Origin of the sequence: Kribbella sp. NPDC004875, assembly GCF_042873375.1 — a bacterium.
GTDB lineage: Bacteria > Actinomycetota > Actinomycetes > Propionibacteriales > Kribbellaceae > Kribbella.
The window spans coordinates 169,054-282,295 of the sequence record NZ_JBIALI010000007.1; the positions used below are offsets into that span (position 1 = coordinate 169,054).

113 protein-coding genes and 2 riboswitches (2 of these 115 running past the window's edge) are annotated in these 113,242 nt (G+C 68.7%); of the genes, 66 read left to right on the forward strand and 47 right to left on the reverse strand.

The window, feature by feature from the left end; all coding sequences use genetic code 11:
• The 3 genes from ACFYRH_RS35135 to ACFYRH_RS35145 form a co-directional block, all read left to right on the forward strand.
• Positions 1-376, forward strand: partial view of an alpha/beta hydrolase gene (locus ACFYRH_RS35135; RefSeq protein ID WP_387784229.1) — the end only. 509 nt of this gene lie to the left of the window's left edge; the window shows 376 of its 885 coding nt (coding positions 510-885); the start codon falls outside the window, past its left edge; its stop codon occupies positions 374-376.
• A gap of 74 nt (positions 377-450) precedes the next feature.
• On the forward strand, positions 451-1,047 hold the full coding sequence (locus ACFYRH_RS35140) for a ClpP family protease (protein ID WP_387784231.1): 597 nt from the start codon (positions 451-453) through the stop codon (positions 1,045-1,047).
• Entirely contained in the window at positions 1,044-1,652 is a 609-nt protein-coding gene (locus ACFYRH_RS35145; protein WP_387784233.1) for a ClpP family protease, read from the forward strand. The genes ACFYRH_RS35140 and ACFYRH_RS35145 overlap by 4 nt, the downstream gene beginning before the upstream one ends.
• Before the next feature lie 89 nt (positions 1,653-1,741).
• Here the strand turns inward: ACFYRH_RS35145 and ACFYRH_RS35150 are convergent, their stop codons facing one another.
• Entirely contained in the window at positions 1,742-2,830 is a 1,089-nt protein-coding gene (locus ACFYRH_RS35150) for a serine hydrolase domain-containing protein (protein WP_387784235.1), read from the reverse strand.
• A 55-nt stretch (positions 2,831-2,885) separates the two neighbouring features.
• Here ACFYRH_RS35150 and ACFYRH_RS35155 point away from each other — a divergent pair, with 55 nt between their 5' ends.
• From ACFYRH_RS35155 to ACFYRH_RS35170, 4 genes are all read left to right on the forward strand, one after another.
• Positions 2,886-3,611 carry a PIG-L deacetylase family protein gene (locus ACFYRH_RS35155; RefSeq protein WP_387784237.1) on the forward strand — a complete coding sequence of 242 codons (726 nt, stop codon included), beginning with the start codon at positions 2,886-2,888 and terminating at the stop codon, positions 3,609-3,611.
• Between the two features lie 41 nt (positions 3,612-3,652).
• Positions 3,653-4,387 (forward strand): alpha/beta fold hydrolase, encoded by a 735-nt coding sequence (locus ACFYRH_RS35160; protein ID WP_387784239.1) that lies wholly within the window; start codon positions 3,653-3,655, stop codon positions 4,385-4,387.
• Between the two features lie 71 nt (positions 4,388-4,458).
• Positions 4,459-5,811, forward strand: a complete 1,353-nt coding sequence (locus ACFYRH_RS35165) for a MurT ligase domain-containing protein (protein ID WP_387784241.1) — start codon at positions 4,459-4,461, stop codon at positions 5,809-5,811.
• Entirely contained in the window at positions 5,808-6,590 is a 783-nt protein-coding gene (locus tag ACFYRH_RS35170; protein ID WP_387784243.1) for a type 1 glutamine amidotransferase, read from the forward strand. Before ACFYRH_RS35165 ends, ACFYRH_RS35170 begins: the two co-directional genes overlap by 4 nt.
• A gap of 60 nt (positions 6,591-6,650) precedes the next feature.
• Here the strand turns inward: ACFYRH_RS35170 and ACFYRH_RS35175 are convergent, their stop codons facing one another.
• Positions 6,651-7,973, reverse strand: a complete 1,323-nt coding sequence (locus ACFYRH_RS35175; RefSeq protein ID WP_387784245.1) for an aminopeptidase C — start codon at positions 7,971-7,973, stop codon at positions 6,651-6,653.
• Positions 7,974-8,110: 137 nt separating this feature from the next.
• On the opposite strand from ACFYRH_RS35175, the gene rpsR reads away from it, so the two are divergent.
• Complete coding sequence (gene rpsR, locus ACFYRH_RS35180; RefSeq protein ID WP_387784247.1) at positions 8,111-8,353, forward strand: 30S ribosomal protein S18; 243 nt, start codon at positions 8,111-8,113, stop codon at positions 8,351-8,353.
• Positions 8,354-8,506: 153 nt separating this feature from the next.
• Positions 8,507-11,374: a S8 family serine peptidase gene (locus ACFYRH_RS35185; RefSeq protein ID WP_387784249.1), complete on the forward strand. Its 2,868-nt coding sequence runs from the start codon at positions 8,507-8,509 to the stop codon at positions 11,372-11,374.
• Positions 11,375-11,428: 54 nt separating this feature from the next.
• Here ACFYRH_RS35185 and ACFYRH_RS35190 read toward each other — a convergent pair whose 3' ends face one another.
• On the reverse strand, positions 11,429-12,070 hold the full coding sequence (locus ACFYRH_RS35190; RefSeq protein ID WP_387784251.1) for a response regulator: 642 nt from the start codon (positions 12,068-12,070) through the stop codon (positions 11,429-11,431).
• On the reverse strand, positions 12,067-13,590 hold the full coding sequence (locus ACFYRH_RS35195) for a PspC domain-containing protein (protein WP_387784253.1): 1,524 nt from the start codon (positions 13,588-13,590) through the stop codon (positions 12,067-12,069). The genes ACFYRH_RS35190 and ACFYRH_RS35195 overlap by 4 nt, the downstream gene beginning before the upstream one ends.
• Before the next feature lie 181 nt (positions 13,591-13,771).
• Between ACFYRH_RS35195 and ACFYRH_RS35200 the strand changes: the two genes are divergently transcribed.
• From ACFYRH_RS35200 to ACFYRH_RS35250, 11 genes are all read left to right on the forward strand, one after another.
• Complete coding sequence (locus ACFYRH_RS35200) at positions 13,772-15,127, forward strand: PspC domain-containing protein (RefSeq protein WP_387784255.1); 1,356 nt, start codon at positions 13,772-13,774, stop codon at positions 15,125-15,127.
• A complete protein-coding gene (locus ACFYRH_RS35205) occupies positions 15,124-15,315 on the forward strand; it encodes a hypothetical protein (RefSeq protein WP_387784257.1) in 192 nt (63 codons plus the stop codon). The genes ACFYRH_RS35200 and ACFYRH_RS35205 overlap by 4 nt, the downstream gene beginning before the upstream one ends.
• Positions 15,316-15,491: 176 nt before the next feature.
• Positions 15,492-16,640, forward strand: a complete 1,149-nt coding sequence (locus tag ACFYRH_RS35210; protein ID WP_387784560.1) for a Cmx/CmrA family chloramphenicol efflux MFS transporter — start codon at positions 15,492-15,494, stop codon at positions 16,638-16,640.
• A gap of 27 nt (positions 16,641-16,667) precedes the next feature.
• Positions 16,668-16,877, forward strand: a complete 210-nt coding sequence (locus ACFYRH_RS35215) for a cold shock domain-containing protein (protein ID WP_387784259.1) — start codon at positions 16,668-16,670, stop codon at positions 16,875-16,877.
• A 57-nt stretch (positions 16,878-16,934) separates the two neighbouring features.
• Positions 16,935-18,086, forward strand: coding sequence for an L-histidine N(alpha)-methyltransferase (locus ACFYRH_RS35220; RefSeq protein WP_387784261.1), 1,152 nt, complete (start codon positions 16,935-16,937; stop codon positions 18,084-18,086).
• Positions 18,083-18,646, forward strand: a complete 564-nt coding sequence (locus ACFYRH_RS35225) for a hypothetical protein (RefSeq protein WP_387784263.1) — start codon at positions 18,083-18,085, stop codon at positions 18,644-18,646. The genes ACFYRH_RS35220 and ACFYRH_RS35225 overlap by 4 nt, the downstream gene beginning before the upstream one ends.
• Positions 18,647-18,785: 139 nt before the next feature.
• Positions 18,786-20,813, forward strand: coding sequence for a hypothetical protein (locus ACFYRH_RS35230; protein WP_387784265.1), 2,028 nt, complete (start codon positions 18,786-18,788; stop codon positions 20,811-20,813).
• A 90-nt stretch (positions 20,814-20,903) separates the two neighbouring features.
• Positions 20,904-22,169, forward strand: coding sequence for an extracellular solute-binding protein (locus ACFYRH_RS35235; protein WP_387784267.1), 1,266 nt, complete (start codon positions 20,904-20,906; stop codon positions 22,167-22,169).
• A 113-nt stretch (positions 22,170-22,282) separates the two neighbouring features.
• Positions 22,283-23,098, forward strand: coding sequence for a carbohydrate ABC transporter permease (locus ACFYRH_RS35240; RefSeq protein ID WP_387784269.1), 816 nt, complete (start codon positions 22,283-22,285; stop codon positions 23,096-23,098).
• Positions 23,098-23,970, forward strand: coding sequence for a carbohydrate ABC transporter permease (locus tag ACFYRH_RS35245; RefSeq protein WP_387784271.1), 873 nt, complete (start codon positions 23,098-23,100; stop codon positions 23,968-23,970). Before ACFYRH_RS35240 ends, ACFYRH_RS35245 begins: the two co-directional genes overlap by 1 nt.
• Before the next feature lie 104 nt (positions 23,971-24,074).
• A complete protein-coding gene (locus tag ACFYRH_RS35250) occupies positions 24,075-25,715 on the forward strand; it encodes an MFS transporter (protein ID WP_387784273.1) in 1,641 nt (546 codons plus the stop codon).
• Here the strand turns inward: ACFYRH_RS35250 and ACFYRH_RS35255 are convergent.
• The 3 genes from ACFYRH_RS35255 to ACFYRH_RS35265 form a co-directional block, all read right to left on the reverse strand.
• Positions 25,712-26,176: a hypothetical protein gene (locus ACFYRH_RS35255; protein WP_387784275.1), complete on the reverse strand. Its 465-nt coding sequence runs from the start codon at positions 26,174-26,176 to the stop codon at positions 25,712-25,714. The genes ACFYRH_RS35250 and ACFYRH_RS35255 overlap by 4 nt on opposite strands.
• A gap of 28 nt (positions 26,177-26,204) precedes the next feature.
• Positions 26,205-27,287, reverse strand: a complete 1,083-nt coding sequence (locus ACFYRH_RS35260; RefSeq protein WP_387784277.1) for a hypothetical protein — start codon at positions 27,285-27,287, stop codon at positions 26,205-26,207.
• A gap of 98 nt (positions 27,288-27,385) precedes the next feature.
• Positions 27,386-28,360 (reverse strand): LLM class flavin-dependent oxidoreductase, encoded by a 975-nt coding sequence (locus ACFYRH_RS35265; protein ID WP_387784279.1) that lies wholly within the window; start codon positions 28,358-28,360, stop codon positions 27,386-27,388.
• Between the two features lie 95 nt (positions 28,361-28,455).
• Here ACFYRH_RS35265 and ACFYRH_RS35270 point away from each other — a divergent pair, with 95 nt between their 5' ends.
• From ACFYRH_RS35270 to ACFYRH_RS35280, 3 genes are all read left to right on the forward strand, one after another.
• The gene (locus ACFYRH_RS35270) at positions 28,456-29,571 is read left to right on the forward strand and encodes a mandelate racemase/muconate lactonizing enzyme family protein (RefSeq protein ID WP_387784281.1); all 1,116 of its coding nucleotides are present in this window, start codon (positions 28,456-28,458) and stop codon (positions 29,569-29,571) included.
• A gap of 9 nt (positions 29,572-29,580) precedes the next feature.
• Complete coding sequence (locus ACFYRH_RS35275) at positions 29,581-30,540, forward strand: dihydrodipicolinate synthase family protein (RefSeq protein WP_387784283.1); 960 nt, start codon at positions 29,581-29,583, stop codon at positions 30,538-30,540.
• A 251-nt stretch (positions 30,541-30,791) separates the two neighbouring features.
• Positions 30,792-32,015, forward strand: a complete 1,224-nt coding sequence (locus ACFYRH_RS35280) for a hypothetical protein (RefSeq protein WP_387784285.1) — start codon at positions 30,792-30,794, stop codon at positions 32,013-32,015.
• Positions 32,016-32,136: 121 nt separating this feature from the next.
• Here ACFYRH_RS35280 and ACFYRH_RS35285 read toward each other — a convergent pair whose 3' ends face one another.
• From ACFYRH_RS35285 to ACFYRH_RS35305, 5 genes are all read right to left on the reverse strand, one after another.
• On the reverse strand, positions 32,137-33,153 hold the full coding sequence (locus ACFYRH_RS35285) for a zinc-dependent alcohol dehydrogenase family protein (RefSeq protein WP_387784287.1): 1,017 nt from the start codon (positions 33,151-33,153) through the stop codon (positions 32,137-32,139).
• A 4-nt stretch (positions 33,154-33,157) separates the two neighbouring features.
• Positions 33,158-33,538, reverse strand: a complete 381-nt coding sequence (locus ACFYRH_RS35290; protein ID WP_387784288.1) for a VOC family protein — start codon at positions 33,536-33,538, stop codon at positions 33,158-33,160.
• A 57-nt stretch (positions 33,539-33,595) separates the two neighbouring features.
• The gene (locus ACFYRH_RS35295) at positions 33,596-33,871 is read right to left on the reverse strand and encodes a ubiquitin-like small modifier protein 1 (protein ID WP_387784290.1); all 276 of its coding nucleotides are present in this window, start codon (positions 33,869-33,871) and stop codon (positions 33,596-33,598) included.
• On the reverse strand, positions 33,868-35,133 hold the full coding sequence (gene thrC, locus ACFYRH_RS35300) for a threonine synthase (protein ID WP_387784292.1): 1,266 nt from the start codon (positions 35,131-35,133) through the stop codon (positions 33,868-33,870). The genes ACFYRH_RS35295 and thrC overlap by 4 nt, the downstream gene beginning before the upstream one ends.
• A 13-nt stretch (positions 35,134-35,146) precedes the next feature.
• Positions 35,147-35,287: riboswitch (SAM riboswitch) on the reverse strand.
• A gap of 225 nt (positions 35,288-35,512) precedes the next feature.
• Entirely contained in the window at positions 35,513-36,460 is a 948-nt protein-coding gene (locus ACFYRH_RS35305; protein ID WP_387784294.1) for a DNA-3-methyladenine glycosylase family protein, read from the reverse strand.
• 46 nt (positions 36,461-36,506) lie between these two features.
• Here ACFYRH_RS35305 and ACFYRH_RS35310 point away from each other — a divergent pair, with 46 nt between their 5' ends.
• Positions 36,507-36,974, forward strand: coding sequence for a hypothetical protein (locus ACFYRH_RS35310; protein ID WP_387784296.1), 468 nt, complete (start codon positions 36,507-36,509; stop codon positions 36,972-36,974).
• On the opposite strand, the gene otsB is transcribed toward ACFYRH_RS35310, so the two are convergent.
• The 3 genes from otsB to ACFYRH_RS35325 are packed head-to-tail and all read right to left on the reverse strand — an operon-like array spanning position 36,940 to position 38,754.
• Complete coding sequence (otsB, locus tag ACFYRH_RS35315) at positions 36,940-37,773, reverse strand: trehalose-phosphatase (RefSeq protein ID WP_387784297.1); 834 nt, start codon at positions 37,771-37,773, stop codon at positions 36,940-36,942. The two genes, ACFYRH_RS35310 and otsB, sit on opposite strands and share 35 nt — an antisense overlap.
• A gap of 7 nt (positions 37,774-37,780) precedes the next feature.
• On the reverse strand, positions 37,781-38,443 hold the full coding sequence (locus tag ACFYRH_RS35320) for a LytR C-terminal domain-containing protein (protein ID WP_387784299.1): 663 nt from the start codon (positions 38,441-38,443) through the stop codon (positions 37,781-37,783).
• A 2-nt stretch (positions 38,444-38,445) separates the two neighbouring features.
• The gene (locus ACFYRH_RS35325; protein ID WP_387784301.1) at positions 38,446-38,754 is read right to left on the reverse strand and encodes a DUF3263 domain-containing protein; all 309 of its coding nucleotides are present in this window, start codon (positions 38,752-38,754) and stop codon (positions 38,446-38,448) included.
• Positions 38,755-38,903: 149 nt separating this feature from the next.
• Between ACFYRH_RS35325 and ACFYRH_RS35330 the strand changes: the two genes are divergently transcribed.
• The 11 genes from ACFYRH_RS35330 to ACFYRH_RS35380 all read left to right on the forward strand — a co-directional run bounded on the left by ACFYRH_RS35330 (position 38,904) and on the right by ACFYRH_RS35380 (position 50,988).
• The gene (locus tag ACFYRH_RS35330) at positions 38,904-40,307 is read left to right on the forward strand and encodes an amidase (RefSeq protein WP_387784303.1); all 1,404 of its coding nucleotides are present in this window, start codon (positions 38,904-38,906) and stop codon (positions 40,305-40,307) included.
• Positions 40,298-41,299, forward strand: a complete 1,002-nt coding sequence (locus tag ACFYRH_RS35335; RefSeq protein ID WP_387784305.1) for a Gfo/Idh/MocA family protein — start codon at positions 40,298-40,300, stop codon at positions 41,297-41,299. The genes ACFYRH_RS35330 and ACFYRH_RS35335 overlap by 10 nt, the downstream gene beginning before the upstream one ends.
• A gap of 8 nt (positions 41,300-41,307) precedes the next feature.
• Complete coding sequence (locus tag ACFYRH_RS35340; RefSeq protein WP_387784306.1) at positions 41,308-42,714, forward strand: trehalose-6-phosphate synthase; 1,407 nt, start codon at positions 41,308-41,310, stop codon at positions 42,712-42,714.
• Positions 42,701-44,155 (forward strand): FGGY family carbohydrate kinase, encoded by a 1,455-nt coding sequence (locus tag ACFYRH_RS35345; RefSeq protein ID WP_387784308.1) that lies wholly within the window; start codon positions 42,701-42,703, stop codon positions 44,153-44,155. The genes ACFYRH_RS35340 and ACFYRH_RS35345 overlap by 14 nt, the downstream gene beginning before the upstream one ends.
• A gap of 75 nt (positions 44,156-44,230) precedes the next feature.
• Positions 44,231-45,499 (forward strand): sensor histidine kinase, encoded by a 1,269-nt coding sequence (locus ACFYRH_RS35350; RefSeq protein ID WP_387784310.1) that lies wholly within the window; start codon positions 44,231-44,233, stop codon positions 45,497-45,499.
• Entirely contained in the window at positions 45,402-46,079 is a 678-nt protein-coding gene (locus ACFYRH_RS35355) for a response regulator (RefSeq protein WP_387784312.1), read from the forward strand. The genes ACFYRH_RS35350 and ACFYRH_RS35355 overlap by 98 nt, the downstream gene beginning before the upstream one ends.
• 84 nt (positions 46,080-46,163) lie before the next feature.
• Positions 46,164-48,341, forward strand: a complete 2,178-nt coding sequence (locus ACFYRH_RS35360) for an MMPL family transporter (RefSeq protein WP_387784314.1) — start codon at positions 46,164-46,166, stop codon at positions 48,339-48,341.
• A 90-nt stretch (positions 48,342-48,431) separates the two neighbouring features.
• Positions 48,432-48,836: an aspartate 1-decarboxylase gene (panD, locus tag ACFYRH_RS35365; RefSeq protein WP_387784562.1), complete on the forward strand. Its 405-nt coding sequence runs from the start codon at positions 48,432-48,434 to the stop codon at positions 48,834-48,836.
• Between the two features lie 45 nt (positions 48,837-48,881).
• Positions 48,882-50,384, forward strand: coding sequence for an aminopeptidase P family protein (locus ACFYRH_RS35370; protein ID WP_387784316.1), 1,503 nt, complete (start codon positions 48,882-48,884; stop codon positions 50,382-50,384).
• 151 nt (positions 50,385-50,535) lie between these two features.
• The gene (locus tag ACFYRH_RS35375) at positions 50,536-50,694 is read left to right on the forward strand and encodes a hypothetical protein (RefSeq protein WP_387784318.1); all 159 of its coding nucleotides are present in this window, start codon (positions 50,536-50,538) and stop codon (positions 50,692-50,694) included.
• A 135-nt stretch (positions 50,695-50,829) separates the two neighbouring features.
• Positions 50,830-50,988, forward strand: coding sequence for a hypothetical protein (locus tag ACFYRH_RS35380; protein ID WP_387784318.1), 159 nt, complete (start codon positions 50,830-50,832; stop codon positions 50,986-50,988).
• 912 nt (positions 50,989-51,900) lie between these two features.
• On the opposite strand, the gene ACFYRH_RS35385 is transcribed toward ACFYRH_RS35380, so the two are convergent.
• Positions 51,901-53,853 (reverse strand): M13 family metallopeptidase, encoded by a 1,953-nt coding sequence (locus ACFYRH_RS35385; RefSeq protein ID WP_387784320.1) that lies wholly within the window; start codon positions 53,851-53,853, stop codon positions 51,901-51,903.
• A gap of 289 nt (positions 53,854-54,142) precedes the next feature.
• Between ACFYRH_RS35385 and ACFYRH_RS35390 the strand changes: the two genes are divergently transcribed.
• A complete protein-coding gene (locus ACFYRH_RS35390; RefSeq protein WP_387784322.1) occupies positions 54,143-55,105 on the forward strand; it encodes a superoxide dismutase in 963 nt (320 codons plus the stop codon).
• 3 nt (positions 55,106-55,108) lie between these two features.
• Here ACFYRH_RS35390 and ACFYRH_RS35395 read toward each other — a convergent pair whose 3' ends face one another.
• Both ACFYRH_RS35395 and ACFYRH_RS35400 read right to left on the reverse strand, forming a co-directional pair.
• Positions 55,109-55,402 carry an HU family DNA-binding protein gene (locus ACFYRH_RS35395; RefSeq protein ID WP_387784324.1) on the reverse strand — a complete coding sequence of 98 codons (294 nt, stop codon included), beginning with the start codon at positions 55,400-55,402 and terminating at the stop codon, positions 55,109-55,111.
• 66 nt (positions 55,403-55,468) lie between these two features.
• Positions 55,469-56,254, reverse strand: a complete 786-nt coding sequence (locus tag ACFYRH_RS35400) for a phytanoyl-CoA dioxygenase family protein (RefSeq protein ID WP_387784326.1) — start codon at positions 56,252-56,254, stop codon at positions 55,469-55,471.
• Positions 56,255-56,325: 71 nt separating this feature from the next.
• Between ACFYRH_RS35400 and ACFYRH_RS35405 the strand changes: the two genes are divergently transcribed.
• The 13 genes from ACFYRH_RS35405 to ACFYRH_RS35465 all read left to right on the forward strand — a co-directional run bounded on the left by ACFYRH_RS35405 (position 56,326) and on the right by ACFYRH_RS35465 (position 68,411).
• Positions 56,326-57,129: a helix-turn-helix domain-containing protein gene (locus ACFYRH_RS35405; RefSeq protein WP_387784328.1), complete on the forward strand. Its 804-nt coding sequence runs from the start codon at positions 56,326-56,328 to the stop codon at positions 57,127-57,129.
• Positions 57,130-57,212: 83 nt separating this feature from the next.
• On the forward strand, positions 57,213-58,235 hold the full coding sequence (locus ACFYRH_RS35410) for an LCP family protein (protein ID WP_387784329.1): 1,023 nt from the start codon (positions 57,213-57,215) through the stop codon (positions 58,233-58,235).
• Positions 58,232-59,020, forward strand: a complete 789-nt coding sequence (locus ACFYRH_RS35415) for a YndJ family protein (RefSeq protein ID WP_387784331.1) — start codon at positions 58,232-58,234, stop codon at positions 59,018-59,020. Before ACFYRH_RS35410 ends, ACFYRH_RS35415 begins: the two co-directional genes overlap by 4 nt.
• On the forward strand, positions 59,007-59,570 hold the full coding sequence (locus ACFYRH_RS35420; protein ID WP_387784333.1) for a DUF1990 family protein: 564 nt from the start codon (positions 59,007-59,009) through the stop codon (positions 59,568-59,570). Before ACFYRH_RS35415 ends, ACFYRH_RS35420 begins: the two co-directional genes overlap by 14 nt.
• Before the next feature lie 139 nt (positions 59,571-59,709).
• Positions 59,710-60,387 carry a uracil-DNA glycosylase gene (locus tag ACFYRH_RS35425; protein WP_387784335.1) on the forward strand — a complete coding sequence of 226 codons (678 nt, stop codon included), beginning with the start codon at positions 59,710-59,712 and terminating at the stop codon, positions 60,385-60,387.
• 168 nt (positions 60,388-60,555) lie between these two features.
• Entirely contained in the window at positions 60,556-61,257 is a 702-nt protein-coding gene (locus ACFYRH_RS35430) for a DUF969 domain-containing protein (RefSeq protein ID WP_387784337.1), read from the forward strand.
• The gene (locus ACFYRH_RS35435) at positions 61,254-62,228 is read left to right on the forward strand and encodes a DUF979 domain-containing protein (protein ID WP_387784339.1); all 975 of its coding nucleotides are present in this window, start codon (positions 61,254-61,256) and stop codon (positions 62,226-62,228) included. Before ACFYRH_RS35430 ends, ACFYRH_RS35435 begins: the two co-directional genes overlap by 4 nt.
• An 8-nt stretch (positions 62,229-62,236) precedes the next feature.
• The gene (locus ACFYRH_RS35440; protein WP_387784341.1) at positions 62,237-63,202 is read left to right on the forward strand and encodes a DUF2891 domain-containing protein; all 966 of its coding nucleotides are present in this window, start codon (positions 62,237-62,239) and stop codon (positions 63,200-63,202) included.
• A 165-nt stretch (positions 63,203-63,367) separates the two neighbouring features.
• Positions 63,368-64,555 (forward strand): ROK family protein, encoded by a 1,188-nt coding sequence (locus tag ACFYRH_RS35445; RefSeq protein ID WP_387784343.1) that lies wholly within the window; start codon positions 63,368-63,370, stop codon positions 64,553-64,555.
• A 233-nt stretch (positions 64,556-64,788) separates the two neighbouring features.
• Entirely contained in the window at positions 64,789-66,045 is a 1,257-nt protein-coding gene (locus ACFYRH_RS35450; RefSeq protein ID WP_387784344.1) for a 6-phospho-beta-glucosidase, read from the forward strand.
• Positions 66,033-67,037: an N-acetylglucosamine kinase gene (locus ACFYRH_RS35455; RefSeq protein ID WP_387784346.1), complete on the forward strand. Its 1,005-nt coding sequence runs from the start codon at positions 66,033-66,035 to the stop codon at positions 67,035-67,037. Before ACFYRH_RS35450 ends, ACFYRH_RS35455 begins: the two co-directional genes overlap by 13 nt.
• Before the next feature lie 94 nt (positions 67,038-67,131).
• Positions 67,132-67,845: a hypothetical protein gene (locus ACFYRH_RS35460; protein ID WP_387784347.1), complete on the forward strand. Its 714-nt coding sequence runs from the start codon at positions 67,132-67,134 to the stop codon at positions 67,843-67,845.
• 41 nt (positions 67,846-67,886) lie between these two features.
• Entirely contained in the window at positions 67,887-68,411 is a 525-nt protein-coding gene (locus tag ACFYRH_RS35465) for a hypothetical protein (protein WP_387784349.1), read from the forward strand.
• A 258-nt stretch (positions 68,412-68,669) separates the two neighbouring features.
• On the opposite strand, the gene ACFYRH_RS35470 is transcribed toward ACFYRH_RS35465, so the two are convergent.
• On the reverse strand, positions 68,670-69,551 hold the full coding sequence (locus tag ACFYRH_RS35470; RefSeq protein WP_387784350.1) for a hypothetical protein: 882 nt from the start codon (positions 69,549-69,551) through the stop codon (positions 68,670-68,672).
• 236 nt (positions 69,552-69,787) lie between these two features.
• Here ACFYRH_RS35470 and ACFYRH_RS35475 point away from each other — a divergent pair, with 236 nt between their 5' ends.
• On the forward strand, positions 69,788-70,243 hold the full coding sequence (locus ACFYRH_RS35475; RefSeq protein WP_387784351.1) for a GNAT family N-acetyltransferase: 456 nt from the start codon (positions 69,788-69,790) through the stop codon (positions 70,241-70,243).
• Here the strand turns inward: ACFYRH_RS35475 and ACFYRH_RS35480 are convergent.
• Genes ACFYRH_RS35480 through ACFYRH_RS35490 form a run of 3 tightly spaced genes read right to left on the reverse strand, consistent with a single transcriptional unit; the run spans position 70,236 to position 73,642 of the window.
• Positions 70,236-71,138, reverse strand: a complete 903-nt coding sequence (locus ACFYRH_RS35480; RefSeq protein WP_387784352.1) for a neutral zinc metallopeptidase — start codon at positions 71,136-71,138, stop codon at positions 70,236-70,238. The genes ACFYRH_RS35475 and ACFYRH_RS35480 overlap by 8 nt on opposite strands.
• On the reverse strand, positions 71,138-72,424 hold the full coding sequence (locus ACFYRH_RS35485; protein WP_387784354.1) for a neutral zinc metallopeptidase: 1,287 nt from the start codon (positions 72,422-72,424) through the stop codon (positions 71,138-71,140). Before ACFYRH_RS35485 ends, ACFYRH_RS35480 begins: the two co-directional genes overlap by 1 nt.
• Before the next feature lie 18 nt (positions 72,425-72,442).
• Entirely contained in the window at positions 72,443-73,642 is a 1,200-nt protein-coding gene (locus ACFYRH_RS35490; protein ID WP_387784356.1) for a neutral zinc metallopeptidase, read from the reverse strand.
• Positions 73,643-73,865: 223 nt separating this feature from the next.
• Between ACFYRH_RS35490 and ACFYRH_RS35495 the strand changes: the two genes are divergently transcribed.
• The 4 genes from ACFYRH_RS35495 to ACFYRH_RS35510 all read left to right on the forward strand — a co-directional run bounded on the left by ACFYRH_RS35495 (position 73,866) and on the right by ACFYRH_RS35510 (position 76,413).
• Positions 73,866-74,600, forward strand: a complete 735-nt coding sequence (locus ACFYRH_RS35495; protein ID WP_387784357.1) for a hypothetical protein — start codon at positions 73,866-73,868, stop codon at positions 74,598-74,600.
• Between the two features lie 9 nt (positions 74,601-74,609).
• A complete protein-coding gene (locus tag ACFYRH_RS35500) occupies positions 74,610-75,338 on the forward strand; it encodes an SAM-dependent methyltransferase (protein WP_387784358.1) in 729 nt (242 codons plus the stop codon).
• A gap of 20 nt (positions 75,339-75,358) precedes the next feature.
• Entirely contained in the window at positions 75,359-75,781 is a 423-nt protein-coding gene (locus ACFYRH_RS35505) for a hypothetical protein (RefSeq protein WP_387784360.1), read from the forward strand.
• Between the two features lie 80 nt (positions 75,782-75,861).
• Positions 75,862-76,413, forward strand: coding sequence for a TetR/AcrR family transcriptional regulator (locus ACFYRH_RS35510; RefSeq protein WP_387784361.1), 552 nt, complete (start codon positions 75,862-75,864; stop codon positions 76,411-76,413).
• A gap of 243 nt (positions 76,414-76,656) precedes the next feature.
• On the opposite strand, the gene ACFYRH_RS35515 is transcribed toward ACFYRH_RS35510, so the two are convergent.
• The 9 genes from ACFYRH_RS35515 to ACFYRH_RS35555 form a co-directional block, all read right to left on the reverse strand.
• A complete protein-coding gene (locus tag ACFYRH_RS35515) occupies positions 76,657-77,193 on the reverse strand; it encodes an MOSC domain-containing protein (RefSeq protein ID WP_387784362.1) in 537 nt (178 codons plus the stop codon).
• 1 nt (position 77,194) lies between these two features.
• A complete protein-coding gene (locus ACFYRH_RS35520; RefSeq protein WP_387784364.1) occupies positions 77,195-77,947 on the reverse strand; it encodes a phosphotransferase in 753 nt (250 codons plus the stop codon).
• Positions 77,925-79,397, reverse strand: a complete 1,473-nt coding sequence (locus tag ACFYRH_RS35525; RefSeq protein WP_387784366.1) for an arylsulfatase — start codon at positions 79,395-79,397, stop codon at positions 77,925-77,927. Before ACFYRH_RS35525 ends, ACFYRH_RS35520 begins: the two co-directional genes overlap by 23 nt.
• On the reverse strand, positions 79,394-80,386 hold the full coding sequence (locus tag ACFYRH_RS35530) for a LacI family DNA-binding transcriptional regulator (RefSeq protein WP_387784367.1): 993 nt from the start codon (positions 80,384-80,386) through the stop codon (positions 79,394-79,396). The genes ACFYRH_RS35525 and ACFYRH_RS35530 overlap by 4 nt, the downstream gene beginning before the upstream one ends.
• Positions 80,387-80,430: 44 nt before the next feature.
• Positions 80,431-81,306, reverse strand: coding sequence for a carbohydrate ABC transporter permease (locus ACFYRH_RS35535; RefSeq protein ID WP_387784368.1), 876 nt, complete (start codon positions 81,304-81,306; stop codon positions 80,431-80,433).
• Positions 81,303-82,253 (reverse strand): ABC transporter permease, encoded by a 951-nt coding sequence (locus tag ACFYRH_RS35540; protein WP_387784369.1) that lies wholly within the window; start codon positions 82,251-82,253, stop codon positions 81,303-81,305. Before ACFYRH_RS35540 ends, ACFYRH_RS35535 begins: the two co-directional genes overlap by 4 nt.
• Before the next feature lie 3 nt (positions 82,254-82,256).
• Positions 82,257-83,879, reverse strand: coding sequence for a sugar ABC transporter substrate-binding protein (locus ACFYRH_RS35545; protein ID WP_387784371.1), 1,623 nt, complete (start codon positions 83,877-83,879; stop codon positions 82,257-82,259).
• Between the two features lie 164 nt (positions 83,880-84,043).
• Positions 84,044-84,871, reverse strand: a complete 828-nt coding sequence (locus tag ACFYRH_RS35550) for an ML domain-containing protein (RefSeq protein ID WP_387784373.1) — start codon at positions 84,869-84,871, stop codon at positions 84,044-84,046.
• Between the two features lie 163 nt (positions 84,872-85,034).
• Entirely contained in the window at positions 85,035-87,572 is a 2,538-nt protein-coding gene (locus tag ACFYRH_RS35555) for an ATP-binding protein (RefSeq protein WP_387784375.1), read from the reverse strand.
• 100 nt (positions 87,573-87,672) lie between these two features.
• Between ACFYRH_RS35555 and ACFYRH_RS35560 the strand changes: the two genes are divergently transcribed.
• A complete protein-coding gene (locus tag ACFYRH_RS35560; protein ID WP_387784376.1) occupies positions 87,673-88,308 on the forward strand; it encodes a hypothetical protein in 636 nt (211 codons plus the stop codon).
• Positions 88,309-88,475: 167 nt separating this feature from the next.
• On the opposite strand, the gene ACFYRH_RS35565 is transcribed toward ACFYRH_RS35560, so the two are convergent.
• Genes ACFYRH_RS35565 through ACFYRH_RS35585 form a run of 5 tightly spaced genes read right to left on the reverse strand, consistent with a single transcriptional unit; the run spans position 88,476 to position 93,924 of the window.
• The gene (locus tag ACFYRH_RS35565) at positions 88,476-89,474 is read right to left on the reverse strand and encodes a LacI family DNA-binding transcriptional regulator (RefSeq protein WP_387784378.1); all 999 of its coding nucleotides are present in this window, start codon (positions 89,472-89,474) and stop codon (positions 88,476-88,478) included.
• Positions 89,475-89,487: 13 nt separating this feature from the next.
• Complete coding sequence (locus ACFYRH_RS35570; protein ID WP_387784379.1) at positions 89,488-90,306, reverse strand: carbohydrate ABC transporter permease; 819 nt, start codon at positions 90,304-90,306, stop codon at positions 89,488-89,490.
• Positions 90,303-91,199 carry a carbohydrate ABC transporter permease gene (locus ACFYRH_RS35575; RefSeq protein WP_387784380.1) on the reverse strand — a complete coding sequence of 299 codons (897 nt, stop codon included), beginning with the start codon at positions 91,197-91,199 and terminating at the stop codon, positions 90,303-90,305. Before ACFYRH_RS35575 ends, ACFYRH_RS35570 begins: the two co-directional genes overlap by 4 nt.
• On the reverse strand, positions 91,196-92,458 hold the full coding sequence (locus ACFYRH_RS35580; protein WP_387784381.1) for an extracellular solute-binding protein: 1,263 nt from the start codon (positions 92,456-92,458) through the stop codon (positions 91,196-91,198). Before ACFYRH_RS35580 ends, ACFYRH_RS35575 begins: the two co-directional genes overlap by 4 nt.
• Complete coding sequence (locus tag ACFYRH_RS35585) at positions 92,455-93,924, reverse strand: sulfatase-like hydrolase/transferase (protein ID WP_387784382.1); 1,470 nt, start codon at positions 93,922-93,924, stop codon at positions 92,455-92,457. Before ACFYRH_RS35585 ends, ACFYRH_RS35580 begins: the two co-directional genes overlap by 4 nt.
• Positions 93,925-94,033: 109 nt before the next feature.
• Between ACFYRH_RS35585 and ACFYRH_RS35590 the strand changes: the two genes are divergently transcribed.
• Complete coding sequence (locus ACFYRH_RS35590; RefSeq protein WP_387784384.1) at positions 94,034-94,234, forward strand: hypothetical protein; 201 nt, start codon at positions 94,034-94,036, stop codon at positions 94,232-94,234.
• 293 nt (positions 94,235-94,527) lie between these two features.
• Here the strand turns inward: ACFYRH_RS35590 and ACFYRH_RS35595 are convergent, their stop codons facing one another.
• The 3 genes from ACFYRH_RS35595 to ACFYRH_RS35605 form a co-directional block, all read right to left on the reverse strand.
• The gene (locus ACFYRH_RS35595; protein WP_387784386.1) at positions 94,528-94,851 is read right to left on the reverse strand and encodes a class I SAM-dependent methyltransferase; all 324 of its coding nucleotides are present in this window, start codon (positions 94,849-94,851) and stop codon (positions 94,528-94,530) included.
• Positions 94,852-94,860: 9 nt separating this feature from the next.
• Positions 94,861-95,196, reverse strand: coding sequence for a hypothetical protein (locus ACFYRH_RS35600; RefSeq protein WP_387784387.1), 336 nt, complete (start codon positions 95,194-95,196; stop codon positions 94,861-94,863).
• Between the two features lie 322 nt (positions 95,197-95,518).
• Positions 95,519-96,436 (reverse strand): NmrA/HSCARG family protein, encoded by a 918-nt coding sequence (locus tag ACFYRH_RS35605; protein WP_387784389.1) that lies wholly within the window; start codon positions 96,434-96,436, stop codon positions 95,519-95,521.
• Positions 96,437-96,645: 209 nt separating this feature from the next.
• On the opposite strand from ACFYRH_RS35605, the gene ACFYRH_RS35610 reads away from it, so the two are divergent.
• Positions 96,646-97,008 (forward strand): MerR family transcriptional regulator, encoded by a 363-nt coding sequence (locus tag ACFYRH_RS35610; RefSeq protein ID WP_387784391.1) that lies wholly within the window; start codon positions 96,646-96,648, stop codon positions 97,006-97,008.
• Positions 97,009-97,257: 249 nt separating this feature from the next.
• On the opposite strand, the gene ACFYRH_RS35615 is transcribed toward ACFYRH_RS35610, so the two are convergent.
• Positions 97,258-99,333, reverse strand: a complete 2,076-nt coding sequence (locus ACFYRH_RS35615) for a carbohydrate-binding protein (protein WP_387784393.1) — start codon at positions 99,331-99,333, stop codon at positions 97,258-97,260.
• A 398-nt stretch (positions 99,334-99,731) separates the two neighbouring features.
• Positions 99,732-99,829, forward strand: a riboswitch (glycine riboswitch).
• A gap of 152 nt (positions 99,830-99,981) precedes the next feature.
• Here ACFYRH_RS35615 and gcvT point away from each other — a divergent pair.
• From gcvT to ACFYRH_RS35635, 4 genes are all read left to right on the forward strand, one after another.
• Positions 99,982-101,067, forward strand: coding sequence for a glycine cleavage system aminomethyltransferase GcvT (gene gcvT, locus ACFYRH_RS35620; protein ID WP_387784394.1), 1,086 nt, complete (start codon positions 99,982-99,984; stop codon positions 101,065-101,067).
• Between the two features lie 43 nt (positions 101,068-101,110).
• Positions 101,111-101,485, forward strand: coding sequence for a glycine cleavage system protein GcvH (gene gcvH, locus ACFYRH_RS35625; protein WP_387784395.1), 375 nt, complete (start codon positions 101,111-101,113; stop codon positions 101,483-101,485).
• A 1-nt stretch (position 101,486) separates the two neighbouring features.
• On the forward strand, positions 101,487-102,758 hold the full coding sequence (gene glyA, locus ACFYRH_RS35630; protein ID WP_387784397.1) for a serine hydroxymethyltransferase: 1,272 nt from the start codon (positions 101,487-101,489) through the stop codon (positions 102,756-102,758).
• A 182-nt stretch (positions 102,759-102,940) separates the two neighbouring features.
• Positions 102,941-103,942 (forward strand): glycoside hydrolase family 6 protein, encoded by a 1,002-nt coding sequence (locus ACFYRH_RS35635; protein ID WP_387784399.1) that lies wholly within the window; start codon positions 102,941-102,943, stop codon positions 103,940-103,942.
• A 17-nt stretch (positions 103,943-103,959) separates the two neighbouring features.
• Here the strand turns inward: ACFYRH_RS35635 and ACFYRH_RS35640 are convergent, their stop codons facing one another.
• The 4 genes from ACFYRH_RS35640 to ACFYRH_RS35655 form a co-directional block, all read right to left on the reverse strand.
• Positions 103,960-104,997, reverse strand: a complete 1,038-nt coding sequence (locus ACFYRH_RS35640) for a LacI family DNA-binding transcriptional regulator (RefSeq protein WP_387784400.1) — start codon at positions 104,995-104,997, stop codon at positions 103,960-103,962.
• 43 nt (positions 104,998-105,040) lie between these two features.
• On the reverse strand, positions 105,041-105,370 hold the full coding sequence (locus ACFYRH_RS35645) for a cupin domain-containing protein (RefSeq protein ID WP_387784402.1): 330 nt from the start codon (positions 105,368-105,370) through the stop codon (positions 105,041-105,043).
• Positions 105,348-105,986, reverse strand: coding sequence for a glyoxalase (locus ACFYRH_RS35650; RefSeq protein WP_387784403.1), 639 nt, complete (start codon positions 105,984-105,986; stop codon positions 105,348-105,350). The genes ACFYRH_RS35645 and ACFYRH_RS35650 overlap by 23 nt, the downstream gene beginning before the upstream one ends.
• An 88-nt stretch (positions 105,987-106,074) precedes the next feature.
• Positions 106,075-106,833, reverse strand: a complete 759-nt coding sequence (locus tag ACFYRH_RS35655; protein ID WP_387784405.1) for a polysaccharide deacetylase family protein — start codon at positions 106,831-106,833, stop codon at positions 106,075-106,077.
• A gap of 324 nt (positions 106,834-107,157) precedes the next feature.
• Here ACFYRH_RS35655 and ACFYRH_RS35660 point away from each other — a divergent pair, with 324 nt between their 5' ends.
• Positions 107,158-107,733 carry a hypothetical protein gene (locus tag ACFYRH_RS35660; RefSeq protein ID WP_387784406.1) on the forward strand — a complete coding sequence of 192 codons (576 nt, stop codon included), beginning with the start codon at positions 107,158-107,160 and terminating at the stop codon, positions 107,731-107,733.
• Between the two features lie 30 nt (positions 107,734-107,763).
• Here the strand turns inward: ACFYRH_RS35660 and ACFYRH_RS35665 are convergent, their stop codons facing one another.
• Entirely contained in the window at positions 107,764-108,279 is a 516-nt protein-coding gene (locus ACFYRH_RS35665; protein WP_387784408.1) for a DUF1360 domain-containing protein, read from the reverse strand.
• Positions 108,280-108,455: 176 nt separating this feature from the next.
• On the opposite strand from ACFYRH_RS35665, the gene ACFYRH_RS35670 reads away from it, so the two are divergent.
• Positions 108,456-109,334 carry an SDR family oxidoreductase gene (locus ACFYRH_RS35670; RefSeq protein WP_387784410.1) on the forward strand — a complete coding sequence of 293 codons (879 nt, stop codon included), beginning with the start codon at positions 108,456-108,458 and terminating at the stop codon, positions 109,332-109,334.
• Positions 109,335-109,366: 32 nt separating this feature from the next.
• On the opposite strand, the gene ACFYRH_RS35675 is transcribed toward ACFYRH_RS35670, so the two are convergent.
• Both ACFYRH_RS35675 and ACFYRH_RS35680 read right to left on the reverse strand, forming a co-directional pair.
• Positions 109,367-110,293: a Ku protein gene (locus tag ACFYRH_RS35675; RefSeq protein ID WP_387784412.1), complete on the reverse strand. Its 927-nt coding sequence runs from the start codon at positions 110,291-110,293 to the stop codon at positions 109,367-109,369.
• Between the two features lie 78 nt (positions 110,294-110,371).
• The gene (locus tag ACFYRH_RS35680; RefSeq protein ID WP_387784413.1) at positions 110,372-110,788 is read right to left on the reverse strand and encodes a CBS domain-containing protein; all 417 of its coding nucleotides are present in this window, start codon (positions 110,786-110,788) and stop codon (positions 110,372-110,374) included.
• Between the two features lie 194 nt (positions 110,789-110,982).
• Between ACFYRH_RS35680 and ACFYRH_RS35685 the strand changes: the two genes are divergently transcribed.
• From ACFYRH_RS35685 to ACFYRH_RS35695, 3 genes are all read left to right on the forward strand, one after another.
• Complete coding sequence (locus tag ACFYRH_RS35685) at positions 110,983-111,558, forward strand: hemerythrin domain-containing protein (RefSeq protein WP_387784414.1); 576 nt, start codon at positions 110,983-110,985, stop codon at positions 111,556-111,558.
• 89 nt (positions 111,559-111,647) lie between these two features.
• Positions 111,648-112,625 (forward strand): chemotaxis protein CheB, encoded by a 978-nt coding sequence (locus ACFYRH_RS35690; RefSeq protein WP_387784415.1) that lies wholly within the window; start codon positions 111,648-111,650, stop codon positions 112,623-112,625.
• An 82-nt stretch (positions 112,626-112,707) separates the two neighbouring features.
• Positions 112,708-113,242, forward strand: partial view of an ANTAR domain-containing protein gene (locus ACFYRH_RS35695; protein ID WP_387784416.1) — the 5' portion only. The gene runs 215 nt beyond the window's last position; only the first 535 of its 750 coding nucleotides appear in the window; it begins with the start codon at positions 112,708-112,710; its stop codon lies beyond the right edge, outside the window.

Consider the following 113,242-nt stretch of genomic DNA (forward strand, 5'->3'; position numbering starts at 1 on the left):
TGACCACGCAGCAGCAGACATCGCCCGGGCCCTCGCGGACCTACCTGACGAACTGCACGGAAAACGTGTGATTGCAGGTGGTTTCTCCGCGGGCGGCCGGGCCGCACTGGACTGGGCGCTCACCGCACGCCCCGCGCCGGTCGCCGGAGCACTCCTCGTGGCGCCTGCGCTCCGCGACCTGCCGGAAAACGCTGCAAATCCGTTGTCGCCAGCAACCATCTGGATCGGGACCGGTGACAACCTGCTCGAGGTCGTGGACACGAGTGACGAGCGCCTGAGAACCCTCGGCTGCACCGTCGAGCGCATCCCGGGACTCGGTCACGGCTTCCCGTCCGACTTCGACGACCGGCTCGCGAAAGCCCTCCAGAACGGCTGACTGTTTGCTCTCGGCAGACTTGCCGACAGCAGAAAAGCTGGGACCGCACGAGCGGCGCGGCCACAGTGGACGGCATGGCAGAAGACATCAAACCGCCGATGTTCAACGAGACTGCCCGGCAACGGTTGCTGGCGCAGCGGATCGTCGTCCTGGACCGAGCCCTCGACGACGACCTCGGGACCTTGCTGGTCACCCAGATCCTGACGCTGGCGGCCGAGGACCCGGACACCGACATCGCGTTCTGGATCCACTCCCCCGGCGGCTCGGTGCCGTCGATGCTCGCGATCCGCGACGTGATGAAGACCGTGCCGTGCGACGTGTCGACGCTGGCGATCGGGCTGGCCTGCAGCGCCGGCCAGTTCCTGCTCTCGGCCGGGACGCCGGGCAAACGCTACGCGCTGCGGCACGCCCGCGTGCTGATGCACCAGGGCTCGGCCGGGATCGGTGGATCGGCCGTCGAGATCGAGATCCAGGCGAACGACCTGCGGCACATCCGCGACACCGTGCTCGGGCTGATCGCCGAGGACACCGGCCAGCCGTTCGAGACCGTGCACGAGGACTCCCGGCACGACCACTGGTACACCTCCGAACAGGCCCGCGACTACGGCTTCATCGACCACATCGTCGAGTCCTTCGACCAGGTCATGCCGCGAAAGAAGGCTGCCGCATGAGTACCTACACGATCCCCAACGTGATCGCTCAACACCCGCGCGGTGAGCGGATCATGGACGTCTACTCGCACCTGCTCAGCGAGCGGATCATCTACCTGGGTACGGCGATCGACGCCGGCGTCGCGAACGCGCTGATCGCCCAGCTCCTGCACCTCGAGGTCGACAAGCCCGAGCAGGAGATCAACCTGTACATCAACTGCGAGGGCGGCGACATGACCGCGATGCTCGCGATCTACGACACCATGCAGTACATCCAGTCCCCGGTCGCGACGTTCTGCGTCGGCCAGGCGATCTCCGCCGGCGCGGTCCTGCTGGCGGGCGGTACGGCGGGACGTCGCGCCGTACTGCCGCACGCGCGGGTCGTCCTGCACCAGCCCGCCGCGCGCGGACAGGGCACGATCCCGGACCTGATCCTGCAGGCCGACGAGGTGGTCCGGGTCCGCAGTCAGGTCGAGTCGATCCTCACCAAACACACTGGCCAAACGATCGAGCAGCTCCGCCACGACACCGACCGCGACCACGTGCTGACCGCGGAGGGCGCCAAGGAGTACGGCATCGTCGACCACGTGATCAACGAACGCGTCCCGGTGACCGCACTGGTGTGACCCGGACCGCCACGCCATCACAATCGCCCGAAAGACGGCTGCCCACGCTGGGCCTCGCGCGATCCGGCGATGGTGATGGCCTGCAGGTCCTACCCCGCCGCTTCGAGGACCTTGTCCGCGACGGCGGCGTGGTGCAGGAGGTCGGCGTTCGGCTTGCCGACCCGGTCGGTCAGGTACGCGTAGGCGATCTGCCGGTCCGGGTCGGCCCAGCCGATGCAGCAGTTGCTGCCGTTGTGTCCGAACGCCCGGGGGCTGCTCAACGACCCGAGCGACGACACCGCACCTTCGACCCAGCGCGGTCCGCCGAGCTGGAACCCTTGCGACCAGCGGATCGGCGCCCGGGCGGTCCGGTCCATCTCGCCCTCGCTGCTCGGTTCGACCGCGACGGCGAGGGTCTCGGGCCGCAGCAGCCGTCCGTGCGGCGCCGCGCCGCCCTGCAGCAGCGCTTGATAGAGCGCCGCGAGGTCGCGAGCGGTCGTCGAGATCCCGGCCGCCGGTACGACGGCCTCCCGGGTACTGCGCCGGTTCACCACGGACTGGATGAACGGCCCGATCGGACCGGCCGCGTGGAGCGGGACATGCCGGCCCCACAGCTCGTCGGGCAGACCGAGGTACGTGTCCTGGACGCCGAGCGGTTCGAAGACGTAACGGCGTACCAGCTCGTCGATCGGCGTGCCGCTGCAGCGGCGGGCGACCTCGCCGAGGATGAAGCCGAAGGCCAGTGGGCTGTAAGCGACGGTGCCGAGCGGCCAGCGGGGTTTGGCCTCGGCGATCCGGTGCAGGGAACGGTCCCAGTCGGTCATCGCGCGGACCTCGCCGACGTACGAGCCGGCGTTGGACAGGCCGGAGCGGTGCCGCAGTACCTCGCGGACGGTGATCTCACGCTTGCCGTTCTGGGCGAACTCCGGCCAGTACGCCGCGATCGCGTCGTCGAGATGCAAGCGGCCCGACTCGACGAGCTGGTGGATCACCAGGGCGGTGTACGGCTTGCTCGCGGAGAACAGCCAGAACAACGCGTCCGGCGCACAGCCGAACGACCGATCGACGACGACTCGGCCGTTCCGCACCACGCACAACTGCGCGACGAGGCCCCGGGCCTCGACCAGCGCGACCGCTTCCCCCAGGCGGCCGGCGTCGAGCCCCGCCTCCCGCGGGTCGCACTCACCACCGAACTCCATGTTTTCCACTGTGCCCGCTCAGGCAAACGCCTCAGCGTCCGGTTAGGGTCTTCGTGTGACCGTGCCTGAGGCGAATCCGCGACCGGACAGCGAGCTCGAGCGGATCCTGGTGGTGGTCGCGCACCCGGACGACATCGACTTCGGTGGCGCCGGCACGGTGGCGCTGTGGACCAAGGCCGGCATCGAGGTGCAGTACTGCATCGTCACCGACGGCCAGGCCGGTGGTTTCGAACCCGACCGCGATCGCGCGGAGATCCCCGCCGTACGCCGGGCCGAGCAGACGGCCGCCGCGCAGCATGTCGGCGTCCACGAACTGCACTTCCTCGGCTATCAGGACGGTGCGGTCCAGGCGACGCCACAGCTGGTCCGCGACATCAGTCAGGTGGTCCGTAGGGTCCGCCCGCAACGGCTGCTCACCCAGTCGCCGGAACGCTCCTGGAACCGGATGCAGGTCTCCCACCCCGATCACCTCGCCGCCGCGGAGGCGACGGTCCAGGCGTTCTATCCCGCCGCGGGCAACCCGTACGCCTACCCCGACATGGACGAGGAGGCGTGGGAGGTCGGCGAACTGTGGATGATGGACCACCCAACGGCCAACCACTACGTCGACATCACCGACACCTTCGACCAGAAGCTCGCGGCCCTGATGTCCCACACCAGCCAGCACCGCGACCCCGAAGGCCTCCGCACCGGCATCCGCACCAACTTCGCCCACGTAGCCACCACCGCCGGCTTCCCACCCAACCACTACGCGGAAGCCTTCACCGTCATCCGCCTCTAATCCGTTTGCGCGCCGGCGGATCCGACCTGGAAGGTGCAGCCATGACGATTTCTTTTGGTGTTGCCGGGGTGGGGCCGGATGTTTTGTTGGTGCATGCGGGGGTTGCTGATGCGCGGATGTGGGAGCGGGAGGTGCGTGAGCTGGCTGCGGCGCATCGGGTGATCACGGTGGATCTGCGGGGGTACGGCGAGACGCCGTTGGAGGCGGGCGCCAAGTACTCCGATGCCGGGGATGTGCTCGCGGTGCTGGACGAGGTGGGGGCGTCGGCGGTGATGGCCGTCGGGGCGTCGTACGGCGGGTATGTGGTGCAGCAGATGGTGAGTCGGGAGCCGGCGCGGTTCGCGCGGGTGGTGTTGTTGTGTGCGCCGACCGACAACGTGGAGCCGGATGACGAGCTGCGGGCGTTGTGGGGCGCGGAGAACAAGCTGCTGGAGGCGGGCGACGTCGACGGCGCGACCGATCTGACGGTACGCCGCTGGATCGGGCCGGAAGCCGATGACGAGGCCCGGGAACTGCTGCGGGTGATGCAGAAGCGCGCGTACGACGTACAGCTCGCCGCGGGTGACGACGTGGAGAACGAGGAGTACCCGGTCGAGCCCGAGAAGATGACGATGCCGGTGCGGCTCATCACCGGCGGTCACGACTTCGCGTTCTTCACCGACTCCGCGGACTACCTCGCCGAACGGCTGCCGGCCGCGGAACGCATCCACCTCCCCTGGGCCGGCCACCTTCCGACCCTGGAACGCCCCACCGAGGCATCGGCTCTTATTCGCTGAGCATTTCCTGAGCATTTCCTGAGCTGAGCGGACGCTGAGTTCGTGTTGACCGGCGGATCTAAACTTTTGGTATGCGCGAAAAGGCCGCGATCGCTGCCGCCCGGACCGCCGCCGGCCTCAGCCGGAGGCTCGGGCGCGGCGGTCAGGCGGTCCCCGGCGCGATCGCCCGGAGAATTGCCCCGGACCTGGCCGGGCAATTGGCGGCCGAATTACCGCACGGCAGCATTGTGGTGACCGGGACCAACGGAAAGACCACGACCACCAAGCTGATCGCCGCCGCGCTGCGGCTCGGCGGCGAGACCGTGCTCACCAATGCCAGCGGCGCGAACCTGCACGGCGGGATCGTTTCCGCCCTCGTCACGGCGGCCGACCTGCACGGTCGCACCGGTGCGACGATCGGCGTCTTCGAGGTCGACGAGGCCAGCCTGCGCCGCGTCGTACCGGAGCTGCGGCCGCGGCACATCGTCGTACTGAACCTGTTCCGCGACCAGCTCGACCGGTACGGCGAGGTCGACACGACCGCCGAACTACTGGCCGCGGGCATCGCGGCCACCCACGCACGGCTCTACCTGAACGCCGACGACGCCCGGGTCGCGAGCCTCGCCGAGGCCGCGGCGTCACCGGACCTGGTCAGCTATTTCGGCATCGAGCACCTCCCGGCCCGCCGGGCCGGTTCGATGTCCGCGGCCGACTCGGATCGGTGTCCGCGCTGCGGCGAACGGCTGGTGTTCAGCCGGGTCTTCTACAGCCATCTCGGCCACTACAGCTGCCCGAACGGCGATTTCGCCCGGCCCACGCCGGACGTCGCGGTCACCGGGGTCGAGCACGCGGACCTCGACGGTACGACGTTCTCCTTGTCGGCGCACGGCGTCCCGCAACGGATGCGGTACGGCCTGTCCGGCACGTACAACCTCTACAACGCGCTGGCGGCCGTCGGCCTGACGACCGGGTTGGGCCTCGACCCGGCGTTGATCGCACAGGCGGTCCGGACCACGGAGGCCGCGTTCGGGCGGGTCGAGAAGACGGCGATCGACGGCCGGACGGTGTGGCTGCTGCTGATCAAGAACCCGACCGGATTCGCGCAGGTCCTGGACACGTTCCTGGTCGGGCGGGCACCGCTGCGGGTCCTGATCGCCGTCAACGACCTGCCGGCCGACGGACGAGACGTTTCGTGGTTGTGGGACGTCGGTCTCGAGGCGCTGGCGCCGACCCGGCCCGAGGTCGTCGTGGCCGGCACGCGGGCCGCGGAGATCGCCCTACGACTGCACTACGCCGGGACGGAGGCCACGGTGGCGCGCAGCCTCGACGACGGGATCACCCGGTTGCTGTCCGGGCTGCCGCCCGACGGCCAGGCGTTCGTGCTGCCGACCTACACCGCGATGCTGCAGATCCGCCGGGCGCTCGGGCGACGGGCCGCGGCGTGAAACCGCTGCGGATCGCCCACCTGTATCCCCGGGACCTGAACGTGTACGGCGACCTGGGAAATGTCATCACGTTGCGGAAACGGCTGGAATGGCGCGGATTCCGGACCGAAGTGACGGCGGTGGAACCGGGTATTCCTTTCGACTTCTCCGCGGTCGATCTACTCTTCGGCGGCGGCGGCCAGAATTCCGGCCAATCGGCGTTGGTGGACGATTTGCTCGAGCGCGGCGACGCGCTCCGCAGAATTTCCGCCGAGGGGGTCCCGATGCTGTTGATCTGTGGCAGTTACCAGCTGTTCGGACGGGAATTCGCTGCCGCCGGCCGGCGGTACCCGGGCCTCGGGATCTTCCGCGCGACCACCACCGTCCGGCGGCAGCGGATGATCGGGAACATCGTTGTGGACAGCCGGTTCGGGCAGCTGGTCGGCTTCGAGAACCACTCCGGCCGGACCGTACTCGACCCCGGGCAGCAGTCGCTCGGCACAGTGCGGCAGGGCTTCGGCAACAACGGCCGGACCGGTGACGAGGGGGCGGTGACCGGCAACACGATCGGCACCTACCTGCACGGGCCGGTGCTGCCGAAGAATCCCGCACTGGCCGACCACCTGCTGCTCCAGGCGGTCCGGCGCCGGTACGACGTCGACGTACTCAAGCCGCTCGACGACGAGCTGGCCCTCCGCGCGGCGACCGTCGCGGCCGCCCGCCCGCAGGGCCGCGCGGTCAGCATCCGGCCGCGCCGGCGGCGACTGCACCGTCTCGGCGCCGCCCTGCGCGGACTCTGAAAGGCCCTGAGAACACAGAAGGACCCCGGCCGCGCGGCCAGGGTCCTTCGACGGATGGGGTCAGTCCGCCAGGGCGCCCATCGGGTCCCAGGCGGGGAGGACGATCGGCTCGTCGTCGAGACGCGCCTGGAGCTCGGCCGGCAGCGCGGAGCGCCGGACGGCGACCTCGAAGACGTGCTCGCCGAACCACGAGTCGTTCATGGTCCAGAAACCGTTGTCGGCCTTCTCGTCGCCCCAGCTGTTCTCGACCCGCCAGCGGCGCGGCTCGCCGTCGACCACGTCGACGCCGGTGAACAGCATCGCGTGCGTCATCAGGGTCTCGTGGTGCACGAGTCGCTCGGCCTTGTCCAGCGTGAACTCGGTGTCGTAGACGGCGCCGTAGTCGTACAGCTTGGCGTCCCAGAAGCCGAGGTCGGCGTTCATCTGCTTGCCGACGTCACAGCCGAACCAGACCGGCTCGCCGCCGACGATCGCGTCCTGGGTGAGCTTCTTGATCAGGTCGATCTCGACGTTCAGGTAGACGACCGGCGGCGCGTCGATGATGTTGCCCAGGAAGTCGACGGTGAAGGTCCGGCCGACCGGGCTGGTCGAGCGCGGGTCGTGCACCAGGCAGACGTACTCGTCGACCGGCAGCTGCACGTACGCCGCGGCGAACTCGGTCGGGGTGGTCCAGCCGTCCCGGTGGAAGCCCTTGTCGCTGTCCTTCCACTGCCACAGGAACTTCTGCGGCGGCGTGCCCAGGTGGATGCTCAGCACCCGGTGCACGGTGGTGAGGATCTCGCGCTTGCGGTCGCGGCGCGCCTCGTCGCCGTCGAGCGCCCGCAGGTCGCGCGCACCCTGGCGGAGCAGCTTGCGCAGCGCGTCGTTCAGCTGCGCGGTCGCCGACGAGCTCTCGGTCTCCGGCATCGCCGACTTCGGCACCAGGCCGTGCTTCTGCACCAGCGCGACGAACATGTTCCACTGACCGCCGTCACCGATCGGGTCGGACAGCAGGTGCGCGACCGTGCGGTCGTCGGCGTCCCGGTCCGCGGTCTCGATGATCGCCTCGAGGAAGAAGTTGGACCGCTCGAACTTGTCCCAGAACAGCAGGTAGTTCTGGGAGAACTCGAAGTCCTTGACGCCGAGTTTCTCGGCGGCCCCGACGCGCAGCAGGTTCAACCCGGCGAACAGCCAGCACCGCCCGCTCTTCTTCTGGTTGGTCACCTTCCAGTCGTCCAGCAGATGGGACACCGAATGGTCCATCGACGTGACGACCTGGCGATCCAGGGCGATGCTGTTGACCGGTGTCTGCGTGACGGCGTTCTGCATCACCCGGTACTGCGGGTTCGACGCGAACTCCTTCTCGAAGAGCGCCAGCTGATCGGCAGTGAGATTCCGCTCCATAAGAGTCGACGGTATAACAGCCGCCAAGCCCGGACCGCCGGATCGGAGTGGCGAATCCATGCCCTGGCCGAAACGCGCCATCGCTGACCTCTTGCGCTACCCTAGTTGAAAACGACATTCAACAAAGGAGCGCTGCCATGCCCCGACGCCCGGCCCCGACCGGCAAGCGCAAGCCGAAGCAGAACCCGCTGGACCGCGACGGCATCACCTACATCGACTACAAGGACACCGCGCTGCTGCGCCGGTTCATCTCCGACCGCGGCAAGATCCGCTCCCGCCGCGTCACCGGCCTGTCCGTCCAGCAACAGAAACAGGTCGCCCGCGCCATCAAGAACGCCCGCGAGATGGCCCTGCTCCCGTACACCTCCGCGAACCGCTGACCCCTGTAACGACACCGGAGACTTTCGCGATCTAGAACACGGGTCGCGTTCGCGGCCCACCGGACAGCGCCCGAACCACGGCAGCGGGTTCGGCTGTTCGCCGTTCGCGGCTTGCCCTCTGGGGGTCCCGTGCTGTCCCGTCCCACTCATCTGTTGCGCCTGGTCGTGCCCGCGGCCCTGGTCGCGACCGGCGCGATCGTCGTCACCGGTTCCTCCGGTTCGGCGGCCGAACTGCGCCCGTACCGCCCGGCGTTCAGCGCCCACCATGCCCCGCACGACGCCAAGCCCGAGTTCGAGCCGAACTCCGTGCTGGTGAAGTTCAAGAACAAGGCCACCGCGTCCGCCCGCCGGGCAGCGGTCGCGAAACTCGGCGCCACCGCGAAGCAACCGGTCACGTCGAGCATCGTCCGGCTCAGCGGTTCGCTGTCCGCGCCGGAGTTGCTGAAGAAGGCCAAGGCCGACCCGTCCGTCGAGCTGGCCTCTCTGAACTACAAGCGCCACACGACGGCGGTCCCGAACGACACCTATTACCCGGTCGTCAACGGTGTCGGCCAGGCGTCGTACCTGAACACCGTCCGCATGCCGCAGGCGTGGGACGTGTCGAAGTCGACCGGTGACCAGGTGATCGCGGTCGTCGACACCGGTGTCGACGCCGGTCACCCGGACCTCGCCGGCCATCTGGTCGCCGGCTACAACGTCCTCGCTCCGGCCACCGCGCCGAACGACGACAACGGTCACGGCACCATGACGCTGGGCATCATCGCGGCCTCGGCGAACAACGGCGCCGGCGTGGCCGGGGTCGGCTGGTCCGCGAAGGCGATGCCGGTCAAGGTCCTCGACGCGAACGGGGAGGGGTACGACGCCGACGTCGCCAACGGGATCACCTGGGCGGCCGATCACGGCGCGACGGTGATCAACCTGTCGCTCGGTGGACCGGGCGACGACCAGGTCCTGCACGACGCCGTGAAGTACGCCGTCGCCAAGGGCGCGGTGGTCGTCGTCGCGGCCGGGAACGACGGCAGCGACGCGGTGCAGTACCCCGCGTCGTACCCCGAGGCGATCGCGGTCGCGGCGACCGATGCGACCGGCCGGCTGACCGACTTCAGTTCGTTCGGCGACTGGGTCGACATCGCGGCCCCCGGCTGGGACATCGTCAGCACCGGCGCGCGCAGCCTGACCGAGCCCGGCTACGACCCGTACTGGCTCTGCACCGGCACCTCCTGCTCGGCGCCGATCGTCGCGGGGGTGGCCGCTCTGGTGAAGAACAAGTGGCCGACCCTCACGCCCGCCCAGGTGGCAGCGCGAATCGAGAGCGTGGCCCGGGACGCGGGCCCGCGCGGCACCGACCCGTACTACGGCGCCGGCGTCCTGGACGCGTACGCCGCACTCGGCGGCACCTGGGCCGCGGACTTCCCGGGCGCCCCGCTGTCGGAGGCCCACGACGAGCCGGCTCGCGCTCGCAATCTCGGCGACCTGCCCGCCGGCTGGAGTCTGAGCACGGGTGGGACGATTAGCACTGAGGGGCAGGTCGACTGGTACTTCGTGCGTCCGGCGGAAACCCGGAAGATCCGCATCACCGTCTCGGGCACCGACTACACCGCGGACCGACCGCAGAACTTCGCTCCGGTGGTGACGGTCTACGACAAGGACCTGCAGCGCATCGGGTTCGCTCAGAACCCCTACCCGACGGACTGGTCGACGACAGCTCCGCTGATCGCAACCGTCGACGTGACCGTCAACCCCGGAGTTTCCTACATCGCGGTGCGCAACTACAACGGGTCCCGTGTGGATCGCGGCTACAACTTCAGCGTCTCGCAGCTCGGCGCCGGCGGAACCACCACAGGGGCGGCGTACCCGGTCCGCGACGTCGTTCCCGGTGATCTGTCCGGCAACGCGGCGCTGGCGTCGAAGCCGGCGGTGACCTTCGCCCGTCCGGTCGACGCGACCACCGTCGACGGCTCCACGGTGAAACTGCTGAACGGCAAGACCCTCGCGACGATCCCCGCCACGGTCAGCTACGACGCCGCGACGCTGAAGGCGACGATCACGCCGGCGGCACAGCTCGTCGACAACGCGCCGTACAAGATCTCGGTCGCAGGTGTGCACGAGGCGGACGGGTCCGCGCTGGCTCCGGTGCTGACCGTGTTCAGCACGATCGACTGGTACCCGAGCCAGCTGAAGACGTTCGACGCGAGCGGCGCGTACCTCGCCGCGACCCTGAACTGGACGCTCCCGGAGATGACCGACTTCGGGCAGGTCGTCGTCCGGGTCGCCGCCGGGACCAAGGCGCCGGCCCTGGACACCGGCACGCTCGTCTACGCCGGTACGGCGTCCTCGGTCAAGGCGACCGGGCTGGCGCAAGGGACGACGTACACGTTCGCTGCCTGGATCAAGGACCGCGACGGGCGGGTCGGCCCGGCCTCGGTGACCCAGCTGCTCGGGATGAAGTCCGGGATCAGCACGACCTCGACGCTGATCAGCTACGGCGGCTCCGTCACGATCAAGGGCAGCACGCTACGGATCGACAACTTGGTGTACGCCGGTCTGCCGGTCAACGTCTACGTGCGACCCAAGAACTCCTCGAAGTTCACCCTGCTGGCAGCGCTCAAGACGTCCTCGACCGGGACCCTCGCGGTGGCGCACAAGCCGCTCGTGTCGTCGGTGTACATGCTGACGTTCCCCGGCAACGCGGACCTGATGGGCACCCGGACCGCCGACATCACCGTGCAGGTGGCGCCGACGATCTCGGCCACGCTGTCGCCGTCGTCGATCCGGCTCGGCCAGGCGACCGCCTTCAGTGGGTACGTCGCTCCGGCGCATGCGGGCCAGCCCGTGTACCTGCAGCAGTACGGCAACAAGGTGTGGAAGTCGATCGCTTCGGTGAAGCTGAGCACCTCGGGCAAGTACGCCTTCGGCATCAAGCCGGCCGTCCGCGGTCAGATCGCCTACCGGGTCTTCTTCCCCGGCGACGCCGACCACGCCCCGGCGTACACGGTGAACAAGATCGTCACCATCAGCTGACACGAACGGAACGCCCCGGCCGTGGAGCGGCCGGGGCGTTGCGGTTGCCGTTCGTCAGACCAGTCGGCGGTCCGTGGCCCAGCGGGTCAGTTCGTGGCGGTTCGAGAGCTGGAGTTTGCGGAGGACCGAGGAGACGTGGGTCTCGACGGTCTTCACCGAGATGAACAGCTCGCGGGCGACCTCCTTGTAGGCGTAGCCGCGGGCGATCAGGCGCAGTACCTCGCGCTCGCGCTGTGACAGCCGGTCGAGGTCCTCGTCCACCGACGCGATGTCGATGGCGCCCGAGAAGGCGTCCAGCACGAACCCGGCCAGCCGCGGCGAGAACACCGCGTCACCGTCGGCGACCCGGTTGATCGCGTCCACCAGCTCGGCGCCGGAGATGTTCTTGGTGACGTACCCGCGGGCGCCGGCCCGGATCACGCCGATCACGTCCTCGGCGGCATCCGACACCGACAGCGCCAGGAACTTGACGTCCGGGTGCCGCTGGTGGACCTGCTTCATCACCTCGGTGCCACCACCGCCGGGCAGGTGCACGTCGAGCAGTACGACGTCGGGCTCGGTGCCGACGATCGCCTTCACCGCGGTGTCGACGTCGGACCCCTCCCCGACGATGTCGACCGACGCACCGATCTCGCTGCGTACCCCGGCCCGGAACATATCGTGATCGTCGACGACGACAACCCGCCTGCTGCTCATCTGTCCATCTCCAGTCGCACTTCGGTCCCTGTCTCCGGATCGGACCGCACCGTCGCGCGGCCGCCGTGCCGTTCCATCCTGCCCATCACACTGTGCCGCAAGCCGAGCCGGTCGTCCGGGACCTCGTCGACGACGAACCCCTTGCCGCGGTCCCGGACGAACATCTCCACCCGGTCGCCGTCCACCTCGACGAACACGTCGATCTTCGCCGCGCCGGAGTGCTTCGCGGCGTTCACCATCGACTCCCGGGCGGCCCGGACCATCGACGACAACGGCTCGGTGAGGTCACAGTCACCGACCGTGATCACCTCGATCGGTACGCCGTGCGAGTCCTCGACCTCGGCGGCGGCCCGTTTCGCGGCGCCGGCCAGCGTCTGGTCCGCGTTGTCGTCCTCGTCGTACAGCCAGGACCGCAGTTCCCGCTCCTGGGAGCGCGCCAGCCGGGCGACCGCCTTCGGGTCGTCGGACTGCTTCTGGATCAGCGCGAGCGTCTGGAGCACGGAGTCGTGCAGGTGCGCGGCCATGTCGGCGCGCTCCTGCGAGCGGACCCGTTCGGCGCGCTCGGCGTTCAGGTCTCGGGTCAGCCGGTGCACCCAGGGCCCGGCGATGACACCGATCCCGACCACCGCGAGCAGCAGCGCGATCAGTACGTCGCCGACCATCGAGAGCCGGCCGTTCTGGACCAGGAACAGCGTGACCGCCGTACCGATCAGGATCAGCCCGACGGCGATCCGGACCAGCGACTTCCAGCCGCCCTTGCCGAGCACCAGCCCGAGGATCGGGACCCGGATGTCCTGCGCCCACTTGTCCTTCTGGTTCTCGTCCGCCTGCCGCCAGATCAGCGCCAGACCGGTCGCGGCGAACACCAGCGGCCAGAACAGCTTGCCGGCGACGCCGAACCCGGCGACCTGGAGCAGCAGCAACAGGCCGATGCCGATGGCCACCAACGCGGGCAGCTGGCCGCGGCTCTTCTCGCGCTTGCGTTGCCTCGCCTCGGTCACCGGCGCCGGCGGCTCGTCGGACCGCATCCCACTGCGGGTGTGCGCGGCCAGGCCGGGCGCGTTCGGCACGGTCTCCGGGGCGAGCGGCATCAGGAACCACAGCGCCGCATAGATCAGTACGCCGAAGCCCCCGAACACCGTGGTCGCGATCAGCACCAGCCGGACGACGGTGTCGGACACGCCGAGGTGGTCAGCGACACCACCGGCCACACCGGCGATCACCCGTCCCTCGGTACGCCGGTACGCCCGGCGTGGCGGGTCAGAAGCCGGCCGCGGCGGCGGAGCAGACTGTCCGGCCCCCTGCGGTCCCGGCTGCCCCGGACCGGTGGGCGGCCCACCGGGAGCGCCGCGCTGCTGCTGACCCATGCGCGCGGCGTAGGCGGCGTACGGGCCCTGGTACTGGCCTGGTCCCTGCGGGCCCCAGCCCTTGTACCGCCACTGGTCCTGCGCAGGCGTCGACTCGGGCCGGTCCTCGTTCGTCGAGGATCCGCCCGTCGGCGCGGCTGCTGGCTGGCTCATCACCACGATCGTCACATGTGGACCGGCCCGACACCAGCAGGCTTGTCCCGGGCCGGCTCCTCAGCGGTCACCCGCCACGCTCAGGGTGTGCTCGGGGAGAACCCCGAATTCCGGCGACTCCGGGGCCATCAGGGGCCATCCCCGATGTGATCCGGGGTGCCGGCGCGGGAGTATCGATGACATGGAGCAGAACCAGAGTGGACCCGCCGGGTTCGACCGCGACCGCCTGCAGAACCCCCAGAGCTGGCGGCGCAGCAGGTCGGACCGCTGGGTCGCGGGTGTCTGCGGCGGCATCGGCCGCGCGCTGAACATCGACCCGGTACTGGTCCGGGTGGTGATGGCCGTCCTGATCCTCAGTGGCCCGGGCATCATCTTCTACATCGCCGCGTGGGTCCTGATGCCCGACGAGGGCAGCGACCGGGCCCCGGTGCAGGGCTTGCTCGGCGACCGGATCCGGACCGACCACCCGTGGTTCTGGCCGGTGGTGATCGGGATCTGCATCTTCGCCGCGATCGCGACGATGTCGTCGTTCAAGTTCGGCCACTTCGTCCCCGGTCCGGTGATCGTGCTGGCGGTGATCTGGCTGCTCGCCAAGCACCGCAAGGGCACCAAACAGAACCAGCAGAACCCCCAACAGCAGCAACAGCCCCCACGCCCGCAGGACACCACGTCTGCGGCGGGCTCCGGGCAGCAGTTCACCTCGCAGCCGTACACCAGCCAGCAGAACCCCGGCCAGCCGTACAACCCGGCGTACGCGCCCCCGCAGACCGGCCCGTCCGTTCCTCCGACGGGCCAGGCGTCCTCGGCCACACAGCGACCCCAGGACCGCACCGTCGAACCGGTCCAGCCTGTGTGGACCGAGGACGACCCCCTGGGCCTGTACGTCGACGAGCCGGCCGGCGGCACCCGGCCGGTCGCGAGCAAGCCGGCGGAGCCGCCCGCGAAGGGCGTCCGCGGCATCAAGTCGATCATCGTCGTGCTGACCGGTCTGGCGATCGGTATCGCGGCGCTGGCGGGGGCGTCGACCGCGACCATGCTGGTGATCGGCCTGGCCACCCTCGGCGGCGGCATGCTGATCGGCGGGTTCGTCGGCCGCACACTCGCGCTGCTCCCGCTCGGCATCCTGCTCGCCGTCGGAGCCGTGGCGAGCACGGTGTTCCCCGGCGTACCGCGGAACTTCGCCGACACCAACTACGTCGCGCCGGCCGGTCAGACGATCACCGCGACCGGCACGAGCTACCAGTTCGACGCCGGGTCGGTGCACCTGGACCTGACCAAGGCCACCTTCGCCCCGGGCGCGAAGGTCGACGTCCACGGCGGCGTCGGCGAGGTGATCGTCAAGGTGCCCGCGAACGTCGACGTGAAGGGGCAGTTGTCGACCGAGATGGGAGACGTTGCCTTCCTCAACGAGCAGCACGAGGGCCATAATGCGCAGCTGAACCTCGACGACCTCGGCGCGGACGGCAAGGCCGGCCCGCAGCAGGTCACCCTGGACCTGAACCTCAGACTGGGCAGCATCAAGGTGGAGCGCGAATGAGCCAGCAGCCACGGAAGACCAGGCCGGACGTTCCTGGCGTCGTGGCCGGGACCGTCCTGGCCGGAGGCGCCACGATCTGGATGCTGACCGAGAACGGCGCACTGCAGTCCGACGACCTCGGCGTCACCAGCGCCCTCCTGCTGGTGACCGCCGGGCTCCTCGGCCTCGCCGCCTCCCGGCGCGGCTAATCCGCTGGACGGCGGGTACGGCGTTCCCTAAGCTCCACGCCGTGACCAGCCCGGAGGCGGACAGACCGTAACCACCGGCCGTTCCGTGTGAATCCACCCAGAATCACACCGAACCGCCGGAGACGATCACCCACGTCTTCTCATGGTTGCGGAGTACCTCCTTGCTTTTGTTGACGCTGCCGTTCGTGCTGTATGCGCTTGGGCTGGCCGTGTTCGCCCAGGCCACCTCTGAATTCATGCTCTCCGGGCTCGGCCCGGACATCGCCCAGGACCTGGGCGTTTCCATCCCCACCGCCGGCTGGCTGACCTCGGCGTTCGCGCTGGGCATGGTCGTCGGCGCACCGGCGATCGCCGTCCTCGGCGCCCGCTGGCCGCGCCGCCGGACGCTGCTGGTGACACTGACCGTTTTCCTCGCCGTCCACGTGGTCGGCGCCCTGACCTGCAGCTTCAGCGTGCTGCTGGTCACCCGGATCCTGGCCGCGCTCGCGAACGCGGGCTTCCTGGCCGTCGCACTGGCCACCGCCACCACCCTGGTCCGCCCGGACGCCAAGGGTCGCGCCACCTCCGTCCTCCTCGGCGGTACGACGCTCGCCTGCATCGTCGGCGTACCGGCGGGTGCCGCCCTCGGCCGGTCCCTCGGCTGGCGGTCCGCGTTCTGGGCGGTCGCCCTGATCTCGCTGCCCGCGCTGATCGCGATCATGCGGTCGGTCCCGGCCCGCGGCGCCGGGCCCAGCACTGTCGCGCGGTTCAGGATCCGGCCGCGGCTCGCCGTACTGCTGCTGCTCGGGGCGCTGGTGAACGGCGCGACGTTCTGCTCGTTCACCTATCTCTCTCCGGTGCTCACCGAGGTGACCGGGTTCGGCGTGGGCTGGGTGCCGATCATGCTCGCGTTGTTCGGGCTCGGCTCGTTCGCCGGCGTGACCGTCGCGGGCCGGTTCGCGGATCGCCGCGACCACCGGCTCACGCTGGTTGCCGGAGGCATCTTGCTGATCGGCTGGTGCGTCTTCGCGCTGACCGCCGGCCACACCGCGCCGACCGTCGTCCTGGTCTTCCTTCAGGGCGCACTGTCGTTCGCCGTCGGCTCCACGCTGATCTCCTACGCGCTGTACGCCGGCTCCGCGTCCCCGGTCCTGACCGGGGGCCTGGCGACCGCCGCGCTGAACGTCGGAGCCGCCGCCGGACCGCTCCTGGGCGGCCTTGCGATCGGGGTCACGGGCTTCTCCGGCCCACTCTGGGCGAGCGCGGCCCTGGTGGGTACGGCGCTCTGCCTCGGAGCCGCCTCGGTTAGTCTTATGGACTGCGAAGTACCGGAGGGGTCCTGGTGAAGCGGGTCCCGTGGTCGAGGAGTCTCAATGGTGCGCGGCACCGTGAAGTGGTTCAACGCCGACAAGGGCTACGGCTTCCTTGCCGTCGAGGGCGGCGACGACGTGGACGACGTGTTCGTGCACTGGAGCAAGATCGTCTCCGACGGGTACAAGACCCTCGAGGACGGGCAGCGGGTCGAGTTCCAGATCGTCGACGGCCCCAAGGGCCGCGAGGCGGACGCGGTCACTCCGGTTTGACCAGCGGTCTGGTCCGGCAACCGATAACCTGTCGTCTCATCGTGTGAGGGGTGAGACGTGGCAGAGCCGGTACCCGTGATCCGGAAGCTCGAGCATGCGCTGGCCGACGACGACTTCGCCTGGTCGCTGCTGCTGGTCGGCGAGGATCAGACGGACAAGCTCGCGACGCTGACCGGCGACCTCCGCGGGCCGTTCTCGACGTCCGGCGACGGCAAGCAGATCACGTCCGGGTTCTCCTACTGGGGTATCGGTCCGACGATCGCCTGGGCGAACGCGACGAACGACCCGTTCTACCTGGTGATGAAGGCCGGCGCGGAGTCGTTCCTGCGGCACTGGCGCAAGCTCCGGCCGCATGTCGAGGCCGGTGGCTTCCACCTGGTCAGCCTCGGCGTCGGCACCGGTGTCAAGGACCGCACGATCCTCAGTGACATGCGCCGGCACAACGCGGACATGTACTACATCCCGGTCGACATGAGTTCGGAGATGCTGCGGATGGGCACGTTGGAGCCCGTCCGCGGCGCCCGGTTCCCGGTGTCCCAGGTGCTGCCGGTGCAGCTGGACTTCTCGATCGCGGACAACATGGACGAGCTGGCCGAGATGCTGTCCCGGCTGGTCGGCGACGAGCCGATCCTGTTCACGCTGACCGGCAACACGCTGGCCAACTTCGAGAACGACGAGGAACTGCTCCGCACGCTCACCCGGGTGCTGCGCCCGCAGGACCGGCTGCTGCTCGAGGTGGCCAGCACCACCCAGCTGGACCAGGAGGCCGCGGACGCGGCCGCCGACGAGTACCACCAGACCCGGGCGTTCGCCGAGTTCGTCACCAGTGCCCTGCGGTACAACACCGATCTCAAGATCAAGAACGAGTTGGTGAAGTTCGTCGGCGAGGTCGAGGACGAGGACGCGCTGCTGGTCAAGATCCTCTGGCAGAACGACACCGACGACGAGATCCGGATGGAACTGCCGGACCACACGGAGGTGCCGCTGTCGACCGGCGACACGATCCGGCTCTACACCACCCGGAAGTACTCCACCGCGCGTCTGCGGCGGCTCACCGAGGCGTGCAAGCTGACCCCGGTCGAGGCGATCCAGTCCCAGTTCCGGTACACCCGACGGCCGAACCCGTTCGGCCTGGAGTTGCTGCTGCTCGCACCGGAGACGGCCGGCGAGGCCGCGCACAGCCTCGCCGACGACATCTGGTCGACATGAACCGGCGGACCGTCGTCAGTTGGGTGACGTACGGCCTGCTCGCGGTCGCGTTCGTGCTCGGCGTGATCTGGTTCCTCTGGCCGGGGAACTCCCGCTGGGAGCCGGCCGTCAACTCGCTGACGCTGGTCGCCGGGCTGACCGGCATCTTCGTCGAGCGGCTGACGGCCGAGGCGGAGCGCCGTACCGAGGTACTGCGGGCCGTCGCGGACGAGCTGCAGGAGAACACCAGACTGCTCAACGACGACCGGTTCTCGCCGGACGCGCCCACCAGCCGGCAGGTGTACCCGCGGCTGGTGGTGTCCGCGGTCGACCTCGCGCTGGTGTCCGGCGCGCTCGGCCTGCACAAGGACGCGGACCTGGTCGGGTTGCTGCACCGCTGGCGGGACACCGTGCACCTGTTCAATCGGCGGCTCGACCTGACCGAGATCAGCACGTTCTCGAACACCATCTCGGCGGCCGAACTGGCCGCCTTCCACCGGGCCCTGCACCGCGAGAACAGCTACTTCGCGGCCACCCGGGAGATGCTGCAGAACCTGCTCGGGAAGCTCCCCCAGACGTGACCCGCCTTTAACGGCCGAGGCCGTAACCCGGGCGGTTGCTGTCAGTAGTGGCAAATTCTCCCGAGCCGTTGACTTCGTGACGGCGCGAGGGCTTCACTTTCGGACAGGACCGTAAATACGGCACGCCCGGAGGCATCGCATGCGATCAGCCCGCTCGCTCGTCGCGGTGGCACTCGCCGCCCTGCTCGTCACGACCCTGTCCACACCGCCACGGCCCGCCGCGGCGACCCCGAAACCACCGACCGCGACCGTCGTCTCGCTCGGTACGCCACTGTCCGACGTCCTGCTGATCGGCGGCACGGTCGCGCCCGGCCCGAACGGCAAGACCGCGATTTGGAACGTGTCCAGCGGCAGCCCGGCGTACCTGAACGCCATCGACCCGGCCACCGGCGACAGCCTGCTGTCCGCGGCGCTGCCCGGCGCCGACGGCAGCTACGCGGTCGCGGCCGCCCCGGACGGTACGATCTACGCCGGCACGTACAACAACGGTCACCTCTACCGATTGAAGCCCGGCGCGACCACCGCCGAGGACCTGGGCCGGCCGCTCGCCTCCGAGACGTTCATCCTGCGGATCACCGTCGACGAGCAGGGCAACGTGTACGGCGGTACGTACCCGCACGGCCGCGTGTTCCGGTACGACCACCAGACCGGCGCGATCCGCGACTACGGCACGATCAAGGCCGGTCAGGGGTACGTCAAGAGCATCGACTACGGGAACGGCAAGCTCTACACCGGCACCGAGCCGGACGCGTACTTCCAGGAGATCGACGTCGCCACCGGCGCGATCTCCGAGATCCCGGCGCCGCCCACGATGGGCGATCCGAAGGACAAGGTGGTGTACGACCTGAACGTCCGCGGCGGGCGCGTGTACACCCGGGTCAGCACCGCGTTTCCGGGCCCGATGTACGTCTGGGACATCGCGTCCCGGACCTGGGTCGACGAGATCCCGAACGAGCACGGCCTGGACATCTCCCCGATCGGCGCCGACGGGTCGCTGTACATGATCCAGGCGAGCGAGCTGAAGAAGTACGACCCGGCCACCAAGACGCTGACCGGCACCGGCCTGACCTTCACCGGCCGGATCCAGAACGCCCGCTCGATCGGGTACGCCGACCTGAACCTGCCCGACTACCCCGGGACCAGCGTGGTCGGCACGCTGTGGCGCGGCGAGGAGTTCCGGTACAACCCGCAGACCGGCAAGTCGGAGATCTTCCAGACCAAGGTCCGGCGGGAGCCGATCGAGATCCTGTCGGTGGCCGGCGGCAAGGACAACATCTACGCAGGTGGCTTCCTGAACGGCGGCGTCTCGGTGGTCAACCCCGCCACCGGCGAGGCGAAGTTCAACCGGTTCTCGCAGGTGGAGGCCCTGATGGAGGCCTCGAACGGCACCGTGTACGTCGGCGCCTACCCGGAGGCCCGGCTCTACTCCTACGCGCCGGCGCAGCCCTGGAGCAGTCCGGAGTACTCACCCGGCCCGCCCGGTACGCCGGACAACCCGAAGCAGCTGCTCAACCTGAAACCCGACCTCTTCCAGACCCGCGCGCGGGCGCTGACCGAGGTCGACGGCAAGATCGCGGTCGGCACCGTCCCGGACGGCGACCGGCTCGGCGGCGCGCTGGTCATCTACGACCCGACGACGAACACCGCGGAGAAGTACCGCAACGTGGTCCAGGACGAGTCGGTCTTCGGCCTGACCGCCCGCTGCGGCATCGTGTACGGCGGAACGTCGATCGCCGGTGGCCTGACGACCACCCCGCCGACCCGGGAAGCGGGCACAGTGTTCGCGTGGGACGTGGCCAAGAAGCAGAAGCTGTGGGAATCCGTGCCGGTGCCCGGCGCGGCCACCGTCTCGTCGGTCACGATCGGCCCGGACGGGCTGCTGTGGGGCGTGGCCGGCAAGACCGTGTTCGCCGTGGCCCCGGACAGCGGCAAGCTGAAGAAGTCCTTCACGCTCGGGACGACGACCTCCAGCGGCGACATCGTCGCCACGTCCGAGGCCGTCTACGTGAGCATCGACCTGAACAAGATCTACCGGATCGCGCCGGGGAGCAAGGCCACCCCGACGCTGTTCGTCGAGCACGCGCACCGGCGGCTCGGCGTCCGGGGAGATCACCAACTGCTGATGACGAGCGGCTCCGAGCTGTTCCGAGTTGATATCAGCCGTTGACAGCCGAAATTCAGCCCAGCTACTTTCGGTCCTGACCGTTATTCGGTTCAGCTACTTCCGGCCCTGACTTCCGGACACCCAGGGGGTGCGATGAAATCCAGCGTCCGCCGCATCGCGGCACCACTCACGGCACTCGTTCTCGCCGCCGCGCTCAGTTCCTGCGGCGGTGGCGACTCGGGCTCGTCGGACTCGAAGAAGAGCGTCACGCTCTGGATGTACCCGGTGATCGCCGACCAGGCGGCCAGCGATGCGTACTGGAAGAAGGTCGAGACCGACTTCGAGGCGGCGAACTCCGGGATCGACCTGAAGGTCGAGGCCCAGCCGTGGGCGAACCGTGAGGAGAAGGTCGCGGCCGCGTTCTCGGGCAAGAAGGGCCCGGACGTGCTGCTGATGATCCCGGACCAGATCCCGCAGTACGTGAACAGCGGCTCGCTGGAGCCGGTCGACGACGTGGTCGCGCCGGACAAGGACAAGTTCCTGCCGGCCGCGATCCCGGGCCTGACCGTCAACGACAAGGTGTACGGCGTACCGATCTACCACACCGTCACCACGACGATGTACAACAAGACGGTCCTGACCAAGGCCGGGATCGCCAAGCCGCCGGAGACCTGGGACGAGATCAAGGCCGCGGCGCCGAAGCTCAAGGCCGCCGGGTTCTCCACGCTGGACTACTCGGCCTCGCCGGAGGCGACGCTGAACCTGAACTTCTACCCGCTGCTCTGGCAGGCCGGTGGCAAGGTCTTCGCCGACGACGGCAAGAGCGTCACGTTCAACCAGGCCCCGGGTGTGGAGGCGCTGACCTTCCTGAAGAGCCTGTGGGACGAGGGTGCGATCCCGAAGACCGCGCTCACCGCGGGCAACGTGGTCGCGGACTCGCCGTTCGGCAAGGGTCAGGTCGCGATGGCGATGACCAGCGTGCCGGCCGACGCCGCCACGGTGGCGAAGACCTGGGGTGCGGCGAACGTCGAGATCGGTACGCCGCTGACCGGCAAGAAGCAGGTCGGGTACGGCATCCCGGGTGGCCTGGTGCTGAACGCCGCCTCGTCGAACACCGACGCGGCGAAGAAGTTCCTGTCGTTCATGATCCAGCCGGCCCAGCTCGACGCGCTCAGTAAGGCGTCCGGCTTCTACTCACCGCGCAACGACGCCAAGTCCGAGTCGACGGACCCGGTCGCGACGAAGTTCCACGACGCGCTGCAGTACGCCGTACCGGGTGAGGCGAACCCGTCGGCGCGGCAGATCATGTCGCTGCTGAGCACCGAGATCCAGGCCGTGCTGACCGGCAAGAAGCAGCCCCAGCAGGCCCTGGACGACGCCGCCAAGCAGGCCAACGACCTGCTCTCGAGGCAACGTTGACGAACACCGGATCGGATACGGTCGCGGGTCGGGCGGGACCCGCGACCGGCCGAACCAGAAGGAGAAGCGGACCGCGGCGTCGGCCGTGGGTTGGTCTGCTGTTCGTCGCACCGATGCTGGTGCTGTTCCTGTTGTTCCGGTTCCTGCCGGCGATCGGGGCCTTCCTGCTGTCCTTGACCGACTACCGGATCAGCGGCAAGTGGGACTTCGTTGCGCTGGACAACTACACCCGGCTGTTCTCGGACAAGGTGTTCCACGAGGCGCTGCTGGTGACCGTCACCTACACGGTGATCTTCGTGCCACTGACGGTCCTGCTGTCGCTCGGGACCGCCGTACTCCTGCATCAGGTGGTGTGGAAGCGCGGCTTCTTCCGGGGCGTGTTCTTCCTGCCGTACGTGACCAGCATCGTGCTCGCCGCGGTGATCTGGAAGTGGATCTACGACGCCCAGGACGGCCTGCTGAACGCGGTCCTCGGGCTGGTGAGCATCGGCCCGATCGACTTCCTCAGCCAGTCGAACACGGTCCTGCCCTCGATCGCGGTGACGTCGGCCTGGAAGGGCTTCGGCTACTCGATGCTGATCCTGCTCGCGGGGCTGCAGGCGGTCCCGAAGTCGTACCTCGAGGCGGCGATGATCGACGGCGCGGGCACCTGGCAACGGTTCCGCTACGTGACGCTGCCGCAGCTGCGGCCGGTGCTGTTCTTCGTGCTGGTGATCGAGACCATCGGCGCGTTCCAGGTCTTCGACGCGATGTACGTGATGACCGGCGGCGGGCCGGTCCGGTCCAGCTACTCGCTGGTGTACTTCCTGTACGACAGCGGCTTCAAGTACTTCGACTTCGGGTACGCCAGCGCGATCGGTCTGGTGCTGTTCCTGATCGTGCTCGTCGTCTCGCTGGTCCAGCGCCGGCTCGTCGGGAGGGACGACTGATGACTCAGGTACTCGACCGGCCGCCGGTCCGCGAGCCGGCGGACACGTCGGCCGCGGGACGGCGTACCGCGGCCCGGCTGACCCTGCCGACGCTGCTGACGCTGACGGCGATCGTGACGATCGTGCCGTTCGCCGCGATGGTGCTGGTCGCGTTCGCTCCGCCGAGCGGGCGGACGTTCCCGGACGCGCTGAACCCGGCCCACTTCACCCTGGAGAACTTCCAGAAGGTGCTGTCCAGCTCGGACATCCCGCGCTGGACGGTGAACTCGCTGCTCTACTCGCTGGTCTCGGTCGCGTGTGTGCTGCTGTTCGCGTCGATGGCCGGGTACGCGTTTGCCAAGAAGAAGTTCCCCGGCCGCGAGATCATGTTCTGGGCGTTCCTGGCCACGCTGATGGTGCCGTTCCAGGCGACGCTGATCCCGTCGTACATCCTGGTCTCGAAGCTGGACTGGGTGGACAGTTACTGGGGCCTGATCGTGCCGACGCTGGCGAATTCGCAGGCGGTCTTCCTGATGCGGCAGTTCATCATGCAGTTGCCGGACGAGCTGTTCGAGGCGGCCGAGATCGACGGCGCCCCCGAGTGGCGGATCTTCACGACGATCGTGCTGCCGCTGATCCGGCCGGTGCTGGCCACGCTCGGGATCTTCGTGTTCCTGTGGCACTGGAACGACTTCCTCTGGCCGCTCGTCATCGGGCAGTCCGGCCAGATGCAGACGCTCACCGTCGGCCTGGCCACGCTGCAGACCCAGGCGGTGCCGATCAACCAGGTGATGGCCGGCGCGACGATCACCGTCGTACCGAGCCTGCTGGTGTTCGGGCTCCTGCAGCGCTACCTGACCGACAGCATCGCGATGTCGGGGCTGAAGGCCTGACTCACGCTCTCCGTCTTCACCCGGCGCGGACGATGCCGGGTGAAGACGCGGTGCGCTCTACTGACCCCGTCCGGCCGGAGATCCGGACGGGGAGGGGCTCGCGGATGAGCAGCGACGTACCGGCCGCCGGCGTCCGTACGGCGACCGGCTCGCGGACCGTGCTGATCACGCTCGCGTCCGGCCAGTTCCTGATGGCGCTGGACAGCTCGGTGATGAACGTCTCGATCGCGACCGTGGCGTCGGACCTGGGGACGACGGTGACCGGCATCCAGTCCGCGATCACGCTGTACACGCTGGTGATGGCGTCGCTGATGATCACCGGCGGGAAGCTCGGGCAGATCCTCGGCCGGAAGCGCGCGTTCGCGATCGGGTGCCTGATCTACGGCGCCGGCTCGCTGACCACCTCGCTGGCGCCGAACCTGACCGTGCTGATGATCGGCTGGTCGGGGCTCGAGGGGATCGGCGCGGCGCTGATCATGCCGGCCATCGTCGCGCTGGTGGCGACCAACTTCGACAAGCCCCAGCGGCCGAAGGCGTACGGCGCGGTCGCAGCGGCGGCCGCGATCGCCGTCGCGCTGGGCCCGCTGATCGGTGGACTGTTCACCACGTACCTCTCGTGGCGCTGGGTGTTCGCCGGCGAGGTCCTGATCGTCCTCGGCATCCTGGCGATGACGCGGCGGATCGCCGACGTCCCCGCGGACCGTTCCGCCAAGCTCGACCTGGTCGGTACGGCGCTGTCCGCGATCGGACTCGCCCTGATCGTGTTCGGGGTGCTGCGCGCAGGTTCCTGGGGCTTCGTCAACCCGAAGCAGGGCGCCCCGTCCTGGCTCGGCCTGTCGCCGGTGATCTGGCTGATGCTCGGCGGCGGCGCCGTGCTGGTCGGCTTCGTGGAGTGGGAGCGCCGCCGGACGAACCACGGCAAGGCCGTGCTGATCGACCCGGCGATGCTCGCCAACGTGCGGCTCCGGGCCGGACTCACCTCGTTCTTCTTCCAGTACCTGCTGCAGGCCGGGCTGTTCTTCGTCGTCCCGCTGTTCCTGTCGATCGCCCTCGGCCTGTCGGCGATCAACACCGGGCTGCGGCTGCTCCCCTTGTCACTGGCGTTGCTGGTGGCCGCGCTCGGCGTACCGCGGTTGCGCCCGCAGGCATCACCGCGGCGGGTGGTCCGGGTCGGTTTCGCACTGTTGTTCGTCGGGCTCGTCCTGCTGACGGCAGGCCTCGACATCGGGGTCGGGGCGGACGTCGTCACGGTGCCGCTACTGCTCGCCGGGCTCGGCATCGGGGCGCTGGCCTCGCAGCTCGGCGCCGTCACCGTCAGCGCGGTACCGGACGAGGAGAGCGGCGAGGTCGGCGGGCTGCAGAACTCGATCACGTTCCTCGGCTCGTCGATCGGGACCGCCCTGGCCGGCGCGGTCCTGATCTCGGCGCTGACGAGTTCGTTCCTGACCGGGATCAAGGACAATCCCGACGTACCCGCGAGTGTGTCGTCGCAGGCGGAGGTCAAGCTCGCCGGTGGCGTACCGTTCGTGTCCAACGATCAGCTCAGCCAGGCGCTGTCCGAGGCCGGTGTGGACCAGAGCACCACGAACGCGGTCGTCGACGAGAACGAGCAGGCCCGGCTGGACGGCCTGCGCGCGTCGCTGTCCGCCCTCGCACTGATCTCGCTGCTGTCCCTGTTCCTGTCCGGCCATCTCCCGACCCGGCAGCCCACCAGCCAGGCCGACCAGGCCGATCGGGAGACCTAGCCTTCGCGGGCCTCGAGCATCTGCCGCATCTCGTCGCCGTGCACGGTCAGCGCCCAGATCACCAGGATGTCGACGGCGATCAGGATCGTCGACCAGATCGGGTACGCCGCGAGGAAGGCCGCGTTCACCACGATGCTCAGCACCGCCAGGACCACTCCCACCACCCGTCCCCACAACTTGCCGTTGAGCAGCGCGATCCCGGACACCACCACGACGAGCCCGAGGATCAGGTGGATCAGTCCCCAGGAGTCGTAGTTGAGCTCGATCGCCAGCCGGGAGGCGCGGACCAGGAAGTAGTCGTCGTGGAAGATCGCGATGAACCCCTGGAACGCGTGCAGGATCCCGAGCACGATCATCATCACGCCGGCGAAGAGGATCCAGCCCACCCAGCGGCTCGGCCACTGCGGGACCGCGACCTCGCCCGGGCGCCGGTGTGACCCGGGAGTGTGGCCGTCTGACATCGTGCCTCCTCGGTTCGGTGTGACGGGGCTAGGGCGTGACCTCGTTCTTCGCGGCGGCGGTGCGGTACTCGTTCACCGGGTGGTACCGGTCGTAGAGCGTCGTCAGGATGCTGAACAGGAAGATGAAGAAGAACGTGTCGCGCAGCGACAGGCCCGCACCCCGCTGGCTGAGCAGCAGGTCCTCGAGGAGGACGATCACCACGTTCAGCCCGAAGACCACGGCGAACGAGATCGCGGCGGAGTCCCACCCGTAGCCCCGCCGGGCGGCCCAGAGGCCGATCGCGGAGTTGATCACCACGAAGAACGCGATCCCGAGGAAGAGCTGGAAGTCGCTGACCTCGACGCCTGGCAGCACCCGGCCGTAGATGACGCTGATGATCCCGATCAAGAAGATCTTCTCGACCGCTCCCCAGCCGAAGACCTTGCCGTGGGCGGCCCGGAACGCGGCCCGCTCCTTCGCCTCGTCGATCTCCGGCGGCAACGGGTCGGCTTCCAGGCGCAACCGCCAGTCCGGCGGGCGCAGCCGGGGCCGCCAGACGAACCACAGCACGGCGGCGAGGGCGAGCAGCCCGATCACCACCGCCGGGCCGAACCAGGGCACGTCCCGGACGGTGTCGGTGAAGTCCAGCTCGGCGACGTGGATCCAGTACTCCTGCGGCAGCTTGATGAAGATCCAGATCCCGCCCGCCACCAGGACCCAGAACTTCAGGCTGTAGCGCAGCGGGTTCCGCCGGGCGCGGATCCCCTCGTAGGCGATGAAGAAGTACTCGAACGTGTTCGGGAAGATCAGCAGCAACGCCCGGACACCGGTGAGCTCGAAGAGCAGCACGCCGATCTGGCGGTAGAAGAACAGGAACCGGCTGACCTGCACCGCGTGCAGATTCGACCAGTTGCGCAGGCTCGCCAGGTAGGCGACGGACAGGTAGAACACGTCCATCGCCTTGTCGTAGCTCTGGTAGAACGGCGGGTCGTACCCGAAGGACTGGAAGATGGTCTGATCGGCGGCGTCCAGCACGAGCGACGCCAGGATCGCCGGCAACGGCCAGCGCGGGATCAGCAGCGGCACGGCGAACCGCAGGAAGACGACAGTCCAGAAGACGACTTCGGCCATCCGCTTAGCCTCCTGCCGACGGTCAGCCGTGCCCGCGCCGACGCTGGCGCGACACCACCCGTCACCAAGAGGTTACGACGTACACCCTCCGTAATGCTTCATCTGGAACCGATGAGATTTCCGAAGTTCTCGATCGAGCGCAGTACGTCGCTTTGAGCCATCCCCGGCGGCTGGATCCGCAGGATGATGCCGTCGGCCCCCATCTCCTCGTAGTGCGCCAGGCGCTCGGCGCACTCGGCCGGCGAGCCGATCACGCTGCGGTCGGCGATCTCGTCCCAGCCCTGGGTGTAGCGGCTCGCGTCCGTCGAGGTGCGTTTCCAGCCCGTGTAGGCGTCGTACAGGTCACGCAGCGGCTCCTCGAGGGCCTTGCGGGCGTCCTGCGAGGTGGAGCCGCAGAATCCCTCGCGGCACAGGATCACGTCCGCGCCGAGCGTACCTTCGCCGCGCGGGTACGAGAGGTACTCGGCGATCTTGCCGGGCAGGTCGGAGTCGAGCTCGTTGAAGGACGTGGTCCAGCCGTCGCACATCCGGGCGGTCCGCTCCAGGACCGCGGACACCCGGCCGCCGTTCCACAGCCGCGGGCGCGGGTTCTGCAGCGGGCGTGGCGACAGGTAGGCCTCGCTGATGCTCGTGAACTTGCCGTCGTAGCTGACCTCGTCCTCGGTCCACAACCGGGTGACGATCTCCAGGCACTCCTCGAACCGCGCGACCCGCTCGGCCTGCGTCACGCCGTACAGCGCGAACTCCTCGGGGCGGTAGCCGAGCACGAACCCCGCGGTGACCCGGCCGCCGGACAGTACGTCGAGGTGCGCGAGCGTCTCGGCGAGCACGACCGGGTGGTAGAGCGGCGCGACGATCCCGGCGGTCGCGAGGCCGATCCGCTCGGTGTGCGCGGCCAGCCAGGTCAGCGACGTGAGGATCTCGTGGTACCCGGGCCGGTGCAGGTGCCGCTCGCCGAGCACGACCCACTCGAAACCGGCCTGCTCGGCGAGCTTCGCCTGCTCGACCGCGTCGGCCAGCCGGGGCCGCTCGTCCGGGGTGCCGTAGAGGTTCAGATAGAGACCCAGCCGCATCGGGGTGCCACCTTCCGTTGACAGAGAGCGCTTGGGGTATTTACGGTCTTGACCGTAAATGCTTTCCGCTCAGATTGCGACCCTAGGAGCCGGTTATGAGTCTGGCAGTACAACCGGCGGAGTTGCCGGACGGGGCGTCGGCGCCGATCAGCGCGGTCAAGACCCGGGTGGTCAGCGCGCGGTACCGCCGCCCTTTCCAGATCAGCAGCGGGGTCAGTACCGAGCTCGTCAGCCTGGTCGTCGAGGTGCACACCGCCGACGGGGCGATCGGGATCGGCGAGACGTCCCCGATGACGGCGTACACCGGTGAGACGCTGGCCGGTGTCACGGCCGCGATCGAGGAGCATCTCGCACCGGCGCTGATCGGCCGCGACCCGCTCGACCGTGCCGGCGCACACGTCGTGATGGACGGAGTCCTGCGCGGCCAGCAGGTCGCCAAGTCCGGCCTCGACATCGCCCTCCACGACCTGGCCGGCAACCTCAGCGGCTGGCCGGTGCACGCGCTGCTCGGCGGCTCGGTCCGCGACCGTGTTCAGACCACCTGGGTCGTCGGCCTCGGGACGCTCGACGAGATGGCCGCCGAGGCCGCGGAGTACTCCGAGCGCGGGTTCCGGCACCTCAAGGTCAAAGGCGGCCACGACCCGGCGAAGGACCTGGAACTGATCCGCGCCGTCCGCGCCGCGATCCCCGCCGACGCCGAGCTCTGCCTGGACGCCAACGAGGGGTACGACGCGACGACCGCGCTCCCGTACCTCGCCAAGATGACCGCGGCCGGCCTGACCCTGCTGGAGCAGCCGCTCCCCCGCTGGGACCTCGCCGGACTCGTCCGGTTGCGCGAGCGGCTCGACGTACGGCTGATGGTCGACGAGAGCATGCACTCGCTGCACGACGCGCTGGAGATCGCGCGCCGCGGCGCGGCCGACGTACTGAACATCAAGATCCTCAAGGTCGGCGGGCTGCACCGCGCGCTGCAGATCGCGAATGTGGCCGAGGCCGCGGGACTGGCGGTGAAGGTAGGCTCGATGCCGGAGTTGGGCGTCGCCACGCTGGCCGCCGTACACCTGGCCGCCGCGGTTCCGGGAGCGACCGTCGCGGCGGACCTGGTGGGGCCGTTGATGGTCGACGAGGACCCGCTGGCTCCGACCGTGTTCGCCGGCTGCGACGGCTGGATCGACGTACCGAAGGGGCCCGGTCTCGGGCACGAGGTGTGAGGGGTCATGATGCATCCACTCGTTGAACGGCTCCGCGGCACGCTGCTCCCGGCGGTCGCCACCCCGATGGACTCCGACGGGGTGGTCGCGTGGGACGCGCTGGCGGCGTACGCCGTGACGCTGGCGAAGCAGCCCATCGGCGGAGTCGCGGTCTGGGCCCACACCGGGCGCGGACTGTATCTGTCCGCGGGCGACCGCTCGAAAGTGCTCGAGACCTGGCGGCAGGCCACCCACCTGCCGATCGTCGCGGGTGTCGGCGTACCGAAGTCCGAGTCGCCGCGGACGCTGCAGGAGGCGTCGGACGCGACGGTGGAGATGGCGCGGGCGGCTGCCGCGGGCGGAGCCGACGCCGTCATGGTCTACCCGCTGGCGGCGCTTGGTGAGCTGCCGGACGGGGATGCCCAGGCGGTAGCGCTGCACGAGCGGGTCGCGGCCGAGAGCGGGCTGCCGTTGGTCGGGTTCTACCTGCACGGCGAGGCGGGCGGCTACCCGTACTCACCGTCGCTGATCCGGGAGCTGCTCGCGCTGCCGGCCATGCTCGGCGTGAAGACGGCGACGCTGGACCGGGCGATCGGCTGCCAGGACGCGATCTGGGCCGGGCGGGACAGCGGGAAGCTGCTGATCACCGGCGAGGACCGGATGTACGGGCCGTCGTTCATGTGGGGCGCGGACACCGCGCTGGTCGGCATCGCGTCGGCACAGGTGGAGCTGTCGGCCGCCGTACTGCGGACCTGGACGGCCGGCGATCATTCGGGATTCCTGGCCGCGTCCGACCGGCTGGACCGGTTCGCCGCCGCGACGTTCTACGCGCCGATCGAGGGCTACGTGCAACGGATGCTCTGGGCGGCCGAGTGGGAGGGTCTCGTGCCGGCCGCGGCCGCGTACGACCCTTACGGTCCGGAGCTGCCGCCGGGCGAGCGTGACCTCGTGATCGCCTGTCTCGAAGAGCTGGCGGCTCACGCTGCGTAGTACAGCAGGGGGCGCGGGCTGTGAGGTGGCGCGCTCCCTCCATCGCTCCACCACACCAGCGCCGTCGCGAACCGCCTCAGGGCTGGCGGTAATTGTGGTCTTGACCGAAACTAGGAGAGCGCGACCGAAACGTCAAGATCTCGGCAGCCGCTGCGCTATTGTGCGACTTGAGGGCCGGACCAGAAGTTGTCGGAGGACCACGTGAGGATCTGCTCGGCTGCTCGGAGCCACCCCCGAAGCGCGGTGGACTGATGGCGCTCGCGGTCGGGGTGGTCGGTCCGGAGGACCTGGTGCACCGCGTCACCGCGGTCGGCGCGCCGAGCGGGACGTCCCTCGTCCCGCTCCCGTACCGGCACGAGACCGAGGCGGTCGAGCTCGTCGAGCAGTCGCACTCCGACGTCGACGCGTTCTTGTTCACCGGCGTCGTCCCGTACACGATCGCCACCGAGGCCGGCGTCATCGACCGGCCGGCGATGTACGTCTCGTACGACGGCGCGACGCTGCTCCGCGCACTGGTCGAACTGCTCCGGCTCGGGCACAACGTCACCCGCTTCTCGATCGACACACTCCGGCGTTCCGAAGTCCTCGAGACACTGATCGAGGCGAAACTGCCGACGGACCAGATCCACGTGCTGCCGTACCGGCCCGGCCTGACCTCGGACGACATCGTCGACTTCCACCGCACCGTCCGCGAGAAGCACGACACCAAGGTCGCGATCAGCTGCCTCGGGTCGGCCTTCCACCTGATCGAGAACGAGATGCCCTCGGTCCGGCTGGCGCCGTCGCGGTACTCGATCCGCTCGACCCTCCAGGCGCTGATCCTGACGACCACCGGCCAGCACGTCGGCGACGCACAGGTCGCGCTCGGCGTGATCGACCTCCCCGAGCCGGACGACGCGCTCGCCGCCGACCTGATCACGCTCGGCGGCAGCCTCGCCGCGCTCCCCGACGGCCGCCACCTCGTCGTCACCACCCGCGGGCTCCTGGAGCAGGCCACCGAACAGTTCGCCCGGATGCCGCTGCTCGACCACCTCGCGGCGCGACACAGCACGGCGTACGTCGGGTTCGGTGTCGGCCGTACCGCGGCAGAGGCCGAGGCGCTGGCCCGGCGTGCCGTCGGCCGGGCCGCCTCGATCGGGTCCGTCGCCGGGGTCGTGTCGATGTCGGACGACGTCGAGATCGTCATCGAGCCCTCCGGCGACCAGCCGTCCACTGCCCGCGGCACGGAGAGCCTGCCGCTGCTGGCCCGCCGGGTCGGCCTCAACACCCAGACCCTCGCGCGGATGCGGGAACTCACCGCCGCGCTCCCCGACGGTCTCACCACGCAGGACGTGGCCGACCATCTCGCCGTACAGCTCCGCACCGCGCGCCGCGTCCTGAAACGCCTGGAGCGAGCCGGCCTGGCCGCTCCGACCGGCACCCAGCAACACGGTCGCACCGGCCGCCCGCCGACCGTGTATCTGATCCGCCTCTAGCCGAGACTTTGCGGTAAGAAACTTGCGCCTACTGCGAGAAATGTTCCGCAAAGGGTCCGGGCATGCTCATCCTGAAGAAGCGTGCGGCTTCGCCGGCGATGACGCAGTCCAGAGCGGTTGGCTACGGGGTGATGACGGTGACACCGGGCGGGGTGCCGTTCGAGAGGTCCGCGAGGGCGGCCGGGGTTTCTTCGAGGGTGATCGTGCGGGTGACCAAACGGTCGGGAGTGAGGTTGCCGGTGGCAACTAGATTGAGCATCTCCGGGTAGGCGTGGGCGGGCATGCCGTGGCTGCCGAGCCAGGTGAGTTCCTGGCCGATCAGGCGGCCGACGTCGAGGTTGACGCCTGACGGCAGGAGACCGACCTGGACGTGGCGGCCGCGGGGGCGGAGGGATTGCAGGGCCTGCTGGACGATGTCGCTGGAGCCCAGGGCGTCGATGGTGACGTGGGCACTGCCCAAGTCACGCAGTTGAGTGATGGTGCCGGCGGAGGCCTCGATGGTGTGGGTTGCGCCGTATTCCCGTGCCAACTTCAGCGCTGCCGGGTTGGTGTCTATGGCGATCACCTCGGCGCCCAACGCTGCGGCGATCATGACGGCGGACAGGCCTACGCCGCCGCAACCGAAGACGGCCACTCGTTCGCCGGGTGCGACCCGGCCGACCTGGTGGACGGCGCGGAACGACGTGGCGAAGCGGCAGCCGAGGCCCGCCGCGGTGCCGAAGTCCATGCCGTCGGGCAGTCGCACGAGATTCACCTCGGCGTACGGCACGGCGACGTACTCGGCGAAGGAACCCCAGTAGTTGAAGCCGGGCTGCAGCTGGTTCGGGCAGACCTGCTGGTCGCCTGCGCGGCATTGCTCGCACTCACCGCAGGCGCAGATGAACGGCGTGGTGACCCGATCGCCGACCTCCCACCCGGAGACCCCGGCACCGACCGCGGCGATGGTGCCGGCGAGCTCGTGCCCCGGCACATGCGGCAGCACGATGTCCGAGTCGTGCCCCATCCACCCGTGCCAGTCACTGCGGCACAACCCGGTGGCCTCGACCTTCAGAACCACCGCCCCCGCGGCGACCTCAGGCTCCGGAACCTCACGGACCTCAGGAAGTACGCCGTACTTCTCGATCACCACAGCGCGCATTGCGTCAGCCTACGCAGAACTCGTTGCCCTCGGGGTCGAGCATCACGATGTGGCCGAGGTGCTCGCCGTAGAACTCCTCGCGGACCTGCGTCGCCCCCAGCTCCACCAGCGACGCGGCCTTGACGCGCATCCGTTCCGTCGAGGCGGCGTCGCGTTCGCCCGGCCCGGCGACCCTGATGTCGAGGTGCAGCCGGTTCTTCGCGGTTTTCGTCTCGGGCACCCGGAGCCAGCCGATCGCCGGCCCGACACCGTCGGGGTCGATGATCCCCGACCCGTCCGGCTCGTCGAAGCCGGGCTCGATCACGTAGCCGAGCGCGGCCGCCCAGAACCGCGCCAGCAGTCGCGGGTCGGCCGCGTCGCCGCCGATCGTCCATTTCGTCGCCATGCAGGCGACGCTAGCGGTGGTTCCGGACGATCCACGCCCGGAACCACCCAGAAGAACTCAGCCGCCGGCGACTGCGGGAATGATCGACACCTGGCCGCCGTCCTTGATCGCGGTGCGCAGGCCGTCGGCGAAGCGGACGTCGTCGTCGTCGACGTACACGTTCACGAACCGGCGCAGCTCGCCCGAGTCGTCCAGCACCCGTCCCTTGATCCCGGGGTACGACGCGTCCAGCGAGTCGAGCACCTCGGTCAGCGTGCCGCCCTCCGCGGACACCTCGGAGGCACCCTGGGTGTAGGGCCGCAGGATGGTCGGGACCCGAACGCTCACACTCACTGCAGCCCTGCCTTCACGAAGGCGTCGTACGACGCGGGGATGGTCACCTTGGGGCCGACCCGGTCGGCCACGGCGTCGAGCGTCTTCAGCCCGTCGCCGGAGTTGATGATCACGGTCTCGGCCTCGGGGTCGAGCTGCCCGGTCGCGATCAGCTTCTTCAGCGTCGCGACCGTCACGCCGCCCGCCGTCTCGGCGAACACGCCCTCGGTGCGGGCCAGCAACTGGATGCCCTCGACGACCTCGTCGTCGCTGACGTCTTCGATCGCGCCACCGGTGCGGCGGGCCACGTCCAGCACGTACGGGCCGTCGGCCGGGTTGCCGATCGCCAGCGACTTCGCGATCGTGTCCGGCTTCACCGGCTTGACCACGTCGTGGCCGTCGCGGAACGCCTGCGCCACCGGCGAGCAGCCGGTCGCCTGTGCGCCGTACACCTTGTAGTCGGTGGCGTCGACGAGGCCGAGCTTGCCGAGCTCGGTGAAGCCCTTGTCGATCTTGGTCAGCTGCGAGCCGGACGCGACCGGGATCACGATCTGCTGCGGCAGCCGCCAGCCGAGCTGCTCGGCGATCTCGAAGGCCAGCGTCTTGGAGCCCTCGGAGTAGTACGGGCGGACGTTGACGTTCACGAACGCCCAGCCCTCTTCCTCACCGGCGATCTCGGAGGCCAGCTTGTTCACGTCGTCGTAGTTGCCGTCGACGGCGACCAGCGTCCCGCCGTACACGGCGGTGGTGATGATCTTCGGGCGCTCCAGGTCCTTCGGGATGAAGACGACCGAGCGGATGCCGGCCCGGGCGGCGGCCGCGGCGACAGCGTTCGCCAGGTTCCCGGTGGAGGGGCAGGCGAAGACCTTCATGCCCAGCTCGCGGGTGGCGCTCAACGCGCTCGCGACCACCCGGTCCTTGAACGAGTGGGTCGGGTTGCCGGAGTCGTCCTTCACCCAGAGCTTCTTCAGGCCCAGTTCGCGGGCCAGGTTCTTGGCGTCGATGAGCCGGGTGTAGCCGGGCTCGGTGTTCGGGTAGCTGGCCACGTCGACGGGGACGGGCAGCAGCGGCTGGTAGCGCCAGATGTTCTTCGGGCCGGCCTCGATCTGCTCGCGGGTGATCGTCGGGTACTCGTATCCGACTTCCAGCGGACCGAAGCACTCCATACAGGCGTAGAACGGACCGAGCGGCGACTTCGCGCCACAGGCGCGACAGCTCAGGTGCGTACCGTTGCCAAAGGCACCTTCACGGATGGTGTGGGTACCGGCGGCGGTCAGGCTCATGAGTGAGGTTCCCTCCTCATCTTCCCCGGAGCCGGATCTCGGCGCGGGACGGATTTGGCACCGTTCCCTCGCGGACACGCCCCGGACGGGGGCTCCACGGGGAGGGTTGCCGGGACGTCAACGGGCCGTTTCCCTCAGTCCCTCTGGATGAGCTCCCCCGAGATTACCCAATCGGGTCCATATTGTGTCCTGTGATCCCACCATCCGAGACGAGCGATCTCAGTCGGCGCCGTCACCGCGGACCCGGATCCTCTGGAGATCCGCGACCGAGCGGACACCCACCACTCACCAACCGCCCCCGAACGCCGGCCGCCGAGCGCCGTCAGGCGGGGCGCCGGTGAATCGGCCGGCGTTACTGAGTGGTGGCGGTCCGCCCGGGTCAGCGGAGGCGGTGGGTGGCGCCCGGGGTGTGGGTCGGGAGCGACTTGCGGGGGCCGAAGCGGGGGTGGCCGATGCCGGTGAGTTCGAGCAGGCGCTGGACCCGGAAGCGGTGCCCGCGGTACGGCTCGATGAGTTCGGCGCAGCCTTCGTCGTCCAGCTCCTCGCCGATCAGCGCGTACGAGACGTTCCGGGAGACGTGGTAGTCCGCGAACGAGAACGCGTCCGCGTCGCCGTGCGCCCGCTGCCGTACCTCGGCCGCCGTCCACACGCCCACCCCGGGCAACGACCGCAGCCGCCGCTCGATCTCCGCGGAGTCGTCCAGCTCGAGCGTCCGCTCCAGCGCCTTCGCCCGGGTCGCCGCGGTCACGACGACCCGCGAGCGCCGGTTCTCCACGCCCGCCCGCAGCCACTGCCAGGACGGGATCAGTCGCCACTCCTCGGGCGCCGGCGGGACCATCATCTGCCGCCCGTCCGGTGGCGTCGGCCCCGGCGCGGGTTCGCCGTACTCACGCAGCAGCAGCCGCCACGCGCGGAACGCCTCCTTGCCGGTCACCACCTGCTCGATCCCCGCGGCCGCCATCGCCTCGAACACCGCGCGCGAGCGTGGCACCCGCACATGCGGGAACCGCCGCGCCGCCTCCACCAGCACCTGGTGTTCCGGCAGCGGCTCGAACCCGTCCCAGCTGTCGCGCTCGCCGAGCAACTCGGGCACCCCGTCGAGCGCCCACTCCGCGCCTGGTCCCCACGCCTCCGCCTCGACAGCTTCGCCGTACGGCGAAAGTCGCAACAGCACCGGCCCCTCGGGTGTCCGGGTCGCCCGCCACACGGTCCGCCGCGCCGCATCGAACACGTACGCCGGGTCGCCAGGCCCCTTCCGCAACCCACCGATCACCGAATGCGGATCCACCACTCGCCCAGGCCGCCAGACCCGCACCACCGAACTCACCCGCCAAGTCTTACCCACCCCACCGACAGAACCCATACTGAGTGCCATGAGTGGCTGGCAGTGGGTGAAGCTGATCGGCAACTTCCTCAACCTGTCCACCCTGGCCGGCGCCTTCGTCGGCAAGCTCGGCCGCGCGAAGTTCAGCCGCGGGCCGCGGGGGCTGTACTTCGCGAACGGGTACCGCCTCGGTTTCCCGGTCGCCGGCGCGTTCACGATCGGGAACGTGATCCTGAGCAAGCACGACCGCTCGTACTTCGACGACGCGGCCCTCGTCCGGCACGAGGAACGGCACTCCTGGCAGTACTTCTGCCTGATCGGTCTCCCGATGCTCCCGCTGTACGTCGTCGGCGTGGTGATCTCGTTCCTGCTCACCGGCGACCCGGCGTCCCGGAACCCGTTCGAGCGACTCGCCGGCCTGAAGGACGGCGGGTACGTCGAGCATCCGATCCAGCCGATCGGAAAGACCGTGACGCAGGCGTTCAGCGTGCTGAGATCGCGTCCGAAAGGGCCGTGAGCACGGTCACCACCCCGCTCGGGTCGTCGACCACGATGTCCGCGGCCTCGATCAGCTCGGTCGCGTTTGACGACCGGGTCGCGAGCAGTACGGCGCGCAGCCCGGCCGCCCGCTGCTCCTGAATCGCGCGGAACGCCGCGAGATCCCCCAGGTCGTCACCGGCGTACAGGATCGACCGGGCGCCGGTCGACTCGAGCAGGCGGCGGAGTGCGACGCCCTTGTCGATGCCCGGCGGTCGCAACTCGAGAACCAGATTGCCCGGCTCCAGCCGCAGCTCGGTCTCCGCGGCCAGCGTGGTCAGCGGACCCCTGAGCAGCTCCAGCGCCCCGGCGGGATCCTCCAGCCGCCGAGTGTGCACGGCCAAGGAGCTTTCCTTGTCCTCCACGAACGCATCCGGTACGCCGACCTCGCTCAGCAGACCGGGAAGCCGGTCCCGGGCAGTCGCGACACCCGCCGGTACGTCGTCGCTCGTCACCTTGCCGGTCGCCGCGTCCCAGCGCTCGAGCCCGTAATGACCGAGCACCACGAGCCGGCCCAGACCGGGGTGAGCGGTCACGCCCGAGAGTTCCGTCACCACCAGCGCCGGGCGGCCGGTGACGATCGCCACCTGGTCGACCGACCGCGCCAGCCGGGCCAGCGCGTCCAGCGCACCCTCGACGGGCCGGGACCGGGCCGGGTCCTCGACCAGCGGCGAGAGGACGCCGTCGAAGTCCGACGAGATCACCGCGGTCGCGGGATCCGCCACGATGGCTTCCCAGCCCTCGTGTCCGGCGTCGGTCTGGATGACCGGAACGTTCATCCGGCCGTCATCCGGCATAGTCCGACGTGAGGATCACGGTCAGGCGGTCCTTCTTCATGTTGTCCAGCGCACCCTTGGTCCGGCCGATGCCGAGGTCGCGGGCGAGCTGGTTGGCGGCGTCGAGCATGCCCGGCGGGTAGTACACGGTGCTCTCGGCGACCTTGCCGTGCCAGTTGTCCGGGGACCCGGACACGGTCCAGCCGGCCTGCCGGGCACGGCCGGCGACGGTGTCGGCCAGGCCCTTGCGCGGGGTGTTGTTGTAGACCTCGATCGCCGGCCGCTCCTCGGCCGGGATCGTCACCGGCGCGCTGGGCTGCGGCGGCTGCGTGCTCGCGGGCGGCTCGGTGGGCTCGGTCGACGGGGGCTCGGTGGGCTCGGTGGTCGGCACCTTGGACGGGGCGGCCGACGGCCGGATGGGCTCGGTCGTCTGGGTGGCCGACGGTTTCTCGGTCGGCTTCGGCACGCTGGCGCCGACCGTCGACGGGCCGGACGACGGCTTGCCCGCCGAGGACTTCGGCGTACTGGCGCCGGCTGGCTTCTCGTCGGCCTGGCTGTCGTGCCCGCGGGTCCCGAACAGCACGAGCAGTCCGGCCACGATCGCGACCACGGCGGCCACGGCGACGAGGGACGACAGCACCTGTCCCTGGTCACCGCCCCTGGGGCGGGACATGCTCAGACCTCGATACCCAGGCGGCGGGCGGAGCGGGCGCGCTGCCTCGCGGCGCGTAGGCGGCGCAGGCGCTTGACCAGCAACGGGTCGTGCGCGAGAGCCTCCGGCCGGTCGATGAGCGCGTTCAGGACCTGGTAATACCGGGTCGCGGACATCTGGAACTGGTCCCGGATCGCCTGTTCCTTCGCGCCGGCGTACTTCCACCAGTGGCGCTCGAAAGCGAGGATCTGGCCGTCGCGTTCGGAGAGCCCCTCGACGACCGGCGGCGCAGCCTCGGCGGGGCCGGGAGAGCTGGCGTTGGCGCTGTCCATCTGCTGCTGACTCCTGTGCGGTCGGTGATCGTCCGTCCGCCAGCCACTGTACGTGCTGAACAACAGCGATGTCATTCACCGGTCAGGCGACACGAAGCGTGTCGCCCGGCGGACGGCCCGGCCCGGTCAACTCTGGCAGGATCGTGGGGGTGAGCTCAACTGTGTCCAGCACCGCGCTGGTGGAAGAGCTGGGGGCCCGGATTCGTGAGGTGGACCAGCTGGTCAACGCCATCTGCACGCCGAACCCCGCCGCTCTCACCGATGCCGCCCGCCTCGACACGGAGCGTGACGAAGGGCGGGTCCGCGGGCCGCTGCACGGCGTACCGGTGCTGGTCAAGGACAACATCGACACCGCCGACCTGCCGACCACGGCCGGGTCGCTGGCGCTCGCCGACCAGCCACCGCCGCCGGAGGACTCCGCAGTGGTACGCCGGCTACGCGCGGCGGGCTGCGTGATCCTCGGGAAGACCAACCTGAGCGAGTGGGCGAACTTCCGCGGCTCGGCGTCCTCGTCCGGCTGGAGCGCGTACGGCGGCCTCACCCGCAACCCGTACGCGCTGAACCGGTCGGCCGGTGGCTCCTCGAGCGGCTCGGGTGCCGCGGTGGCCGCCGGACTCGCGGAGTACGCCATCGGCACCGAGACCAACGGCTCAATCGTTTGCCCGGCCGCGCTGAACGGTGTCGTCGGACTGAAGCCCACCGTCGGGCTGGTGCCGCAGCAGGGCATCGTCCCGATCTCCCACTCGCAGGACACCGCCGGACCGATGACCAGGACGGTCAGCCAGACAGCCGCGCTGCTCTCGGTCCTCACCGGTGGCCAGATCGACTACACCGAGTACTGCCGTGGCACGGACCTCAGCAACGTGCGCATCGGCGTACCGCGTGGTCCGCTGTGGGGCTACTCGAACGGGCTGGATCAGGTCACCGAGCGTGCCCTGGAGCTACTCAGCCGGTGCGGAGCCACGGTGGTCGACGGACTGTCGCTGCCGACGCCAGGTGGGGACGAGGATCAGCTGCAGGTGCTGGCGCACGAGCTCAAGGTCGACCTCGCCGCGTACCTCGCCACGCGCGCCCCTGGCGGTCCACGGACCGTCGACGACCTGATCGCGTTCAACAACGAGCACGCGGACGTCGAACTGCAGTGGTTCGGCCAGGAACTGTTCGAGCGTGCGGCCGCGACGGACGGCCTCAGCTCACCGGTGTACGTCGCCGCACGGCTGACCGCGCTGCGGGCCGGGCGGGACGGGATCGACAACCTGCTCCGCGACAACCAGGTCGACGCGCTGGTGTGCCCGTCGTACTCCCCCGCCTGGGCCGTCGATCTGGTCAACGGTGATCACGTTCTCGGCAGCTCGTCGTCACACGCCGCACTGGCCGGCTACCCGCTCGTCTCGGTCCCGTCCGGGATGGTCTCCGGCCTGCCGGTCGGAATCACCTTCAGCGGTACGGCGCGGAGTGAGGTCACGCTCATTCGCTTGGCTCATGCCTTCGAAACCGCGAGAATCGCAGCAGACGGACCGTTCCCGACCCCGGAGTTCACACAGTGGGTATAGATCGCGTCAGGTGGGGCATCGTTGCTACTGGCAACATATCGACCCAGTTCACGCACGATCTGGGCGTGATCTCCACCGATGCCGTCGCCACCGCGGTCGCGTCCCGTTCGCAGGCGAGCGCGGACAAGTTCGCCGCCGAGTTCGGGATCCCGCACGCCTACGACGACTACCGCCGGATGCTCGACTCCGGCCACGTCGACGTGATCTACGTCGGGACGCCGCACCCGCAGCACTACGCGATCGCCCGCGCCGCTTTGCAGGCCGGCATCGCCGTGCTGTGCGAGAAGCCGGTCACCCTGACCGCGAAGCAGGCCCGGGACCTGATCGCGGTCGCCACCGAGCACAAGGTGCTGTTCGCCGAGGCGATGTGGATGCGCACCAACCCGGTGATCCGGGCGCTGTTCGAGGACCTGCGCTCCGGCGTGATCGGCGAACCTCAGCAGGTGGTGGCGGACTTCGCGTTCCACAAAGCTTCATTGCCGGTTCGCCTGCTCGATCCCGCGCTCGGGGGAGGCTCGTTGATGGACGGCGGCATCTACCCGATGACGCTGGCCCACATGGCCCTCGGACGCCCGGCGGAGGTGAAGGCGGTCGGCGCACTGAACTCCGACGGCATCGACCTGAACGTCGCGATGGCGTGGCGGTGGGACTCCGGCGCGGTCGCCGCACTGACCTGCGGCCTGCGTTCGCAGAACCCGTGGATCGCCTCGATCAGCGGCCCGGACGGCAGTCTGCAGCTCCCGCACCGCTTCCATCACCCCGAGTACTACCTGCGTACGACCGCTTCCGGGGCGGAGCGGATCGACGTACCCACGCATGGCCGTGGGTACCACTATGAGGCAACCGCGGTGATCGAAGCGCTGCGTGCTGGGCTGCTCGAAGTACCGGTCCTCCCCCATGCCGCCACCCTCGAGATTCTCGATCTCCTCGACGAGACCCGGAGCCAGATCGGGGTCAGCTACCCCGGTGACGACGACGACCTGAGTGGATGACGCTGATCATGCCTGCACCGCCGAACGGTAGGAGTTCCTTCGTAGTGGTGGCCAACCGGCTGCCGGTCGACCGGATCGAGATGCCCGACGGCAGTACGGCGTGGCGCCGAAGTCCAGGTGGACTCGTCACGGCGCTGGCGCCGGTGATGCAGGCGCACCACGGCGCCTGGATCGGCTGGACGGGCAGTGCCGACGAGAAGCTGGACCCGTTCGACAACGACGGCATGCACCTGGTCCCGGTGATGCTCACCGCCGAGGACGTGCAGCTGTACTACGAGGGTTTCTCCAACGCCACGCTCTGGCCGCTGTACCACGACGTGATCGTGGCCCCGGAGTTCCACCGGGAATGGTGGGAGTCGTACGTCGCGGTGAACCGGCGGTTCGCGGAGGCCGCCGCGGACGCCGCCGACGACAACGCGGACGTGTGGGTGCACGACTACCAGCTGCAACTGGTGCCCGCGATGCTCCGGCGGCTGCGTCCCGACGTACGGATCGGCTTCTTCCTGCACATCCCGTTCCCGCCGACCGAGCTGTTCGCACAGATGCCGTGGCGGCGGCAGATCCTGGACGGGCTGATGGGCGCGGACCTGGTCGGCTTCCAGCGGCCCGGCGCGGCGTCGAACTTCGCCCGGCTGGCCCGGAACCGGATGGGCCTGCGCACCCGCGGCGACCGCATCCACCTGCCGGACGACCGGATCGTCCGGGCGAAGGCGTTCCCGATCTCGATCGACGTCGGCGAGCTGGAGACCCTGGCGCGCCAGCCGGAGACCGCGGCGCGGGCGGCGGAGATGCGGCAGGAGGTCGGCAACCCACAGCACGTGCTGCTCGGCGTCGACCGGCTCGACTACACCAAGGGCATCCGGCAACGGCTGCGGGCGTTCGGCGAGCTGCTGGACGAGCAGCGGGTCTCGGTCGACGACGCGGTGTTCATCCAGGTCGCGACACCGTCCCGCGAACGCGTCGAGCAGTATCGGGTGCTGCGCGACGAGATCGAGCTGCTGGTCGGCCGGATCAACGGCGAGCACGGCCGGATCGGTACGCCGGCGATCAACTACCTGCACACGTCGTACTCGCGGACCGAGATGGCCGCGCTGTTCCGGGCCGCCGACGTGGCCGTGGTGACACCGCTGCGGGACGGCATGAACCTGGTCGCCAAGGAGTACGTCGCCTGCCGGTACGACGACACGGGCGCGCTCGTCCTCAGCGAGTTCGCCGGTGCCGCGGACGAGTTCCGGCAGGCTTTCCTCGTGAACCCGCACGACATCAACGGTATGAAGGACACCATCGTCGACGCGATGAACACCGACGACCGGCAGCTCGGCCGCCGGATGAAGGCGATGCGTAAGCACCTGGCCGCACACGACGTGAACGTCTGGGCGCAGACCTTCCTGAAGGCGTTGCATGACGAAGACTGATGACCGGGGCGGTGGGGTGGGGCAGCAAGGACACAGCCGCGTCCTCGCGCTCGATCTGGGGACGTCGTCCGCGCGAGCACTGGTGCTGTCCGCGGACGACGCGTCGCCCGTTCCCGGGGCACTGGCACGGCACAAGATCTCCCCGACGTACGGCCACGACGGCTCTGCGACGCTGGACCTGCACGAGTACGTCGAGGGTCTGCTCGGCTGCCTCGACGAACTCCAGCAGAACGACCACCTGGACGGCATCGGCGCGATCGTGCTGTCCTCGCAGTGGCACTCGATCGTTGCCCTCGACAAGCACGGGGACGCGCTCACCCCGGTGGTCACCTGGGCCGACACCCGGTCCGTCGACCTCGATCTCGGCTCGTCCTTCGACGAGCAGGCCTTCCACGCCCGCACCGGCACGTGGCTGCACCGGCTCTACTGGCCCCGCCGCATCCCGTGGCTGCTCTCGAACAGTTCGCCGTCCGCGTTCGCCGGCCTGCCCGATCTCGTGCTCGAGCGGCTGACCGGCGAGCGCGTCACGTCGGTGTCGATCGCGTCCGGCACCGGGACGCTGGACCTCGCGACCGGCTCGTACGACGCCGAGGCGCTGAAGATCGCCGGCGTCGGCGCGGAACGGTTGCCGCAGATCGTGCCGAGCGGCTGGACCGGGACGCTGTCCGCCGAGTACGCACGCCGCTGGCCCGCGCTGGTCGGCGTACCCGTGCATCCGCCGACGGGTGACGGCGCCGCGTCGAACGTCGGGACGGGCGGGTACGACGCCGGGACCGCCGCGGTGACCGTGGGGACGTCGGCCGCCGTGCGGGTGGTGCATCCAATCGACGACGCGCCCGACCTGCCGTGGGAGCTGTGGCGCTATCGGGTCGATGACCACCGGGCTGTCACCGGGATGGCGTTCTCGGCCGCCGGGAACCTGCATGCGTGGCTTACCGGCGTACTGCGGCTCGAGTCCGCCGAACCGACCGGTGTCGAGATCGGGGCGTCGCGCTCGATCGCGATCCCGTTCATGGCCGGCACCAGACCGCCGGCGAACGTGCCGGGCGGCTCGGGCGTGTATTTCGGGCTGTCCTTCGACGACGCCCCGGCCGACCTGCTCGGTGCGGCGTTGCAGGGTGCGTCGCTGGAGATCGACCGTGGTCTGCGCCAGCTCGACGCGCTCTTCGACCGGCGGCTGGACGTGGTGCTCGGCGGTGGCGGCATCGATGCGTCGGAGTGGTGGCGTCGCTGCCTGACCGCGACGTTCGCCCGCCCCACCACGGTCTGCGCGGAGCCCGAGGTCGGCGCCCGCGGCGCGGCCGCCGTCGCCCTCGGCCTGTCCCCGGAACCGGGCGGCGAGCACCTCACTCCGCTCGAGGACGAGGTCAAGCGGGTCGCCGCGCTGCGCGAGCGGTACGAGGCCCTCCGGGAGCTCGCCGTACAGGCGTCGACGATCTGATACCGCGTCCGCGGTACACCCGAGCTACGGCTCGAGGACGACGCACCCCGGCGTCACGCCACGTACTGTGAGGGGATGGAACGCGTCATCAGGTTCTGCCGCGCCTGCGGGCGGCACCCGCTGGCGCTGGACCTTGCGCTCGCGGTCGCGATCCTGCTGATCAACCTGCTGGTGCCGGGCGGCAAACACGTCGGTGAGCGGATCCAGCTGAACGGCACGGTGGTCGTGCTGGCCGTCATAGGTACGGTCGCGCTCACGTTCCGGCGGCTGGCGCCGATCGCGGTGCTGGTGGTCACCACGTTTGTCGCGATCGCTTTCGTGGTCGCCGAGCAGGCCAAGAGCCCGATCGTGCTCTACGTGGGTGTCGCGGCCTACACGGTCGTGATGACGAAGGACCGCCTGACCCGGTGCGTCGCGGTGATCGCCGCGGCCGCGCTCACGCTGATCGTCGAGGCGCTGTTCGTCGGTGGGGATGTCCTCGACAACCTCGGTCTGGTCTTCTTCGTGTTGTTCTCGGGCGCGATCGGCGAGGCAGTACGGAACCGCCGGGCGTACCTGCTGGAACTCGAAGAACGGGCCCTGCGGGCCGAGCGGTCGCGGGACGAAGAAGCGCAGCGGCGGGTCATCGAGGAGCGGCTGCGCATCGCGCACGAGTTGCACGACGTGATCGCACACCACATCGCACTGATGAACGTGCAGGCCGGCGTCGCTGCGCACGTGTTGCGGACTCAGCCCGACGAGGCCGAACGAGCCCTGGCTCTGGTGCGCTCCGGGGGCCGCACCGTGCTCCAGGAGCTGACCGTCCTCCTCGGCGTACTGCGCCGGTCCGGCTCACCCCTGCCCACGGCTCCAGCGCCTTCCCTGAACGAACTCGACGCCCTCGTCCGTTCCTTCGTGGCGGCCGGCGTCCGCGTCGAATACGACCCGCGCGCGGTCGTCGGCGCGCTACCGGATGTCCTGGAGCTCACGGCGTACCGCATCGTCCAGGAGTCCCTCACCAACGTCCTCAAACACGCCCCCGGCGCGACCGCTCGCGTCCGCGTCACTCGCGCCGCGGACGGCCTGACGGTCGAGGTCACCGATACCGGTCCCAGCCTGGCGGCACCGGCTCAACCAGGTGGCGGCCACGGCCTGATCGGGATGCGTGAGCGCGTGACGGCCGTCGGCGGGACGCTGCACACCGGGCCGTGCGGGCCGGGCGGCTTCGCCGTACATGCTGTGCTTCCTCTGGAGACGGGAGTTGTGGGTGACGATCCGGGTACTGCTGGCCGACGACCAGACGCTGATCAGGAGCGGCTTCCGGGTGCTGGTGGGATCGGCACCCGATCTGGAGGTCGTTGCTGAGGCCTCGAACGGCCGGGACGCGGTCGAGCTCGCCCGGTCCGAACGGGCCGACGTGGTGCTGATGGACATCCGGATGCCGGAGGTCGACGGGCTCGCGGCGACCCGGATGATCACCGCGGACGAGGCACTGGCCGGCGTGAAGGTGCTGATCCTGACGACGTTCGAGGTGGACGAGTACGTGTTCGACGCGATCCGCGCCGGCGCCAGCGGCTTCCTCGGCAAGAGCGTCGAGCCGGCCGAGCTGATCGACGCCATCCGGGTGGTCGCGCGCGGCGACGCGCTGCTGTCCCCGAAGGCCGTCCGCGGCCTGATGAACCGCTTCCTCGCCGAACCCAGCCCCGGCCAGGTGCTCGGCCCCACGGTGCTCGACGTCCTCACCGACCGCGAACGCGAGATCGTCGGCCTGGTCGCCCTCGGTCTGTCCAACGACGACATCGCCGAACGCCTCGTGCTCTCCCCGTCGACGGCGAAGACCCACGTGAACCGCGCGATGGTGAAACTCGGGTGCCGCGACCGCGCGCAGCTCGTGGTCCTCGCGTATCAGACCGGCCTCGTGCGTCCCGGCGTACCGCAGACGTAGTAGCCCGTACGGCGAACGTGGTACCGGCAGGAGCCCACCGGAGGCAGACGCGAGCGACGGACGCGCACCGGGAGCATCGGTCGCATGGCTACGTATCTCTACCGGCTCGGCCGGTTCGCGTTCCGCCGCCGCCGGCTCGTGCTGCTGATCTGGCTGGGGCTGCTGGCCGCCGGAGCCGTCGGCGCCACCACACTGTCCGGCCCGACCGCCAACGGTTTCTCGATCCCGGGCACCGAGTCGCAGCGTGCCGCGGACCTGCTCAACAACCGGTTCCCGCAGGCCGGCGCCGACGCCGCGACTGCCCGGATCGTCTTCCAGGCACCGGATGGGCAAAAGCTCGCCGACACTGCACCGGTCCAGCAGACATTGGATCGGCTGGCCGCCGCACCACAGGTCGCCCGCGTCGTGGATCCCTTCACCGCCAAGGCCATCTCCCCCGACGGCCGCACGGGCTACGCGCAGGTGACCTACAAGGTCAAAGCGCAGGAGATCACCCCGGAAGCGCAGCAGGCCGTCGCCGACGCCGTCGAACCGGCCCGTGCGGCCGGCCTCACAGTGGAGTACGGCGGTGACGCAGTGCAGGCACAGGGCGAGCAGCAGCTCACCGAGGTGATCGGCATCGGTGTCGCCGCCGTCGTCCTGCTGCTCACCTTCGGCTCGTTGATCGCGGCCGGGCTGCCGTTGCTGTCGGCAATCATCGGCGTCGGCATCGGGGTGACCGCGATCTCGACCGTCAGCGGTTTCATCGACATCGGTTCCGGTACTCCGATCCTCGCGCTGATGATCGGGCTCGCGGTGTCGATCGACTATGCGCTGTTCATCATGTCGCGCTACCGGCACGAGCTCAGCTCCGGGCTGGAGCCGGAGGAGGCGGTCGGCCGCGCAGTCGGTACCGCGGGATCCGCTGTCGTCTTCGCCGGGCTGACCGTGGTGATCGCGCTGGCCGGGCTGTTCGTGGTCGACATCCCGTTCCTCACCCAGATGGGCCTGGCCGCCGCCTTCACGGTGGTGATCGCGGTCGCGATCGCCCTCACCCTGCTGCCCGCGCTGCTCGGGTTCGCCGGGCGGCGGGTCCTCGGTGGCCGGATCCCCGGCCTGCGTGGCGGCGATCCCGAAGCCGCCGGGCGGGTGACGATCGGGCGGCGCTGGGCCGGCTTCGTCACCCGGCGCCCGCTGGCGGTCCTGCTGGTGACCGTGATCGGTCTCGGCGCGCTCGCGATCCCGGCGGCCGATCTCGAACTCGGCCTGCCCGACGACAGCACCGCGGCGCCCGATTCCACCCAGCGCAAGGCGTACGAAATGCTCTCCGATGGCTTCGGGCCCGGATTCAACGGCCCGCTGATGGTGGTCGTCGACGCCGGTGCGTCCACCGATCCGAGCGCCGCGGCCACGGCGACCGCCTCCGCCGTCCGCGGGCTGCCGGACGTGACGATGGTGACGCCGCCGGTCTTCAACCCGGCCGGGAACACGGCGCTGCTGACCGTGATTCCGTCGAGCGGTCCGAGTACGCAGGAGACCAAGGACCTGGTCCAGGCGATCCGGTCGATGCCCGAGAGCGACCGCGCCGAGGTTGCCGTCACCGGGGCGACGGCGGTCAGCATCGACATCTCGGACAAGCTCGGCGGCGCGCTGCTGCCGTACCTGTCGCTGATCATCGGACTCGCGTTCCTGCTGCTGATGCTGGTGTTCCGGTCGATCCTGGTGCCGTTGAAGGCGACGCTCGGCTTCCTGCTCACCGTGGTGGCGACGTTCGGCGCCCTGGTCGCGGTGTTCCAGTGGGGCTGGCTGAGCGGCCTGTTCGGGATCGAGGGGCAGACCGGCCCGGTGATCAGCATGCTGCCGGTCTTCCTGATCGGCGTGGTCTTCGGGCTTGCGATGGACTACCAGATCTTCCTGGTGACACGGATGCGCGAAGAACACGTCCACGGCGCCGCACCGCGCGCGGCGGTCGTCGACGGGTTCTCGCACGGTGCCCGGGTGGTGACCGCGGCGGCCGTGATCATGACCGCGGTCTTCTCCGGATTCATCCTGTCCGGCGAGACCCTGATCCGGGAGATGGGCTTCGGGCTCGCGCTGGCGGTTGCCCTCGACGCATTCGTCGTCCGAATGACCGTCGTACCCGCGGTGATGACGCTCCTCGGCCGGCAGGCGTGGTACCTCCCGCGCTGGCTGGACCGGTTGTTGCCGAACGTCGACGTCGAAGGCGAAACCCTCCGCCGCCGCCTCACACCCGAGCCGAAGGAGCCAGAACCGGCCCGCTGAACCGGTTGGGTGATGGCGGCCACTGACAGGACGGGCTTCTGGCCGGATCATGGCCGCCATGTGGCGGGAGATGATTCTGTGTTGAGAGAGATGATGCGGGCGAAGGTGCACCGGGCGACGGTGACACAGGCCGATCTGGACTATGTCGGATCGTGCACGCTGGACGCCGAACTGATGGACGCGGCCGACCTGCTGCCCGGCGAGAAGGTGGACATCGTCGACATCACCAACGGTCACCGACTGTCGACGTACCTGATCGAGGGGCCGCGCGGGTCCGGTGTGGTGGGGATCAACGGGGCCGCGGCGCACCTGATCCATCCGGGGGATCTGGTCATCCTGATCGCGTACGGGATGTTCGACACCGCCGAGGCGAAGGTCTTCGAACCGAGCGTAGTCTTCGTGGACGAGCACAATGCGATCACCCGCATCGGCTCCGACCCCGCCGAGGCGCTGCCCGACACCGGCACGCTTCGCGGCGACGAACTGCACACCTAGACACGACCGGCGCCACCACCGCGCCGAGATGAGGACGGGTCGACGATGACCGACACGACCGAGACGGCCGCCGCCGAGAACACCACCGCCGCTGAGACCGCCGGCGCCGAGACCGCTGGGGCTGGGTCCGCCGGGGTGCCGAAGACCGCGTCGCACGACAACGAGCCGAGCGCGAAGCTGCGGGCGTTCATGAACTCCGGCTGGGCCGACTCCGAGCGGCACGACCAGCAGCCGCACGACGTCAGCCCGTGGGCGGCGAAGCGGCGGGACGCGCTGTCACAGGCCTTCCCGGGCGAACGCCTGGTGATCCCGGCCGGCACGTACAAGGTCCGGTCGAACGACACCGACTACGTCTTCCGCCCGCACACCGACTACGTGTGGCTGACCGGCAACCAGACGTCCGATGCCGTTCTCGTGCTCGAGCCGAACGGCACCACCGGCCACGACTCCGTGCTGTACTTCCGTCCGCGCGCGGACCGCAGCCAGGGCGAGGAGTTCTGGCGCGACCGGATGTACGGCGAGCTGTGGGCCGGCCGGCGTCCGTCGCTGACCGAGACCGCGAAGGAGTTCGGGATCGAGACCCGGCACGTCGACCAGCTGGCCGATGCGCTGAAGGGCGACGTCCCGACCCGGGTCCGGCGGGACGAGGACCAGTCGATCGCGACGCTGCTGAGCGGCGCCCGCACCGACGACCTGAAGGACAACGAGCTGGCCGCGACGCTGTCCGAGCTGCGGCTGGTCAAGGACGCGTACGAGCTCGAGCAGCTCCGGGACGCCGTCGCGATCACGCACCGCGGCTTCTCCGACGTACTCGCCGAGATGGACAAGGTCCGGCAGTACGGCGAACGCTGGATCGAGGGCACGTTCTGGCGCCGGGCGCGCGCCGAGGGCAACGACGTCGGCTACACGTCGATCGCGGCCGCCGGCCCGCACGCGACCACGCTGCACTGGATCGAGAACGACGGCGCGGTGAACGACGGCACGCTGATGCTGCTCGACATGGGTGTGGAGAACCGCCAGCTGTACACCGCGGACATCACCCGGACGCTGCCCGTGAACGGCGAGTTCACACCGCGCCAGCGCGACCTCTATCAGCTCGTGCTGGACGCGCAGAACGCCGGCATCGCCGCCCTCACCCCCGGCGCCGCGTTCCGCGCCGGCCACGAGGCCGCGATGGAGGTCATCGTCCACGGCCTGGACGCGATGGAACTGCTCCCGGTCACCGCCGCGGAGGCGCTCGACCCCGAGAGCCGCCTGTACCAGCGCTACACGCTGCACGGCGTCAGCCACATGCTCGGCCTCGACGTCCACGACTGCGCCTCGGCCCGCAACGAAACCTACCGCCAGGGCACCGTCCAGCCCGGCTACGTCCTCACCGTCGAGCCCGGCCTCTACTTCCAGTCCGACGACCTGACGGTCCCCGAGGACCTCCGAGGCATCGGCATCCGCATCGAAGACGACATCCTCATCACTTCGTCCGGCCCCGAAAACCTCTCCGAAGCCATGCCCCGAACCCCCGAAGCCATCCAGTCTTGGATGACCTCCTAACCACCCAGGCAGGTGCCCCGCGACCTCAAAGCCCGGGGCACCCACCTCCCCACCCCAGAACCGCAGCTCCACAGGCCATTAGCCAGCACCCCCACCTCCAAAGCCTCGCCCCCACGCGACACATCTGCTTGTCCCGGGTGGTGCGGTTCGGATGAGGTCACGTGGCGAGGTCACATGGCTGGTTGTCGCGGTGGTGACGCGACCGACCCGACGCGGTACGCCGACGAACCTCACGCCCGCCCCGCCGTACCCGTCGCTCAAGCCCACCGAGTCGTGGCGATCGGCGGACACCCCGTACCCCGAGTCGTGACTCCAGGTCGCCAAACCACAGCCACGCTCCACGACTCGACGAGCCCCACGCGCCAACAGACGGGCTGGTTCGGATAGGAGCCGCGACCGTGGTTCGTGGAGATCGCGATTACCCATCACGGGTGGTGCGGTTCGGGTGAGGTCACGTGGCGAGGTCACATGGCTGGTTGTCGCGGTGGTGACGCGACCGACCCGACGCGGTACGCCGACGAACCTCACGCCCGCCCCGCCGTACCCGTCGCTCAAGCCCACCGAGTCGTGGCGATCGGCGGACACCCCGTACCCCGAGTCGTGACTCCAGGTCGCCAAACCACAGCCACGCTCCACGACTCGACGACTCAACGACTCGACGACGAGCAGGTGCGTGCGACGCCGGCGTGCGAGGTGGGGAACGTGGGACACGCGGCTGCCTGTCGTGGGGTTGGACGAGCGGAGCGGACTCGGCGCGGATGTTGGGTGAATGACGTGCGGCCTCGGAGCGGTGGTGCGGAGAGCGCGCGGGGACGCGAGGCGAGCCTGCGCGCGGCACCGCCGGTGAACGACGCAGGAGGAGGGCACCGCCGGTGAACGGCGCAGGAAGAGGGCACCGCCGGTGAAGGGCGCAGGAGGAGGGCGGAGCCTGTCGCGTGCGTCGGCGCGGCGCCGCAGAACATGCCGGGTTGTGGTGCCGAGAGAGGTGCGCACGGAAGGCGGGTGCTTGGGTACGTCGCCCGTGGCCCGCGCACGCACGAGTCGTGGCCTGAGACGAACGGCAGATAGAGCGCGGGGTACTGCGTACGTCGCGCGACTCCGCACAACTCGGCGGGTTGTGCAGCCGAGACGGGCGCGCCTGCTTGCTGTCCGCCGGAGTACGGCGGGTGTGGCGCGGGAGTGCGAAGCTCGCTGGTGTTCGCCGGGGACGATCTCGCATGCGTGCGCCCGACTTGAAGCGCGGGGCGGTTGTCGGGCGGACTGGTTGAGGGAACGGCGCTGGCCTGGAACAGCCACCCGGCACCGGTAACCGACTGGGCGCCTGCCTTGACTCGGGGCAGCCAGGACTGGCTAAGGCCGGGAAGACCGGCCTGGGGCGGAGGGACGGGTGGGGTGCCCGGGTGGGGTGACCGGGTGGGGTGACCGGGTGGGGTGACCGGGTGGGGTGACCGGGTGGGGTGACCGGGTGGGTGCTTGGCTCGCGGGTGGGCGAGCCAAGCACCTCACGGGCGGGCGGTTACCAGATGCGGACTCGGGACTCGGGGGCTAGCCACATGCCGTCGGTTTCGGTGGTGTTGTAGGTGGTGTGGAAGGCGTCGATGTTCTTGACTACCGCGTTGCAGCGGAACTCCGGTGGGGAGTGGGGGTCGATGGTGAGGCGGCGGGCGGCTTCTTCGGGCCGGGTTTTGGTGGCCCAGGCGTGGGCCCAGGCGGCGAAGAAGCGTTCGGCGCCGGTTTGCGGGTCGGTGTCCGGCTCGTTGCCGTCGCGGGAGAGCTGGTAGGCGACGTACGCGATGGCGAGGCCGCCGAGATCGCCGATGTTCTCGCCGAGGGTGAGTTTGCCGTTGACCTTCTGGCCGGGGGTCTCGGCCGGTTCGAGGGCGTCGTACTGCGCGACGAGCTTGTCGGTGCGCTGTTCGAAGGCAGCGCGGTCCTCGTCGGTCCACCAGTCGTTCAGGTTGCCGCTGGCGTCGTACCGCGAGCCCTGGTCGTCGAAGCCGTGGCCGATCTCGTGGCCGATGACCGCGCCGATCGCGCCGTAGTTGGTGGCGTCGTCGGCCTCGAGGTCGAAGAACGGGGGCTGCAGGATGCCGGCCGGGAAGACGATCTCGTTCATCCGCGGGTTGTAGTACGCGTTGACCGTCTGCGGGGTCATCTTCCACTCGTTGCGGTCGACCGGCCGGCCGAGTTTCGCGAGGTCACGCGCGGTCTCCACCGCGACCGAGCGCCGGATGTTGCCGAACAGGTCGGCCGCGTCGATCGTGAGCGCCGAGTAGTCCTTCCACTCGTCGGGGTACCCGATCTTCGGCACGAAGGTGCCGAGCTTCTCGAGCGCCCGCTGCCGGGTGTCGGGACCCATCCAGTCGAGCCCCTCGATCCGCTGGCGGTACGCGGCGACCAGGTTCTGCACGAGCTCGACCATGCGGGCCTTGGCCTCCGGCGGGAAGTGCTCGGCGACGTACAGCTTGCCGAGGGCTTCGCCGAGGGACTGCTCGACGGCGCCGACCGCGCGCTTCCAACGCTCGCGCAGCTCGGGGGCACCGGTCAGGGTCCTGCCGTAGAAGGCGAAGTTCTCGTCGACGAAGGCGGAGCTCAGCAGCGGCGCGGCGCTGTGCACGATCCGCCAGCTCAGCCACTCCTTCCAGCGGTCGAGCTCGACCTCCTGGAGCGCGGCCGCGGCGGCGCCCAGGAAGTCCGGTTCGCGGACGACGACCTGCGCGAACGCGCTCTCGGGAACGCCGGCGCCGGCCAGCCAGGTCGACCAGTCGAAGCCGGGCGTCAGCGCGTCGAGCCGGGCGCGGTCGAACTTGTTGTAGGTCAGCTGGACGTCCCGGTCCTTCACGCGGTCCCAGTGGGCGCCGGCGATCCGGGTCTCCAGCTCGAGAACGCGCTCGGCGGCCGCTGCCGCGTCGGGCAGGCCGGCCAGCTCGAGCATCTTCGCGACGTGCGCGACGTACGCCGTCCGCACCTCGGCGAAGGTGTCCTCGCGGTAGTACGACTCGTCGGGCAGGCTGAGCCCGCCCTGGGTCAGGTGTACGACGTTCTCGTCGGACTTCTTCGCGTCCGGGTCGACCCAGTAGTGGAAGACACCGGGCACGCCCTGGAGCTCGAGCTGTCCGAGCACCGAGACCAGGCCGGTCACGTCGGTCACGCCACGGACCAGCGCGAGCTGGTCGGCGATCGGCTCGGCGCCGAGTCGCTCGATCGTCTCGGTGTCCATGAAGCTGCTGTACAGATCCGCGATCTTCCGGGGCTCGCTGCCCTCGGGGTGGCCGGCGGCGACGGTCTTCTCGACGATCGCGCGGACGTCCTGCTCGGCGGTGTCCCAGAGCGCGTGGAACGCACCATGGATCGCCTTGTCCGCGGGAATCTCGTGCTCCGCCAGCCAGGTCCCGTTCACGAACCGGTACAGATCGTCCTGTGGGCGCACCGCGCCGGCCGCCGCGGAGCTGTCGATTCCTGCTGTCATCCCTGACCCCTTGTCCCAAGTCGAGTTGCTGCCAGCGAACATACCCGGTTCGCGATCGGCGGCGTTCGAACTATCCACAAGAGCCGGCCGCTCTCCCGGGGAACGCACACGGATCAGGCAGGCCCCGCCCGCAACGGCCGCAGCGTTCGGGAACCGGGTCCATCTGCCGAAGGTGCGCTTCACAACGTCACCGGCCCCCACCACGCCGTACTGGGTCACCGCTGTCCGGGTCTGAGCGGTTCACGAGGGCGGCTGCTCGTCCTACCTTGGCGACAGGGGAGGGGAAATCATGAACATCCGTCGCATCACAGCCGCCCTCGGACTCCCGGCGCTCGTGCTGGGACTCGTCGCCACGCCGGCCACAGCGACCACCGCCGCACCGTCGGCGCCAGGTCCGGTCGTCAAGCACTCCAAGATCTTCCCGTCGCTGATCCGGCTCCCGAACGGTTTCCAGCCGGAAGGGATCGCGATCAGCGGCAGTACGGCGTACTTCGGCTCGCTCGTCGACGGTGACGTCTACGCCGCCGGCCTGCGGACCGGCCGCGGAAAGATCATCAGCCAGGGCCCCGGGACCCCGTCGGTCGGTCTGAAGGCCGACAACCACCGGCGCCTGTGGATCGCCGGCGGTCCGAGCGGTACCGCGCGGGTCGTCGACATCCGCACCGGCAAGATCCTCAAGAGCTACACGCTGACCAGGTCGACCTCGACGTTCATCAACGACGTCGTCCTGGGTCACAACAGTGCGTGGTTCACCGACTCGAGCCGCGCGGCCGTCTACCAGGTACCGATCGGACGGCACGGGAAGCTGCTGGACAAGGTCCGGACGATCCCGCTGCGCGGCGACTTCAAGGAGGTTCCGAACGCGTTCAACGCCAACGGCATCACGCTCACGCCGGACGGCCGCGGGCTGATCATCGTGCAGTCGGCCACCGGGTTCCTGTTCCGGGTGAACCCGCGCACCGGCTTCACCACCCGCGTCGACCTCGGCAAGACCGTGATGACCAACGGCGACGGCCTGCTGCTCCTCGGCCGCACGCTGTACGTCGTGCGGAACTCGAATCAGATCGGTGTGCTCAGCCTCAACCGGACCGGTACGAGGGGGCATCTGGTCAAGACGATCAAGGACCGCACCTTCGACGTCCCCACGACCGTGGCGCCGTTCGGGCCGCGGCTCTACCTGCCGAACGCCCGGTTCAACACCGTCACGCCGACTCCGACGACGCCCTATTGGGTCACCGCCGTCCGTCGCTGACGGTCAGCCGGCTGTGCGGAGGTCGCCTCGGGCCGCGGCCTTGAGGCGGCTTCCGCACGACAGGCGCACGGAGTACCCGGCCGGGATGGTCAGCGGCTCACCGGTCTGCGGGTTGCGGCCGGTCCGCGGGGCGCGCAGGACGCGTTCGATGCTGAGCAGTCCGGTGAGTGACACCTTGTCACCCCGCCGGACTGCCTCGGTGACGACGTCACCCAGCGCGTCGATGACCTTCTCGGCCTGGTTCCGCGGGATGTCCGCCTTCTGTGCCACGCCGATGATCAGTTCGTTCCGGTTCACGGCTCTCCTCAGACTCGATTCACGCTTCCGGAGCACCTTAACCGAAATGATTGTCATTAGCGAATGTCAGAGACCGTCCCGGTCGTGCCAGTGGTTCTGCCAGCGGGCGTCGACCGCGTCGTCGGCACGCTGGTACCGGATGTCCGTCGACAGCCGCATCTCGGTGGATACGTTGTCCAGTGCGGCGTGGACCGTATGTGCGGTGTGGACAACCACGTCTCCAGCCGAGTAGTCGGCCACCAGCCAGTTGGCGTCGTACTCCGCCGCCAGGGCGGGCAGGTCCGCAGTAATCGACGCAGCGGGGCGTTTCAGTCGCCCAGCGGCCTCTTCCGCGAGCACGCGGTGATGGCTGCCCTCCAGGTACGTCAGTCCGCCGCGGCTGATCGGGCAGTCGCCGAGCGGGATCCAGGCCGACAGCACCTGGTCGCTGCCGCCCCGCAGGTACACCAGGTCGTAGTGCGCCTGGGTCGCCGTACCGATGCCGTTCTCCCCCGGCGCCGTCTGCCGGATGATCTTCCGCCGGTGCAGAAACGGCTCACCGCCCAGGAACCACTCGAACCAGCCCTTCAGCGCCGGCTGCGCACAGAAGGCGGCGTACTCCGGCCCTGGCACGATCTCCTCGAACAACACCTTCCGGTACGACGCTTTGTCGCCGGCCGCCCCGGTGAGCCCGAAGTAGTACTCGCGGAACTCCAGCACCACCGCGGGATCCAGCAACCCGGTCAGGAACAGGTACCCGTCCCGCTGCAGCCGGGCACGCAGCCGCTCCCGATCGCCACGCTCTTCCGCAGGCACCGCGACCAGTTCGCCCAGCCGATGCTCTTCCAGTACGTATCCGTTCGACGTCAGCACCCCTCCATTGCACCGGCGTGCACCGCCGAGCGGAATGGACACGCGAGACCAGCTTCTTGGACTCTTGCCCTGTGCAGAACTGGTCGATCTACCTGACTCCAGGAGCTGTCGAGCGCCAACTTGGACTCTTCTGCCTCGGCGCCGGCGAGCAGACACACGGCCCGGACGCCGCGCCAGAACGTGCTCTCGGCTGTCATGCGCTCGTCTGGCTCAAAGAAGGACGCGGCCAGCTGCTGCACGGCCCAGACCGTCAGCTGCACGAGGTACGGGCGCCTGCGATGCTCTGGCTGTTCCCCGGCGTCATACACGGCTATCGGCCCGCAACACGCTGGCGCCAGGCGTGGGTGTTGTTCAGCGGCCCCGCGACCGCAGCACTCACGTCACTCGGCCACCTCGACGTAAACCAACCAGTCCGCCGGTACGCCGACCCGCGCGGGGTCGACCGCGCTTTCACGCGCCTGCTCCGCGTCAGCACCCAACACAGCGCAGTACAGCTCACCGGAGCGCTCTACGACGTCATCGGCCAGGCCAGCGCTCCGGCTGGTGGCGGAGTGGCCGCGCAGCTCGCTGAGCTCGCCAGTACGCCGATGAGCGTTCAGGACTACGCCAGTGAGCTTGGTCTCACCGTGAAGGAGCTGCGCGATGCCGTCCGCCGTACCACAGGTTCAACTCCACATGAACTCGTGCTGAGCACCAGACTCAGCAACGCAAAGGTTTTGCTCGCCGAGGAGGACCTCCCGGTGGCAGTGGTCGCGCGGCGGGTCGGGTACGACGATCCGGCCTATTTCAGCCGCCTGTTCGCCGCCAGGGTTGGGATGTCGCCGCTCGCGTTCCGGCGGTCTGGTTCGCTCTCGGGGCGGATTTCCTCCCTTTGAAGGAGGCGCCATCGACTTTCCGACGTGTAAAACCATTCAGTGGGGTGACGTGTTCGGAGGCCGGACACCGATACGGTCATGGCATGAGTGAAACGCAGCCCATCGACCCGCGATACGCGAACCCGTCGCCGCCGCGACGCCCGAAGAAGCGGCGCAACTGGTTCCTCCGGACCGTCGGACTGATCGTCCTGCTGTTGGTCCTCATGCTGATCGCGGTCCCGCTCTACGCGTGGAGCCGGATCGACAAGATCGACGCGATGCCGACCGGGGACCGCCCGGCCGAGACATCCGGGACGACGTACCTGATGGTCGGGTCGGACGCCCGCGAGGACCTCAGCCGCGCCGACCGCGCCCGGCTGCACACCGGCGGCAACGCCGGACCGGCGCGGACCGACTCGATCATGCTGATGCACGTCCCGAAGTCCGGGCCGACCGTCCTGGTCAGCATCCCGCGGGACAGCGCGGTGAACATCCCCGGCACCAGTGGCAAGCAGAAGATCAACGCCGCGTTCAACAAGAGCCCGGCGTTGCTCATCCAGACCATCGAGAACGTCACCGGCCTGCGCATCGACCACTACGTCGAGGTCGGGTTCGGCGGCTTCGCGTCGGTGATCGACAGTATCGGCGGGATCAACATGTGCTTGCCGAAGGCAATGAAGGACCAGCAGGCGCACATCGACCTGCCGGCCGGCTGCCAGGACCTCGACGGCGTCAAGGCGCTGGGCTACGTGCGCTCCCGGCACGCGGACGGCAAGAACGACTTCGGCCGGGTCGAGCGGCAGCGGCAGATGGTCGGCGCGATCGCGAAGAAGGCCAGCTCGCCGGCGACGTTCCTGAACCCGGTCCGCTACTACAACGTGGCGACCAAGGGTGTGGACGCGCTGACCGTCGACAAGGACATGAGCCTGTTCGACTTCATCCGGTTCGCACGCGGCATGCGGGCGATCTCGGGCAGCGGCGGGGTCACGCTGACCGTGCCGATCGCGGACGACAACTACCAGCTCGGCCACGGGCGTGGTGTCGCGGTGAAGTGGGACACCACCAAGGCCAAGGCGCTCTTCGACGCGTTGAAGAACGACAACACCAGCGGCCTGAAGAGCAGTTGATCCACCTGGTCCATGCGGTGGTGAGCCTGGGCATGCTCATCGTCGTACCCCTTGGCCTCACACTGCTCCCGACGCGAACCACCAGCACCCGCTGGTGGTTCGCGTTCGCCGTTCCGGGCGTAGTAGCGCTCTGGCTGCCGCGTGGCTCGGTCTCTGTCGTGCTGGCCTCGATCTACCTCGCCGGCACGGTTGTCCTCATCGCGCTGGCCGCACGGCACTTCTGGCAGCACAGGCGCCTGAGCGCGCAGCAGGTCGCGCTCTACACCGCCCTGGCCACTCCGTCGATCGCAGCGCTCGCACTGGTCGCCGAGAGGTCGTCGTACGAGCTGTTCGGGTTCAACCTGACGGTGCTGTCGCTGACCGTCGCACACTTCCACTTCGCGGGCTTCGCGGCCGCACTGATGGCGTACCTCGCCGCGGACGGGTTGGCGGCCCTGAGCGTGCCGCTGGGTACTGGGATCGTTCTGCTCGGGTTCTTCCTCGGCGACGCGGTGGAGCTCGCAGGAGCCGTCGTACTGACCACAGGTATGTGGCTGGTGGGCTGGAACCTCTGGCGGCGTTCCCGACGCGCAGACCGTAGTACGGCGATCCTGCTGGTGGTGTCGGGTTCTGTGTTGGTGATCACGATGCTGTTGGCGGTCAGCTGGGCACTGGGACACGTGGCCGACACGCCGTACCTGCCGTTGGAGTGGATGGTTGCCACACATGGCGTGGCGAATGCGGTTGGGTTCGGGTTGTGTGGCGTGCTGGCCATGCGGAGGGAGAGAGTTCGTGACGCTCGATGAGTTGGCGGGGCTGGAGTTCACGTACGACGTGGTCGGAGCCACGCGGTACGACGGGACTCCCGATGGCTACCACCGTCTGGAGCACCGGGAACGGATCGGGGACGGGGCCGAGGTGTTCACCCGTGCCGCCGAGGCATTGATGACGTGGCGGATGCACCGGGCCGCGGGCCTACCGGTGACGGCGACGGACACACCGCCACAGGTGGGCACCAACTCGCTGGCGCGGCTCACGCCCGGGATCCTGATCGGCCGGCTCCGGACTCTCGCGCCACTCGGGCGGATCGGCGTACCAGTGCCCTGCCGAGTGGTTTGGACGGTCGACGAGCCGGACCGGGTCGGTTTTGCGTACGGGACGCTCCGAGGGCACCCGGAGGCCGGTGAGGAGTCGTTCGTCGTCTCCCGCGACGCTGACGGCGTTCACGCCACTGTCCGTGCCTACAGCCGCCCCGCCAGCTGGTACACCCGCCTGGCCGGTCCGATGACCCGCACTGCCCAGCGCTACGCGGCCCGCCGCTACACGGCAGCCCTCCGTCGCCTCGCCAACGCATAGCGAAGGCCCCGCAAACTCATACTTTGCGGGGCCGCCACCTTTGTACAGTGCGTAGTAATACCAGCGTTTGAGCGACACGCGAACAATGAGCGACAACCCGGGGTGCAGCGCGGGTCGCCGTACTGCGAGACTGTGGCGGGTGAGTCCTAAGACGTTGTCTGATCTGGTGGCGCCGGACTGGGCCGAGGCGTTGGCCCCGGTCGAGGACACCGTGACGCGGATGGGTGAGTTCCTGCGTGGCGAGATCGCCGCCGGGCGGGCCTATCTGCCGGCCGGCGAGAACGTACTGCGGGCGTTCCAGCGACCACTCGGACAGGTGAAGGTGCTCGTGGTCGGACAGGATCCGTACCCGACCCCCGGACACCCGGTAGGACTCAGCTTCTCGGTGGCACCCGATGTCCGGCCGATCCCGCGGAGCCTCGCGAACATCTACCGCGAGCTGATGGCGGATGTCGACGTACCGGCGCCGTCCAACGGTGACCTCACACCCTGGGCCGACCAGGGCGTACTGATGCTCAACAGGGTGCTGACCGTGCAGCCGGGCAAGTCCGGCGCGCACCGCGGCAAGGGCTGGGAGTCCGTCACCGAACAGGCCATCCGCGCGCTGGTGGACCGCGGCGGCCCGCTGGTGGCGATCCTCTGGGGCCGCGACGCCCAGACCCTCAAGCCGATGCTCGGCAGCACGCCGTACGTCGAGAGCGCGCACCCGAGCCCGATGTCCGCGGACCGCGGCTTCTTCGGCTCCCGCCCGTTCAGCCGGGTCAACGCCCTCCTGGCCGAGCAGGGCGCGGAGCCAGTGGACTGGCGACTCCCCTAACCGCGCCGGCAGTACGACGGCAACGCGCCGGGACCCCCCGTGGTCACGGCGCGTCGTTGTGTCGTGCCAACGATTTGTTCGAATGATCCATTGCAGGATCGTTCAACAATCTCCTATGGTGAGCGGAACATCTCTCCCAGTCACACCGTTCCGTCCCCGGGAGGAACCATGTGGGTTCTGCTCGCAATCGCGGTGGTGGTCGTCGGGTTCGCCCTGCGGATCAACTCGATGCTGGTCGTCACGGCCGCCGGCATCGTGGCCGGCCTGATCGGCGGCCTGTCTCCGGTCCAGATCCTGAACGCGTTCGGCGACGGCTTCGCCGGCAGCCGGTCCGTCACCGTCTTCATCGTCACGCTGCCCGTCATCGGGCTGATCGAGCGCTACGGCCTGCAGCACCAGGCCCGCAAGCTGATCAGCAAGCTCAAGGTGCTCACCACCGGACGCCTGCTGGCCATCTATCTGCTGATCCGGCAGGGCACCGCGGCCCTCGGCCTGACCAGCATCGGCGGTCCCGCGCAGGCGGTCCGCCCTCTCATCCATCCGATGGCCGCCGGCGCCGCGGAACGCCGGTACGGCAAGCTCCCCGACAAGATCCAGGAGAAGATCAAGGGCTTCGCGGCGAGCGCCGACACCGTCGGGTTGTTCTTCGGGGAGGACATCTTCGTCGCGATCGGCTCGATCCTGCTGATCACCGGATTCGTCGACACGACCTACGGCCTGCACCTGGAGGCGATCGACATCGCGCTCTGGGCGATCCCGACCGGCATCTGTGCGCTGCTCATCCACGGCACCCGATTGCTGCTGCTGGATCGCCAGCTCGACAAGCTGGCCGCCGCGGAGAAGGCAGCCGCGAAGGAGGCCGCGCGATGATCAAGGTCGAGTGGTTCTACTGGCTGTGCGGGATCTTCTTCGTGCTGATCGCGCTGCAGGTGCTCAACGACCGCAGCAACCCCAAGCGAGTCGGCAGTGCCGCGTTCTGGGGCATTCTCGGCGCCTCGTTCGGCTACGGCACCTTCGTGGTCGACAAGCGGGCACCGGCCTGGCTGCTGGGTATCGCGGTCATCGGGCTGGCGGTGCTGGCCGGCACCGGCTTCCCGGGCAAGGGCGCGGAGCGTACGACGACGCCCGCCGAGCGCGTGCACCTCGCCGACCGGTTCGGCAACAAGCTGTTCCTGCCGGCGCTGGTGATCCCGGTCGTCGCGGCGGTCTTCGGCGCCTGGCTCGCGAAGATCAAGCTCCGGGACGGCAAGCTGCTGCTCCTGCAGTCCGGCTCCGCGACGATCATCGGACTCGGGGTCGCGTCGATCCTGGCGTTGATCGTCGGCATGGTGCTGCTCCGCCCGAAGTCACCCGCCGTACCGCTGCACGAGGGCCGGCGGTTGCTGGAGCACATCGGGTGGGCGGCGATCCTGCCGCAGATGCTGGCCACGCTCGGCCTGCTGTTCAACACCTCCGGCGTCGGCAAGGCCGTCGGTCGGGTCACCGATCACCTGGTGCCGGAGGGCTCCCTGATCGCCGCGGTCGCCTTGTACTGCATCGGGATGGCGGTCTTCACGGTCATCATGGGCAATGCCTTCGCCGCCTTCCCGGTGATGACAGCCGCCGTCGGCTGGCCGCTGCTGCACGAACAGTTCCACGGCACCCCGGCGATCATCTTCGCGGTCGGCATGCTGGCCGGCTTCTGCGGCACCTTGTGTACGCCGATGGCCGCGAACTTCAACCTGGTCCCAGCGGCCTTGCTGGAGATGAAGGACCAGTACGGACCGATCAAGGCCCAGATCCCGACAGCGGTCCCGCTGCTGGCCTGCAACATCGTGATCATGTACGTCTTCGCGTTCTGAGGAGAGCCATGAAGTACGCAGCCGCCTGGGCGAACATCGCCTGCGAGGTACTCGAGACGCCCTACCCGTACGGCGCCGGCCACGCGTCGTACGGTCCGGACGACGTGGACGTCACTCCGGACCGGCTGCACCCGGCCTTCCACGGGTCGTACGACTGGCACTCCAGCGCGCACATGCAGTGGTCCCTGGTCCGGTTGCTGGCGCTGGCGCCGGACCAGGTCGGCGAGCGTCCGGTCGCAGTACTGGAGCAACGGCTGACGCCCGAGGCCATCGGGGCCGAGGTGGCGTACCTACGCGAGCGGCCGTCGTACGAGCGCCCGTACGGGTGGGCGTGGGCAGCGATGCTGGTGGCAGCCGGCCAGAAGACCGACTGGGCGGACGCGCTCGCTCCGCTCGGTGAGGTCATCGGGGAGCTGGTACTGCGTTGGCTCCCGAAGCAGGCGTACCCCGTGCGGCACGGCGTGCACCTCAACAGTGCGTTCGCACTCGCACTGCTCTTCGAGGCGTACGACGAGCTCGGGCGGGCCGATGTGGTCGACGCGATCAGGACGCGGGCGCTGGAGTGGTTCGGCAACGACACGGCGTACGACACCCGGTTCGAGCCGTCGGGGACGGACTTCCTGTCACCGGCGTTGTCCGAGGCCGAGCTGATGCGACGGGTGTTGCCGGACGGCGAGTTCGCGAGCTGGTTGGCGAAGTTCCTTCCTGGGTTGGGGAAGGACGCTCACCTGCACCTGCTCGACGTACCGATCACCGACAACTCCGGTGATGGACAGCTGGCGCACCTGTCCGGTCTGGCGCTCAGCAGGGCGTGGCAGTTGCGGACGATCGCACCGGCCGTGCCGGACGTGGCCGCAGTGCTACGGGCCGGTGCGGATCGTCAGGTCAACGCAGTACTGCCAACTGTCACAGGTGGCGACTTCATGTCGACGCACTGGCTGGTGTCGTTCGCCCTCCTGGCAGATCAGGCCTAGCCGTACCCGCCGCACGACCTGCCGAGCACCGCTCTTCCTCCCACAGCCGATTGACAGCTGCCGAAGTCCGCCGTACGGTCTCGCGTTAATAGGAAACTTTCCTAACAGTTGACCTGATCAGCGCGGCGAGTACCCGCGGGCGGCGAAGGGAGGCAGGGTTGACCCATGGCAACGACTCCCGGAACGCCGCGCCTGCTGCGCGCGATGAACGACCGCGCCGCCCTGGACCTGCTGCTCAGCCAGGGCCCGCTCTCCCGTACGACGCTGGGCAACCTGACCGGGCTGTCCAAGCCGACCGCGTCGCAGTTGCTGGCCCGTCTGGAGGCGGCCGGCCTGGTCCGCCCCAGCGGCACCTCGGCCGGGCGGCCGGGACCGAACGCGCAGCTGTACGAGATCAACGGCGGCATCGCGTACGTCGCCGGCCTGGACGTCACGCCGACGCGGATCCGGGCCGCGGTCGCGGACCTGACCGGCAACGTGGTCGGCCGGTACGAGCTGGCCACGCCGGGTCGCAGCGCGAGGGGCACGGTCGACCGGGTGGTGAAGGCGGTCGAGGGTGCCGCGGGCGAGGCGGGTCTGGACCGCGAGCGGCTGCACCGCGTCTCGATCGGTACGCCGGGTGGTTTCGACCCGACGACCGGCCGGCTGCGGTACGCGACGCACCTGCCCGGCTGGCACGCGCCGCACCTGCTCGAGGAGCTGGCCGCGGCGATCGCCGTACCGCTCGAGGTCGAGAACGACGTGAACCTGGCCGCGATCGCCGAACAGCGGGTCGGTCATGCGCAGCAGCACGAGAACTTCGTGCTGCTCTGGGGCGAGGAAGGCATCGGCGCCGCGATCGTGATCAACGGCCGTCTGCACCGCGGCGCGACCGGCGGCGCCGGCGAGGTCGCGTTCCTGCCGCTGCCCGGTACGCCGCTGGTCCGCAACGTCGGCCGCAACAACGCCGGTGGCTTCCAGGAGCTCGCCGGTGGCGAACCGGTCCTCGAGCTCGCCCGTGAGCACGGCCTGAAGGCCCGTACGCCGGAAGCCGCGATCGCTGTCGCGCTACAGACCGAGGGTGCGGGTGACGCCGTACTGAACGAGTTCGCGCATCGTCTCGCGGTCGGTCTGGCGGCGATCGTCGCCGTCGTCGACCCCGAGCTGATCGTGCTCGCCGGTGGCGTCATCACCGCGGGTGGCGAACGTCTGCGCGGCCTGGTCCAGGACGAGCTCGCCGATCTCGCCGTACCGCGGCCGCAGTTGCTGATGACCGCGATCAGCACCGACCCCGTGCTCTCCGGAGCACTCCAGTCTGCCCTCAGCACCACCCGCGACGAGGTCTTCGACACCGCGGGACCACCCATCACCTAGTAGGAGAACGGATGCGAAGCTCCGGCAGTTCCTGCTGACGATCCCGAAGGACTACGTGGACGCAGCCAAGGTGGACGGCTGCGGTGAGTCCAAGACGCTCCTTCGCATCGCCACCACACCAACTGGAACCTCACCATGGCGGCCACCCTGCTGGTGATGGCTCCGGTGATCATCGTGTTCTTCTTCGCGCAAAAAGCCTTCATCGAAGGCGTCACACTGACAGGGGTCAAAGGATGAAGCTGACGGTTGTTGGTGGTGGGTCCACCTATACGCCTGAGCTCGTCGACGGGTTCGCGCGGTTGCGGGACACGTTGCCGGTGTCGGAGCTGGTGCTGGTGGATCCGGCGGCCGATCGGCTGGAGCTGGTCGGCGGGCTGGCTCGGCGGATCTTCGCGAAACAAGGGCATGCGGGCCGCGTCGTCACCACGTCCGACCTGGACGCGGGTATCGACGGTGCGGACGCCGTACTGCTGCAACTGCGCGTCGGTGGGCAGGCCGCGCGCAACGAGGACGAGACGTGGCCGCTGGAGTGCGGTTGTGTCGGGCAGGAGACGACCGGCGCCGGCGGGCTCGCGAAGGCACTGCGGACCGTCCCGGTGGTGCTGGACATCGCCGAGCGCGTACGGCGTACCAATCCGGACGCGTGGATCATCGACTTCACCAACCCGGTGGGGATCGTCACGCGGGCGCTGCTGTCGCACGGTCACAAGGCAGTCGGCCTGTGCAACGTGGCGATCGGGTTCCAGCGCCGGTTCGCCGGGATGCTCGGGGTCACACCGGAAGAGGTGTCGCTCGACCACGTGGGGCTGAACCACCTCACCTGGGAGCGTGCGGTGCGGGTCAACGGCGAGGACGTGCTGCCCGAACTGCTGTCCGAGCACCTGGACGACGTCGCGAACGACCTGATCCTCCCGGCGGAGCTGGTACGCGAGCTGGGCGTCGTACCGTCGTACTACCTGCGCTACTACTACGCACACGACGCGGTGGTGCAGGAACTGCTCACCAAGCCCTCTCGGGCCGCTGAGGTCGCCGCACTCGAGAAGGAACTGCTGGACATGTACGCCGACCCGCAGCTCGACGAGAAGCCCGCACTGCTCGAGAAGCGCGGCGGGGCGTACTACTCGGAAGCGGCCGTCGCACTCGCCTCCTCTCTCCTCAACAACACCGGCGACGTCCAGGTCGTCAACACCCTCAACAACGGCACGTTCCCCTTCCTCGCCGACGACGCCGTCATCGAGGTACCTGCCACGGTCGGCGCCGAAGGAGCCACGCCGGAGCCCGTGGCCCCGCTGGAGCCGTTGTACGCCGGACTGGTCGCGCATGTGACCGCCTACGAGGACCTCGCGCTGGAGGCTGCTGTGAAGGGAGGTGCCGACCGCGTGTTCAAGGCACTGCTCGCGCATCCCTTGGTCGGGCAGATCTCCGTGGCACAAGAGCTGACAGACAAGCTGCTCGCGCACAACAAGGCGTACCTGCAGTGGGCGCGCTAGTCCCGGGCGGAGTCCTCGCCTTCGACGCCGGCAACAGCAAGACCGACGTCGCACTGGTCGCCGCGGACGGCACAGTCCTCGGTACGGCGCGGGGTGGTGGTTTCGAGCCGCAGAAGATCGGACCGGACGCCGCAGTGGCCGGGCTGCTGCCGTTGGTCGACGCAGCGGCCGCAGCGGCCGGTTTGCGCGTTGGCGGCGTACCGCTCGTGCAGCAGATCTCCGCGTGCCTGGCGAACGCTGACCTGCCGATCGAGGTCGAACAGCTCACTGCTGTGTTCGAACGGCACGGGTGGGCGGAGTCGGTGTACGTCACCAACGACACGTTCGCGCTGCTGCGATCCGGAGTGGACGAACCGCGTGGTGTGGCAGTGGTGTGCGGCGCCGGGATCAACTGCTCCGGCATGCTGCCAGACGGCCGTACTGCGCGATTCCCTGCGCTGGGGAAGCTCACTGGCGACTGGGGTGGTGGGGCGCAACTGGCCGAGGAGGCGTTCTGGTCGGCGTCGCGGGCGGATGACGGACGTGGTCCCGCGACCGCTTTGCTGGCCGCACTGCCTGCGCACTTCGGGATGGCGTCGTTGACCGCGCTGATCGAGGCCTTTCATTTCGGGGAGTTGCCGGCCGATCGGCAGTTGGAGGCCGCCCCTGTGCTGCTACAAGTCGCGGCGGCCGGCGATACCGTTGCCCTGGGCATCATTCAGCAGCAGGCCGAGGAGATCGTCGCGATGGCGGTCAGTGCGCTGCGACGACTTGAGCTGCTCGGTGAGCCCGTCACGGTTGTTCTCGGCGGTGGCGTGCTGACTGCAGGTCACTCGGTCCTGCTGGATCGCGTCACGCGGTTGCTCGCGGACGTCGCACCGAAGGCGGTTCCGCGAGTGGTCGACGTACCGCCGGTGGTCGGGGCGGCGTTGCTCGGCCTGGATCGCACGGCCGCCGGGACGGGGGCGCAGACCCGGCTACGTGCCGCGTTCCTTCCACCACCGGCTGCCTAGTGTGTTGCAGGCGTGTCTCAGTGAGTCGCTGTCCGCGAACTCCTGAGCGCGATGTGGCGTCGCACAAGGAGGACCACATCCACTCGGGAGGTCGATGATGATTCGAAGGATCATGGGTCTTGGCGCGACGACGGCACTCGCGGTGACCCCGCTGGCCGTCGCAGCCACGCCGGCCGATGCCGGCACCAGCGCGGCGGCGAACTGCAGCCGGTTGGCATCTGCGACGACCATTTCCGCGGCGGCGTACGCCGACCGCTTGGTGCGGGCCTGGGGTAGCGGCGACACCGCGACCGCGAACTGCTATGCCTCGACGGCCACCGCGCGCACACTCAACGGACAGGCGACGCCAGGCGGTATCCACTGGCGGCGCGTCTCCACCGAGGGCGCCGCGGGCACGATCTACGTCACGTACCACGACGACGCGCGCGGCGGGAATCTGACGATCGGCGTACAGAACGTCGGTCTGCGCGCGGCGGACGGCTGGCACGCGGCGTACACGGCGAAGTTCAGCGGCGAGCCGCAGGCATGGAACGCGGTGCAGTGGTCGGACAACCTGGTCCGGGCCTGGGGCCGTGGAGACACGAAGTGGACGGCGTACTACGCGACGCCGGCCGCTGCCCAGGCGCTGCGCAAGGTTGCCGCCACCGGCGGCTCGCACTGGACACGGACCGGCGCGGAGGGCGCGGCCGGTACGACGTACGTGACGTACCGGAACGACATCACCCGGCACACGCTGGTGATCGGTGTGTCGAACGTTGGGCTGTCCCAGGGCGACGCGCACGCGGCGTACACGGTGCGGTATCACTGAGTAGTTTGAGCTGAAACCTGTTTAGGTGTAATCATGATTACATGAGTACGCAGACCGAGCAGGAGAAGGTGCGGGGCTGGCTGACCGGGCGGTTGCCGGGCGACTGGTTCGAGGGTGAGACCGAGCTGTCGATCGATCGGGACGAGATCCTGATCGTCGGCCGGATCCCCGCACCCGTGCAGGACAAGGACGTGAGCGCCGCCGAGCGCTCCGCCGCCGAGGACGGCCGGATCAAGCAGTTCCGCGAGGACACCCGCGACCGCCGCATCGAGATCGCCCGCGAACTCGAGCACGCCACCCGCCGGAAGGTCGCGTGGGGTGTGCGCTGCGGCGAGACCAGGACCGTCTTCACCTCGCTGTCCGCGCCGGTGATGACCCGGCTCCGGCAGCCCGAGCGCCAGGTACTCGACACCCTCGTCGACGCCGGCGTGGCACGCTCCCGCAGCGACGCCCTGGGCTGGTGCGTCAAGCTGGTCGCCCAGCACAGCGAAAGCTGGCTCTCCGATCTCCGCGCCGCGGTGACGAAGGTAGAAGACGTCCGCCGCGCCGGCCCGGACGCCAGCTGACCGTCACCGTTTGAGGCGCCGACCCCTGAACCGCTCGAGGGCGGGTGCGAACCCGAACCGTTTGAGGGGCCGACCCCCGACCCGAGGGGATGCGGACCCGAAATACGAGGGGCCACCCCTCCGTTTGAGGGGCCGGCCCCTCAAACGGTGGTGGTAGCTCAGCGGGGCCTGAGACAGGCGACGGGCGGCAAACCCGATCCGGATTGCCGCCCGCCTGAGGAGAACTTCTGCTGGTGCGGGACCATCACCTCCAGGTGACTACTGACCGCCTTGCCAGTTGCCGTTGGGCGGAGTTCCGTTGGACCAGTTGCCGGAGCTGTGCGCGGCCGGGTGCTGCTCGGGCTGCGCCGGCGGCGCCGTGGGCTGGGCGGGCGGCTGGTAGCCGTCGCCGTAGCTGCCCTGGTAGTTGCCCTGGTACTCACCCTGCGTCGGGTACGCCGCCGTACCGTTGGAACCCGTCGTGTTCGGGTCGGCGGCCGGCTTGTTCATGTTCTCGCGGGAGAACAGGTTGGTCAGCGCCCGGCCGGCCATCTCCCGGCCCCCGAGGCCGAAAGCGAGACCGAGAGCCAGCGCGGCACCCGCGAGCACGATCAGGAGCGTGTTGCCGGTCAGCTGAACGGCGACGCCGAGCTGCGTGAGCGCTGCGAACGCGGCGTACACCAGGATCGCGTACCGGCCGACCTTGGCCAGGGTTTCGTTGCCGGTGGCACCCCGGATGATCGCGGCGAGGAAGTTCGCGAACAGCGCGGCCAGACAGACGATCACGATCGCGGCGAAGATCCGCGGGATGTACCCGAGCATGTCGCTCATGAAGTTCGAGATCTCCGGTACGCCGAGCGCGGAGGCGAACATCGTGAAGCTGATCAGGAACACGAACCAGAACACGACCTTGCCCAGCATCGCCGACGCGGTCAGCCCCGTGCCCGACCGTTGCAGCACGCCCGAGACGCCGGCTCTGTCCATCCATTGGTCGAAGCCGACCCGGCCGAGCAACTTGCCGACGAGTTTGCCGAGCACCTTGGCGACGAAGTAGCCGACTACCAGGATGACCAGACCGCCGAGCAGGTTCGGGATGAACGACAGCAATTTGCTGAAGGCATCTTCGAACGGCCCGGTGAAGTCGATCGCTAATGCGGACATCGGGATTTCCTTCCGAACTGGCCCGCATCCGCTGTCGCGCAGCACTGCACACACGACCCCGGCACGGGCGGATGCAGTGGTGTCCAGTATGACTCGTACCCCTCGATGCCCGAGGCAAACAGCACCCTTCGGCGGGGCGACCAACGAAAGGTGTTTGCATAAGGCAATCACCATCGCGGTACGTCGCCCCTTACCCTGCCGACTGAACCGCTTCAGCCGTTTGCGATCCTGACTCCATGAACGATGTCCTGATCCGCCGGGCCACCGCCGCCGACGTCGCCGTGATCGTCGCGATGATCGCCGACGACCAGCTCGGCGCGACCCGCGAGTCGATCGACGACCTGGCGCCGTACCTGGCGGCGTTCGAGCAGATCGACGCCGACCCGAACCAGGTGCTGGTGGTTGCTGAACGCAACCATGAGGTGATCGGCACGCTGCAGCTCACGATCATCCCCGGCCTGTCCCGCCGCGGCTCCACCCGCGGCCTGATCGAGGCCGTCCGCGTCGCCGCCTCCGCCCGCGGCGCCGGCCTCGGCAGCACCCTCGTCCAATGGGCCGTCGACGAGTCCCGCACCCGCGGCTGCACCCTCGTCCAACTGACCTCCGACAAGTCCCGCACCGAAGCCCACCGCTTCTACACCCGCCTGGGCTTCGCCAACACCCACGAAGGCTTCAAACTCAAACTCAACTGACTCTCGCGGCGGGGGCGGTGAAGGTGTTGCAGGTGGCGGGGGTGGTGGAGGTGAAGGCCTTGGTTGACCAGTAGGCGTGGTTCTTGCGGGAGCCGTGGTCTCGGACGGTGCTGTATTCGTCGCCGACGTGCTGGACGATGTAGCGCCACATCTGCAGGCGCAGGCCGGAGAGACGGAAGAGCTTCTTGTTCGAGCCCAGGAAGGCCGCGCCGAAGCAGCTCGCCTGCAGTTCCTTGCGCCGCTGGACTTCGAGTTGGCCGGTCTTGCTCTTGCCGCGCATCAGCTCGCCGTACAGCGTGAGGATCCCGACCGACTGCTGGACGTGGTGCCCGTACTCGTGCGCGATGACCTCCTCGAAGTAGGTCTGCCGCATCGTCGGGTCCTTGACCTCGAGGAAGTTGTCCCACTCGAAGCAGATCTTCCCGCTCACGCCCGAGTAGTAGTAGAACGCGTCGGTGTTCTTCGGCGCGTTCGCGCAGTCCGGCGTCGCCTTCGGGGTGCGCAGGCTGTAGGCGAACACCTCGGGCGGGAACAGGTACGCGTCGGCCTTCTGCACCATCGGCCCCCACGCTTTGTCCATGCACGCGATCAGGACCCGCGCGTACGCCGTCATCCCGGCCTTCGACCGGAGATTCGCGCGCGGCAGCGAACACCGCACCACGGGGACCTTACCCACGCCGTACAACTTGTTGCTGAGGACGCCGCCAGTCAGATCGATCGAGATCGGCGCGGACGGCTTGGCCGCAGTCGGCTTCGGCGTCGGCGAAGCCGTCGGTGTCGGCGTCGCGGACGGCGTCCGCGCCCCGATCGGCTGCAGCCGAGCCATCGTCTCGGCCTGCCCACAACCAGTCAGAGCGAGTACGACGACACTCGCGAGCGCCAGCGCGCGGCGCATCAACTGACCTTCGCCGGCGCCGCGGTGAACGTGTTGCACACCTTCGGGTCGGCGGAGTTGAACGCCGGCTCGGCCCAGAGCCAGTGGTTCTTGCGGGACCCGTGGTCGCGGATCTTCTTGTCGTTGTACTCGTCGCCGCTGTGCTGGGTCTCCCACTGCCAGACCTCCAGCTTGCGGCCGCTCAGCCCGAGGGATTTCTTGTTCGCGCCCAGGAAGGCAGCGCCCAGACAGCTGGCCTGGAGCTCCTTGCGGCGGGTCCACTCGAGTTCCTCGACCTTGTTCTTCGCCCAGCCTTCACGCGACCAGGCGGCGGTGAGGATCTCGGTCATCTCCTGCACGTGGTGGCCGTACTCGTGCGCCATCGTGTCCATCATCCACACCCGGGCCGCGATCGGATCGTCCTTGTAGAACTTCAGGTCGCTCTTCCAGCTGATGTTGATGCTCTCCTCGCTCCCGCAGTAGTACGCGACGTCCTCCTCGCCGGTGCAGCCGGTCGTCGACGTGTTCTGGCTGGACTGCAGCACCACCTTCGGCGAGCGGAAGGTGTAGCCGGCGCGCTTGATCACCGGGGCCCAGGCTTTGTCGAGGCAGGGCAGCAGAGCCTTGTAGTACCGGAGGATCGCGGACTGCGAGTTCGGTTTGATCGCCGGCTCGCGGCAGCTGACCGCCGCGACCGCACCCGCCTTGTAGAGCGTGTTCTGCCGGAGCCGAACCACGTCCGGCACCGTGGTGGCGGTGACCGTGACGGTCGGGTCCGGAGGCGTCGGGAGCGGGGCCACGGACTTCTTGACCGATGGCTGCGCGAGGGGGTTGTCGACGCGTTCGCCGTACGAGTTCACGAGTTTGAAGCCGGCGACCGTGGCGCCGGTGAGCATCACCAGGACGAGGGCCGACAGAGCGGCGACGACCTTGCGGGAGTGGTGGCGCGGCGGCTTCACCGGTGGTGGTTCGGACGAGAACTGGGGCGCGGAGCGCGACGGGTTCGCGTGCCAGCCGGTGGGGCGCGGGCCGCCGACGCGACGGGTGCCTGCGAGCGGCTTCGCCGGGGCGGTGGTGAGCGGCGCGACCGGCGGGCCGCTGTACTCGCTCGTCGTACCGGGGTCGGTCGGCAGCGGGCGCGCCTTGCGGCGGACCGGGGTCTCGTCGACCGCGATCGATCGAGCCCTGCTCAGAGCGCCGAGCCGCCCGCCGGTCAGCGTCAGCGGCTGGGAGCCGGCCTGCGGCTCGCCGGTCCCGTCGGGCAGGAAATGCCCGGGCTTCGGCGTGCCCTCCTCGGTGTCAGGCATCGATCGTTCCCGTCTCGCTCAGCTGACCTTGGCGGATGGTGCGACGAAAGTGTTGCAGGCGCCCGGGTTGGTTGTCGCGAAGCCCTGGTTCATCCACAGCGTGAGGCTCTTGCCCGAACCGTGATCGCGGACCTTGTCCTTGCTGAACTCGTCGCCGCGACGCTGGATCAGGCCGTTCCACTGCCGCAGCAGTTCACCGCGCAGCGGGAAGCTCGACCGGGCCGCGCCGAAGAACACCGCACCGAAGCAGTACGCCTGCAGCGCCGCGCGCCGCTCCTGTTCGAGCTTGCCGGCCTGGTTCGCCGCGGTGTCGCTGAGGTTGTCGGACGCTTCGGCCATCCCGGTCAGGTTCTGCACGTGGACGCCGTACACGAAGCCGAAGGACTGCGCCATCTCCGCGCGGACCTCGGCCTTGCGCTTCGGGTACTCCTCGACGACGGTCTGCCAGGGCATCGTGGCGCTGCCGCCCTGGTCGTCCTGGCAGTACATCGCGAGATCCTTCTGGACGCCGCAGGCGGTCTCCTCGCCCTCGTCGAAGACGATCAGCCGCGGCGACCGGAACTCGAACCCGGCCTTGGTGACGATCGGTTCCCAGGCCTTGTCCAGGCACGCGGTCAGCGCCTCGTAGTACGAGCGCACGTTCTCCTTGGACGTCGGCCGGAACGCGGGCTCCGCGCACTTCACCGCCGGCATCTTCCCCGCCGTGTAGAGCGCGTTCTTGCCGACGATGTCCGCGTCCGGCGTGCCCTTGCCGACGGGTTCGTTCGTGGTCGGGCCGTCGCTCGGCCGCAACGACGGCGTACCCATCGGGTTCGTGACGAAGTCGTCGTACGACGAGAGCATCTTGACCGCGAACGTGACGCCGCCACCGACCAGCAGCAGGGCCGCGACGACCATCATCGCGATCAGTGGTTTGGAGCGCTTCTTCGGGTCGAACGGGATCGGCTCCGGATGGAACACCTTCCGGTACGCCTCGGCCGCGGCGTCGTCGGCGGGTGGCGGTCCGAGCCGGCTCCCGGACAACGTCGTACGGCGGGACTCGATCCGCGTGCCGGTTAGTTGCGGCTGCACGGGCGCCGCGTCACCACCCAGCCGCGGCGTCGGTGCCGCCAACGGTGCGGCACGGTCCGCGGGGGCCGGTGGGGTGCCCGTCGTCTCCTGCTCGCCCTCGCCACCCGGCAGGAAGTGGCCAGGCTTGGGTGCCGGCTTGTCCGCCATGACTTCCCCGCTTCTCGTCCCCAGTACCGGTCGGTCGCCGGTCCCACCCGATGCATCAAGAACGGCCGGAACACCCCCAGCGCCGGCCGACGGCTGATATTACGGCCTGGACCGCCACTCCGAGAACCGGATTGCAGCTATTGACATCGTTTCGCGACCACCTGCCGCCGATGGGCACGGAACGCATCCGGACGACTACCGCGATCCCTGCCAGTCTGAACAAATGAGCCACATCGACCCCCGCGAAGCATTGGCATTGTGGGACGACTTCCCGATCGACCGCCGCCCCCGGCCGATCGTCCTGATGAGCTTCAGCCGCGGCCCCGGCGGTGCGCCGACGCTCGAGGACCGGGCATCGGTACTGCGGCATGCGCCGGTCGAGTCGGACGTGGACCTGCCGCCCGGACTGCTCGAAGCACTGCAGCCGGACCCGAAACCGCACTGGCACGTGGATCCCGTCCGGGTCCGGTCGGTACGGCGGGTACACCCGGAGTTCCGCACCGATCGCGGGTACCGGCCGCTTCCGGCGTACCGCGTCGAGTTCGTGGGACCGCAGTTCCCGCCGGGGAAGGCGCCGAACCCGAAGGCGGAAGGGATCGGGTACCCGCCGATGCACGTGCTCGATGCGAGCATCGATCTGTGGTGGCCGAGCGGCTTGGACTCGGACTATCGCGGTGGGCTGAGTGGACTGCCTCCGGCCGTGCTGACGGACCGCGGGCGGACGGTGCGATGGATGGTGCACGGATCGCCGCCGGAGTACACCGACATGTGGGTGGAGGCCGTGCACGAGTCGCGAACCGCGGTGGTGCTCGTACTCGGCAGCAGTCACCGTCCGGGCGTCACCGCGATTCCGTTGGTGGGGTACGGGCGGGTGGTCGTCGCCACGCTGGCCGAACCGTTGGCAGATCGAGTGCTGCTGCAGGCCGATGGCATCCCGATCGAGGTGGTTCCCGGCTAATCTGAGCCGGTGGTCGAGCTGAAGCATGCGGGCTATCCGCGGTCCAACTCCTACGACGCCGAGTGGCTGCTGGCGGGCGACATGGGTCCGAACCCGTTGTGGTTGCTCGAGGATCTCGCCCGCGACCTTGACCTGCGACCGGGTCTGCGGGTGCTCGACCTGGGCTCGGGCAAGGGCGCCACCTCGGCCTTCCTGGCGAAGGAGTACGGCGTCCAGGTGTGGGCCGCCGATCTGTGGGTCGACCCGACGGAGGCGGCCGCCCATATCGGCAGGACCGATGTCGTGACCGTGAAGGCCGAGGCGCACACGCTGCCGTTCGCCAAAGAGTTCTTCGACGCGATCGTCTGCATCGACGCGTACGAGTACTTCGGCACCGCCGACAACTACCTGGCCTATCTCACGGCCTTCCTCAAGCCCGGCGGCCAACTCGGCGTCGCGACGCCGGCAATGACCCGGGAGATCCGCGAGCTGGGGTACATCCCGGAACACATCAAGAAGCTCGTCGGCTGGGAGGCGCTCGCCTGGCACACCGCCGACTGGTGGCGGTTCCAGTGGGAGATCACCGAACTGGTCGACGTCACCGCGGCCCGCCTGCAGCCCGACGGCTGGGCCGACTGGGTCGCCTGGTCCCGTGCGGTCTCGGAGTACCGCGGTGAACGCGACGGCGCACTCGACATGCTGGAAGCCGACCAGGGTGAATACCTGAGCTTCGCAATCCTCGCGGCCCGGAAGCGCTGACTGCCTGGCATGCTGGGGGCATGAGCTGGGCTGTTTATGCGATGCGCGGACCAGGAGGCGTACGGCGCCTCGACGATCTACCTGTCGACTACGAGCCACCGGCCGTCGGCCTGGTGAGCGATGTGGTGGCCACCGTTCGGGAGGTCGTACCGGACGTGGACACGAGCAAACCGTCCTGGCTCGCGCTGCGAAGTCCGGACTACGACGTCGAGATGACCATCGGCAAGGGTGTCGAGGTCCGCGACATCACCTTCTACCTGAACGACGGCCCGCGGTCGATCCCGATCGTGATGGAGATCAGCCGCCGGCTCGGCGTGACGCCGTACGACACCGAGTCCGGCGACTTCCTCACCGAGGAGTCCAAGCCGCCGGTCCCGCCGCCGATGACGGCCGACGAGATCAAGATGAACAAGCCGAAGTGGTGGAAGTTCGGGCGTAAGTAAATCCGGGCGCGGTTGCCCCGGCTGTCGGCACGTCCTACGATCAGGGCGGTCGTACAGAACGATTGCCCTGGAGGGGTCCGATGCCGCCGACCGCCGGCCATGGGCAGGAGGTCCGCCGGCGGCTGCTGGTCGCGGCTGCCGAGCTGATCCCCGAGCGCGGATGGTCCGCGGTGAGCACCCGGATCCTGGCCGACCGCGCCGGTGTCACGGCGAGCGTCGTGCATTACCACTTCTCGTCCGTGCAGGACGTGCTGACCGAGTCCGCCATCACCGCGATGCGCCAGGTGCTCGCGACGACCGGCGAACTGTTCATCAGCGCGACGACCCCGGCCGCCGCGATCGACGCGATGCTTGCCTCCGTCGAGGAGTACGACGGGACCGATCCGACCTCGCTGCTCTTCACCGAGACCTACCTGGCCGCGACCCGCGACGAACGCCTCCGCGCCGAGATCGCCGCCCTGGTGGGCGACTTCCGCGCCCGGGTGGCCAACTGGCTCGCGATCCACCAGGTCGCCGAGCCGGCCGCGACCGCCGCCGTCCTCGCGGCGGCCCTCGACGGCCTGCTCCTGCACCGGAGCCTGAGGCCGGAATCCCCCGCCCTGACGACAGTTCTCCGAAGGTTGGTGAGTTGATGCACGCGATCGTCTCCGGCGGAGCGACAGCCGGCCTCGCGCTCGCGAACCAAGCGGTTTCGCCGGATCCGTCCGCTGCGGTGTCGTCGATGCTAAGCCCGAGTCCGCGCACTCGGTACACGTCGAGGTGCCAGAACTGCAGCTCGACAGGAGGTCTCCGTCAACAGGTAGTGCACCTGAGCGTGCCGGAGGCCGCGCGTACGCCGTCTCGCGGGCGCACTACCTGTCGAGCTGCCGGGCGCCTCAGTCCAGCAGGGTGAGGTTGGCCGGCCCCAGGTGGATGGTGCCTGAGGTCAGGGGCGTCGAGCGGATGCCGCCGTGGCCCCGCAGGGCTTTCATCGCGCCGGGAGCGAGCACCTCGTTCATCCAGGCGCACGGATTGGCGGGGCGGTTGGCCTGGAAGGTGATCGGGCCGGTGCCCGAGTCGAGGGTGAAGCGGCGGCCTTCGACTTGGGTGCCGTCCGCGGTGCGATGGGCGGCGAGTTCGTCGATGGGGAAGCCGCGGAGGGTGATGTTGCGCCGAGTCAGGTGCGGGTCGAGCGGCCCGGGCAGGCCGAGGGCGCGGACCACCTCGTCCAGCGAGGCCGCGTCGATGAAGGTCACGGCGGCGTTCTTGTGGACGGCCTGCCCGTAGTACCGGTCGCCGACGATGCCGAGGCCGGCGCGGATCTCCACCGAGGTCCGCTCGACCGGCTCGGGGTCGGGACGCGGGCCGTCCTGCGGGCGTCCCTCGAAGGCATGCTGCCGGGAAACGACGAGCGCGACGATCTCGATCTGCATGTCAGCCCCAGGTGAGTGGATCGAGGAGACGGAAGAACCGCAGCCGGCGCGGGTCCGGATCGGGTACGCCGTACGCCTCGAGGAACGGTGCCGGGTCCGCGGACCACTCGTCGTGGAGCTGGATCGTGGTGAGCGCGAGGTCGGCGTACCGGTCGGCGACGCCGAGCCGGCCGAGGTCGATCAGGCCCGTGACCTCGAGAGTGCTCGGGTCGAAGAACACGTTCGGCAGGCAGGCGTCCCCGTGGCAGACGACCGGCTCCAGGACGCTCTCGACGTACGGTCGCTCCGCGATCACCTGGTCGAGCAGCTCGGACGGCTGCAACCGCCGCCACTCGTCAGTGAGGAAGTCGGGGTTCACCGCGCCCCGCCGTACGACGTCGGTCGCGGTCGCGATCACGTCGTCCAGAGAACGCTCGAACGGGCAGCCGGTGAGGTCATGCAGCTCGCGAAGGACGACTCCCAGGCTCCGCATCGCCTGATGATGTGACGCCGGCGGGAGCGCGTCACCAGGCACACCGCGCACCGCCGAAGTGAGCAGACAAGCACCTGACGGCGACTCGGTCCAGTCCAGGACAGTCGCTCCCGGCAACTCGGTGCCGGCGAGCCAGCTGATCCGATCGCGCTCCGCGGCGAGCTCCTGTACGCCGGACAGGTCGCAGCACTTGGCGAAGACGTCTCCTCGGCGGTAGACAGACGTGTCGGACTCACCGACGTCGATGAGTGTCCAGTCGTCAGACGGTGGCGCGTGCAACACGTTCCCTTGTGTGATTGAGGATCCCGGTCACCGGTCGTCCGGTCACCAGCTTGCCATCAGCAACGAAACCTTCCTCGCGACCGGCCAGGTCCTGGATCAGCCGCTCCCGCCAGAAGTCCCGCAGCTCAGGTTTCGAGTCGACCAGATTGTGCAGCTCGCCCGGATCCGCCACGAGGTCGAACAACTGCTCCACCCCGAGCGCGGAACCCCAGACATACTTCGTCTTTCCGTCCGTCACCCACTGCACCGACTGCTCGAAGATCACGTGCTCCCCATGCAACCACTCCCGCACCGGCACGGACGAGCCACGCAGGAACGGCGCCAGCGAGCACCCGTCCACCGTCGACGGGATCGGTACGGCGGCCAGATCGAGCAACGTCGGCATCACGTCCCGCAACTCGACGACCTGGTCCACGACACCACCGCGCGTCGCATCGGACGCCGACGCCCGGTCCGCGACGATGAACGGCACCCGAGCGGACCCTTCGTACGGCAATGCCTTCCGGAACATCCGGTGGTCGCCCATCATCTCGCCATGGTCGGAGGTGAACGCGATGATCGTGTCGTCGTACACGCCGAAGTCGACCAGCGCCTCACGGATCCGGTTGATCTGCAGGTCGATCTGCGCCATCAACCCGTAGTACCCGGCCCGCGCCCGGTGCACCACGTGATCCGGCAGGTCCCCGATCAGCGCCTGGTAGTCGCCGTCCCGCCGGAACTCGTCCCAGTCGCTCTCCCAGTCCCCCAACTGACGCTGGTACGGCGGGAGCGCGTTGTACCGGTCGTACGCCCACGCCGGCGGGTCGTACGGCGGATGCGGCCGATGGAAAGACAGGTACAGAAAGAACGGCTTCGTCGGATCCCGCCGGTACAGCCAGTCGATCGTCTGCGTGCCGACCCAGTGCGTCGGGTGGAGATCCTCGGCCTTGTCCCACGGGCGTGCGACGACCGAGTTGCAGTTCACGCCGTGGTCGAAGTACTCCGCGTCCGGCGACATCCCGGGCTGCCTACGCAACCAGGGCACGTAGTCGTCGAAGAACCCGAACTGCTGCCGATGCGCCCGCCGCGAGTGATGCAGATAGCCGTCATGCAGGATCACGTCGTCGAACCCGAGCCGCGCCCGCTCCGGCCACACGTGCATCTTCCCGATCGCCTGTGTGTGATACCCCGCCTTGCGGAACTCCCCTTGCACCGTCACCGGGTGTGCGGCGTCGAACGGTACGCCGTCGACGTACCCGACCCGCCCGTGCCGTTCCTGCGACTGCCCGGTGAACAACGCGACCCGGGCCGGCACACACGTCGGAGTCGCGGAGTACCCGCTGCTGAACCGCACCCCCGCCCGCGCCAACTCGTCCAGATGCGGCGTCTCGACGTACGGATGCCCGGCGCACGACAGCGCGTCGCCCCGCCACTCGTCGACGCAGATCAGGACCACATTGGGTGCACTCAAGAAGACTCCCGGACGATGAGTTGCCAGGGGAAGTCGAACACCTCACCAGGCGCGCCTTCGCGCTCGGTGAGCCGTCCGACGATGATGTTCGCCAACGCATCGTTGAAACCGACCGGACCGACGGTGGACAGCGACGGGTCCAGGGTCTCGCCCTCGGGCGTGTTCCCGACCCCGACGATCGCCAGGTCCCGCGGTACGTCGATCCGCAGCCGGTGCGCCGCCCGGACAGCGGCGATCGCGGCGAAGTCGGTGGTGCAGTAGAGCGCGGTCGGCCGCTCGGGCCTGGACAGCAACGCCATCGCGGCGCGGTAGGCGCCCTCCGGGTGCTGTTCGAAGACCTCGATGTCATCGCTGCGGATCGGCTGGCCGGCCGCGCGCAATGTGTTCACGTAGGCGTCGAAACGCGCGAACCCGGTGGTCCGCGAGGTGAGGGCGCCGACGCGGTCGTGGCGCTCGAGCAGGTGCTCGACCGCGAGATGGCAGCGCGGCTCGGCCCCGGACCGGATCACGTCGAATCCGCGCGGCTCGAGCGTCTCGCTGAACGCCACGATCTGCACGCCCTGCGCCGCGAACGTCTCCAGCTCCGCGACCTGCCCCGGGTCCGAGGTGACGCTGTCGATGAAGATCACGTCCGGTGTCCGGTTGGCCAGCACCGTCCGCCAGTCGCCGTCCGCCACGATCAGGGCGGTCTTGCCGAGCGGGCTCACCGCCGTACTGACGGTCGCCGCGACCGCCTGCGACCACGGGTCGGCGAGCACGCTCAGCGAGAGCAGGACCAGGTCGGACTTGCCGGTCCGGATCGCGCGGGCCGCGTCGTTCCGCCGGTAGCCGAGGCGGGACGCGGCCTCGCGGACCCGGTCCGCGGTCGAGTCCTTGATCGTGTGGCTGCGATGCCGTCCGGACAGCACGTACGACACGGTCGCGACCGAGACGCCTGCCTCCTTCGCCACCATCCGCAGCGTCGGCCGCTCGGCCAAAGGTGAGGACATATGCCGATTCTGGCAGATCAGGTCGTGCGATCGTCGGCCACGACCTAACCTTTGACCGCTCCGGTGATGACGCCCTTGGTGAAGTGCCTTTGCAGGAACGGGTACACCATGGCGATCGGCACCAGCGCGACGACCACGACCGCCATCTGCAGCGATTGCGGCTGCGGCGGCGGGTGCACACCGAGCTGGTCCGCGGACAACGACTTGCCTTGCAGGACGTAGGTCCGCAGGATCACCTGGACCGGCCACTTCGACGTGTCGTTCAGGTACAGCAGCGCATTGAAGAACGCATTCCAGAACCCGACCGCGTAGAACAGCCCGACCACCGCGATCACCGCCTTCGACAGCGGCATGACGATCTGCCGGAGAATGGTGAAATCGCTCGCGCCGTCGATCCGCGCGCTTTCCAGCAGTTCACCCGGCACATTCATGAAGAACGTCCGCAGTACGACGAAGTTGAACGCGCCCAAGGCGCCCGGCAGGATCAGCGACCACAGGCTGTCGAGCAGCCCGAGCTGCTTCACCACCAGGAACATCGGGATGATCCCGGGCGCGAACAACAAGGTGAACAGCACCATCAGCAGCACCGGCCGGCCGAACAGCACCGGCCGCGAGGTGGCGTAGGCCAGCGAGATCGTGACCGCCAGCGCGATCGCCGTACCGACGAGCGTCACGAACACGCTGACCAGGATCGCACGGCCCATCAGGCCGCCGCTGAAGAGCGTCTGGTACGCCTTGAACGTCGGATGCGACGGCCACAGCACGTACCCGCCGGCGTCGATGATGTCCTTGTCGCTGGCCAGCGACGTGGAGATCACCACCAGGATCGGGATCACGATCGCCAGCGCGAAACCGCCCAGGATCACCGCCTTGATCGCCTGGTAGCCGGGCGACGGATTCTCTTTCCACACAGGTCTCATGAGCGCCTCTGGAAGATTCCCGGCTCACCGAGCCGATGAGCGAGCGAGTTCGCACCCCACAGCAGCAACGCGCCGACCACGCCCTTCGCCAGCCCGGCCGCCGCCCCGCTGCTCCAGTCGCCACCGACCACACCCGCGTAGTACGTGAAGGTGTCCAGTACTTCGGCCGCACCCGGACCGACCGAGTCGCGCTGCAGGATGAACTGCTCGAACCCGACGCTCAGGATGTCGCCGATCCGCAGGATCAGCAGCAGCACGATGACGGTCCGCAGCGACGGCAGCGTGATGTGCCACATCCGCCGCCAGCGCCCGGCGCCGTCCGCCGCGGCCGCCTCGTACAGCGAGACGTCCACGGTGGTCAGCGCCGCGAGGAAGATGATCATCGCCCAGCCGGCGTCCTTCCAGATCAGCTGCGCGACGACGAGCAGCGGGAAGGTGCCCGGGTTGGTCATGAACGGGATCGCGTCCAGCCCGGCGTGCCGGAGCAGGTTGTTGACGAACCCCGCGCCGCCCAGCGACTGCTGGAACAACGTCACGACCAGCACCCAGGACAGGAAGTGCGGCAGGTACGCGATCGTCTGGAACCAGCGCCGGATCCGGTTGCTGATCAGCGAGTCGACGATCAGCGCCAGCCCGATCGGCACCGGGAAGAACAACACGAGCTGGACCACGGCCAGCAGCAACGTGTTCCGCAACGCGTCCCAGAAGTCCGGGTTGTCGTAGAGGTTGACGAAGTTCTGCAGGCCGTTCCACTCGCTGTGCATGATGCCGAGGAACGGCTGGAAATCCTGGAACGCGACGACGTTTCCGAGCACCGGCAGGTAGAAGAACACCAGCAGGAACAGCACACCGGGGATCATCAGCAGCACCATCTGCCAGTCCCGGCGCCACTTCACCGCGAACGGCAGCCCGGTTTTCACCCGCGGGGTCGACGACTTCTTCAGCATCGATCAGGACCCGGTGACCGGAACGCTCGACGGCAGCACGGCCGCGAACTCGTCGCGCATCTTGTCACCGCCGCCGGACTTCCAGCGCTTCAGCGCCGCGTCGTACGCGTCCATCTGCTGCCGCCCGGTGACGATGTCGACGATCGTGTCCCGGAATGCCGCGGTGAGCTTCGGACCGACCTTGCTGCTGGTGTCGGAGTACGTGCCCGCGGTCGGGTTCCGCATCGCGAACTTCAGCAGCTGCTGCTCGGTCGCGTAGATCTTCCGGGTGTCGTCGGGGTACGCCGGGTTGAAGATCACGCTCTCCGGGGAGTTCATGATCTGCAGCGCACTGACCAGACCGGGCGCCTGCTGGTTACCGGCCTTGGTCAGCACCGGGTTCTTGTTCGCGTCCAGCTGGTACTGCTGGCCCTCGACGCCGAAGTTCTTCACCAGGTACTCCTTGGTGCCGAACGGCGCCGACAGGTAGTCCATCAGCGCGAGCAGCTCGCGGATCCGGCCCTCGTCGGTCTTCTTGAACGGCGTGAACCCGACCGTGCCGTAGCCCATGTCGTAGACCGGCTTCGCCTTGCCGTCGTGGCCGAACGGGATCATCGTGTCGACGAACAGCGTCGGGTCCAGGTTGCGGAAGTCGGCGGTCGCCCGCGGACCGACCGTGACCTGCGCGGCGATCTGGCCGTTCACGGTCTTCGGGGTGGCGTCGGCCAGGTTGAGGTCGGGGTAGAAGACCTTGGCCGCCCAGAGCTTGGCGGCGTACTCGACGGCCGCCTTGTAGTTGTCGGTCTCGTACAGGTGGGTGAGCGAACGGTCCTGGTTCACCCGCCACGAGTTCGGGGCGCCGAACCACTCGCCGAACATGTGCAGCATGTTGATGATCGCCGGCTCGAGCGCGTAGTTCGTCCCGTTGCTGAGCTCCTTGCACTTGCTGAAGAACTCGTCGGCGGTGGTGCACTGCAGGCCGCCGACCTTCGCCCAGGTCTTCGGGTTGCCCATCATCACCTGGCCGAACGGCGTCGACGGGATCGGGGCGCCCCAGATCTTCCCGTTCACCACCGCGGTCCGCCAGGACGCCGGCTTCAGCGCGGCGAGGTTCGGGTACTCCAGCACCGCGTCGCCGGACAGGTAGGTCGTCAGGTCCTGGAACTTGGCCTCGAGCATCGGGCCGATGTTCGGGATGCCCTGGTTCGGCGGCAGCCACATCAGGTCCGGCAGCGAGTCGCTGGCCAGCAGCGTGGCGAACTTCTCGGGGTACCCCGGGTCGGTGCCGATGGTCAGCTTCAGCTCGCCGCCGAGGGCCTGGTTCAGCGCCTGCCACATCGGGTTGCTGCCCATCGGCGGCGGGGGCGTCGCGAAGGTCTCGGTCAGCGCGGTGACCGCGGACTTCAGCGGCGGCGCCTTGACACTCGCGACCGCGTCGGCCGGGAACTTCAGGAACCCCGGCTCCAGACCGGACTCGGCACCCGGCAGGTCCGGGTGCAGGCCCTCGAACGGCTTGTACGTCGGGAGCTTGAGCTCGCCGGACGCCTTCGCACCGCCACTGGACGCACCGCCGTCACCGCAGGCTGCCAGCGTGGAGGTGGCAATCGCCGCACCGGTTACCTGCAGAAACCGTCGCCGACTGATCATAGTTGCTCCAAGTTTCGAAGAAGTGCTCACTAACACTCACTTAAACGTTAACCCGGACCGTAAACCTGACCTACCCCTGGATGCAAGGGGAGACGCAAAAGAGCCGGCGGCCGCGGGCTCGAGAACCCGCGGCCGCCGGCCGTCCTGCGTGTTTCAGAGTGTCGTCAGCAGCGCACCATCAGCCCGGTGCGGGCCGTGCACGTCTTCGTCGCCTTGTCGTTGGCCGCCGCCGGGTCGTTCGGCGAACTCGCGGTCCGCTGCGCCGTCGCGGTCAGCGTGCCACTCGTGAACAGCCCGGTGCTGACGGTCAGCGTCCGCGTCACGCTCGCCCCACTGGCCAGCGAGGCGATGTCACAGTTCACCGACCGGGTGGTGCCGACCCGGGCACAGGACGAGGCGTAGTACGACGTCGCCGGCGAGAACGTCCCGACCACCCGTACTCCGGTCGCCGTGGCCGGCCCGTTGTTCGTCACGCTGATCGTGTACGTGATCCGCGCCGTCCCGACCATCTGGACCGCGGCGGTCATACCCACCGCGATGTCGGCGGGCGGCGGTGGTGGCGGGTCTGTGATCGTCAGCGTCGGTCCGTCGAAGATTTCGAACGCGTAGTTCTCCCCGATGAACTGGTGCTGCACCGTGAACGTTCCGAGCGGTGCGTCGTCCTTGACCCGGAAGGTGAAGGTCACCGTCTTGGACTCGCCCGGCGCTACGTCGCCGACACCGCCGCGCACACTGGTGCCGAGCGTGTCACACGCGGTCGCCTCCGGGCAGGACAGCAGGTCGACCATCGCCGGCAGGTTTCCGTCCTTGACGTACAGGCCGGCCTTTCCGCCGGTGATCGTGAAATCGCGGTCGTTGTACACGGTCTGCTTGATCGTGAACGTGTCTCCCCGCTTGACCGAGGTCGGGTTGACCTCGATCGAACTGGTCGGCGGAGCCGCTCCGGCGCTGGTCCCCACCGCTACCAAAGTCGCGCCGGCGACAGCCGTCACCAGCGCAGCACGAAGTACTTTCCAGGCATGCAAAATACAGCCCCCCTATATCCCCACGAACCCCAGACAAAACTGCCCCCACAAACCGCCGATGGCGGTGCCAGCAGTATGTAGCGGTCACCAACGGTGGTCAACCATTCGCTATTGCACGAAAGTGCGGACTTCAAAGTGCCATTTGTTGCAGGAGATCCTCGACGCGTTCGGTGCGGCCCACCTGCCGGTGCCGATCCCAGTCGTCGCGGGACAGCGCGTCGCCGACGAGTTCGAGTGCTTCCGCGAGCTCTTCGTCCCGGTAGGGATTGGGAATCTCAAGGCGTTCACCCATTGCCTCCTCGGCGCCGAACAACTCTGCCGCACCGGCCGGATCGCCACGGCGGAGCAGGATGTTCATCGCCGTGTTCGAGAAGGCCATCGTGAGACTCGGGCTCCCGAGCGCCAGCACGGTCGGCGTCAGGTCGCGGGCGATCGCGCTCGCCTCGTCGACGCGATTCGCCAACGCCAGCAGGAAGGCCAGGTTCTGTCCCTGGACGGCGAGTTCGTACGCGTCCCCGAGCGACTCGATGATCGTCAACGACTCGCGCAGCAGGACTTCGGCGTGCTCGAGATTGCCGAGCGCCTCCTCGACACCCGCGAGGTGACTGATCACCCGGCTCAACCGCCACGGGTCGTCGAGCCCGCGAAGCTGCTCGACCGCGGCGGCCAGTGTCGCCCGCGCCGCGTCCAGGTCGCCCTGCTGACGTTGCACTGTTCCGAGCACGGTCATCCCGAAGGCAACAGCTGCCGGGTCCTCGAGTCGCCGGGCCATGTCCAGGCTCCGGGTCGCGACCTCGAGCGCCTGCTCCGTATCCCCTTGGATGAGCAGCAGATTGCACAGCCCGCGTAGACAGGCAGCCAGCTCGGGCGAGGACGTCGTACCGGCGGCTGCGATGACGTCCTCGTGGGATCGACGGCTCTCGGCGTGGTATCCGCCGACGATCCAGACCCAGCCGAGTGCCGAGCAGAGCCGCAGACCCGTCTGTACGTCGTTGGCGGTCGCCCAGGTCAGCGCGGCCCGGAAGTTGTCGAGATCGACCTCGGCCTGTGCGAGTGGCGCCTCCGCCGTCGACTTCTTGATCTCCTCGAGCCGGTCGGCCAGGTCGGCGTAGTACGTCGCGTGGCTGCCGTAGGCCGTCGTCGCCTCGTCCGTGGCGTGCAGCTCATCGGCGGCGTACTGCCGGGTGGTTTCCAGCAACCGGACCCGCGGGCCTTCCGGTCCCTCGGTCAGTGTGAGCAGGTTGGCGTCGGACAACTCGGCCAGCGCGTCGAGCGGATCGGTGCCCGTGGCAACTTTCTCGACCGCGGTCAGATCGGCACCGCCGGAGAAGACGGCGAGCCGGCGGAAAGTGCGCCGGTCCTCGGCGCTGAGCAGCTCGTACGACCAGTCGATGGTCGCGCGGAGCGTGCGCTGGCGTTCCGGGGTGGCGCCGCTGGCGGACGCGACGTCCAGCGACCGATCGAGTCGCGCGAGGAGTTCCGCGACGCCGAGCAGCCGGACGCGCGGCGCGCAGAGTTCGATGGCAAGCGGCAGTCCGTCGAGCCGGCGGCAGATCGCGACCACGTCGGCAGTGTTGGCGGCGGTCAACGTGAAAGCGGGCTGGACGGCCTGGGCGCGCTGAACGAACAGTTGCACCGCGGCCGAGTCCGCGTCGGTGACCGGGAGCGGCGCCACCGGGTGCTGGTGCTCACCGAGCAGCCCGAGAGCGCGGCGGGAAGTCGCGACCACCTTCACGTGCGCGGCGCCCGCCAGGATCTCGGCGGCGACCTTGCCGGCGGCGGGCAACTGTTCGAGGTTGTCCAGGACGAGCAGCAGACTGCGCTGGGCCAGGTAAGCGACAACCCGGCCGCGTTCTCGCGGCGGAATGTCGAGCACCTCGGCGATCGTCGTCCACAGAACGTTTTCCGACGTCGCGGTGGCGAGCGGCACGAAGTACACACCGTTCGGAAACTTTTCCGTCAGCGCGGACGCGGCGCCGATCGCCAGCCGGGTCTTTCCGGAACCTCCCGGACCGGTCAGCGTGACCAGCCGGACATCGGGCTGGGTGAGCAGGCCGGTGATCCGGTCGAGGTCCGGCCCGCGGCCGAGTAACGGCGTCGACGGGGCCGGCAGGCTGGTCGCCGTACCGAGGGTCCGGGGCGGCGGGAAGTCGGACGGCAAGCCCTCGATCACGACCTGGAAAAGATGCTCCGGTTCCGGAATGTCCTTCAGGTGATGCGTTCCGAGGTCTCGCACCGTGACACCGTCCGGCAACTCCGCGAGACGGCTGGTGACCGCCGACATGATGATCTGGCCACCGTGCGCAGCGGCTCCGATCCGCGCCGCGAGGTGGACGTCCATGCCCCAGTAGTCGCCGGCGTAGACACCCGGCGTACCGGTGTGGATCCCGATCCGGACGCGCAACTGCTCGCCACCCGGCCAGCGGTGGTCCGCCAGTCGGCGCTGCCCCTCGACCGCGGCCCGCACCGCGTCACCGGCGGCCCGGAAAACAACGAAGAAACTGTCGCCTTCGGTGCCCATCTCGGTACCGCCGTACGCCGTCCAGGCCGCGCGCAAGATCCGCCGGTGTCCCTCGAGCGCGTCCAGGTACAGGTCACCGAGCCGGCGCAGCAGCATCGTCGATCCTTCGATGTCCGAGAACAACATCGCCACCGTTCCCCCACCCATGCCGCCAGTCTCGATGGCGGGCGAAAAAACGTCGAGAGTTGGCGGCAACTTTTGCCGGCGACCGGGAGTCAGATGCGGTGCGCGGCCAAGGAGGCCGCCGATGACCAGGGGGTTCGCGGAAATGAAGCGGTTCGGGATTGTGGCTGGGGCGGTTTCCGGAGTCGCGGCGCTGGCCGGCGCGGCGGCACTGCTGCTGGGCGGCGCGTTGCCGAGCAACGCGTCCACGGCGCAGGTGAAGACAGTTGCTGCCAGCAACAGCACCGCGGTGACGTACTCGTTGCGGTACTTCGACCGGTACAGCGAGGGTGCGCATGCCAGCGCCGTCCTGCCGAAGACCTGGCGCGAGGTCCAGCTCGCGCAGTGGCAGACGCGCTTCGACGACCGGGCGAACAACCGGATGATCCGGTTCGACGTCCTGTACAACTACAAGATCAGCACCGTCACAGCACTCAACCGGAAGATCGCCGCGCTCAAGGGCACCCGCGGTCTGCACATCGTCGGGACGTCGACCGTCGCGATGAAGTCGACCCGGAACCAGGGCCGGCTGCAGGTGAGCACCGTTGTCTACACCTACAAGAGCGGCAGCACCACCCGCTGGGTCGCGACCCGGTACATCGGCCAGCAGGGCGGCAGCAACGCCGAGATCGAGATCTCGGTGGCCGGATCGCCGGCGCAGAGCAAGGTGCTCGGCGCGGTGATCAACAACGCGACGGTCTCGCTCGCCCTGGCGGGCTGAGACACCGTTTTCCTTCTGCCGGGGGGCATTGGTTGCGGTGCGCAAGGATCATCCCGATCCGCGTGATGCCGGTGGCGCGAGCCGCCGGCATCACTGTTTTCCGGGCCAGCTGTTTTCCGGGCCAGCTGCTTTCCGGGCCAGCTGCTTTCCGGGCGGCCTGTTTCCGGCTAGCTGATTCCGGTGGTGCTCTCGCGGACGACGAGATTGAACGGCGCCTGGAGGCGGACCGGCTCCGCGCCCGGCCGCTGGTCGCGGAGGGCCTGCAAGGCCAGCCGGGCGATCGCGACCCGGTCCGGCGCGACCGTGGTGAGGGTCGGCAGCGTGGCGAGGTCGTACGGGATGTCGTCGAATCCGACCACCGCGACATCCTGCGGTACGCGCAGACCACGCAGTACCAGGGCCCGGATCGCGCCCATCGCCAGCCAGTCGGTGGCCGCGAAGATCGCGTCCGGTGCCGGGTTGCCCGAATCCAGCCACTCGCCGAGCGTCCGCTCCGCGTCCTGGCCGCGGAGCCCACCGGTCGGCAGCACGATGTCCTCGTCGACCGGTAGCCCGGCGCGGGCGATCGCGTCGCGGTACCCGTTGATCCGCTCGTCCTCCATGCCGGGACCGGGCGCCAGCGCCATCACCTGGCGGCGACCGAGCTCCAGCAGGTGCTCGGTCGCGACCCGTCCGGCCTCACGGTTGTCGATTCCGACGTGGTCGGCGTCGAACTGCGCCGCGGCCTTCTCACCGAGCATCACCAGCGGCAGCCCCGGATCGCGACCCGCGACGTCCTCGGCGGTGAGCCCGAGCGGGCTCATCACGATCCCGTCCAGCCGCGCCGGATGCCGCTCGGTGAGCAGCGCCAGCTCGGTCTCCCGGCGGCCGCCGGTCTGGTGGAATTGCACGATCCACCCGAACGCCTCGGCCTCGTCGAGCATCCGGGCCGCGAGCGAGGCGAAGTACGGCCGGTCGAGCTGGGGTACGGCGAGCGCGATCACACCGCTGCGGCCCTGGGCCAGATTGCGGGCCGCGATGTTCGGCCGGTAGCCGAGCTTGTCGATCGCGGCCAGCACCCGCTGCCGAGTCTCCTCGCGGACGTGCTCGGCCCCGTTGACGACGTTCGACACCGTCTTCATCGACACCCCGGCCGCCTCGGCGACATCGGTCAAGCGAGGCCTCATGGGTGGAAGGATCTCATTTGAGGCCGGTGTGGGCCATTCCGGCCAGGATCCGGCGCTGGAAGATCACGAACACCACGACCACCGGGACCAGCGTGACCACGCTCATCGCGAACAGCGCGCCCCACTCCGAACTGCCGGTCGCGTCCAGGAACCCGCGCAGCGCGACCGGAACGGTCAGCTTCGTCCTGGTCGACAGGTAGATCAGCTGGCTGAAGAAGTTGTTCCAGGTCCAGATGAACGAGAAGATCGCGGTCGTCACCAGCGCCGGCGACAGCAGCGGCAGGATGATCCGCCGGTAGATGCCCCAGTGCCCGCAGCCGTCGATCCGGGCCGCGTCGTCCAGCTCGACCGGGATCGACCGGATGAACTGCACCATCAGGAACACGAAGAACGCGTCGGTCGCGAGGAAGCTCGGAACGATCATCGGCCAGAACGTGTCGATCCAGTGCAGATTCCGGAAGATCGAGTACTGCGCGATCAGCGTGACGTGCCCCGGCAGCATCAGTGTCGCGAGCATCAGCCCGAACAACGTTTTCCGTCCGACGAACCGCATCCGCGCGAACGCGTACGCGGTCAGCGAGCAGGTCAGCACGTTGCCGATCACCACGGCCGCGCAGATGATCAGCGAGTTCATGATGTAGACGCCGAAGTTCGTCCCGGTGGAGGACCAGCCGAGCGCGTAGTTTCCGAGCGTCGGGCGTTCCGGAATCAGTCCGGGGTGGGAGAAGATCTCGGTGTTCGGGCGCAGCGAGGCGGTGATCATCCAGAGCAGTGGGTAGAGCATCACCAGTGCACCCAGGCTCAGTCCGACGTGGGCCAGGACGCGTTTCATCGGCGTACTCCTTCGTCTCCGTAGAACACCCAGGTGCGGCCGAGGACGAAGTTCAGTCCGGTGAAGACCGCGATGATCAGCAGCAGCACCCAGGCCATCGCGGCGGCGTATCCCATCCGGAAGTTTCCGAACGCCTGCTGGTAGAGGTACAGGGTGTAGAACAGCGTCGAGTCGGACGGACCGCCCTTGCCACCGCTGATCACGAACGCCGGGGTGAACGCCTGGAAGGCGCCGATGATCTGCAGCACCAGGTTGAAGAACACCACCGGAGACAGCAGCGGCAGCGTCACCCGCCAGAACCGTTGCCATCGGCCCGCACCGTCCACCTCGGCGGCCTCGAGTACTTCGTCCGGAATCTGCCGCAGGCCGGCCAGGAAAATCACCATCGGGGCGCCGAACTGCCAGACCCGGAGCACGATCAGCGTCCACAACGCCGTACCGGGCTCGGAGATCCAGCCGTGGCCCTGGATGCCGAAGAGGCCGAGGACCTGGTTGAGCAGGCCGTCACTGCCGAAGATCTGCTGCCAGAGCAGGGCGATCGCGACACTGCCTCCGAGCAGGCTCGGCACGTAGTACAACGCCCGGTAGACAGCGAGTCCTTTGAGCCCTCGGTTGAGGAGTACGGCGACCGCGAGCGCGAACGCCATCTCCAGCGGGACCGAGACGCCGACGTAGATGAACGTGACCTTCAGCGACTGCAGGTACCGCGGATCCTGGAAGAGCGCGGTGTAGTTCTGCAGGCCTTTCCACTCAGGGGTGTTGAGTAGGGCATAGTCGGTGAACGAGTAGTACAGCGACAGCAGCATCGGACCGATGGTCAGGCCAATGATCCCGATCAGCCACGGCAGCAGGAACAGGTACGCGGGGACACTGCGGCGGAGATTCGCGATCACTGCCCGAGGGTCTTTCCGGCCAGGTCGACGAACTGCTGCGCGCCGGCCGCGGGCGTGGCCTTGCCGAAACCGATGTTCTCGGCGATCCGGCCGAACCCGGTGAGCAGCTCGCCGTACCCCTTGGGCCACGGCTTCGGCGACGGACCGACCTTGCCCGCGAGGTCTTCGACGTACTTGATCGCCCGGGCCCCGGCCGAGCCGGCATCCGCGGACACCAGGTCCCGCGCCTTCTTCGACGGCGGTACGCCGAGCAGGATGCCGATCGCCTTGATCGCCTTCTCGTCGTTCAGCAGGAAACCGATCAGCTTGGCCGCGTCCTCGGGGTGCTTGCTCGCGGACGAGACGCACCACAGGTCGAGACCCTTGATGAACTGGCCCTTGAGGTCACCCGCCGTACCCTGCGGAACCGGGAGCACGGCCAGGGGGCTCTTCACCAGCGGCTGGTAGAAGGTGACCTGCTGGACCCAGCCGAACTGCAGCGGCGCCTTGCCCTTGGCGATCAGCGACTTCTCGATCGCGGTGCTCTCGGCGCTGACGTTCTGCGGCGGCGCGGCCTTCGCGTTCCGCAGGTCGGCCCAGTACTGGAACCATTCCTGCACGGTGTCCTTGGTGGTCAGCAGTTTTCCGCCATCATCGGAAAACATTTCCGTTCCGTGCTGACGTGCGTACACCTCGAACAGCTGGAAGTTCCCGGCTTGGTCGGGGGACGCGTACGAGCCCTGCACCGAGCCGGTGTAGTCGCGGGCGAACTCGGCGAACGCGTCCCAGGTCCATCCCTGCGCCGGAACCGTTCCGCCGGCTTTCTTGATCGCGCCCTCGTCGACGTACATCGAGTAGCTGATCGAGCTCTGGCCGATACCGTAGTTCTTGCCGTCGACGACACCGCTGTCCGCGACGTCCTTGTCGAGACCGGACGTGTCGATCCCGAGCGAGCCGAGGTCCTTCAGCGCACTGCGACCGGCATAGTCGCTGAAGTAGCTCATCGACATCCGCAGTACGTCGGGCGCGTTGTTTCCGGACGTCTGCGTGGCGAGCTTGTCCCAGTAGTCGTCGAACGGCGCGCTCTCCGAGGTGTACTCCGCGCCGCCGTTCGACTTCCACGCCGCGAGCGCGGTGTTGAGTGCCTTGGTCACCGGGTCGGGGCCGTACCAGGAAACCCGCATCGGACCGGACTTTCCGGAGCAGCCCGGGATCATCGTCGCGGCGGCGGTGGCGGCGCCGAGCCCGAGCAGGGTCCGGCGGCTGAAGGTGGGGTTCATCGGGGTTCTCCTTGGGTGGCCGTCCAGCGCCAGTTGTGGGCCAGGCGGAGCGGGACGTAGTTGCCGGTCGGGAGGTCGTCGGTGAGCCGGGCCTGCCAGCGGGTGAGCTGGTGCAGCAGCCGGGCGCGGACGGCCAGGTGACGCTCGTCGTCGAAGAGGTTGTCGAGCTCGACCGGGTCGTTCTCCAGGTCGTAGAGCTCGCCGGGCAGGTCGGCGTGCACGATGAGCTTCCAGCGGCCGCTGCGCAGCATCCGCGCTCCGCCCGACTGGGTGACGGTGTTGAGTTCGTCGAAGGTCCGCCCCTCGTACGTGAAGTGCAGCGGTGGCCGCGCGGTCACGTCGTACGCGCGTCCGCCGAAACCCTGCTCGGCGATGACGCCGGCGAACTCCTCCTCGGGGGCTGGTTCGCCCTGGGCGAGCGGGAGCAGGCTTCGGCCTTGGACACCGTCGGGGATGGGGCGGCCGACGGCCTCGCAGACGGTCGGGAGTACGTCGACGATCGAGACCGGCTCGTCGCGCTGCTGCACGGCCACGCCGTCGCCGGCGAGGACGAACGGGATCCGCATCAGGAACTCGGACAGGCCGGCGCCCTTGCGTTGCAGACCGTACTCGCCGACGTAGTCACCGTGGTCGGCCAGCACGATCGTCAGTCGCGGTCTTTGCCGCTGCGCGAGACCGTCGTGCAGGCGGCGGATCTGATCGTCGAGGAGCCGCAACATCCCAAGATAGTTGGCGGTGTAGCGGCGCCAGTTGTCGTCGTACCCGGGTCGTTTCTCTTCCTGGAGTTTCCGCAGCCAGGCGTACGTTCCGCCTTTCTGCTCGGCCGCCTCGGGGCCGGCGGTCCGTTCCGGAACGTCCTCGGGTGCGACGAGATCGAAGTACGGCTGCGGGACCTGGTAGGGGTTGTGCGGCTCGGGATACGAGACCCAGAACAGACCTGGCCGATCCGGGTCTGCCTCGTCGACCGCCTTGAGCGCGTCAGAGGTGATCCGGTACGGGAGTTGGCAGGTCACGTCGTACGGCGTCGGCTCGTCGGAAACACCGTGATCGAGCCGCTCGAGCCAGTCGTCAAACGCTTTCTCGTCCGCGCTGTACTCGGGGCCCTTGGTGTGGAAGTAGGGACCGGCGTACGTGTCGAAGTCCGCTTCACCGCGATGCATGTGCGGTTTTCCGGCGAAGTGCAGCTGGTAGTCCGCGTCCCGCAGTACGTCCAGGAGGTCCTGCTGGAATCTGGCGTACTGCGCGTTGCTGTTCTGCCGGACCTGGTGGGCGCTCGGAAACCGTCCGGTGAGCAGACTCGTCCGCGCCGGAACGCAGGCCGGCGCGGCGGTGTACGCGTTCCGGAAATCCGTTCCGCGTTCCGCGAGCGCGTCGACGAACGGCATGGTGTCCACCGGATACCCACTCCGCCGGGTCAGCCCCACACGCTGCTGATCGGTCATCACGATGACGATGTCGGGACGCATCGACCTACTCTCTACTCGGGTTTACAGCGCTGTAATACAGCGCTGTAAACCATGCCGCAGGCCGCCGCTCGCGTCAAGAGGTGACCGGGCAGCCCACTAGGATCCACCCGTGAGATACGAGCCGATGAGCCGACGCACCGCGCTGATCTCCGCCCTCACCGGCGCAATCCTGGCCATCGCCGGCCTGGTGGCGCGACCCACCAACATCACCGTCGCGGTCATCCTGTTCCTACTGGCCGTCATGGCCCTGGGGCTGGCCGCCTACGGCGCCCTCGAGCGCCTGGTCACCCGCAACCAACGCCCCCGCTGACCAGGCACCAGGCCGGGGCAGGCACTCAACCGGCGGCTCCCACCATCGCGGTGGCGTTTCCGCTCAGCGCGTCGGCTCCTCCGCTCAGCGCGCCAGTTCTTCCGCGAGGCGGCGGACGCCGCACTCGGGGCTCGTGAGGACCGGGATCGGGAGCTGCAGCCCCTCAGCGGCCGAGGCCATGGACGCCTGCGCCAGAACCACGACGTCACCGTCCGCCGCGGCCCTGGCTACGGGAAGTCCGACCGCATCGCGTACGCGGCAGTCGCCGGCCCCGGAGCCTACGGCTGGAAGCGTCAACCCAGCATCGGCCACACGGACGAGTCCTTCACCGGCGCTGACGACCACGGAGAGGGCAGCGCAATCGACTGCTCTTTGCTCGGCATCGTCCCCACCGAACACGAACTCGCCGCGCTGTTTCCGTGGATGAGCGGGAACGCGCAGTCGAACTTCTGCTGGAGCGATTCCGCCGTCGCTAGTTGCTCGGCGGAGTTGTCGATGCCGACCGGACGGCCGCCTGCGCGCTTCACCCAGGCGCCGATGTACGCCGTACCGCAGCCGAGATCGATCACGTCCTTGTCGGTCAGGTCGGGCAGTACATGCAGGTCACCGCGCGTCAACCTGCCTGGTCAGACAGCCGACACCAGCGCTTTGACCTGATCGACGGTGGCCCGCAACGCCTCGAGTTCCTCACGTTCGCTCGACTGCATCGTCGTGTCGGAGGTGACAAGCTTCTCGAACGCCGTGCGCAGAGATTCGGCGGAGTGCTCCTGCCCGCCGGCGGCGGCGAGGATGACCTGGCCGATCACCGAACTCCTGGTGAAGACCATGGTCCAGTCGTACTGCTGCCGTGTCAGGGACGTGGCAGCCAGCCCCGCCTGATCCAGGTTGTGCTGAATCATCCCGATCGGACCACCGTCGAGCCGTCCCGCCTGCACACGGTCGCGCAGGTTCCACATCTGCACCGACAGGCGGCCTCTTCCACGGCCGCCGCCAGCTCAGCGAAGTTGGCCCCCCGGGGAGTATCGGAACGGAAATTAGCGGTATCGGGAACGCGGCCAGGGCTACACCCTTCGCGTCAGCGAGGAGCCCGCCGTGCACCGCGGGCTCCTCGCCCGCTGCCAGCCGCTCGACGGCACCCAGGGCGTCCGTCCCGGCGGCCCCGGCCCAGCGCCAGGCCGGCCGCGAGTACGAGAATCGCGTCAGCACGCTCGCGCCGATCGGACCATGATTGTTCTCGGCACCAACCGCTGTACTGATGTTGCCCCCTGCCTGGAAGGGCCTCGTTCAGCGCGGAGCGATTCCCGTGTCCGTGGAACGGAGCGCCTCATCGAGGGGGCCCGCACCAGGGCCCGCCAGCCAGCGGTCGAAGCACAGCAGGAACGGGAACTCCGTGCGCAAGGCGTCGATGTTCGCGTTTCCCACCAGCCTGCCGTCGTCTACGAGTGCTTCCAACTTGCTGAGGACCTCGTCCTGCGCGGGCAGGGTCGTCGACAGGCGGCTGTAGCTGATCGGTCGACCGGCGGCCTGGGTCAGATGCCCGGCCAGGGCGTTGCCGGTGAGAGCGTCACCGGCGATCTCCATGGTGCGGCCGGCGTAGCTTTCGGGTGAGCTAAAGACAGCGGCGACGATGCGGCCAATGTCGCGTACCGCGATGAACTGCATGGCCTGGTCGGGGCGCATCAGGAAGGACAGGTGTCCCCGGTCGAGGCCGATTTCGGGGGTCACCAGGAGCTCCATGAACGTGGCTGGCCGAATGATGGTGCTGGCGATGTCCAGCTTCCGGACATGGGCCTCGATGCGGCTCTTGGTGTCGAGATGGTCGACGCCCGTTGTCGAGCCCGCGGTGAGCGCCGAGCTGTAGACAAGGTGGGCGACGCCGCAGCGCTCGGCGATGTCGGCCACCGCCGTGCCGAAGCGGACCTCGTCCTCGTTGGTCACGCCGCCGCCGGCCTGGCCGGAGTTCGGCTGGACACTGAAGACACCGTGGGCGTCAGCGAAGGCCGCGCGGAGCGACTCCGGATCCCCAAGGTCGCCGCGGACGGTTTCGACGCCGGAGGCGGAGAGGGACCGGGCCCGGTGGCCGGACGGATCGCGCACGACCGCGCGCACCACCCAGCCGTCGGCCCGCAGCGCAGCGGCGACCGATCCCCCCTGCTGCCCCGTGGCGCCCAGGATGACGACGGTTTTGTTGATGTTGGTCATGCCGTCCACGCTGCGCTTTCGGCGATCACGGACGTGTTCCTGATAAACATTGCTGATTCCTGGGATCCTGAGGAGTGAGTCGGAGACGTGCTGGTCACAGGCCTGCTCCAGAGTTTCGTACGGGGTGGCTCGCGCGCTGTATCCGCTACGCTAAAACCTGACGCCAACGTCAGGTGCAAGCGAGACGTGGAGTCGGGTCAGGAGGCCGGATGCGGATCGGAGAGGTCGCCGCGAAGGCGGGCGTCAGCGTCAGGGCGCTGCGCTACTACGAGCAGCAGGACTTGCTGCACTCCACCCGGAATCCGGGTGGCCAGCGCCAGTATCCGGCCGGTGCCGTCGAACGGGTCAGGCTTATCCAACAGCTCTACTCCGTGGGCTTGCCCAGCAGAACCATCCGCGAGGTCCTGCCGTTCGCCGACTCCGGTGAGGCGTCACCGGAACTGCTGGAGCTGCTCGTGGCCGAACGCGACCGCCTCGACCGGCAGATGACGGACCTGCGGGACGTGCGCAACCGGCTGCACGACTGCATAACCGAGGCGCGGAATCATGACGGAACAGGATGTCCATCCTGAAGCAGGGGCGGCCACACTCGCACGGCCCGGACCGTCCCTCGAAGCCACCGGCCGCAAGCTCAAGACCCTGGAGGAGGACTAGACATGTGCCCAACCCCACCGCGCCTTCGCTCCCCATACCCACCCGCGCGCACCACGTCCCTCCGGCCGCCGAGTCGTGGATCTTGATTGGTGGATCGCTGGATCTGCGACCTCGATCCACGACTCGCGGTGAGGGCAGGAACCGGCTGCCACGACTCGGCGGGGTGGTCAGGTGAGGCGGAGGTAGTCGAGGTTGAAGCCGCCGGTCTCGCAGTAGACGGTGATCAACTGATCGCCCGCGGGCAGGGTGAGTTGGGTGGAGATCGACCGGTAGGCACCCCAGCCGCCAGTGTCGGGGACCGTGGTCTTGCTGAGCACGCCACCGCTCGCATCGCGGATCGAGATCGCGTCCGGTGCCGACGCGCCCGTGCCGTTGGCTACGCGCAGCTCGAGGTCATAGATCCCGGCCTGCGTGACGTCGACGCGGTACTGCAACCAGTTGCCCGCCGCCGTCCACCCCACGTTCTTCCCCCCACTCGCCGCCGGATTGCTCTCGATGAAGTTGGACCCGCCGTCGGTCCACCCGTGCTGAGCGACGTACGACTCCGCCTCGACCTTCTCCCCGACCGGCGCCCCACGCGACTGAACGTTCACCTGCACGGAAACCTCGTCATGCGCCACCCCGTCCGTCACTCGGAACTTCAACTGCTGCTCGCCCGCGACAGTCGGATGGATCGTGACCAGGCCGGTCCGCGCGTCGAGGGCGACACCTGCCGGCAGATCAACCGCGTAGTAGGCAAGCCGATCCCTGTCCCGATCCGACGCGTGCAACTGGATCTGCGTCGTCTTGTACTGATCCGCGGCGACATCCGGAATTTCCGCAAGTTCCGGCGCGTGGTTTCCGTGTCCGGACGGAACGTCGCCATGCCAGCGGTACGTCGCGTACGCGTTGGCCGGCACAGTCACGGTGAACGACTTCCTCGCCAGCGTGACGCGAACCTTGCTCGGAACATTGTTGGCGTTTCCAACGATCGCAACGAAATTGCCCTGCGGATCCTTGTAGACCACGTTGCTGATCCCGTTCGCTGTCGCGCTCGACTCGACGCGAGTGTCCTCCGGCGTGAGGTACTTCGCGAACTGCCCCAGTGAGTACAGTTCGTCCCGCACACTGAACGTCTTCGTCGTCGTGTCGACCTTCACGAGTCGATCGGGCCACTTGGTCGTCCGCCCGACCTCGTCCCAGTCGACGTTGTTGTCTCGCGCGGGCGTCCAGTGCAGCGTGCCGCCGTCCTGGTCGGTCGTCTGCGCCCACAGCACGTACGACGACGCGTCGAGCCGGAAATAGTCCAGAACAGTTTCCGGCGACAGGTCGCTGGTTTCCGTCATGTGCACAGGTTTTCCATACCGTTCGTACGCGTCCCGCATCACCGTCGGATCGCCCCAGTACGGATGGAAAGCGATGGCATCCGTGGCCTGACGCGTTTTTGGATCGTTGAAGATCCGGTAGTAGTTCTTGGTTTCCGTGCTGTTCGGATCGCGCCAGTCCCAGAAGTTGAAGTCGTGCACGTAGAGATCGGTGCGCAGACCGGCTCGCCGTACCTCGCGCTTGATCGCGACCGCGAGTTTCTGCTGCTGTTCCACGCTGATGTCCATCGCCGGGTACACGACGTCGATCCCGGGTTCGTTCAACAGCGTCAGCGCGTCGACGGTGATCCCGTGTTTCGCGTACGCCTGCAGGTACTTCACGTAGTACTGCGCGAACACGTCGATGCAGTCGTCTCGCAGCTTTCCGACCTGGTAGTACGACGACGTACTGCCGGGCTTCAACGCCACCTCGCCGGTGAACCGGTTGTTCGTCTTCATCCAGGCCGGGGCGCTCCACGCCGACGCGAAGAACGTCGCCCGAGGGTTGTACTTCTGGATCAGCTTCACCGTGTCGACGATGTGCGCGTCGACGTCCCGCTTGATCGAGAAGTACTTCAGGTTCCGGTCCTCGCTCACCCCGGCCGGCAGCTCGTCGTACGACCAGAACGGCAGGTGCTCGATCAGGTCCGGGCTCCCGATCGTCAACCGGAACCGGTCGAAGCCCGCGCCATTCCGCGGATCCACCAGCAACCTGATCGCCCGCTCCCGCTCAGCCGGCGTCAACTTCCACAGATTGGAGACACTCGTCTCGTCCAGCGAGAAGCCGATCCCGGCATACTTCTGCCGCAGCGTGCTCGGATCCACGACCACCGTCGCATCCACCGCGCCACCGTCGTCGTTCCCCACGTACGCCGTGGGCAACGCCCTCCAACCCTGCACCGCCCCACCCGAGCCGGCCTTGCGCGAGTACGTCCCCCTCACCACCGCACCCGGCCCGTCGTCTCGAGCCGTATCGCGCTGCACTGCACCGCGCTGTGCGACCGCGGGCACTCCACTCGCCGCGAGCGCAGCGGCCACGACCCCGACCACAACCGCCAACCCATGAGTCCGCCTCACAAACCCTCCAACCTCGCTGGAAAGCCCTTACAAGCAGGCCGACTCTAAGCACGCCGAACCCGCTTCCACATCCCCTCGCCGGTTCCGGAACTTGTTCCGGAACCGGCGACAGGCAGTTTCCGGCACGTTCCGGAACAGCCGGTGGAACGCGTTCCGCGATCGTTTGACCTCGAGTGGCGGTCCGGCATACGGTCGGTCGCACAACTGCACATCGTGCCGTTCGAACCGGGGCGGAAGAGTTCCTTGCCCGACCAAGGCAGGGGCGCCGGAGGAGCAACTCTCCCCAGAAACTCTCAGGCCCAGTCACCGCTCCGGATGAGGCAACTCTGGAAAGTCAGGGCCGTCGTGTCCTGCACCCACGGTGCAAACCGCAATCCGCGGCGAAGCTCTCAGGTACCGATGACAGAGCGGGGAGGTCACCCAACCGGTGGTGCCACTGCGTGGCGCCGGAAGCCAGGGAGCCTCCTCATCGTGTCCCGACACACGCCGCTGTACGCCGTGCATCAAGAGCTCGGCGCCAGTTTCACCGACTTCGCGGGCTGGTCCATGCCGGTCCGCTACACCTCCGACGTCGCCGAGCACCATGCCGTCCGCACCACGTCCGGCCTCTTCGACCTCAGCCATATGGGCGAGCTCGAGCTGACGGGTCCACAAGCCGGCCACGCGCTCGACTACGCGCTCGTCGGGCATCCCTCCAAGATCGCCGTCGGCCGGGCTCGGTACTCGATGCTGTGCACCGAGACCGGCGGCATCGTGGACGACCTCGTTGTGTACCGCCTCGCCGACGAGCACTTCCTGGTCGTCGCGAACGCCGGAAACGTTCCGGCCGTCCACGCCGCCCTCCAGGAACGCACCACGTCGTACGACTGCCAATTGCGGAACACGTCGGACGACTGGTCGCTGCTCGCGATCCAGGGTCCGGACTCGGAAAGCGTTGTCGGAAAGCTCACGGAAATCCCCGTCCAGCAACTGCGGTACTACGCCATCACTGCGGGCACGGTTGCCGGGTGCAACGTCTTGCTGGCGCGCACCGGGTACACCGGCGAGGACGGCTTCGAGATCTACTGCCGCCCGGCTGACGCGCAGCGGGTCTGGACGACCATCAGCGCCGTACCCGATGGGCCGCGACCGACCGGGCTGGCCTGCCGGGACACGCTCCGGCTCGAAGCCGGAATGCCGCTCTACGGCCATGAGCTCAGCACCGAGATCACGCCCTTCGAGGCCGGACTCGGCCGGATCGTCGCCTTCGGCAAGGAAAACGGTTTCGTCGGCCGGGACGCACTCGCACGGCGCCGGGACGACGGCCCGGCACGGATCCTGGTCGGCCTGGTGTCCGACTCCCGCCGCTCACCCCGAGCCGGGTACGCCGTACTCGATCCGACCGGTGAGCCCGTCGGCACGGTGACCAGCGGCGCACCGTCGCCGACCCTGCGCCGCCCGATCGCGATGGCCTACGTCCGTCCCGGCCTGGAGGAGCCCGGAACCCCGCTGCTCGTCGACATTCGCGGCCGGCACGAGCCGGTCGAGGTCATCACCCTGCCGTTCTACCGCCGCTGATCCACCGCCGCTGATCCACCGCCGCTGACCCCAGGAGCCCCCGATGTCTGTCCCGACCGACCTGAAGTACACCGCCGACCACGAGTGGCTGTCCCTCGACGGCGGCACCGCGACCGTCGGCATCACCGCGTTCGCCGCCGACGCACTCGGCGACGTCGTGTACGTCGACCTGCCGATCGTCGGCGCCGCCGTCCGCGCCGGTGCGCCCTGCGGCGAGATCGAGTCGACGAAGTCGGTGAGCGATCTCAACGCCCCGGCCGACGGCGAGGTCGTCGAGATCAACCAGGAGGTGATCGCCGACCCGTCCGTCCTGAACACGGACCCGTTCAAGGCCGGTTGGCTGTTCCGTCTGAAGGTCTCGGGCATGCCGGACCTCCTCGACGCGACCGCCTACGAAGCGCTGACGGGTGGCGCCTGAGATGAGTCTGCTGGACCGGCAACTCGCAGACGCCGACCCCGAGGTACACGCGGCGATCGAGGCCGAACTCGGCCGCCAGCGTGACACCCTCGAGCTCATCGCCAGCGAGAACTTCGCTCCGATCGCCGTGATGCAGGCGCAGGGCTCCGTCCTCACCAACAAGTACGCCGAGGGCTACCCGGGCCGCCGGTACTACGGCGGTTGCGAGCACGTCGACGTCATCGAGCAGCTCGCGATCGATCGCGTGAAGAGTCTGTTCGGCGCCGGTTTCGCCAACGTCCAGCCGCACTCGGGCGCGCAGGCGAACGCCGCGACGATGGCCGCGCTGCTCGAGCCCGGGGACACCATCCTCGGCCTGGACCTGTCCCACGGCGGACACCTCACACACGGAATGCGGCTGAACTTCAGCGGAAAGCTGTACGACGTCGTTTCCTACCACGTCCGCGACACCGATTTCCGGGTCGACATGGACGAGGTCGAACGGCTCGCCGTCGAGCACCGGCCGAAGCTGATCGTGGCCGGCTGGTCGGCGTACCCGTTGCATCTGGATTTCGCCGGTTTCCGGCGGATCGCCGACCTGGTGGGCGCCTCCCTGATGGTGGACATGGCCCACTTCGCCGGCTTGGTCGCGGCCGGGCTGCACCCGAACCCGGTACCGCACGCGGATGTCGTCACCACGACTACGCACAAGACCCTGGGTGGTCCGCGCGGCGGAGTGATCCTCACGAACCGCGCGGACCTCGCCAAGAAACTCAATTCCGCGGTCTTTCCGGGCCAGCAGGGGGGACCGCTGGAACACGTTGTCGCTGCGAAGGCGGTCGCCTTCAAGCTGGCCGCGACGGACGAGTTCGCCGAGCGGCAGCGCCGAACGCTCGACGGTGCGCGGGCGATCGCGGGACGGCTGCTCGCGGACGACGTCCAGGCAGCCGGGATCTCAGTACTGACCGGCGGCACGCAGGTGCACCTGGTGCTGGTCGACCTACGGAAGTCCGAGCTCGACGGACAGCAGGCCGAGGATCTGCTGCACTCCATCGGGGTCACCGTGAACCGGAACGCCGTACCGTTCGATCCGCGGCCGCCAATGGTGTCGTCGGGGCTGCGCATCGGTACGCCGGCGCTGGCCGCCCGAGGGTTCGGGGATCCGGAGTTCCGCGAGGTGGCGGACATCATCGCGATCGCCCTGCTGCGTCCGCACGACGCCGAGAGTCTCGCCGTACTGCGGGATCGCGTCGCCGTGCTGGCCGCGAAGTTCCCGCTGTACGCCGGGAGTTGAGGACTGGAAGCGCTACCGGTCCATCGCCGCGCAGTGAGAAATGCTCGATTCTGCGTTCTCTGCAAGCGGTTGACGGCCACGCCAAGATCGGACACTATCGGGCATATCGCCGATACGGTGAGTGAAATCCGAGAGCGCTCCCGGAGTGTCCGCCCCGTTTGCTCGAGACAGGAGCTGCAGAGATGAGATGGATCGTGCGCGGCCTGCTGGCCGCCGGGCTGGTCGGCGCCGTCGTGGCGCCCGTGCTGCGCACCGCCGACGCCGCCACCCCGACCGGCACCACGTCCCCGAGCGGCACCACCGCCAAGGCGGGCAATCCGGTGCGGCTGACGAGCGGCTTCTACGTCGACCCGGACTCGAACCCGGCGACCTGGGTGCGGAACAACGGCGGTGACGAGCGGGCGACCGCGATCCAGAACTCGATCGCGAGCAAGCCGATGGCGCGCTGGTTCGGCAACTGGAGCGGCGCGATCGGGGCGGCGGTCGGCGGTTTCGTGAGGGCTGCCGACGCCGCCGGCAAGCTGCCGGTGCTGGTCGCGTACAACATCCCGGGCCGGGACGCCTGCGGTGGTCATTCCGGCGGTGGTGCCGGGTCACCGGCGGCGTACCGGACCTGGATCCAGGAGTTCGCGCGCGGGATCGGGAACCGGCCGGCGGTCGTGATCATCGAGCCGGACTCGCTGGGCGACTTCAACTGCATGAACAGCGACCAGATCGCGGAACGCAACGGAATGCTCGGGTACGCGGTCCAGCAGTTCAAGGATCTCGCGCCGAACGCGTGGGCGTACCTCGACGGCGGGAACGCCGGCTGGGTCGCCGCCGACGTGATGGCGCAGCGCCTCCAGGGCGCCGGGCTGGCGAAGGCCCACGGTTTCGCGCTGAACGTCTCGAACTACTACACCACCGCCCAGTCGGTGAGCTACGGCAGCGCGGTGAACAGTCACCTGTCCGCGACCAAGCCGTTCGTCGTCGACACCAGCCGGAACGGAAACGGAACCGGAAACGACTGGTGCAACCCGCCGGGCCGGAAACTCGGCGTCACCGCGCAGAACGGCGGCGGCGCGGAAATGCTGCTCTGGATCAAGGTTCCGGGCGATTCCGACGGCGACTGCGGCATCGGCGCGGGCATCCCGGCCGGCACCTTCAGCCCCGACCTGGCCACTCACCTGATCAACGGAAACTAGCCGCATCCACCGCGAGTTCACCGTGCCCCGGTGGAGTCACGGACGACGAGCCGGGTCGGGAGAATCAGCGGCGAGGGGTCCTTCCCCTCGAGCAGCGCCCGCACCATCCGGGCCATCTCCCGGCCCAACGCCTGGATCGGCTGACTGACGGTCGTCAACGGCGGGCTGGTGTGCCGCGCTGTGGCGATGTCGTTGAACCCGACGACCGCGACGTCCTCCGGCACCGACCGCCCGGCCTCGGCAAGCGCCCGCAACGCACCGATCGCCATCTGATCCGACGCGACGAACACGGCATCCAGATCCGGGTGTGCGGAAAGCAGTTCCGCCATCGCTTTCCGGCCGCCGTCCTCGGAGAAGTCGGCGTGCGCCACCCGACGCGCGTCGAGTCCGGACACAGCGAGAGTTTCCTGAAACCCCTTGTACCGCGCGGTTCCGGCGGCCTCGTCCATCCGGCCGGTGATCGTCGCGATCCGGGTCCGGCCGACGGCGACCAGGTGCTCGACGGCCAGTCTGGCCCCACCACGATTGTCGGCGTCCACGTAGTACCGCGGCTCGAAAGTCACCGGGCGGCCGCCGAAGACGACCGGCACGTCAGCCTCCTCGGCCAGTTGCGCGAGCGGGTCGTCGCCGTGCATCGACATCAGCATGACGCCGGCGGACTTTCCGTTCCGCAACAGTTTCCGCAACCGTTCCTGACCGGCGACGGAGGTCGCCGTCCGCAGCACCAGCTCGAGGTCGGTCTCCTCCAGCGCCGAGGCGATCCCGACCACGACCTCCGCCACGAACGGATCCGCGAACACCTGCGGATCCTCGGCGGAAACAGCCAGCACCACCGGCCCCAGGTCGGTCCCGGACGATACGCCACCGTGCCGCCGCGCGAGTTCCCGGGCCGTTGCGTCCGGCACGTATCCCAGCGCCGCGATCGCCCGCTCCACGGCGTCCCGCTTGGCCTTGCTGACATGCGGCGCGTTGTTGATCACCCGTGACGCCGCGGACCGCGACACCCCCGCACGAGCGGCAACCTCGTCCAACGTGACCCGCCGACTCACCACCACAGGCACTCACTATACGAGAGCAGCACGCGCGATCACCGCGCCCTCAGTGCAGGGCAACCGACAACAGCAGGACTGCGGCGGTCACGGCATGGACATCGTGCCGCTGCGGCGGTACGGCGACCAGGTCCCCCGATCGCAGCTCGACCTCCGCGTCACCCGCCCGGAGCACGACATCCCCCTGAAGACACATCAACGACGCGTCCCCAGGACTCTGATGTTCACCCAGCGTGCGCCCCGCGTCCAGCGCGATCAGCGTCTGCCGCAATCGCGCACCCGACCGGCCGTAGACCGTCGTCGCGCTGCGCCCACTCTCGCTGGACGCCGCCGACTCGAGATGGGCCGCCGCCAACTCATCGACTCGCAAGACCTCCATCAATCGATGATGGCACGGGCTCCCAGGCGAATCCGTCCGGGTCGGTGAACGAGCCCGCGTCCGCACTCAGCGTGATCCGGTGCGAGCCGCTGCCGTCGACCGGCACGCCGGCGTCCTTGGCCAGCGCCTTCCGCCCGTACAGGCCCAGCTTCACCGGTCCGGTCGCCTCGAACTCGACGTACTTGCGTCCGAAACTCTTCGCCACGGTCAGCCCGTGATCGACGTAGAACTTCTTGCTCGCGGCCACATCCGCGCACCCGAGCAGCAGTACGACGGAATCGATCGCCCGCGTCGCGGGACCGGTGTCCTTCTTCGCCGACGTGGCGATCTTCCAGATCGTGCCATCGGGTGCCTGCAGCGTCCCGCCGTACCCCCAGATCGACTTGGTCACCGGCTTCACCACCGTCGCGCCGGCCGCGACCGCCGACTCGAACAGGCTGGTCACCGTGCTCGGCTGCGCCACCGTCAGCGACAGCGTGAAACCACGGAAACCACTTGTTTCCGCGCCGGACTCACGCACGGTCACCTGTCCGTCGAGCCCGAACGCCTCGCTCAGGAACCGCTCAGCCGCGGCAACATCACTGACTTCCAGAACCACACTCTGAAGATTCGTCATGCCCATGAACCTAGGGAGCCGGGCGCGCCGATGCTTCTCGATTCCTGACCAACCCCGAGCAGGAAACTCGCCGGACCGGAGCTTCCGGTCAGCAGGAAAGCGTCGCGAACCCGTACCCGCGGGCGGCCAGACCGGTCAGCGCCTGATCGAGCGCCGCCACCGTCTGCGCCCGGTTTCCGCCACCGTCGTGCATCAGGATGATCGCGCCCGGGTGCGCTCCGGCCAGCACGCGCCGGGCGATCGTCGCGGACCCCGGTTTCTTCCAGTCGTTGGTGTCGACGTCCCACAACACCTGCTGCATCCCGTCGCGCTTGATCTCCGCCTTCACCCGCGCGTTGGTCGCGCCGTACGGCGGCCGGAAACACTTCGACACGATTCCGTTCGCCACCTGCCGGTGCAGTTGCGCCGGCGACAGCTTGGTCAACTGCGGATGCGAGATCGAGTGGTTCCCCACCGAGTTCCCCGCCGCCCGAACCGCCTGCACCAACTCCGGGTGCGTCGAGGCGTTCTGTTCGAGCATGAAGAACGTTCCGTGCGCCCCGTGCTTGGCCAGCACCGCGAGCACCTCAGGCGTCCACCGAGCATCCGGCCCGTCGTCGAAGGTCAGATAGACGACCCTCCCCCGCGCCTGTTGCACCGGCTGAGTCGTCTGCGTAGTCGAAGGACTCGAAGGCCCGGCCGTCGGCGTGGTCTTGCCAGGCGTCGTGGCAGCCTTGGTCGCCGTAGCCGTCCCCGGCTTCACCGAAGGAGCCGCCACCGGCCGCGCAGTCGTCTCAGCAGCACTGGCCTTCCACCCCGGCCCAGTCACCGCCGCGTGCAGACTCCACACCGCGACCCCAGCCCCCACCGCCAACACCACCGGCAGCCTGAACCCACGCCACATAACCCCAACCCCCAAGCATCGAACCCGCTCATCCTCAGCCATTCCGACGCTCCCAACCCCCAGAAAGTTGACGCCTCCTCAAGCGGCATTCGGTAGCTCGCTACTCGCCGGCGGCGGCCAGCAGCTATTTTCCGAGGGACAAGCCAGAGAGCCGGCGGGGGGACAGTCTGCGTGCAGCCCCTGGGACCTGAGCCGGGCAAGCTCGCCGACGTACGGCAGTGCAGTGGAGAACCGAATGGGTACCGGGCTTCGATGGGCAGCGAAGAACGCACCACCTTGAATGGAGCGGTGACGACCGAGCACTATGTCCTGCAATCCGCGGCCGGTACGGCGATCTCCGAGGCGGGGAACCGGGCAACGTCGTTCATCCTCGCGGTGTCGAGCTCGATGGTCGCGATCGGCTTCACCGTGCATGACGAACGAGTGTTCTGGCCGTTCGTCTCCGCAGTCCTGCCGCTGCTGTTCGGCCTCGGACTGGTCACGACGGTGCGGCTGATCGAGACCGGTGTGCAGGGCCTGATGTACCAGCAGGCAATCGTGCGGATCCGGCGGTACTACCGCAATCTCGACAACGACCATGCCGGCTACTTCGGCCAGTACAGCCGTCACGACGACCCGGCGGACATCACCGAGGCACTGGCGATGCTCGCCACCAAGAAGAGTCCCGAGGTGTTCTCGATCGCCACGACCTCGGCCTTGATCAGTGCCGCCATCGCGGGGATCGGTGCGGCGCTGCTCGTCGTCCGCATCGCCGGCGCGGGCGCGTTGCCGGTCGCCTACCCGATCGGTGCGGCGGTCTTCGCCGCGCTCATGACCGTGTTCTTCCGCTACGAACGTTCCCGCTACCGCGAGGTCGCGAACTAACTTTTCGCGAGCTCGTGCTGGCCCCGGGGGCTAGTTCTCCTCTGCCGCCCGCTGCAGGTACGCGTACACAAGTTGCAGGTAGTCGGAGCCGGCGACGGCCGTCAGCGTCGACGCCACCACCCGCGTCAGCCGCGGCGCGAACAGGAAGCCGATGCTGAAGCCCGTCGCCACCCAGACCGCGAGACAGAAGGGACAGCTCACCAGCTCGCCGACGGCGTGGCGGAGCTGTCCCTGCTCGCGAACCTCCTCCATGACCTCGGCCGGCCCACCAGTGTCCTGGTATCGCGTGAACGGCATCCGCAACGGACTGGTCACCGCGTCCTTCGCGACGAGCCGCGTCAACTTCTGAGTCCCCACAGTCATCAACAACACGTCGTACGGCGCAATCCGCCGCGCGCTCGTGCCTCGCAACGCGGTGACCGCACCCGCGACGCCAACAAGCCCCGCGAACACCGTCATCGCCACCGCGTAGCCACCCAGCGGCCGCTCAGCACCTTGCCGGTACTCGTCAGCTTCCGAACGAACGTAGTCAGCGATCTTCGCCATCACACCTCCGCCTTCCTGTGCCGTACACGCGCAGCTGCCGCTCGCGCGCGCCTCAAGCCACATGTGTTGCCGGTACCCGTCCGCCCGGCGTGGACGCGCTCCGGGCCTTGACCCGTGTCGAAGTGGGGAGTGTGGGGTACCGCCACGGAGACGTCAGCCAGCGGAAGGGAAAGTCGATGGGCACCGACCCGAGGACCAGGTACGCCGAGCCGGACCAGCAGGAGCCGCAGAGCCAGGACCACCCCGGACACAGTGGCGCGATGGACCCGGAGCCGGACTACGGCGAGAAGTCTTACCGGGGAAGCGGGAAGCTGACCGGCAAGCGAGCACTGATCACAGGCGGCGACTCCGGCATCGGACGGGCCGTCGCGCTCGCCTTCGCCCGCGAAGGCGCCGACGTGATGATCTCCTATCTCGAGGCCGAGGAGACCGATGCCCGCGAAACGTGCCGCCTGGTGAAGGAAGCGGGACGGACCGCGCGATCGCTGGCCGGCGACATTCAGGACGAGCAGCATTGCCGGCACCTTGTGGACCGGTGCGTTGAGGAGCTCGGCGGAATCGACATTCTGGTGAACAACGCGGCGTACCAGATGTCGCAGAACGGGATCGCGGACATTTCGACCGATCAGTTCGACCAAGTGATGAAGACGAACGTCTACGCGATGTTCTGGTTGTGCAAGGCCGCGCTGCCGCATCTGGCGGAAGGCTCGGCGATCGTCAACACCACGTCGATCCAGGCCTACGAGCCGTCGCCGAACCTGCTCGACTACGCCACCAGCAAGGCCGCGATCCTCAACTTCACCAAGGGTCTGGCCCAGGAGCTGGCACCGCGGGGCATCCGGGTGAACGCCGTCGCCCCCGGTCCGGTCTGGACACCACTCATCCCGGCCACCCTGCCGGCGGACAAGGTCGGCGAGTTCGGCGCCGACACCCCGCTCGGACGAGCCGGTCAACCCGCCGAACTCGCACCTCTGTACGTGTTCCTCGCGTCCGACGACTCGACGTACGTCACCGGCGAACGCATCGGCGCCACCGGAGGACGCCCCCTCCCCTGACCGTCAGCGCCGGCTAGACGAGGTTCCCAGTGCTAAGCAGCCTTCTTGCGCGCGGACTTCTTCTTAGCGGGCGTCTTCTTCGCGGCTGTCTTCTTGGCAGGTGCCTTCTTCGCGGGCGCCTTCTTCGCAGGTGCCTTCTTAGCGGGCGTCTTCTTCGTCGCCGTCTGCTTCGTGCTGCGGGCTTTGCGGGCCTCCTCCACGCTCGCGCGCAGCGCGGCGACCAGGTCCGACGGGTTGGTGGCCTGCGGCTCCTCCTCGGAGTAGACAACCTCCTTGCCCGCATGCTTGGCCTTCACCAGGTCCTTCACCCGCTCGGTGTAGGTGTCCTTGTACGCCGCCGGCTTCCACTCCCCCGACATCGCCTCGATCAAGTCGACAGCCATCGACAGCTGCTTGCCGGCACCGGACTTACGCGGCAGGCCACCGACGTCCTCTCCCGGATCGCGGATCTCGTCGGCGAAGAACATCGTCTCCAGGACGAGAACCTGGTCGTCGGCACGGATCGTTGCCAGGTACTCCTTGCCGCGCATCACGAACTTCGCGATCCCGGCGCGGTTCGTCTTGGCCAGCGCGTCTCGCAGCAGCGCGTACGACGACGCGTTCTCGGCATCCGACGGGCCAAGGTAATAGCTCTTCTGGAAGTGCATCGGGTCGATCTCGTCCAGGTCGACGAAGGTGTCGATCTCCAGCGACCGGGACTTGCCCGGGGCGATGTCGTCCAGCTCGTCGGGTTCGACGATCACGTGCTCACCACCACCGACGTCGTGGCCCTTCACGATCTTGTCGTACGGGACCTCCCGGCCGGTGCGTTCGTTGACGCGCTTGTAGCGGATTCTGTCCGACGTCCCCTTCTGGAACTGGTGGAAGTCGATCTCGTGCTCCTGCGTCGCGCTGTACAGCCCGACCGGCACCGAGACCAGCCCGAAGTTGATGTACCCGGTCCAGATCGCCCGCGCCATCCGCCCGCTCCTCTCCGGTCGGCCTGTTGCTCACCCAGCACGTCGGGTACCCGACCGGAGCAGCTGTTAACCGGCCGGTTAGGAGGACTCGGAGATCTCGCTGACGGTTCGGCCTGCCCGGCCCGGTGCGGCCTGTACGACGTCCGCCTGGGCGAGCATGCCGACGAGTTCGTGCCCGTCGACGACCGGCAGGCGACGTACCTGGTGTTCCTCCATCGTCTGCAGCGCTTCCTCGACGGAGTCGTCGGCGCCGATCGTCACCGGTTTCCGCTGAGCGAAGGCGCCGGCCGTGGTCTTCCTCGGATCACCGCCGTCGGCGACACACTTCACGACGATGTCGCGGTCGGTCAGCATCCCCTTCAACCGGTTGTCGTCACCACAGATCGGCAGCGCACCGACATCGAACTCGCGCATCTTGCGGGCCGCGACGGCCAGCGTCTGTTCCTCGCCGACACACTCAACACTCGGCGTCATCAAGTCTCGTACGGTAGTCACGTCATCACCTTCTTGATCAGGCTCGCCGGTACGCCACCGGCGGTGCCCACCGGTGCAGCGAGGAAACCGCCGCATCCCCGGCGGAAAGCCGCTTGGGCCACTCCTGGTCAGCGAGGAGTTCGGACTGCGACAGGCAACGGTTTGGCAGCCAGGACGGCGGGCACCGAGCAGGATCGACGAGTCGAGGAGATGTCATGGCCACCGTCGTCCCCGGGAACCCGGACAATCTGATCAGCGTCCTCATCCGCGACCATCGGGCCGTCGAGCGGATCTTTGCCGAACTCATCGCAGGCGACGGTACGCCGCGATACCGGCGCGCACTGGCCGATCATCTGACGACCGAACTGGTCCGCCACTCGGTCGCCGACGAGATGTACACGTACCCCGCGGCGCGCAAAGCACTTCCGGACGGCGAGCAGGTCGCCGATCGCGAAATCGAGGAGCATGCCGACGTCGAACGCGTCCTGAAGGAACTCGAGGGCATCGACGCCACTGACCGCACGTTCGACGACTTGATCGGCGACCTCTACTCGGCCGTGCAGCAGCACGTCGACGACTCGGAGCACGATCTGCTTCCCCGGCTCCAGCAGGCCTGCGCTCAGGGCGAACTGCTCGAACTCGGCCGGACGGTCACTCGAGTCAAGGCCTCCGCACCCACGCGACCGCACCCGTCCGCGCCGAACAAACCTCGCCCCGAGCTGGTCCTTGCCTCCGGCACCGGAATGATCGACGAACTCCGCGACGCCCTGACCACGCACAACCCCGGCTGAAGCGCCAAACGGCGAGAGTTTCCGCGCTTGCGAGAAGGGACTTTCGTGGTGGGCGTAGCGTCGGAGGCCTGGAAGGAGGTGCCTGCTGCGTGAAACTCTTGACGGTCGGCGGATCGGCTGGTGCGGTCGAGGCCATCCAGGAGCTGGCGGGCGGCCTGCCCGCGGACCTGGACGCCGCGGTGGTGGTCGCTATCCACATCTCGAGGTTCGCGGACAGCAGGCTGCCGGCGATTCTGTCCCGGTCCGGCCCGCTACCGGCCGTGCACGGCCGCGACGGCGATCCGCTCCGTCCGGGCAGCATCGTGGTCGCGCCTCCCGACCATCACCTGTTGGTCGACGGTGGCATCGTCCAGCTGAGCAGCGGGCCGAGGGTGAACCGGCACCGGCCCTCGGTCGACGTGATGTTCGCAAGTGCGGCCCGCCGTGCCGGTCCCAGCACTGTCGCGGTGGTCCTGTCCGGGACGCTCGACGACGGCGCGCTGGGCGCCACGCTCGTGAGCCGGGCCGGTGGCCGGGTACTGGTGGAGGACCCGGCCACGGCCGCGTGGCCGGGCATGCCGCGGGCGGCTCTGGCCGCGGCTCCCGCCGCGGCGGTTCGGCCGCTTGCCGGGCTTGCGGCCGAGATAGTCGAGGCGATCGAGACGACGCCGCACTGGCAGCCCGCGCCGCGCGCAGCCGAGACCGAAGGAGCCCGAACCATGGGTATGGCCGACAGCGACGACCTCGGATTCCTGGCCGAGAACGAGAGCCGCCTGACCCGCCTGGTCTGCCCCGACTGCGACGGCTCGCTGGCCCAGGTAGACCTGGACCACATCAGCTACTTCCGTTGCCACGTGGGGCACCAGTTCTCTCCGCAGTCCCTGGCCGCGGCCCATGCCGAGGCCTCGGAGGCCAGGCTGTGGGCCGCTGCGTCAGCGTTGGAGGAGCAGGCGGCGCTGCGCCGCCACCTCGCCTCAGCCGGTCAGGCCGAGCCGGGCCCCGAACAGCATCTACGCGCCGCGGAGCGCGCGGCCGAACTGTCCGCACTGCTACGCGACCACCTCGCGCGCGACCCAGATAGGCGGTAGCAGACCGTCAGTCGCGGGGCCCAGGATCCGGAGCACCCGGATTTGCTCTGCCGGAGCCTGGTGGGGCGTGCATGATTGGCATATGGAGCTCAGCCGCCAGGAAGACTCGCACAGCAACGACTCGGCTGTGACGTCTGAACCATCGGCGCCGGACGAAGATCTGGGCGCTGATGAGTTCGCGCGGCTTTCACTCGAGTTGCACGACGCCCACGGGGTGGAAGAAACCGTGCAGGCCGTCGTGGATTTCGCACTGCAGGCTCTGAACTGTCGATACGCCGGCGTCGCGCTCCGCGCCTCTGACGGCCGCCCAGAGGTTCCGGCCGTCACCGACCCGGTGCTCACCGAGATCTACCAATTCCAGATGACCGGCGGGGACGGGCCCCTCGTCGAGTGCATGGCCAACCACAAGCTTCTCCTGGTGCCCGACACCACCCGTGAACAGCGCTGGCCCGAATGGACGAAGAGAGTCCTCGACCTCGGCGTGCACAGCGTGCTCGACATGCCGCTCATGACGGGCGCCGGCACAGTCGGAGTCCTCGGCCTCTACAGCATCGAACCCGACGCGTTCGCGCCCGACGACGAGGCCATCGCCCACATCTTGGCCCGGCACGCCTCCG

Bases quoted from the DNA above. Each gene is read 5' to 3' on its own strand.
- ACFYRH_RS35140 (WP_387784231.1), top strand. From the start codon at position 451: ATGGCAGAAGACATCAAACCGCCGATGTTCAACGAGACTGCCCGGCAA.
- ACFYRH_RS35145 (WP_387784233.1), top strand. From the start codon at position 1,044: ATGAGTACCTACACGATCCCCAACGTGATCGCTCAACACCCGCGCGGT.
- ACFYRH_RS35150 (WP_387784235.1), bottom strand. From the start codon at position 2,830: ATGGAGTTCGGTGGTGAGTGCGACCCGCGGGAGGCGGGGCTCGACGCC.
- ACFYRH_RS35160 (WP_387784239.1), top strand. From the start codon at position 3,653: ATGACGATTTCTTTTGGTGTTGCCGGGGTGGGGCCGGATGTTTTGTTG.
- ACFYRH_RS35165 (WP_387784241.1), top strand. From the start codon at position 4,459: ATGCGCGAAAAGGCCGCGATCGCTGCCGCCCGGACCGCCGCCGGCCTC.
- ACFYRH_RS35175 (WP_387784245.1), bottom strand. From the start codon at position 7,973: ATGGAGCGGAATCTCACTGCCGATCAGCTGGCGCTCTTCGAGAAGGAG.
- rpsR (WP_387784247.1), top strand. From the start codon at position 8,111: ATGCCCCGACGCCCGGCCCCGACCGGCAAGCGCAAGCCGAAGCAGAAC.
- ACFYRH_RS35190 (WP_387784251.1), bottom strand. From the start codon at position 12,070: ATGAGCAGCAGGCGGGTTGTCGTCGTCGACGATCACGATATGTTCCGG.
- ACFYRH_RS35195 (WP_387784253.1), bottom strand. From the start codon at position 13,590: ATGAGCCAGCCAGCAGCCGCGCCGACGGGCGGATCCTCGACGAACGAG.
- ACFYRH_RS35200 (WP_387784255.1), top strand. From the start codon at position 13,772: ATGGAGCAGAACCAGAGTGGACCCGCCGGGTTCGACCGCGACCGCCTG.
- ACFYRH_RS35205 (WP_387784257.1), top strand. From the start codon at position 15,124: ATGAGCCAGCAGCCACGGAAGACCAGGCCGGACGTTCCTGGCGTCGTG.
- ACFYRH_RS35215 (WP_387784259.1), top strand. From the start codon at position 16,668: ATGGTGCGCGGCACCGTGAAGTGGTTCAACGCCGACAAGGGCTACGGC.
- ACFYRH_RS35225 (WP_387784263.1), top strand. From the start codon at position 18,083: ATGAACCGGCGGACCGTCGTCAGTTGGGTGACGTACGGCCTGCTCGCG.
- ACFYRH_RS35230 (WP_387784265.1), top strand. From the start codon at position 18,786: ATGCGATCAGCCCGCTCGCTCGTCGCGGTGGCACTCGCCGCCCTGCTC.
- ACFYRH_RS35235 (WP_387784267.1), top strand. From the start codon at position 20,904: ATGAAATCCAGCGTCCGCCGCATCGCGGCACCACTCACGGCACTCGTT.
- ACFYRH_RS35240 (WP_387784269.1), top strand. From the start codon at position 22,283: ATGCTGGTGCTGTTCCTGTTGTTCCGGTTCCTGCCGGCGATCGGGGCC.
- ACFYRH_RS35245 (WP_387784271.1), top strand. From the start codon at position 23,098: ATGACTCAGGTACTCGACCGGCCGCCGGTCCGCGAGCCGGCGGACACG.
- ACFYRH_RS35250 (WP_387784273.1), top strand. From the start codon at position 24,075: ATGAGCAGCGACGTACCGGCCGCCGGCGTCCGTACGGCGACCGGCTCG.
- ACFYRH_RS35255 (WP_387784275.1), bottom strand. From the start codon at position 26,176: ATGTCAGACGGCCACACTCCCGGGTCACACCGGCGCCCGGGCGAGGTC.
- ACFYRH_RS35260 (WP_387784277.1), bottom strand. From the start codon at position 27,287: ATGGCCGAAGTCGTCTTCTGGACTGTCGTCTTCCTGCGGTTCGCCGTG.
- ACFYRH_RS35265 (WP_387784279.1), bottom strand. From the start codon at position 28,360: ATGCGGCTGGGTCTCTATCTGAACCTCTACGGCACCCCGGACGAGCGG.
- ACFYRH_RS35270 (WP_387784281.1), top strand. From the start codon at position 28,456: ATGAGTCTGGCAGTACAACCGGCGGAGTTGCCGGACGGGGCGTCGGCG.
- ACFYRH_RS35275 (WP_387784283.1), top strand. From the start codon at position 29,581: ATGCATCCACTCGTTGAACGGCTCCGCGGCACGCTGCTCCCGGCGGTC.
- ACFYRH_RS35280 (WP_387784285.1), top strand. From the start codon at position 30,792: ATGGCGCTCGCGGTCGGGGTGGTCGGTCCGGAGGACCTGGTGCACCGC.
- ACFYRH_RS35285 (WP_387784287.1), bottom strand. From the start codon at position 33,153: ATGCGCGCTGTGGTGATCGAGAAGTACGGCGTACTTCCTGAGGTCCGT.
- ACFYRH_RS35290 (WP_387784288.1), bottom strand. From the start codon at position 33,538: ATGGCGACGAAATGGACGATCGGCGGCGACGCGGCCGACCCGCGACTG.
- thrC (WP_387784292.1), bottom strand. From the start codon at position 35,133: ATGAGCCTGACCGCCGCCGGTACCCACACCATCCGTGAAGGTGCCTTT.
- ACFYRH_RS35310 (WP_387784296.1), top strand. From the start codon at position 36,507: ATGAGTGGCTGGCAGTGGGTGAAGCTGATCGGCAACTTCCTCAACCTG.
- otsB (WP_387784297.1), bottom strand. From the start codon at position 37,773: ATGAACGTTCCGGTCATCCAGACCGACGCCGGACACGAGGGCTGGGAA.
- ACFYRH_RS35320 (WP_387784299.1), bottom strand. From the start codon at position 38,443: ATGTCCCGCCCCAGGGGCGGTGACCAGGGACAGGTGCTGTCGTCCCTC.
- ACFYRH_RS35325 (WP_387784301.1), bottom strand. From the start codon at position 38,754: ATGGACAGCGCCAACGCCAGCTCTCCCGGCCCCGCCGAGGCTGCGCCG.
- ACFYRH_RS35340 (WP_387784306.1), top strand. From the start codon at position 41,308: ATGCCTGCACCGCCGAACGGTAGGAGTTCCTTCGTAGTGGTGGCCAAC.
- ACFYRH_RS35345 (WP_387784308.1), top strand. From the start codon at position 42,701: ATGACGAAGACTGATGACCGGGGCGGTGGGGTGGGGCAGCAAGGACAC.
- ACFYRH_RS35350 (WP_387784310.1), top strand. From the start codon at position 44,231: ATGGAACGCGTCATCAGGTTCTGCCGCGCCTGCGGGCGGCACCCGCTG.
- ACFYRH_RS35360 (WP_387784314.1), top strand. From the start codon at position 46,164: ATGGCTACGTATCTCTACCGGCTCGGCCGGTTCGCGTTCCGCCGCCGC.
- panD (WP_387784562.1), top strand. From the start codon at position 48,432: ATGATGCGGGCGAAGGTGCACCGGGCGACGGTGACACAGGCCGATCTG.
- ACFYRH_RS35370 (WP_387784316.1), top strand. From the start codon at position 48,882: ATGACCGACACGACCGAGACGGCCGCCGCCGAGAACACCACCGCCGCT.
- ACFYRH_RS35375 (WP_387784318.1), top strand. From the start codon at position 50,536: ATGAGGTCACGTGGCGAGGTCACATGGCTGGTTGTCGCGGTGGTGACG.
- ACFYRH_RS35385 (WP_387784320.1), bottom strand. From the start codon at position 53,853: ATGACAGCAGGAATCGACAGCTCCGCGGCGGCCGGCGCGGTGCGCCCA.
- ACFYRH_RS35390 (WP_387784322.1), top strand. From the start codon at position 54,143: ATGAACATCCGTCGCATCACAGCCGCCCTCGGACTCCCGGCGCTCGTG.
- ACFYRH_RS35410 (WP_387784329.1), top strand. From the start codon at position 57,213: ATGAGTGAAACGCAGCCCATCGACCCGCGATACGCGAACCCGTCGCCG.
- ACFYRH_RS35430 (WP_387784337.1), top strand. From the start codon at position 60,556: ATGTGGGTTCTGCTCGCAATCGCGGTGGTGGTCGTCGGGTTCGCCCTG.
- ACFYRH_RS35435 (WP_387784339.1), top strand. From the start codon at position 61,254: ATGATCAAGGTCGAGTGGTTCTACTGGCTGTGCGGGATCTTCTTCGTG.
- ACFYRH_RS35440 (WP_387784341.1), top strand. From the start codon at position 62,237: ATGAAGTACGCAGCCGCCTGGGCGAACATCGCCTGCGAGGTACTCGAG.
- ACFYRH_RS35445 (WP_387784343.1), top strand. From the start codon at position 63,368: ATGGCAACGACTCCCGGAACGCCGCGCCTGCTGCGCGCGATGAACGAC.
- ACFYRH_RS35450 (WP_387784344.1), top strand. From the start codon at position 64,789: ATGAAGCTGACGGTTGTTGGTGGTGGGTCCACCTATACGCCTGAGCTC.
- ACFYRH_RS35460 (WP_387784347.1), top strand. From the start codon at position 67,132: ATGATGATTCGAAGGATCATGGGTCTTGGCGCGACGACGGCACTCGCG.
- ACFYRH_RS35465 (WP_387784349.1), top strand. From the start codon at position 67,887: ATGAGTACGCAGACCGAGCAGGAGAAGGTGCGGGGCTGGCTGACCGGG.
- ACFYRH_RS35470 (WP_387784350.1), bottom strand. From the start codon at position 69,551: ATGTCCGCATTAGCGATCGACTTCACCGGGCCGTTCGAAGATGCCTTC.
- ACFYRH_RS35475 (WP_387784351.1), top strand. From the start codon at position 69,788: ATGAACGATGTCCTGATCCGCCGGGCCACCGCCGCCGACGTCGCCGTG.
- ACFYRH_RS35480 (WP_387784352.1), bottom strand. From the start codon at position 71,138: ATGCGCCGCGCGCTGGCGCTCGCGAGTGTCGTCGTACTCGCTCTGACT.
- ACFYRH_RS35485 (WP_387784354.1), bottom strand. From the start codon at position 72,424: ATGCCTGACACCGAGGAGGGCACGCCGAAGCCCGGGCATTTCCTGCCC.
- ACFYRH_RS35490 (WP_387784356.1), bottom strand. From the start codon at position 73,642: ATGGCGGACAAGCCGGCACCCAAGCCTGGCCACTTCCTGCCGGGTGGC.
- ACFYRH_RS35495 (WP_387784357.1), top strand. From the start codon at position 73,866: ATGAGCCACATCGACCCCCGCGAAGCATTGGCATTGTGGGACGACTTC.
- ACFYRH_RS35505 (WP_387784360.1), top strand. From the start codon at position 75,359: ATGAGCTGGGCTGTTTATGCGATGCGCGGACCAGGAGGCGTACGGCGC.
- ACFYRH_RS35510 (WP_387784361.1), top strand. From the start codon at position 75,862: ATGCCGCCGACCGCCGGCCATGGGCAGGAGGTCCGCCGGCGGCTGCTG.
- ACFYRH_RS35515 (WP_387784362.1), bottom strand. From the start codon at position 77,193: ATGCAGATCGAGATCGTCGCGCTCGTCGTTTCCCGGCAGCATGCCTTC.
- ACFYRH_RS35530 (WP_387784367.1), bottom strand. From the start codon at position 80,386: ATGTCCTCACCTTTGGCCGAGCGGCCGACGCTGCGGATGGTGGCGAAG.
- ACFYRH_RS35535 (WP_387784368.1), bottom strand. From the start codon at position 81,306: ATGAGACCTGTGTGGAAAGAGAATCCGTCGCCCGGCTACCAGGCGATC.
- ACFYRH_RS35540 (WP_387784369.1), bottom strand. From the start codon at position 82,253: ATGCTGAAGAAGTCGTCGACCCCGCGGGTGAAAACCGGGCTGCCGTTC.
- ACFYRH_RS35545 (WP_387784371.1), bottom strand. From the start codon at position 83,879: ATGATCAGTCGGCGACGGTTTCTGCAGGTAACCGGTGCGGCGATTGCC.
- ACFYRH_RS35555 (WP_387784375.1), bottom strand. From the start codon at position 87,572: ATGGGTGGGGGAACGGTGGCGATGTTGTTCTCGGACATCGAAGGATCG.
- ACFYRH_RS35560 (WP_387784376.1), top strand. From the start codon at position 87,673: ATGACCAGGGGGTTCGCGGAAATGAAGCGGTTCGGGATTGTGGCTGGG.
- ACFYRH_RS35565 (WP_387784378.1), bottom strand. From the start codon at position 89,474: ATGAGGCCTCGCTTGACCGATGTCGCCGAGGCGGCCGGGGTGTCGATG.
- ACFYRH_RS35570 (WP_387784379.1), bottom strand. From the start codon at position 90,306: ATGAAACGCGTCCTGGCCCACGTCGGACTGAGCCTGGGTGCACTGGTG.
- ACFYRH_RS35580 (WP_387784381.1), bottom strand. From the start codon at position 92,458: ATGAACCCCACCTTCAGCCGCCGGACCCTGCTCGGGCTCGGCGCCGCC.
- ACFYRH_RS35585 (WP_387784382.1), bottom strand. From the start codon at position 93,924: ATGCGTCCCGACATCGTCATCGTGATGACCGATCAGCAGCGTGTGGGG.
- ACFYRH_RS35605 (WP_387784389.1), bottom strand. From the start codon at position 96,436: ATGACCAACATCAACAAAACCGTCGTCATCCTGGGCGCCACGGGGCAG.
- ACFYRH_RS35610 (WP_387784391.1), top strand. From the start codon at position 96,646: ATGCGGATCGGAGAGGTCGCCGCGAAGGCGGGCGTCAGCGTCAGGGCG.
- gcvH (WP_387784395.1), top strand. From the start codon at position 101,111: ATGTCTGTCCCGACCGACCTGAAGTACACCGCCGACCACGAGTGGCTG.
- glyA (WP_387784397.1), top strand. From the start codon at position 101,487: ATGAGTCTGCTGGACCGGCAACTCGCAGACGCCGACCCCGAGGTACAC.
- ACFYRH_RS35635 (WP_387784399.1), top strand. From the start codon at position 102,941: ATGAGATGGATCGTGCGCGGCCTGCTGGCCGCCGGGCTGGTCGGCGCC.
- ACFYRH_RS35645 (WP_387784402.1), bottom strand. From the start codon at position 105,370: ATGGAGGTCTTGCGAGTCGATGAGTTGGCGGCGGCCCATCTCGAGTCG.
- ACFYRH_RS35650 (WP_387784403.1), bottom strand. From the start codon at position 105,986: ATGACGAATCTTCAGAGTGTGGTTCTGGAAGTCAGTGATGTTGCCGCG.
- ACFYRH_RS35665 (WP_387784408.1), bottom strand. From the start codon at position 108,279: ATGGCGAAGATCGCTGACTACGTTCGTTCGGAAGCTGACGAGTACCGG.
- ACFYRH_RS35670 (WP_387784410.1), top strand. From the start codon at position 108,456: ATGGGCACCGACCCGAGGACCAGGTACGCCGAGCCGGACCAGCAGGAG.
- ACFYRH_RS35675 (WP_387784412.1), bottom strand. From the start codon at position 110,293: ATGGCGCGGGCGATCTGGACCGGGTACATCAACTTCGGGCTGGTCTCG.
- ACFYRH_RS35685 (WP_387784414.1), top strand. From the start codon at position 110,983: ATGGCCACCGTCGTCCCCGGGAACCCGGACAATCTGATCAGCGTCCTC.